At 73.7% G+C, this 112,817-nt stretch carries 100 protein-coding genes, 1 tRNA gene and 2 pseudogenes (2 of these 103 only partly in view); 59 read left to right on the top strand and 44 right to left on the bottom strand.

Going from position 1 to position 112,817, the window contains the following annotated elements:
- Positions 1-810, bottom strand: partial view of a carbohydrate-binding protein gene (locus ACH4OW_RS09980; RefSeq protein WP_360123920.1) — the 5' portion only. The gene continues 54 nt to the left of window position 1, outside the view; the window shows 810 of its 864 coding nt (coding positions 1-810); its start codon is at positions 808-810; the stop codon falls past the left edge of the window.
- Positions 811-914: 104 nt separating this feature from the next.
- Entirely contained in the window at positions 915-1,850 is a 936-nt protein-coding gene (locus tag ACH4OW_RS09975; protein WP_360124228.1) for an AraC family transcriptional regulator, read from the bottom strand.
- A gap of 358 nt (positions 1,851-2,208) precedes the next feature.
- Here ACH4OW_RS09975 and ACH4OW_RS09970 point away from each other — a divergent pair, with 358 nt between their 5' ends.
- The 8 genes from ACH4OW_RS09970 (at position 2,209) to ACH4OW_RS09935 (ending at position 13,921) form a co-directional block, all read left to right on the top strand.
- A complete protein-coding gene (locus tag ACH4OW_RS09970) occupies positions 2,209-4,737 on the top strand; it encodes a SpoIIE family protein phosphatase (protein WP_398026430.1) in 2,529 nt (842 codons plus the stop codon).
- Between the two features lie 52 nt (positions 4,738-4,789).
- Positions 4,790-5,521, top strand: a complete 732-nt coding sequence (locus ACH4OW_RS09965) for a class I SAM-dependent methyltransferase (RefSeq protein WP_398026428.1) — start codon at positions 4,790-4,792, stop codon at positions 5,519-5,521.
- A 175-nt stretch (positions 5,522-5,696) separates the two neighbouring features.
- Complete coding sequence (locus tag ACH4OW_RS09960) at positions 5,697-6,302, top strand: hypothetical protein (protein ID WP_360123911.1); 606 nt, start codon at positions 5,697-5,699, stop codon at positions 6,300-6,302.
- Between the two features lie 210 nt (positions 6,303-6,512).
- Complete coding sequence (locus ACH4OW_RS09955; RefSeq protein ID WP_360124225.1) at positions 6,513-7,346, top strand: M55 family metallopeptidase; 834 nt, start codon at positions 6,513-6,515, stop codon at positions 7,344-7,346.
- Positions 7,339-8,718 carry a M20/M25/M40 family metallo-hydrolase gene (locus tag ACH4OW_RS09950; protein ID WP_398026426.1) on the top strand — a complete coding sequence of 460 codons (1,380 nt, stop codon included), beginning with the start codon at positions 7,339-7,341 and terminating at the stop codon, positions 8,716-8,718. The genes ACH4OW_RS09955 and ACH4OW_RS09950 overlap by 8 nt, the downstream gene beginning before the upstream one ends.
- Before the next feature lie 156 nt (positions 8,719-8,874).
- On the top strand, positions 8,875-10,866 hold the full coding sequence (locus ACH4OW_RS09945) for an LpqB family beta-propeller domain-containing protein (RefSeq protein WP_398026424.1): 1,992 nt from the start codon (positions 8,875-8,877) through the stop codon (positions 10,864-10,866).
- Between the two features lie 208 nt (positions 10,867-11,074).
- Complete coding sequence (locus ACH4OW_RS09940; RefSeq protein WP_360123903.1) at positions 11,075-11,770, top strand: lipoprotein; 696 nt, start codon at positions 11,075-11,077, stop codon at positions 11,768-11,770.
- Positions 11,771-12,040: 270 nt separating this feature from the next.
- Complete coding sequence (locus ACH4OW_RS09935) at positions 12,041-13,921, top strand: CocE/NonD family hydrolase (protein WP_398026422.1); 1,881 nt, start codon at positions 12,041-12,043, stop codon at positions 13,919-13,921.
- Here the strand turns inward: ACH4OW_RS09935 and ACH4OW_RS09930 are convergent.
- The 3 genes from ACH4OW_RS09930 to ACH4OW_RS09920 form a co-directional block, all read right to left on the bottom strand.
- The gene (locus ACH4OW_RS09930) at positions 13,918-14,124 is read right to left on the bottom strand and encodes a ferredoxin (RefSeq protein WP_398026420.1); all 207 of its coding nucleotides are present in this window, start codon (positions 14,122-14,124) and stop codon (positions 13,918-13,920) included. The two genes, ACH4OW_RS09935 and ACH4OW_RS09930, sit on opposite strands and share 4 nt — an antisense overlap.
- A 70-nt stretch (positions 14,125-14,194) precedes the next feature.
- Positions 14,195-15,382, bottom strand: coding sequence for a cytochrome P450 (locus ACH4OW_RS09925; protein WP_398026418.1), 1,188 nt, complete (start codon positions 15,380-15,382; stop codon positions 14,195-14,197).
- A 149-nt stretch (positions 15,383-15,531) separates the two neighbouring features.
- Positions 15,532-16,059, bottom strand: coding sequence for a TetR/AcrR family transcriptional regulator (locus ACH4OW_RS09920; protein ID WP_398026646.1), 528 nt, complete (start codon positions 16,057-16,059; stop codon positions 15,532-15,534).
- Positions 16,060-16,299: 240 nt separating this feature from the next.
- Here ACH4OW_RS09920 and ACH4OW_RS09915 point away from each other — a divergent pair, with 240 nt between their 5' ends.
- The 7 genes from ACH4OW_RS09915 (at position 16,300) to ACH4OW_RS09885 (ending at position 22,984) form a co-directional block, all read left to right on the top strand.
- A complete protein-coding gene (locus tag ACH4OW_RS09915; protein ID WP_398026416.1) occupies positions 16,300-16,503 on the top strand; it encodes a hypothetical protein in 204 nt (67 codons plus the stop codon).
- A 64-nt stretch (positions 16,504-16,567) separates the two neighbouring features.
- Positions 16,568-17,329, top strand: coding sequence for a 4'-phosphopantetheinyl transferase family protein (locus ACH4OW_RS09910; RefSeq protein ID WP_398026414.1), 762 nt, complete (start codon positions 16,568-16,570; stop codon positions 17,327-17,329).
- A 101-nt stretch (positions 17,330-17,430) separates the two neighbouring features.
- Positions 17,431-17,973 (top strand): GNAT family protein, encoded by a 543-nt coding sequence (locus tag ACH4OW_RS09905; RefSeq protein ID WP_360123886.1) that lies wholly within the window; start codon positions 17,431-17,433, stop codon positions 17,971-17,973.
- Positions 17,973-18,350 (top strand): glyoxalase superfamily protein, encoded by a 378-nt coding sequence (locus tag ACH4OW_RS09900; protein WP_398026412.1) that lies wholly within the window; start codon positions 17,973-17,975, stop codon positions 18,348-18,350. Before ACH4OW_RS09905 ends, ACH4OW_RS09900 begins: the two co-directional genes overlap by 1 nt.
- A gap of 100 nt (positions 18,351-18,450) precedes the next feature.
- Positions 18,451-19,356, top strand: a complete 906-nt coding sequence (locus tag ACH4OW_RS09895; RefSeq protein WP_398026410.1) for an arginase family protein — start codon at positions 18,451-18,453, stop codon at positions 19,354-19,356.
- A 108-nt stretch (positions 19,357-19,464) separates the two neighbouring features.
- The gene (locus tag ACH4OW_RS09890; RefSeq protein WP_398026408.1) at positions 19,465-21,528 is read left to right on the top strand and encodes a DUF5107 domain-containing protein; all 2,064 of its coding nucleotides are present in this window, start codon (positions 19,465-19,467) and stop codon (positions 21,526-21,528) included.
- Positions 21,529-21,643: 115 nt separating this feature from the next.
- Entirely contained in the window at positions 21,644-22,984 is a 1,341-nt protein-coding gene (locus tag ACH4OW_RS09885; RefSeq protein WP_398026406.1) for a cytochrome P450, read from the top strand.
- A gap of 15 nt (positions 22,985-22,999) precedes the next feature.
- On the opposite strand, the gene ACH4OW_RS09880 is transcribed toward ACH4OW_RS09885, so the two are convergent.
- Positions 23,000-24,145, bottom strand: a complete 1,146-nt coding sequence (locus tag ACH4OW_RS09880; protein WP_398026404.1) for a glutamate dehydrogenase — start codon at positions 24,143-24,145, stop codon at positions 23,000-23,002.
- Positions 24,142-24,822 (bottom strand): hypothetical protein, encoded by a 681-nt coding sequence (locus tag ACH4OW_RS09875; RefSeq protein WP_398026402.1) that lies wholly within the window; start codon positions 24,820-24,822, stop codon positions 24,142-24,144. Before ACH4OW_RS09875 ends, ACH4OW_RS09880 begins: the two co-directional genes overlap by 4 nt.
- A 274-nt stretch (positions 24,823-25,096) precedes the next feature.
- Between ACH4OW_RS09875 and ACH4OW_RS09870 the strand changes: the two genes are divergently transcribed.
- Entirely contained in the window at positions 25,097-26,020 is a 924-nt protein-coding gene (locus ACH4OW_RS09870) for an NADP-dependent oxidoreductase (RefSeq protein ID WP_398026644.1), read from the top strand.
- Between the two features lie 130 nt (positions 26,021-26,150).
- Here ACH4OW_RS09870 and ACH4OW_RS09865 read toward each other — a convergent pair whose 3' ends face one another.
- From ACH4OW_RS09865 to ACH4OW_RS09840, 6 genes are all read right to left on the bottom strand, one after another.
- On the bottom strand, positions 26,151-26,501 hold the full coding sequence (locus tag ACH4OW_RS09865; protein ID WP_398026400.1) for a VOC family protein: 351 nt from the start codon (positions 26,499-26,501) through the stop codon (positions 26,151-26,153).
- A 66-nt stretch (positions 26,502-26,567) separates the two neighbouring features.
- Positions 26,568-27,767, bottom strand: a complete 1,200-nt coding sequence (locus ACH4OW_RS09860; RefSeq protein ID WP_398026398.1) for a CapA family protein — start codon at positions 27,765-27,767, stop codon at positions 26,568-26,570.
- A 69-nt stretch (positions 27,768-27,836) separates the two neighbouring features.
- Positions 27,837-28,652: a class I SAM-dependent methyltransferase gene (locus ACH4OW_RS09855; protein ID WP_360123859.1), complete on the bottom strand. Its 816-nt coding sequence runs from the start codon at positions 28,650-28,652 to the stop codon at positions 27,837-27,839.
- A gap of 80 nt (positions 28,653-28,732) precedes the next feature.
- A complete protein-coding gene (locus ACH4OW_RS09850; RefSeq protein WP_398026396.1) occupies positions 28,733-30,214 on the bottom strand; it encodes a bifunctional phosphatase PAP2/diacylglycerol kinase family protein in 1,482 nt (493 codons plus the stop codon).
- Positions 30,215-30,305: 91 nt separating this feature from the next.
- Positions 30,306-30,734, bottom strand: a complete 429-nt coding sequence (locus tag ACH4OW_RS09845) for a CBS domain-containing protein (RefSeq protein ID WP_360123853.1) — start codon at positions 30,732-30,734, stop codon at positions 30,306-30,308.
- 87 nt (positions 30,735-30,821) lie between these two features.
- Positions 30,822-31,142 (bottom strand): DUF2795 domain-containing protein, encoded by a 321-nt coding sequence (locus ACH4OW_RS09840; RefSeq protein ID WP_360123850.1) that lies wholly within the window; start codon positions 31,140-31,142, stop codon positions 30,822-30,824.
- Positions 31,143-31,248: 106 nt separating this feature from the next.
- Here ACH4OW_RS09840 and ACH4OW_RS09835 point away from each other — a divergent pair, with 106 nt between their 5' ends.
- Positions 31,249-31,530: a DUF6158 family protein gene (locus ACH4OW_RS09835; protein WP_360123847.1), complete on the top strand. Its 282-nt coding sequence runs from the start codon at positions 31,249-31,251 to the stop codon at positions 31,528-31,530.
- 234 nt (positions 31,531-31,764) lie between these two features.
- Complete coding sequence (locus ACH4OW_RS09830) at positions 31,765-32,166, top strand: phage holin family protein (protein WP_360123844.1); 402 nt, start codon at positions 31,765-31,767, stop codon at positions 32,164-32,166.
- 40 nt (positions 32,167-32,206) lie between these two features.
- On the opposite strand, the gene ACH4OW_RS09825 is transcribed toward ACH4OW_RS09830, so the two are convergent.
- The 3 genes from ACH4OW_RS09825 to ACH4OW_RS09815 all read right to left on the bottom strand — a co-directional run bounded on the left by ACH4OW_RS09825 (position 32,207) and on the right by ACH4OW_RS09815 (position 35,497).
- Entirely contained in the window at positions 32,207-33,082 is an 876-nt protein-coding gene (locus tag ACH4OW_RS09825) for a geranyl diphosphate 2-C-methyltransferase (protein ID WP_360123841.1), read from the bottom strand.
- A gap of 33 nt (positions 33,083-33,115) precedes the next feature.
- Positions 33,116-34,204 carry a cyclase gene (locus ACH4OW_RS09820; RefSeq protein WP_398026392.1) on the bottom strand — a complete coding sequence of 363 codons (1,089 nt, stop codon included), beginning with the start codon at positions 34,202-34,204 and terminating at the stop codon, positions 33,116-33,118.
- 201 nt (positions 34,205-34,405) lie between these two features.
- A complete protein-coding gene (locus ACH4OW_RS09815) occupies positions 34,406-35,497 on the bottom strand; it encodes an enolase C-terminal domain-like protein (RefSeq protein ID WP_360123838.1) in 1,092 nt (363 codons plus the stop codon).
- Between the two features lie 314 nt (positions 35,498-35,811).
- Between ACH4OW_RS09815 and ACH4OW_RS09810 the strand changes: the two genes are divergently transcribed.
- Positions 35,812-36,672, top strand: a complete 861-nt coding sequence (locus ACH4OW_RS09810) for a SigB/SigF/SigG family RNA polymerase sigma factor (protein ID WP_398026389.1) — start codon at positions 35,812-35,814, stop codon at positions 36,670-36,672.
- Positions 36,673-36,690: 18 nt separating this feature from the next.
- Here the strand turns inward: ACH4OW_RS09810 and ACH4OW_RS09805 are convergent, their stop codons facing one another.
- A complete protein-coding gene (locus ACH4OW_RS09805; protein ID WP_360123833.1) occupies positions 36,691-37,923 on the bottom strand; it encodes a PAS domain-containing protein in 1,233 nt (410 codons plus the stop codon).
- 194 nt (positions 37,924-38,117) lie between these two features.
- Between ACH4OW_RS09805 and ACH4OW_RS09800 the strand changes: the two genes are divergently transcribed.
- The 3 genes from ACH4OW_RS09800 to ACH4OW_RS09790 all read left to right on the top strand — a co-directional run bounded on the left by ACH4OW_RS09800 (position 38,118) and on the right by ACH4OW_RS09790 (position 41,514).
- The gene (locus tag ACH4OW_RS09800) at positions 38,118-38,924 is read left to right on the top strand and encodes an ANTAR domain-containing protein (protein WP_360123830.1); all 807 of its coding nucleotides are present in this window, start codon (positions 38,118-38,120) and stop codon (positions 38,922-38,924) included.
- A gap of 183 nt (positions 38,925-39,107) precedes the next feature.
- Positions 39,108-40,316 (top strand): aminotransferase class I/II-fold pyridoxal phosphate-dependent enzyme, encoded by a 1,209-nt coding sequence (locus tag ACH4OW_RS09795; protein ID WP_398026387.1) that lies wholly within the window; start codon positions 39,108-39,110, stop codon positions 40,314-40,316.
- 121 nt (positions 40,317-40,437) lie between these two features.
- Positions 40,438-41,514 carry an MBL fold metallo-hydrolase gene (locus ACH4OW_RS09790; RefSeq protein ID WP_398026385.1) on the top strand — a complete coding sequence of 359 codons (1,077 nt, stop codon included), beginning with the start codon at positions 40,438-40,440 and terminating at the stop codon, positions 41,512-41,514.
- Here ACH4OW_RS09790 and ACH4OW_RS09785 read toward each other — a convergent pair.
- From ACH4OW_RS09785 to ACH4OW_RS09770, 4 genes and pseudogenes are all read right to left on the bottom strand, one after another.
- A pseudogene (locus tag ACH4OW_RS09785) lies at positions 41,511-41,642 on the bottom strand (DedA family protein); the annotation flags it as partial. The gene ACH4OW_RS09790 and the pseudogene ACH4OW_RS09785 overlap by 4 nt on opposite strands.
- A gap of 279 nt (positions 41,643-41,921) precedes the next feature.
- Positions 41,922-42,425 (bottom strand): hypothetical protein, encoded by a 504-nt coding sequence (locus tag ACH4OW_RS09780; protein WP_398026383.1) that lies wholly within the window; start codon positions 42,423-42,425, stop codon positions 41,922-41,924.
- 488 nt (positions 42,426-42,913) lie between these two features.
- Positions 42,914-43,525 carry a VTT domain-containing protein gene (locus ACH4OW_RS09775; RefSeq protein WP_360123818.1) on the bottom strand — a complete coding sequence of 204 codons (612 nt, stop codon included), beginning with the start codon at positions 43,523-43,525 and terminating at the stop codon, positions 42,914-42,916.
- Positions 43,522-44,334, bottom strand: a complete 813-nt coding sequence (locus ACH4OW_RS09770) for an MBL fold metallo-hydrolase (protein WP_398026642.1) — start codon at positions 44,332-44,334, stop codon at positions 43,522-43,524. Before ACH4OW_RS09770 ends, ACH4OW_RS09775 begins: the two co-directional genes overlap by 4 nt.
- 200 nt (positions 44,335-44,534) lie before the next feature.
- Here ACH4OW_RS09770 and ACH4OW_RS09765 point away from each other — a divergent pair, with 200 nt between their 5' ends.
- Entirely contained in the window at positions 44,535-46,658 is a 2,124-nt protein-coding gene (locus ACH4OW_RS09765; protein WP_398026381.1) for a phage holin family protein, read from the top strand.
- An 87-nt stretch (positions 46,659-46,745) separates the two neighbouring features.
- Positions 46,746-48,152 (top strand): amino acid permease, encoded by a 1,407-nt coding sequence (locus tag ACH4OW_RS09760; protein ID WP_398026640.1) that lies wholly within the window; start codon positions 46,746-46,748, stop codon positions 48,150-48,152.
- Positions 48,153-48,235: 83 nt separating this feature from the next.
- On the opposite strand, the gene ACH4OW_RS09755 is transcribed toward ACH4OW_RS09760, so the two are convergent.
- A complete protein-coding gene (locus tag ACH4OW_RS09755) occupies positions 48,236-48,676 on the bottom strand; it encodes a MerR family transcriptional regulator (protein ID WP_398026379.1) in 441 nt (146 codons plus the stop codon).
- A 92-nt stretch (positions 48,677-48,768) separates the two neighbouring features.
- Between ACH4OW_RS09755 and ACH4OW_RS09750 the strand changes: the two genes are divergently transcribed.
- Together ACH4OW_RS09750 and ACH4OW_RS09745 are read left to right on the top strand one after the other, a co-directional pair.
- Positions 48,769-50,409: an FAD-dependent monooxygenase gene (locus tag ACH4OW_RS09750; protein ID WP_398026377.1), complete on the top strand. Its 1,641-nt coding sequence runs from the start codon at positions 48,769-48,771 to the stop codon at positions 50,407-50,409.
- A gap of 190 nt (positions 50,410-50,599) precedes the next feature.
- Positions 50,600-51,031, top strand: coding sequence for a nuclear transport factor 2 family protein (locus tag ACH4OW_RS09745; protein ID WP_398026375.1), 432 nt, complete (start codon positions 50,600-50,602; stop codon positions 51,029-51,031).
- 47 nt (positions 51,032-51,078) lie between these two features.
- Here the strand turns inward: ACH4OW_RS09745 and ACH4OW_RS09740 are convergent, their stop codons facing one another.
- The gene (locus tag ACH4OW_RS09740; RefSeq protein ID WP_360123800.1) at positions 51,079-51,900 is read right to left on the bottom strand and encodes a helix-turn-helix transcriptional regulator; all 822 of its coding nucleotides are present in this window, start codon (positions 51,898-51,900) and stop codon (positions 51,079-51,081) included.
- A 182-nt stretch (positions 51,901-52,082) separates the two neighbouring features.
- Here ACH4OW_RS09740 and ACH4OW_RS09735 point away from each other — a divergent pair, with 182 nt between their 5' ends.
- Positions 52,083-52,442 (top strand): YciI family protein, encoded by a 360-nt coding sequence (locus ACH4OW_RS09735; RefSeq protein ID WP_398026373.1) that lies wholly within the window; start codon positions 52,083-52,085, stop codon positions 52,440-52,442.
- A 46-nt stretch (positions 52,443-52,488) separates the two neighbouring features.
- Positions 52,489-53,730, top strand: coding sequence for an RNA polymerase sigma factor (locus ACH4OW_RS09730; protein ID WP_398026371.1), 1,242 nt, complete (start codon positions 52,489-52,491; stop codon positions 53,728-53,730).
- Positions 53,731-53,759: 29 nt separating this feature from the next.
- Here ACH4OW_RS09730 and ACH4OW_RS09725 read toward each other — a convergent pair whose 3' ends face one another.
- The gene (locus ACH4OW_RS09725) at positions 53,760-55,592 is read right to left on the bottom strand and encodes an FAD-dependent oxidoreductase (protein ID WP_398026369.1); all 1,833 of its coding nucleotides are present in this window, start codon (positions 55,590-55,592) and stop codon (positions 53,760-53,762) included.
- 219 nt (positions 55,593-55,811) lie between these two features.
- Between ACH4OW_RS09725 and ACH4OW_RS09720 the strand changes: the two genes are divergently transcribed.
- Positions 55,812-56,123, top strand: a complete 312-nt coding sequence (locus ACH4OW_RS09720; protein WP_360123788.1) for a 4a-hydroxytetrahydrobiopterin dehydratase — start codon at positions 55,812-55,814, stop codon at positions 56,121-56,123.
- Between the two features lie 12 nt (positions 56,124-56,135).
- Here the strand turns inward: ACH4OW_RS09720 and ACH4OW_RS09715 are convergent, their stop codons facing one another.
- Positions 56,136-57,098, bottom strand: a complete 963-nt coding sequence (locus ACH4OW_RS09715; protein WP_360123785.1) for a YihY/virulence factor BrkB family protein — start codon at positions 57,096-57,098, stop codon at positions 56,136-56,138.
- Between the two features lie 135 nt (positions 57,099-57,233).
- Between ACH4OW_RS09715 and ACH4OW_RS09710 the strand changes: the two genes are divergently transcribed.
- The 3 genes from ACH4OW_RS09710 to ACH4OW_RS09700 are packed head-to-tail and all read left to right on the top strand — an operon-like array spanning position 57,234 to position 58,803.
- Entirely contained in the window at positions 57,234-57,812 is a 579-nt protein-coding gene (locus ACH4OW_RS09710; RefSeq protein WP_398026366.1) for an RNA polymerase sigma factor, read from the top strand.
- Positions 57,803-58,462, top strand: coding sequence for an Asp23/Gls24 family envelope stress response protein (locus tag ACH4OW_RS09705; protein WP_398026364.1), 660 nt, complete (start codon positions 57,803-57,805; stop codon positions 58,460-58,462). The genes ACH4OW_RS09710 and ACH4OW_RS09705 overlap by 10 nt, the downstream gene beginning before the upstream one ends.
- Positions 58,459-58,803 carry a hypothetical protein gene (locus tag ACH4OW_RS09700; RefSeq protein ID WP_360123777.1) on the top strand — a complete coding sequence of 115 codons (345 nt, stop codon included), beginning with the start codon at positions 58,459-58,461 and terminating at the stop codon, positions 58,801-58,803. Before ACH4OW_RS09705 ends, ACH4OW_RS09700 begins: the two co-directional genes overlap by 4 nt.
- A gap of 22 nt (positions 58,804-58,825) precedes the next feature.
- Here the strand turns inward: ACH4OW_RS09700 and ACH4OW_RS09695 are convergent, their stop codons facing one another.
- Complete coding sequence (locus ACH4OW_RS09695; protein ID WP_398026362.1) at positions 58,826-59,899, bottom strand: DUF1266 domain-containing protein; 1,074 nt, start codon at positions 59,897-59,899, stop codon at positions 58,826-58,828.
- A gap of 104 nt (positions 59,900-60,003) precedes the next feature.
- Here ACH4OW_RS09695 and ACH4OW_RS09690 point away from each other — a divergent pair, with 104 nt between their 5' ends.
- The 3 genes from ACH4OW_RS09690 to ACH4OW_RS09680 all read left to right on the top strand — a co-directional run bounded on the left by ACH4OW_RS09690 (position 60,004) and on the right by ACH4OW_RS09680 (position 62,629).
- Positions 60,004-60,927 carry a class I SAM-dependent methyltransferase gene (locus tag ACH4OW_RS09690; RefSeq protein ID WP_398026360.1) on the top strand — a complete coding sequence of 308 codons (924 nt, stop codon included), beginning with the start codon at positions 60,004-60,006 and terminating at the stop codon, positions 60,925-60,927.
- A 146-nt stretch (positions 60,928-61,073) separates the two neighbouring features.
- Positions 61,074-61,688 (top strand): hypothetical protein, encoded by a 615-nt coding sequence (locus ACH4OW_RS09685; RefSeq protein WP_360123768.1) that lies wholly within the window; start codon positions 61,074-61,076, stop codon positions 61,686-61,688.
- 194 nt (positions 61,689-61,882) lie between these two features.
- Entirely contained in the window at positions 61,883-62,629 is a 747-nt protein-coding gene (locus ACH4OW_RS09680; protein ID WP_398026358.1) for an SDR family oxidoreductase, read from the top strand.
- Positions 62,630-62,813: 184 nt separating this feature from the next.
- Here ACH4OW_RS09680 and ACH4OW_RS09675 read toward each other — a convergent pair whose 3' ends face one another.
- The 5 genes from ACH4OW_RS09675 to ACH4OW_RS09655 all read right to left on the bottom strand — a co-directional run bounded on the left by ACH4OW_RS09675 (position 62,814) and on the right by ACH4OW_RS09655 (position 68,328).
- Positions 62,814-63,146, bottom strand: a complete 333-nt coding sequence (locus tag ACH4OW_RS09675; protein ID WP_360123762.1) for an SH3 domain-containing protein — start codon at positions 63,144-63,146, stop codon at positions 62,814-62,816.
- Positions 63,147-63,398: 252 nt separating this feature from the next.
- On the bottom strand, positions 63,399-64,229 hold the full coding sequence (locus tag ACH4OW_RS09670; RefSeq protein ID WP_398026356.1) for an aldo/keto reductase: 831 nt from the start codon (positions 64,227-64,229) through the stop codon (positions 63,399-63,401).
- A 48-nt stretch (positions 64,230-64,277) separates the two neighbouring features.
- Positions 64,278-65,288 carry a hypothetical protein gene (locus ACH4OW_RS09665; RefSeq protein ID WP_398026354.1) on the bottom strand — a complete coding sequence of 337 codons (1,011 nt, stop codon included), beginning with the start codon at positions 65,286-65,288 and terminating at the stop codon, positions 64,278-64,280.
- Between the two features lie 99 nt (positions 65,289-65,387).
- A complete protein-coding gene (locus ACH4OW_RS09660) occupies positions 65,388-67,214 on the bottom strand; it encodes an AMP-dependent synthetase/ligase (protein WP_398026352.1) in 1,827 nt (608 codons plus the stop codon).
- A gap of 229 nt (positions 67,215-67,443) precedes the next feature.
- Complete coding sequence (locus ACH4OW_RS09655; RefSeq protein WP_360123750.1) at positions 67,444-68,328, bottom strand: LysR substrate-binding domain-containing protein; 885 nt, start codon at positions 68,326-68,328, stop codon at positions 67,444-67,446.
- Between the two features lie 135 nt (positions 68,329-68,463).
- Here ACH4OW_RS09655 and ACH4OW_RS09650 point away from each other — a divergent pair, with 135 nt between their 5' ends.
- Positions 68,464-69,564, top strand: a complete 1,101-nt coding sequence (locus tag ACH4OW_RS09650; protein WP_398026349.1) for a bile acid:sodium symporter family protein — start codon at positions 68,464-68,466, stop codon at positions 69,562-69,564.
- A 94-nt stretch (positions 69,565-69,658) separates the two neighbouring features.
- Here ACH4OW_RS09650 and ACH4OW_RS09645 read toward each other — a convergent pair whose 3' ends face one another.
- Complete coding sequence (locus ACH4OW_RS09645) at positions 69,659-71,677, bottom strand: exo-alpha-sialidase (protein WP_398026347.1); 2,019 nt, start codon at positions 71,675-71,677, stop codon at positions 69,659-69,661.
- A gap of 262 nt (positions 71,678-71,939) precedes the next feature.
- Positions 71,940-72,881, bottom strand: coding sequence for a zinc-binding alcohol dehydrogenase family protein (locus ACH4OW_RS09640; RefSeq protein WP_398026345.1), 942 nt, complete (start codon positions 72,879-72,881; stop codon positions 71,940-71,942).
- Positions 72,882-73,016: 135 nt separating this feature from the next.
- Between ACH4OW_RS09640 and ACH4OW_RS09635 the strand changes: the two genes are divergently transcribed.
- A complete protein-coding gene (locus ACH4OW_RS09635; RefSeq protein ID WP_398026343.1) occupies positions 73,017-73,466 on the top strand; it encodes a MarR family winged helix-turn-helix transcriptional regulator in 450 nt (149 codons plus the stop codon).
- A 27-nt stretch (positions 73,467-73,493) separates the two neighbouring features.
- Here the strand turns inward: ACH4OW_RS09635 and fdhD are convergent, their stop codons facing one another.
- Positions 73,494-74,345 carry a formate dehydrogenase accessory sulfurtransferase FdhD gene (gene fdhD, locus ACH4OW_RS09630; RefSeq protein ID WP_398026341.1) on the bottom strand — a complete coding sequence of 284 codons (852 nt, stop codon included), beginning with the start codon at positions 74,343-74,345 and terminating at the stop codon, positions 73,494-73,496.
- 136 nt (positions 74,346-74,481) lie between these two features.
- On the opposite strand from fdhD, the gene ACH4OW_RS09625 reads away from it, so the two are divergent.
- Positions 74,482-75,840, top strand: coding sequence for a hypothetical protein (locus tag ACH4OW_RS09625; protein ID WP_398026339.1), 1,359 nt, complete (start codon positions 74,482-74,484; stop codon positions 75,838-75,840).
- A 15-nt stretch (positions 75,841-75,855) separates the two neighbouring features.
- Here ACH4OW_RS09625 and ACH4OW_RS09620 read toward each other — a convergent pair whose 3' ends face one another.
- Positions 75,856-77,103 (bottom strand): FAD-dependent monooxygenase, encoded by a 1,248-nt coding sequence (locus tag ACH4OW_RS09620; protein WP_398026337.1) that lies wholly within the window; start codon positions 77,101-77,103, stop codon positions 75,856-75,858.
- A 180-nt stretch (positions 77,104-77,283) separates the two neighbouring features.
- Positions 77,284-78,048, bottom strand: a complete 765-nt coding sequence (locus ACH4OW_RS09615; RefSeq protein ID WP_398026335.1) for a hypothetical protein — start codon at positions 78,046-78,048, stop codon at positions 77,284-77,286.
- Positions 78,049-78,374: 326 nt separating this feature from the next.
- Here ACH4OW_RS09615 and ACH4OW_RS09610 point away from each other — a divergent pair, with 326 nt between their 5' ends.
- Positions 78,375-79,274, top strand: coding sequence for a siderophore-interacting protein (locus ACH4OW_RS09610; RefSeq protein ID WP_398026333.1), 900 nt, complete (start codon positions 78,375-78,377; stop codon positions 79,272-79,274).
- 3 nt (positions 79,275-79,277) lie between these two features.
- Here the strand turns inward: ACH4OW_RS09610 and ACH4OW_RS09605 are convergent, their stop codons facing one another.
- Positions 79,278-82,643 (bottom strand): BTAD domain-containing putative transcriptional regulator, encoded by a 3,366-nt coding sequence (locus ACH4OW_RS09605; protein ID WP_398026331.1) that lies wholly within the window; start codon positions 82,641-82,643, stop codon positions 79,278-79,280.
- 57 nt (positions 82,644-82,700) lie between these two features.
- On the opposite strand from ACH4OW_RS09605, the gene ACH4OW_RS09600 reads away from it, so the two are divergent.
- The 15 genes and pseudogenes from ACH4OW_RS09600 (at position 82,701) to ACH4OW_RS09530 (ending at position 97,268) form a co-directional block, all read left to right on the top strand.
- A complete protein-coding gene (locus ACH4OW_RS09600) occupies positions 82,701-82,877 on the top strand; it encodes a hypothetical protein (RefSeq protein WP_398026657.1) in 177 nt (58 codons plus the stop codon).
- Positions 82,874-83,011, top strand: a complete 138-nt coding sequence (locus ACH4OW_RS09595) for a hypothetical protein (RefSeq protein WP_398026655.1) — start codon at positions 82,874-82,876, stop codon at positions 83,009-83,011. The genes ACH4OW_RS09600 and ACH4OW_RS09595 overlap by 4 nt, the downstream gene beginning before the upstream one ends.
- 65 nt (positions 83,012-83,076) lie before the next feature.
- Positions 83,077-83,313: pseudogene (locus ACH4OW_RS09590) on the top strand (gfo/Idh/MocA family oxidoreductase); the annotation flags it as partial.
- 120 nt (positions 83,314-83,433) lie between these two features.
- A complete protein-coding gene (locus ACH4OW_RS09585; protein WP_398026329.1) occupies positions 83,434-84,447 on the top strand; it encodes a sugar phosphate isomerase/epimerase family protein in 1,014 nt (337 codons plus the stop codon).
- Between the two features lie 62 nt (positions 84,448-84,509).
- Complete coding sequence (locus ACH4OW_RS09580; RefSeq protein WP_398026327.1) at positions 84,510-85,307, top strand: TIM barrel protein; 798 nt, start codon at positions 84,510-84,512, stop codon at positions 85,305-85,307.
- Positions 85,301-86,131 (top strand): EboA domain-containing protein, encoded by an 831-nt coding sequence (locus ACH4OW_RS09575; protein ID WP_398026325.1) that lies wholly within the window; start codon positions 85,301-85,303, stop codon positions 86,129-86,131. The genes ACH4OW_RS09580 and ACH4OW_RS09575 overlap by 7 nt, the downstream gene beginning before the upstream one ends.
- A 230-nt stretch (positions 86,132-86,361) precedes the next feature.
- A complete protein-coding gene (locus ACH4OW_RS09570; RefSeq protein WP_398026323.1) occupies positions 86,362-86,763 on the top strand; it encodes a chorismate mutase in 402 nt (133 codons plus the stop codon).
- Positions 86,764-86,926: 163 nt separating this feature from the next.
- Positions 86,927-87,014, top strand: a tRNA-Leu gene (locus ACH4OW_RS09565).
- A 569-nt stretch (positions 87,015-87,583) separates the two neighbouring features.
- Positions 87,584-88,216, top strand: a complete 633-nt coding sequence (locus ACH4OW_RS09560; RefSeq protein ID WP_398026321.1) for a hypothetical protein — start codon at positions 87,584-87,586, stop codon at positions 88,214-88,216.
- 527 nt (positions 88,217-88,743) lie between these two features.
- Positions 88,744-91,677, top strand: a complete 2,934-nt coding sequence (locus ACH4OW_RS09555) for an AAA family ATPase (RefSeq protein ID WP_398026319.1) — start codon at positions 88,744-88,746, stop codon at positions 91,675-91,677.
- Positions 91,678-92,082: 405 nt separating this feature from the next.
- Positions 92,083-93,135, top strand: a complete 1,053-nt coding sequence (aroF, locus tag ACH4OW_RS09550) for a 3-deoxy-7-phosphoheptulonate synthase (RefSeq protein WP_360123703.1) — start codon at positions 92,083-92,085, stop codon at positions 93,133-93,135.
- A 223-nt stretch (positions 93,136-93,358) separates the two neighbouring features.
- Complete coding sequence (locus tag ACH4OW_RS09545) at positions 93,359-93,892, top strand: winged helix-turn-helix domain-containing protein (protein WP_360123700.1); 534 nt, start codon at positions 93,359-93,361, stop codon at positions 93,890-93,892.
- Positions 93,893-94,302: 410 nt separating this feature from the next.
- Entirely contained in the window at positions 94,303-95,277 is a 975-nt protein-coding gene (locus ACH4OW_RS09540) for a ParB N-terminal domain-containing protein (protein WP_398026316.1), read from the top strand.
- A gap of 344 nt (positions 95,278-95,621) precedes the next feature.
- Positions 95,622-96,908 carry a cation:proton antiporter gene (locus tag ACH4OW_RS09535; RefSeq protein ID WP_398026314.1) on the top strand — a complete coding sequence of 429 codons (1,287 nt, stop codon included), beginning with the start codon at positions 95,622-95,624 and terminating at the stop codon, positions 96,906-96,908.
- Between the two features lie 138 nt (positions 96,909-97,046).
- The gene (locus ACH4OW_RS09530; RefSeq protein WP_398026312.1) at positions 97,047-97,268 is read left to right on the top strand and encodes a ferredoxin; all 222 of its coding nucleotides are present in this window, start codon (positions 97,047-97,049) and stop codon (positions 97,266-97,268) included.
- A gap of 4 nt (positions 97,269-97,272) precedes the next feature.
- On the opposite strand, the gene ACH4OW_RS09525 is transcribed toward ACH4OW_RS09530, so the two are convergent.
- Both ACH4OW_RS09525 and hppD read right to left on the bottom strand, forming a co-directional pair.
- Positions 97,273-98,409 (bottom strand): alpha-hydroxy acid oxidase, encoded by a 1,137-nt coding sequence (locus ACH4OW_RS09525; protein WP_398026310.1) that lies wholly within the window; start codon positions 98,407-98,409, stop codon positions 97,273-97,275.
- Positions 98,396-99,499 carry a 4-hydroxyphenylpyruvate dioxygenase gene (gene hppD / locus ACH4OW_RS09520; protein ID WP_360123685.1) on the bottom strand — a complete coding sequence of 368 codons (1,104 nt, stop codon included), beginning with the start codon at positions 99,497-99,499 and terminating at the stop codon, positions 98,396-98,398. Before hppD ends, ACH4OW_RS09525 begins: the two co-directional genes overlap by 14 nt.
- Positions 99,500-99,879: 380 nt before the next feature.
- Here hppD and ACH4OW_RS09515 point away from each other — a divergent pair, with 380 nt between their 5' ends.
- Complete coding sequence (locus ACH4OW_RS09515) at positions 99,880-101,220, top strand: PLP-dependent aminotransferase family protein (RefSeq protein ID WP_398026307.1); 1,341 nt, start codon at positions 99,880-99,882, stop codon at positions 101,218-101,220.
- Positions 101,217-102,353: a prephenate dehydrogenase gene (locus ACH4OW_RS09510; protein WP_398026305.1), complete on the top strand. Its 1,137-nt coding sequence runs from the start codon at positions 101,217-101,219 to the stop codon at positions 102,351-102,353. The genes ACH4OW_RS09515 and ACH4OW_RS09510 overlap by 4 nt, the downstream gene beginning before the upstream one ends.
- Here the strand turns inward: ACH4OW_RS09510 and ACH4OW_RS09505 are convergent.
- The 4 genes from ACH4OW_RS09505 to ACH4OW_RS09490 form a co-directional block, all read right to left on the bottom strand.
- A complete protein-coding gene (locus ACH4OW_RS09505; RefSeq protein WP_398026303.1) occupies positions 102,322-103,230 on the bottom strand; it encodes a sigma-70 family RNA polymerase sigma factor in 909 nt (302 codons plus the stop codon). The genes ACH4OW_RS09510 and ACH4OW_RS09505 overlap by 32 nt on opposite strands.
- A gap of 6 nt (positions 103,231-103,236) precedes the next feature.
- Entirely contained in the window at positions 103,237-104,154 is a 918-nt protein-coding gene (locus tag ACH4OW_RS09500; protein ID WP_360123674.1) for a GNAT family N-acetyltransferase, read from the bottom strand.
- Positions 104,155-104,239: 85 nt separating this feature from the next.
- Positions 104,240-105,691 carry an amino acid permease gene (locus ACH4OW_RS09495; RefSeq protein ID WP_360124210.1) on the bottom strand — a complete coding sequence of 484 codons (1,452 nt, stop codon included), beginning with the start codon at positions 105,689-105,691 and terminating at the stop codon, positions 104,240-104,242.
- A 168-nt stretch (positions 105,692-105,859) separates the two neighbouring features.
- The gene (locus ACH4OW_RS09490) at positions 105,860-106,816 is read right to left on the bottom strand and encodes a hypothetical protein (protein WP_398026301.1); all 957 of its coding nucleotides are present in this window, start codon (positions 106,814-106,816) and stop codon (positions 105,860-105,862) included.
- Positions 106,817-107,218: 402 nt separating this feature from the next.
- Between ACH4OW_RS09490 and ACH4OW_RS09485 the strand changes: the two genes are divergently transcribed.
- The 3 genes from ACH4OW_RS09485 to ACH4OW_RS09475 all read left to right on the top strand — a co-directional run bounded on the left by ACH4OW_RS09485 (position 107,219) and on the right by ACH4OW_RS09475 (position 111,310).
- Entirely contained in the window at positions 107,219-109,291 is a 2,073-nt protein-coding gene (locus tag ACH4OW_RS09485) for a phosphocholine-specific phospholipase C (RefSeq protein WP_398026299.1), read from the top strand.
- A gap of 79 nt (positions 109,292-109,370) precedes the next feature.
- Entirely contained in the window at positions 109,371-110,474 is a 1,104-nt protein-coding gene (locus ACH4OW_RS09480; RefSeq protein WP_398026297.1) for an isoaspartyl peptidase/L-asparaginase family protein, read from the top strand.
- 101 nt (positions 110,475-110,575) lie between these two features.
- On the top strand, positions 110,576-111,310 hold the full coding sequence (locus tag ACH4OW_RS09475) for a lysophospholipid acyltransferase family protein (RefSeq protein WP_360123662.1): 735 nt from the start codon (positions 110,576-110,578) through the stop codon (positions 111,308-111,310).
- Here ACH4OW_RS09475 and ACH4OW_RS09470 read toward each other — a convergent pair.
- On the bottom strand, positions 111,307-112,817 hold the 3' portion of the coding sequence (locus tag ACH4OW_RS09470) for a M6 family metalloprotease domain-containing protein (protein ID WP_398026295.1). 514 nt of this gene lie beyond the right edge of the window; only the last 1,511 of its 2,025 coding nucleotides appear in the window; its start codon lies beyond the right edge, outside the window; it ends in the stop codon at positions 111,307-111,309. The two genes, ACH4OW_RS09475 and ACH4OW_RS09470, sit on opposite strands and share 4 nt — an antisense overlap.

Genomic DNA, 112,817 nt, shown 5'->3' with positions numbered 1-112,817 from the left:
CGTGTGCGCCTGGAGGCACGCGTACGAGTCGCCTCCGTAGGTGACCTGGTCACCCGCCCGGTACTCGGTGCCGACCGCCCAACTGCCGCCGGGCTGGGTGGGCTTGCCCGTGGGCGTCGGGGTGGGGGAGGGCGAGCCCTTCACCCGGAGGACGAAGTCGAACGTCGCCTCCTTGGTCTGCCCGTTCTGCCGCACGTTCATCAGCAGCGCGGGGTTGAAGATCGGGTCGGTGTTGTTGCGCGGCTCGCCGGGGAAGTAGAGCTGCGTGGTGAGGATCGGCTGGTTCGGTGCCTGGACCTTCACGTGCAGGTGCCGGGTGCGGCCCGGGTAGAGGCCCGGCACGATCGTGGTGAGCTTGAACGCGCCGCGCGCGTCGGTGAACTGGTGCCCGCGGAACCGGAATCCGGTGTTGTCGTAGGCGCCGTTGGCGTCCGCCTGCCACCAGTCCAGCAGGACGCGGGACAGCGGCTGGCAGGTCAGCCCGAAGACGTAGCCGCTCACGGTGAGCCGGGTGCCCTGGGTGCCCGCCTCGATCAGCGAGTCCCGCAGCGGCGAGTTCGGCTTGAAGTACGGGCCCTCGATCTGAGACGGGGTCGGGTCGTCGGTGTCCTCGCAGTACGGGGTGGGGGTGAGCGTCCCGCCCTCGGCGGGCTTCGTGTCGCGGGCCAGGGCGGCCCCGCCGAGCAGCAGCGGCAGCGGCACCGCCGCGACGGCCGCCCTGAGCACGTTCTTGCGGGTGATCCCTCTGCGCGTACCGCCGTCGGTGTCTCTCTCGGCGCTGTCCGTGCCGTCTGTACGTCCGTCTTCCATCGTGCACTCCTGAGCCGGGGGGAAGGGGGCGAGGAGGGCCCCGGTACGGGGTGGCAGGAGCCGGTGCCGTCCTCGCCGGTGGGGCTGGCTGACGGCGACAGACGCTATTCGGGCCGCGGCGGGGCTTCGATGGACTCGGCACGGGGGTCATGGTGAATTCCTCCGGTGCCGCCCGCCGTGCGGCGGAAGTCGCCGGGGCTCAGCCCCGTCTCCCTGCGGAAGAAGCGGCAGAAGTACGCCGGGTCGGCGAAGCCCGTCCGCCGGGCCACCTGGGCCACGGTCAGCTGCGTACCGGACAGCAGCCGCTTGGCCTCCACGGTCTGCGCGTGCCGGATCAGGGCGCCCGGAGTCCGGCCGGTGCTGCGCTTGACCAGATCGGCCAGGTGCCCTACGGAGACGCCCAGTTCGTCGGCGTACGAGCGGACGGTGCGGCCTCCGGAGCCGTGTTGTGCCAGCAGCCGGGTGAACTCCCGCACCACCGGGGCGGGCCGGCCGGCCGCCTCGCCCGGGGCGGCCGCACCGCGCGGTTCCGGCGTGCCGTCCGGGCCGCGCGTGCCGTCCGGCGCCGACAGCCGTAACGCGCGGGCGACGAGGATGTGCAGCTGGGCCTGGAGCACCGAGACGAACGACGGCGCCCGCTCCCGGTACTCCCGCAGCATCTCGCCGACCAGGCCGGTCAGCCGCGCCGCGTCGCCGGGGCCGGGGTGGATCCACGGGCGTTCGCCCAGCTCCGTCAGCGCGTCCCGGTCGCCGGGGTGGGCCAGCAGGAAGTCGTCGGTGAACAGGATCACCCAGCCGCGCAGGCCGGAGACGCGGTCCCAGTAGTGCACCTGGCCCGGCGTGATGAAGCACAGGTGGGGCGGGCGCAGCGGCAACCGGGCGAGGTCGAGGACGTGGGTGCCGGCGCCGCCCGTCACGTACACGATCTCGTGGAAGGAGTGCCGGTGGGGGAAGCCGGCCCGAGAGAGGGGGCCGATGGTGTCGAACGAGCCGATGGCGAAGGGCAGGAGGTGGGGCGCCGGCACGTCCAGCCGGTGCAGCGGCACGGGGCCTTCGGCCTGGTCGTTGCCGCCGCGCGGGGCGAAGACGTCCGGTGCGGGGCCCGCCCGCCGCCCGCCGCGGGAGGTCGTGGTCCGCCGGGTCCGTTCGGTCACCTGCTCGATCCGTCCGGTCACGCCCTCACCATACGGGCGTGCGCAAGACCGTATCCGGGGCGGCGTGTTCCGGTACGCGGCGGCCGGCGGGGCGATCGCGGCGCGCGGGGCGACCGATCGGCTTGCGCCATGGTCGTTCACGCGGGGCGCACCACCTATTCGGTGAATGCCGCCCGCACTGTCACCCCGCGGTCGTACCGTGGTAGCGGTGGTGCAAGATCGGTGTACGAAGGAGCAACCGCCCATGGAGCGTGGCCCGTCGCACGGCGACGACAGGGTGGGCGCGGTACCTCGGGTGCCGGCGCCACGGGACACCGTGCCCGGGCGGATACCGCTCGCCGTCGTGGTGGTGGACGCCGACGGACTGGTCTCCCACTGGAGCACGGGCGCGCGCAGGCTCTTCGGGCCCGCAAGGGAGGAAGCGGTGGGGACGCCCGCCGTCGACCTGATGCCGGTCTCGGGCGCGCTGGGCGAGGACGAGTGGTCGGGGCCCGGCTGGGGCGGCGACCCCGAAGGCGAGCGGTGCAACGGCCCCGGCCTGGAAGCGTCGTTGGGCGGCCGGTCCGGCTACCCCACCGCGGGCCGCGCCCGGATGGCGGACGTGGAGCGCGGCACGGTCGACATCCTGTGGTGGGCGTACCCGCTGGTCGGCCCCGGAGCGGAACGGCTCCTCGTACTGGCGGCGGACGCCGCCCAGTTGCACGGCCACGGCGAAGCGGAAGGCGCCGGCACCGAGGAGGACGAGCGGTTCGCGCCCGGCTTCGCCCTGCACACGGACTTCGAGGGCTCCGAGGTGCTGGCCGCCCAACTGCCGCAGATCCTGCCGAGCATGAGCCCCCAGGAGAGCGCCCGCATCGTCTCCCAGGTTCTGGAGCTGGGCTATCCGGTGCTGGAGATCAGCCAGCAGGAGCGCTTCCCCGTCACACCGGACTGGGGCGTGCCGCGCCGGGTGGAGCGGCGGGCCCGGCTGCTGCGGGCGGCGGGGGGAACGGAGGCCGACGCGCGGACCGCCGCCGAGGCCGCCGCCGAGCTGGAGTCCGACCTCGAATACGCCGCCGTCCGCGAGCGGCTGGAGTTCCTGAACGAGGTCAGCGGCCGGATCGGCTCGTCCCTGGACCTGTCGCACACCATCCAGGAGGTCAGCGAGGCCGTCGTACCGCGCTTCACCGACGTGGCCGGCACCTACCTGCGCGAACAGGTCGTCGCGGGCGAGGGGTTCCCCGACGGCCCGCCGGACGCCACGACGATGTGGCACCGCGTCGCGGTCGAGCACAACGACGAGCCGGGCCGGTGGGACGACGTGGTGCCGGTCGGCGAGTCGATGCCCTTCCCCGTGCACACGCCGTTCTTCCAGTGCATGACCACCGGCGAGCCGGTGCTGATCCCGCGCATCAGCGAGGAGCTGGGCAACGCGATCGCGGCGCAGTTCGAGAAGCGGGACATCAGCCCGCTGATCAACCGCCGGTCGCTGCTGGTGGTGCCGCTCAAGGCGCGCAACGTCGTGCTGGGCTTCATGATCCTGCTGCGCCACCCGGAGCGCATGGAGTTCAACGACATGGACCGGGTCACCGGCGCCGAACTGGCCGCCCGCGCCGGCCTCGTCCTGGACAACGCCCGCATGTACACCTACCAGGAGAACGTCGCCGAGACGCTCCAGGACAGCATGCTCCCGCACATCGAACCGCGGATGGCGGGCTGTGACACGGCCACCCGCTACCTGCCCGGCACCCGCCTCGGCCGGGTCGGCGGCGACTGGTTCGACACGATCAAGCTGCCCGGCTCGCGCACCGCCCTCGTCGTCGGCGACGTAATGGGGCACGGCCTGAACTCGGCCGCGATGATGGGCCAGCTGCGCACGGCCGTGCAGACCATGGCCGCCATCGACATGCACCCAGCGCAGCTGCTGCGCAGCCTGGACGACCTCGCGCAGCGGCTGGGCGACAACTACCTCGCGACCTGCCTGTACGCGGTCTACGACCCGATCGGGCAGCAGCTGACCATCGCCAACGCCGGGCACATCCCGCCGGTCCTGGTACGGGCCGTGGACGGCCGCAGCGAGCTGCTGGAGCTGCCGACCGGGGCGCCCGTCGGCGTCGGCGGGGTGCCCTTCGAGGCGGTCACGGTCCCGGTGGCGGCGGGCGACCGGCTGGTGCTGTGCACGGACGGCCTGGTGGAGGTGCGGGGCGAGGACATAGGAGTGGGCCTGGCGGCGCTCGCGGAGTCCGCCGCCCACCCGGCCGCGTCCATGGACGACGCCTGCGACGCCATCATCCGCGCGCTGAATGTGCGCGGCGGGCGCAAGGACGACGTGGCGCTGCTGATGGCGCGGCTCAACGGGATCGCGCACGAGGACGTCGCCGAGTGGCGGCTGGCGATCGAGGCGCGGGAGGCCGCCCGCGCCCGCCGGCTGGTCCGCGGCCAGCTCGCGCGCTGGGGGCTCGCGGCGGCCTCGGAGACCGCCGAGCTGCTCGTCAGCGAGGTCGTCACCAACGCGGTACGGCACGCGCACACTCAGCACGTGCTGCTGCGGCTGGTGCGGACGGAAGCGCTGCTGTGCGAGGTCTCGGACGACGACCACGCGCTGCCGCAGATGCTGAGCGCGAAGGACGACGACGAGTTCGGGCGGGGGCTGCGGGTGGTCAGCAGGCTCGCGCGGGAGTGGGGCACGAGCCGGACGGCGACCGGCAAAACGGTCTGGTTCGAGCAGAACCTGCCGCGTACGGGAAGCGACTGGTCGCGCAACGGGCGTACGCGGGGCTCGAACACCGCGTGAAGGAACGGCCGCCGGGCTTGCGGGTGGCCGGATGCGGCAGTAGCAATTGGCCATGAGCGCTTCAAGCCACTATCTGCGGGCCTGGGAAGGCTTCTGGCGCGACGCGCCGGAGGGCGAGGGCGAGGTCTTCTGGGACTCCGACCCGTCACTGACGGCCGAACTCCACCTGCCGCTGTTCGCTGACCACTTCGATGCCGCGCTCCCGGTCGTCGACCTGGGCTGCGGCAACGGCACCCAGACCCGTTTCCTGGCCGGGCGGTACCCCCGCGCGATCGGTGTCGACCTCTCGGAGGCGGCCGTCGGGCGCGCCCGCGCCGACGATCCTTCGGGTGCGGCCGAGTACCGGTGCCTGGACGCGGCCGACGCTGCGGCCGTGCGCGCCCTGCACGGCGAACTGGGCGACGCCAACGTGTACCTGCGCGGCGTGCTCCACCAGTGCGTGCCGGAGGACCGGCCCCGGATCGTGGAGAACATCGCGACGCTGCTGGGCCGCCGTGGCCGGATCTTCGCCGTCGAACCCGCCGAAGCGTCCAGGGACGTGTTCGTGTCGCTGGCCCGGAGCCCCGAGGGCCCGCCCGGCAAGCTGCTGGCCGTTCTCGCGCACGGCATCGCGCCCGGCGAGATGGCCGATTCGGTCGTCCCCGAACTGCTGTCCGCCTACGGCCTGCGGGTGATCGCCACCGGCCGGCTGCCGCTGATGACGACCGAGTACCGGGCGGACGGCTCCCGGATCGAGATTCCCACGAACTGGCTGGTGGCGGGGGCGGCGAACGGTCGGCCGTAACGTTTTGCCCGCCCGCGCGTCGGCCGTGGGTACCCCCGCGCTTCCCCCGTACGGCGGAGGCGGCCCGGCCTTGAGTGCGATGTGGGGCGGCAGCGGCGGACGGCACCGTGGTGCACGGCCGGACAGCCGGCCGGCCGGTGGCCCGCCACCGGATGCCCACGCCCCAGGAGGAAGCATGCTCCGTTCCCGCCCTCTTCTCGTCGCCGCGGCCGCGGCCCTGGCCCTGTGCGCCGGTACCGCGCTGACACTCGGCATACAGGTTCCGGCGATGGCGGCCCCGGCGGCAACGGCACCGGCCCCGGCGCCCCTGGCCGCTGCGAGCACCGCCGGCGAACCGTCGCTCACCGGGGCGGGCAAGCTGAAGCGCAGGCCGGGCGACGACGTCCGCTTCGCCTTCGACGCGCGCGGTTTCGCCGACCGGGCGAGCGGCACGTTCTTCGTCAGCCACCACGTGGACAAGAAGTGGGGCGGGTATTTCCGCGGGCGCATCGACTGCCTGGTGACCGGCGGACCTGTCGCCGTGGCCACCGGCGTCGTCACCGAGTCCCACTTCACGAACGCGCCGGGCTTCCCGGAGATCGGCGACCTCAGAGGCAAGCGGTTCGGCTTCACCGTGCTGGACGCCGGCAAGCAGGACCGGCTCGGCTACAGCTGGGCCATGGACGGCCTGCCGAAGAACAGCGTCGGCACGTGCCAGAGCAGCGCCCCGTTCGAAACCTTGGAGAAGGGCGGTTTCGAGGTCCGGCACTGGATGCCGCCCCGCCCGGCCGCCCAGGGCTGAGTTCCGGGCCGGGTGCCGTGCCGCCACGGGGGTGTGGCGCGGCGCCCGGTGCCGGGTTGCGGCGATCGGGCGCACTCGTGCCGAGGTCGGGAGCGCGGCGGCCGGTCCTGGTTATGGTGGGAAGCCTGCTCGGCGGGGTGCGCCACGGCGTGGCCCGCCGGGGCCGTGCGGGAGCGGACTGCCTCCTACCTGCGATGGGACGGGTGCATGGTGAAGATCCTCATTTCCGCGGACATGGAGGGCGCCACCGGGGTGACGTGGCCGGACGACGTCCTGCCGGGCCACGCCCAGTGGCAGCGGTTCCGGCCGGTGTTCACCTCGGACGTCAACGCGGCGATCGCCGGGTTCTTCGACGGCGGCGCCGACGAGGTCCTGGTCAACGAGGCCCACTGGTCCATGCGCAACCTGCTGCTGGAGCAGCTCGACGAGCGGGCGCAGCTGCTCAGCGGCAAGCACAAGGCGCTCAGCATGGTCGAGGGCGTCCAGTACGGCGACGTGGACGGCGTCGCGTTCGTCGGGTATCACACGGGCGCCGGCACGGAGGGCGTGCTGGCCCACACATACCTCGCCAACTCCCTGACCGGCGTGTGGGTGAACGGCACCCGGGCCAGTGAGGGGTACCTCAACTCGCTGGTGGTGGCCGAGTACGGGGTGCCGGTGGTGCTGGTCACCGGCGACGACCGGACCTGCGAGGACGCCGCAGGGTACGCGCCCGGGGCGCGGGCCGTGGCCGTCAAGGACTACGTGTCCCGGTACGCGGCCGTGTGCCGCACGCCGGCCCGCACGGCCGCCGACATCAGAGCGGCGGCGCGCGAGGCGGCGCCGCTCGCGGTGCGCACCGACCCGGTGCGCGGCGGCCCGTTCACCGTCGAGATGGAGTTCGACGCCGAGCACCTGGTGGGCCAGGCGACCTGTGTGCCGGGTGTCGAGCGAACCGGGGAGCGCCGCGTCGCGTATACCAGCGAGAACATGTACGAAGCGATCCGCTGCTTCAAGACGGTCACCACCGTCGTGTCGTCGGCGGTGGAGGAGCAATATGGCTGACAGCGCCGACGACATGGCGGACCGCCCGGACGACACGGTGGGCCGGCAGGCCCTCGACGAGGTCGTGCGGTTCACGTCCGATCTGATCCGCATCGACACCACCAACCGCGGCGGCGGCGACTGCCGGGAGCGCCCGGCCGCCGAGTACGTCGCGGAGCGGCTCGCCGAAGCCGGCCTGGAGCCCGTCCTCCTGGAGCGCAGCCCGGGCCGTACGAACGTCGTCGCGCGCGTCGAGGGCACCGACCCGGGCGCGGCGGCCCTGCTCGTGCACGGGCACCTGGACGTGGTGCCCGCCGAGCCCGCCGACTGGAGCAGGCACCCGTTCTCCGGGGACGTCGCGGACGGCGTCGTGTGGGGCCGCGGGGCCGTCGACATGAAGAACATGGACGCGATGGTGCTCGCCGTCGTCCGGGAATGGGCGCGTACCGGCGTACGCCCGCGGCGGGACGTGGTGCTGGCGTTCACGGCCGACGAGGAGGCCAGCGCCGTGGACGGCTCGGGTTTCCTCGCCGACCACCATCCCGGTCTCTTCGAGGGCTGTACGGAGGGCATCAGCGAGTCGGGGGCGTTCACCTTCCACGCGGGCGGCGGGATGCGGCTGTATCCGATCGCGGCGGGGGAGCGGGGCACCGCGTGGCTGAAACTGACCGCCGAGGGCAAGGCGGGACACGGCTCCAAGGTCAACCGGGCCAACGCCGTCAGCCGGCTCGCCGCGGCCGTGGCCCGCATCGGCGAGCACCGCTGGCCCGTCCGGATCACCGACACCGTGCGTGCCGCGCTCACCGAACTGGCCGCCCTGCACGGCATCGAGACCAACGTGGACGCGCCGGACTTCGACGTGGACACGCTGCTCAGCAAGCTGGGGCCGTCCGCTGCGCTGGTCGAGCCGACGGTGCGCAACAGCGCCAACCCGACGATGCTGGAGGCCGGTTACAAGGTCAACGTCATCCCGGGCAACGCCGTCGCCCACGTGGACGGCCGGGTGGTGCCCGGCGGCGAGGCGGAGTTCCGTACCACCATGGACCGGCTGACCGGGCCCGAGGTGTCCTGGGCGTACGACCACGGCGAGGTGGCGCTCCAGGCCCCGGTCGCCGCTCCCACGTACGCCGCGATGCGGGCCGCCATCGAGCGGTTCGACCCGGCCGGGCACGTCGTCCCGTACTGCATGTCGGGCGGTACGGACGCCAAGCAGTTCTCCAGGCTGGGCATCGCCGGATACGGCTTCTCGCCGCTCAAGCTGCCCCCTGGCTTCGACTACCAGGCCCTGTTCCACGGGGTCGACGAGCGCGTCCCGGTGGAGGCGCTGCACTTCGGCGTGCGGGTCCTGGACCACTTCCTGACGTCGGCGACGGGGCGGCCGGGCCGTACGTGAGCCGGCGGCGGAACGTTGGTGCGCGCTGCCCGCGGCCCCGCGCGAAACCGTTCCTTTCCGGCCACCACCGGACCACGGCGACGACCCGAACGGGTTGATGCCCGGCCCCGCGTACGACAGGCTTAGCGGCTCCCACGCCTAAGGAGGAACGCCACCATGGTGACCACGGCCCCCTACGGAGCCTGGCCGTCCCCGATAGACGCCCGGATGGTCGCCGCGCACGACGGCCGCCCCGAGTTCGTCGGCGTGGTCGGTGACGAGGTGTGGTGGACCGAACCCCGCCCCGCCGAGGGCGGCCGGCGCGCGCTGGTCCGCAGGCGGCCCGACGGCACGGAACAGCCGGTGCTGCCCGCCCCCTGGAACGTGCGCAGCCGGGTCATCGAATACGGCGGCCAGCCCTGGGCCGGGGCGGTGGGCCCGGACGGCCGCACGGTGGCCGTCTTCTGCGACTTCGCCGACCAGCGGCTGTACGCGTACGACCCGGACGGCGGGGCGGCGCCCCGCCCCCTGACCCCCGTCTCGCCCGTCGGCGGCGGACTGCGCTGGGCCGACCCGGTGCTGCGCCTGGACCGCGGCGAGGTGTGGTGCGTCCTGGAGGAGTTCACCGGCCCCGGGCCGACCGACCTGCGCCGGGTGATCGCGGCCGTGCCGCTGGACGGCTCGGCGGCCGGCGACCGCGCGGCGGTACGCGAGCTGAGCGACGACCGGCACCGCTTCGTGACCGGCCCGCGGGTCTCGCCGGACGGGCGGCGGGCGGCGTGGATCGCCTGGGACCACCCGCGGATGCCGTGGGACGGCACGGTCGTCCTGCTCGCCGACGTCACCGGCGACGGCCGGTTCACCGGCGTACGGGAACTGGCCGGCGGAACCGGCGAGTCCGTCGCGCAGGTCGAGTGGGACGCGGACGGCACGCTGCTGTACGTCTCGGACGCCGACGGCTGGTGGGAGCTGCGGCGCGCCGACCCGGACGCGGCCGGGACGCCGGGCAGGCGCCTGTGCCGGCCGCGGCAGGAGGAGTTCGGCGGCCCGCTGTGGAAGCTCGGGCTGCGCTGGTTCCTGCCGCTGGAGGGCGGCACCATCGCCGTGGTGCACGGCCGCGGCGCCACCGCGCTGGGCATCCTCGACCCGGTCACCGGCGAACTGGTGGACGCGGCCGGGCCGTGGACGGAGTGGGCGCCCTCGCTGGCCGTGCACGGCAGCCGGGTGGTCGGCGTCGCCGCCAGCCCGCGCAGCGCGTACGAGATCGTGGAACTGGACACCTGTACGGGCCGGTCCCGGGTGATCGCGGCCCGGCACGCCGACGCCGTGGACCCCGTCCACTATCCCGAGCCGCAGATCCGTACGTTCACCGGCCCCGACGGCCGCGACATCCACGCCCACATCTACCCGCCGCACAGCCCGGGGCACCGCGCGCCCGACGGCGAGCTGCCGCCGTACGTCGTCTGGGCGCACGGCGGCCCGACCGGCCACGCCCCGCTCGTACTGGACCTGGAGATCGCCTACTTCACCTCGCGCGGCATCGGCGTCGCCGAGGTCAACTACGGCGGTTCGACGGGCTACGGGCGGGAGTACCGCGAACGGCTGCGCGAGCAGTGGGGCGTGGTGGACGTCGAGGACTGCGCCGCCGTCGCCGAGGCGCTGGCCGACGAGGGCACCGCCGACCGGCACCGGCTGGCCATCCGCGGCGGCAGCGCCGGCGGCTGGACCGCCGCGGCCTCGCTCACCACGACCTCCCTGTACGCCTGCGGCACGATCAGCTACCCGGTCCTCGACCTGACGGGCTGGGCCGAGGACGGCACCCACGACTTCGAATCGCAGTACCTGGAGAGCCTGATCGGCCCGCGCGACGAGGTGCCCGACCGCTACCGCGACCGCTCCCCGCTGCACCACGCGGACCGCATCGCCGCGCCCTTCCTGCTCCTCCAGGGCCTGGACGACGTGGTCTGCCCGCCCGCGCAGTGCGAACGGTTCCTCGCGAAGGTGGCCGGCCAGGGCACCGCCCACGCCTACCTCGCCTTCGAGGGCGAGGGCCACGGCTTCCGCCGCGAGGGCACCATCGTCCGCGCGCTCGAAGCGGAACTGTCCCTGTACGCCCAGACCTTCGGCGTCAGCCGACCGGACATCGCCGTACTGGACTTGACCAAGTAGCGGCGCACGGCCGCCCCAGGCCGGCCGGAGCCGAGGGCCGGCGGCCTTGGGGCAGTGCTGCCGGTGGAGACGGGACGGGCCCCGGAGGCGCGCACCCGGAGACATCCGCGATTTCTCGGAACTTCCCCGTTCGAATAACAGTTTGGGCACTTCACGGTCGTCGGGTTAAGTTACCGCGCTGTAGTCCTATTTATGGGGGGAAGCCTGTATGCGTAAGGACAAATGGGGCGCGGTGGCCGCCGTGCTCGCGATCGGTGTGCTCGCCGGTTGCTCGTCCACTGCCGACAAGGGCGGCGACGCCGCCAAGGGGGCCTCGCCCTCGGCCTCGGCTCCGGCCAACGCCGCGAAGGCCGACGAGAAGACGAAGGCCGACGAGAAGGCGAAGGCCGACAAGGCCGACGCGTGGAAGAAGGGCACCCGGATCGGGGCCGCCGGCACGGCCTGCGAGCTGCCGGTGTCGTTCGACGTGGCGAAGGCGTGGAAGCCCAAGGGGCTCTCGGCCGACGACGGGGAACTGCTCGGCAAGCTGATGGGCCGTACGTCCGTCAGGGGCGCGTGCGAGATCGACGCCAAGCCGGCGGGCAACATCGGGTTCATCCGCGTATGGGTCGCGGACGGCGCGGAGAAGTCGCCGCGCCAGGTCCTGGAGGCCTTCACGGCCGAGGAGCGGGGCGTCGACAAGAAGGAGATCAGCGACATCAAGGTCGGCGGCCTGTCCGCCGCAGAGGTCGCCTACACGGTGAAGAGCCCGATCCGGGACGAGCCCCAGCAGGAACGGGCCTTCGCCGTGGTGACGCCGAAGGGGGCGACCGTCGTCCACCTCGGCGGGTTCGACAACACCGAGCACAAGGAGATGCTCCCGGCGTACGAGCTGGCCAAGAAGTCGCTGACCCCGGTTTCCTGACCGCCGGGTGTACGCCGCCGGGCGCCACCCCAACGAGCGACCGCGGCGCACGCCGGGTGTGCTCGCGCCGGTCTCGTACGGGTGGTCCGGCGGGGCGGCGCTCCGCTGTTCGTGCAGCCCAACGAGTGGTACGGGCGGAGCCGTCCGGATGGTCCTGGCCGGGCAGGGGGACAATCCCCTTTGCGAGCGTTGACACGTTTGTTACCCGTGTCACACCATGAGCCGGCCGGTACCGACCGCTTGGTACGGCATGCCGTTGTGGAGGTCTGCGTGCCCAGCGTGTCCCGAGCCCTGTCCGGTGCCGAGCCCCGACCCGTCCGGCGCGCGCCGCGCACCCGCTCCGTCCGCCTGCCCGTCACCGTCACCGTGTGCCTCGCGGCGTGCGCCGCCCTCGTCGGACCGCTCACCGCCGCCGGGCCGGCCGCGGCGGCCCGGAAGGGGAAGCCCCCGTACACCGTCAAGACCGTGAAGCTGGCCGTGCGGGCCGGCGGCCGCGACTGCACCCTGGACGCCGATCTCTACCGCCCCAAGGGCGTGGACGCCGCGCACCCGGCCCCGGCCGTCCTGACCACCAACGGCTTCGGCGGCAGCAAGTCCGACGGCTCCACGGACGCCATCGCGCGCGCCTTCGCCTCCCGCGGCTACGCCGCCCTCGCCTACTCGGGCCTCGGCTTCGGCCGCACCGGCTGCCCGATCTCCCTCGACGACCCGCAGGTCGACGGGCGGGCGGCGAGCCGCATCCTGGACTTCCTGGCCGGCACCCGGCCGGCCAAGGACGGGACCCGGGTCGACTTCGTCACCGCGGACGGCCCCGGGGACCCGCGGGTGGGCATGTTCGGCGGCTCGTACGGCGGCGCCATCCAGCTGGCCACCGCCTCGGTGGACCAGCGGGTGGACGCGCTGGTCCCGCTGATCACCTGGCACGACCTGGCCTATTCCATGGCCCCCAACGGCGCGGACCGCACGGCCGGCACGTCCGGGCCGTGGCCCGGCGTGTACAAGCACCAGTGGACCAACGGCTTCTACCTCATCGGCGAGGCGCAGGGGCTGCTCCACCCGCGTCTCGACAAGTCCGGGCAGGGCGGCGCCGGGTGCGTGCACTTCGTGGCGCGGGCGTGCGAGGCCAAGAAACTGCTGAACTCGGGGCGCTACCCGGCGGCCCGCACGGACGCCGTGCACCGCTACCTGCGCAGCCTCTCCCCGGTCTCCTACCTCCGCGCGGTACGGGCCCCCACCCTGCTCGTCCAGGGGCAGGCGGACACCCTCTTCAACCTCAACGAGGCGGCCGCGACGTACGAAGCCCTCCGGGCGCAGGGCACCGAGACGAAGATGATCTGGCAGGCCTGGGGCCACAGCGGCGGCATGACCGACCCGGCGGAGGGCGAACTCGACCTCGCCAAGGGGAATTTCGAGAGCAGTTACGTCGGGCGGCGCGTCCTCGCCTGGTTCGGCCGCTACCTGCGCCAGAGGTGGGAGACGGACACCGGCCCGGCCTTCGCGTACTACCGGGACTGGGTGCGCCGCGGGCCGGCGTACGCCACGTCGGAGAGCTACCCCGGCGGCGTCCCGCGCCGGTTGTACCTGTCCGGTGACGGCAGGCTCGTGGACAGCCCGGCGGACGTGGTCCCCGGCAGCCGCCAGTACCGCAACGGGCGGATGGCGTCGAGTCATTCGGAAAGCTCGCTGGCCGAACTGCTGAAGCTGCCGAACCGCAAGCCGTACGACACGCGCGGCACCTACCTGGACTGGACGTCGCAGCCGGTCGGCGGGCAGCCCGTGGACGTGGTCGGCGCGCCGCGGGCCACCCTCGAAGTCGGCTCTCCCGCCGCCGAACGGGTGCGGGGTTCCGGCGACGCGGCCGACCGGCTGGTCCTGTTCCTCAAGCTCTACGACATCGCCCCGAACGGCGGGAAGACGCTGATCCACCGCCAGGTGGCCCCGGTCAGGGTGCCCGACGTCACCCGGGAGTTCACCGTCGACCTGCCCGCGATCGTGCACCGCTTCGAGCGGGGGCACCGGCTGCGCTTCGTGCTGGCCGCCAGCGACACCGCGTACTTCGGCAACCGCGGGAGCAAACCGGTGACGGTACGCAGTACGCGCGAGGAGACCGGGGTGCTCGAACTCCCCGTGGTCGTCCGCGGGGCTTTCTAGAGCGCGTCGCCGGAGCCGGAGACCGAGATGGCCCGGACCGGGCAGGCGCGGGCGGCTTCCCGTACGAGCGGGTCGCCGGCGCCGTCCTCCCGGCCGGGCAGCAGGGCGCTGAGGCCGTCGTCGTCCTGGGTGAAGACGCCGGGGGCGGTCAGCGCGCACTGCCCGGAGCCGATGCACACGGACGTGTCGATGTCGATCTTCATGGGGCTCTCTTCCGTTCGTCCCGGGTCGTTCGTCCCGGGTGCTTCCACGGCGGCGCGGGCAGCCGTACGGCTACCAGGTGACGGGCAGTCCGGTCAGGCCCTGGAGGGTGTGCCCCGGCTTGGCCGGCACCTCGGCGGCGGGCACGGCCAGGCGCAGGCCGGGGAAGCGGGCGAAGAGCGAGGTGAAGGCGATCTCCATCTCGGCGCGGGCCAGGTTCTGGCCCAGGCACTGGTGGATGCCGAAACCGAAGGCCACGTGGTGGCGCGCGGAGCGGTCCCAGTCCAGGGTGTCCGGCGAGGCGTAGGCCGCGCCGTCCCGGTTGACGACCGACGTAGAGAAGAAGACGCCGTCGTCCGCCCGGATCGTCGCACCGCCCACCTCGATGTCCTCGGTCGCCACCCGCACCATCCCGTCGGCGATCGACAGGAAGCGCAGCAACTCCTCGACCGCGTCCGGGACGCGCGAGGGGTCGGCACGCAGCGCGGCGAGCCGTTCCGGGTGTTCCAGCAGGGTGAAGGTGCCCAGCGAGAGCATGTTGGAGGTGGTCTCGTGGCCGGCGACCAGCAGGAGCATGGCCGTGCTCACCAGCTCCTGGTGCCGCATCTCGCCGGTCGCCAGCCGCTCGGCGATCAGTTCGTCCAGCAGGCCGTCGCCCGGGTGCTCCCGCTTGTGGGCCACCAGGTCCGTGAAGTACTCCTCCAGCCGCCGGCGCGCCGTGAGCGCGTCCTGCGGCCCGGTGCTCTGCAGGATCGCGCGGGACTCGGCCTCGAAGAACTCGTGGTCGGCGTACGGTACGCCGAGGAGCGCGCAGATGACCATGGACGGCACGGGCAGCGCGAAGGCCGGCACCAGGTCCGCCGGCGGGCCCTGTTCCTCCATGGCGTCCAGGAGCCGGTCGACGGTCTGCTGGATCTGCGGGCGCAGCGCGGCGGCACGCTTGAGGGTGAAGCTCGGTATCAGCATCCGGCGCTGCGCGTTGTGCTCGGGGTCGTCGACGCCGAGCAGCGGTGTCCGCACGGTGCGCAGCGCTTCGAAGCGCGGGGCGGGCGCGGGGAACGCCGGGTTCTGCCGGTCGGCGGACAGCCGCGGGTCGGTGAGCAGGGCCCGTGCCTCGGCGTGGCCGGTCACGACCCAGGCCGTGCGCCCGTTGTAGAGCGTCACCTGCGACAACGGGCGTTTTTCGCGCAGGGGTCGGTAACCGGGGGGCGGGTTGTAGGGGCAGGTGCGGTCCTGCGGGAAGGGCAGCGTCTCGGTCATGGAACCCCCGGAGAGAGGACTGCGCGGTCGGTGTAGCCGGTGAACTCCTGGAGCCAGGTTGTCGGAAGGCGGGTCAGGGGGAGATAAGGGGGCGGCGGGCAGGGGGTCGGCCCGGTTGTCGTTTTCCTTACGGCCGGCCGCGGCAGCGGTCATTCCGCTTCGGTGCCGGTCCGGTGGGCCCCGGTGTGCGCCCGGTGGAGCAGGGCGTCGAGCACCGAGTCCAGGTAGCGGTCGCGGTCGGCGGGGCCGGGCAGGTTCTGCGGTACGGCGTGCCCCAGCTGGGCGTGGCCGAGGTACGCCGTGTACGCGAGCAGTCCGCGGCGGCGCGCCTCGGCCTCGGGGAAGCCCAGTTCGGCGAAGAGTCCGGCGAGGTAGCCGATGCGGCGCTCGGTCACCCGGCGCAGGACCGCCGCGACGCGGGAGTCGGCCGCCGTCGCCAGGAGGGAGACCTCCAGGGGGTCGTCGGCCGCCGCCGCGGTCGCGTACGCGAACAGCCCGCGCAGCCGCCGTTCCGGGTCGGCTTCCGCCTCCACCAGGGCGTCCCGGTTGGCGAAGTGCCAGTAGAAGCTGCCTTTGGTGGTGCCGAGGCGGGTGGCGATCGGCTCCACGGCCACCGCCGCCAGGCCGCCTTCGCCGAGGGCGGCGAGGGCGGCGTCGGCCCAGTCCTCGGCGGTCAGGCGCCGGCGGGTGCCGCCGCGCCGCGCCGCCGCCCGGCTGCCGCGCCCGGCCCCGGTGCCCGGCCCGCGGCTGCCTGGAAGGGGGTGCTGCGCGGCGCGTTCCCCGGGCTGGGCCGTGCGGAGACCGCGGACGGCGGGGAGATCCTGCTCGGCCGGGACGCCAGGCACCTGGACTTCCGGGCGTCGGTCCTGGTCGAGAGCCCCGGGACGGGGGAGCGGACCGCGGGACACGAGGGCCGGGTGACGCTGAGCACGGTCGTACGGACCCACGGCACGGGCGGGCGGCTCTCCTTCGCGGTGGTCCGCCGCGCGCACCCCGTCCTCGCCCGCGCGCTGCTCCGCCGTACCCACCGCCGCCTGGCACTGGCCGCACCGAGCGCCGGGGAGCGCGAGTTGGCCGCGCGCGCCCCGCAAGCCGGGTACGGTCACCGCATACGGCCGTGACCGGGCGGCCGCGCCGGCCGGCTCCGGACGGGCGCGCGAGAAACAGGACGAGGGAGAGCGACCGATGACCACGGGCGATGCCTGGGCCTTGAGCGAGGAGCGTGGCACCGTGCGGCCCGCCCTGATACCCGAGGTGTACGACGCGGCCGCGCTGCCGGACCCGCTGCCGGCCGGGGGCGGGCAGCCGGTGTCGCTGTGGCTGGTCCGCACCGTGCCCGGGGCCGGGCTGCACGACACCGCCGTGCTGGACGGGACCGAGCGCGAGCGGACCGCCGCGTTCGTACGGCCCGGCGACCGCGACACGTACGCCACCTCCCACGGCGCGCTGCGCCGCCTGCTCGGCGCGTACCTCGACCGCGACCCGGCGGAGCTCCGGTTCGTGCGCGAGCCCTGCCCCTGCTGCGACGAGCCGCACGGCCGCCCCGCGCTGGCCGGCGCCGAGATCCCCCTGCACTTCTCGCTCTCCCACACCGGCGACATGGCCTTGCTCGGGTTCGCCCCCACGCCCGTGGGCGTGGACATCGAGAGGCCGGCGTCGCCCCGTACCGTGGCCGAGGTGTCGGGCATGCTCCACCCGCAGGAGCGCGCGACGCTGGACGCTCTCCCAGAGGACGCGCGTCCCGCCGCCTTCGCGCGCTGCTGGACGCGCAAGGAGGCGTACTTGAAGGGCACGGGAAGTGGCCTGGCGGGCGACCTGATGACCACCACCCTGGTCGGCGCGGGACCGCTGCCGGTCGCGGTGCCGGGCTGGGACATGGCGGACGTGTCGGTGCCGGAGGGGTACACGGCGGCCTGCGCGACCCGCACGGCGACCGCCACGCCGTGACCGGCTCCGGCGGCCCGGTGCGGCCGCGCCGGGGGTGGCGCGACTCGCGCACCTGTCCGTATCGCCTGGCGCCCGCCCCCGTGGCTTCATAGGATCGGACGATGGCCGACGATCACTATCTCGCCACGGGGCCGCGGGTGTCGCTGCGGCACTTCTCGGCCGCGGACCGGGACGAGTTCACGGCGCGGGCGCGGGAGAGCGTGTCCCTGCACCGGCCGTGGCTCTCGCCGCCGGTCACCGCCGCCGCGTACGACGGCTACCTCGCCAAGCTGCGGGAACCGACCCGCGAGGGATTCCTGGTCTGCGCGAACGAGACCGGCCGGATCGCGGGCTTCCTGACGATCAACAACATCGTCCTCGGCGCGTTCCGCTGCGGGGCGGTCGGCTACGGCGCCTTCGCGCACGCCGCGGGGCGGGGGCTCATGAGCGAGGGGCTGCGGCTCGCCATGGGGTACGCCTTCGGCGAGCTGGGGCTGCACCGCCTGGAGATCAACATTCAGCCGGCCAACGAACGCTCGATCGCCCTGGTCAGGCGCGCGGGTTGCCGCCTGGAGGGCTGCTCGCCCGACTTCCTGTTCATCGACGGCGCCTGGCGGGACCACCAACGCTGGGCCATCACCAGTGACATGTTCGAGGCTGCCTGATGTCCGAGATCACCTTCCGTTCCCCCGTACCGGTGCTGCGCGTGTTCGACGTGGCCAAGGCGCACGAGTTCTACCTCGGCTACCTGGGCTGCACCGTCGACTGGGAGCACCGCTTCGCGCCGGAACTGCCGTTGTACACGCAGGTCTCGCGCGGCGGCCTCGTCCTGCACCTGTCCGAGCACCACGGCGACGGGACGCCGGGCACGGTGGTGTACGCCGAACTGAGCGGCGTACGGGCGCTGCACGCCGAACTGGCGGCCAAGGACTACCCGTTCCTGCAGCCCGGCCTGGAGGAGGACGGCGAGATCGGGCTGACGCTGACCCTCACCGACCCGTTCGGCAACCAGCTGAGGTGCAACGAGCCGCCGGCGGCGTGAGCCGTCAGCGGCCCTTCCTGTTGATCTTGCGGCGCGATACCCACCGGCCTCCCGCCCGAACCCTGTTGAAGACCGGGCGCCGGTGAGGTGAGATGGCGGAATGCGCCGCATCGTGCTCCTCGACGCCCCCTCCAACCTCGGCCTGCGCCCGCCCGCGCCCGGTACCGTGCCTGGCTGCTACAAGCTGGCGGGCGCGCTGCGCGAACAGGGCCTGCTGCGGCGGCTCGGCGCCCTGGAAGGCGGGGTCGTGACGCCGCCCCGCTACGACCTGAGCGGCTGGCGGGAGGGTAACGGCGACTTCAACGCCGCCGCCATCGCGGACTACACCCGCCGCCTCGCCGGCCGCGTCGAGGCGCACGTGCGGGCGGGGGAGTTCCCGGTCCTGCTGGGCGGCGACTGCTCCATCCTGCTCGGCGCCGTACTGGGCCTGCGCCGCGCCGGCCGTTACGGCGTCGCCTACCTCGACGGGCACGCCGACTTCCGGCACCCCGGCAACACCGGCCGCAACGGCCCCGTGGGCGCCGCGGCAGGCGAGGGCGCCGCCCAGATCACCGGCCGCGGACAGGCCGACCTCACCGGCATCGACGGCCTGGCACCGTACGTGCGCGACACCGACCTGCACATCCTCGGCATCCGCGACGACGACGCGGACCGGCCCGAGCTGGCCTCGCTCGGCATCGGCCACCGCACGGCAGGCGAGATCCGGGAACAGGGCCCGGACGCCGTCGCCCGCAAGGTCCTGCGCGACCTCCAGGGCACGGCACCGGACGGCTTCTGGATCCACCTGGACGCGGACGTGCTCGACCCGTCCGTGATGCCCGCCGTCGACAGCCCCGACCCCGGCGGCCTGCGTACCGGGGAACTGTACGAGCTGCTCGCCCCGTTGGCGGCCTCCCCGCGCTGCGCGGGCCTCGACCTCGCCATCTACGACCCGGACCTCGACCCCGAGGGCGCCGGCGCGAAGCTGTTGGCCGACCTTCTCGAAAGCGTTCTTGTGCGACTTTGACCACATCTGGCCACAAGTAGCCCTGTTCAGGCGCCCGCCGACAGGGTTCCATGGTCAACAAGCGGCCGCCGCACCCGAGGCGGCCCGGTACAACCATGCGAGGCAGCCGTGGCCACGAGTGTGCGACGCACGACCCTGACCCTTCCCGCAGCGCCCGTCGGGCCGGCCAACCCGCTGCCCGCCGTGCGCGCACCGGGTGACGTCCACCGCGTCACGCTGCCCGAAGGCACGGACCTGCCGCCCGACATGGCCCGCCAGCTCGCTTACGAGCCGCTGGACTCCCTGCTGCCCGTGAGCATCCGCGACGGCTACGGACGCACGCGTTCCGCAACGGCCCTCGACGCCCTCGTCATCGAGAACGACCGGCTGCGCGCCACCGTCCTGCCCGGCCTCGGCGGCCGGGTGCACTCGCTCCACCACAAGCCCACCGGCCGCGAGCTGCTGTACCGCAACCCCGTGCTCCAGCCCGCCAACTTCGCGCTCAACGGCGCCTGGTTCTCCGGCGGCATCGAGTGGAACACCGGCGCCACCGGACACACCACTCTCTCCTGCGCCCCGGTGCACGCCGCGACCGTACCGGCGCCCGACGGCGGCGAGATGCTGCGCCTGTGGGAGTGGGAACGGCTGCGGAACCTCCCCTTCCAAGTGGACCTGTGGCTTCCGGAAGGCTCCGACTTCCTCTACGCCGGCGTCCGCATCCGCAACCCCCACCTCAACGCGGCCCCCGCCTACTGGTGGACCAACATCGCCGTACCCGAGACCGAGCACACCCGCGTCCTCGCACCGGCCGACGCGGCCTGGCACTTCGGGTACGAGCACACGCTGCGCCGCGTCCCCGTACCCGAGTCCGAGGGCGCCGACCGTACGTACCCGCTGCGCAGCGAGTTCCCCGCCGACCACTTCTACGACATCCCGGACGGCGAGCGCCGCTGGATCGCCTCGCTCGACGCCACGGGCCACGGCCTGGTGCACACCTCCACCGACACGCTGCGCGGCCGCAAGCTCTTCCTGTGGGGCGCCGGCCGCGCGGGCCGCCGCTGGCAGCAGTGGCTCACCGAGCCCGGCAGCGGCGGCTACGCGGAGATCCAGGCGGGCCTGGCCCGTACCCAGCTGGAGCACGTACGGCTCGAAGGCGGCGCGGAGTTCGCCTGGCTGGAGGCGTACGGACCGCTCGCCGCCGACCCCGCGGCGGTGCACGGGACGGACTGGCCGGCGGCCCGCCGCGAGGTCGGCGACCGGCTCGAAGAGCGGCTCCCGCGCGAGCGGATCGACGCGGCCTACGAAACCTGGCGGCCGTACGCGGACCTCGAACCGAAGGAGACGCTGGCCACCGGCTCCGGCTGGGGCGCCCTGGAACGCGCCCGCACCGGCCACGACCTGCCCGGCACCCCCTTCGCCGAAACCACCATCGGCCCCGAGCAGCAACCCTGGCTGACGCTGCTGCACACCGGCGACTTCCCGCGCGGCGGCGGCGTGCCGGTCGCTCCGCTGGTCGCCGCGCCGTGGCGCGACCTGCTGGAATCCGCCCCGCCCGGCCCCGGCACCGACTACCACCTGGGCATCGCCCAGTGGCACGCGGGCGACCGCGCCCAGGCCGTCCGCAGCTGGGAACGCGCCCTGGCCCACGGCACGGACTGCCGCCCCCTGTACTGCCTCGCCGTCGCCGAGGAAGCCGCGGGCGAAACGGCCCGCGCGGCCCAGCGCTACGCGGAGGCACTCGCCTGCGCCTCGCACGGCGAAGAGGACGGCGAGGCGGCGGGCCCCCTCCTGGCGGCCCTGGTGCGCGAAGCCGTCCCCGCCCTGCTCGCCGCCGGCCGCGCCGACGAAGCCGCCGCCGCCCTCGACCGCCTGCCCCCGGACGTCCGCGCCGACGGCCGCTTCGTCCTCCTGACGGCCCGGACCGCCCTCGCCCGGGGCGACGCCGGCGCCGCCCGTGCCCTCTTCGACCGCGGCTTCGAGGTCCCCGACCTCCGCGAGGGCGACGAGACCCTCGGCGACACCTGGTACGCCATCGCCGAACGCCTCACGGCGGGCTCGGGCCCCGTCACCGAAGCCGTCCGCGCCGAGGCCCGCACACGGCATCCGCTTCCTGAGAACTACGACTTCCGGATGCGGGCGGTGTGCGGCACGGCCCCCGGACGGCCGACGGGACAAGGCGGACAAAGCGCGTGAAGCGTGAGTAAAGTGTGGCTCAAGGGCCGTACGGGTGCGGGGCCGCGCACGCCCGGCCGTACGCGCACGCCACTTCGGCCGAATCCGTCCCACCGCGCCGGGAAGGAGCACCGCCATGCCCGCTCATGCCGGCCACCGGCTGCACACCGTCCCCTTGGGGCGCGTCCTCGACGGGCTGCGGGCAGGCGGACCGCTGGGGATGCTGGAGCGTACCGGGCGGCAGTCGGGAGGCGCGCTGACCCGGCTGGACCTGGGCACCTTCCGGCCCTTCCTGGTCACCCACCCCGACCACCTGCGGCACGTCCTGCGCGCCCACGGTGCGAACTACCGCCGTGGCACGGCGATGTGGAAGGCGATGGGCCGGCTGACGGGGCTCGGGATCACGGGCGAGGGCCCGCGCTGGCGGGCCAGCCGCGACCTGTGGAGCCAGTGCCTGTCGGGCGGCGCGCACACCCTCGCCGACGCCACGGCTGCCTCGGTCGCCGGCGCGGTGGCGGACCTGGAGCGGCGCGTGGCGGCGGGCGCGACGGTGGACGCGCTGGCGGAGATGACCCACGTCGTGCTCCGGGTCGTGAACCCGGTCTTCTTCGGCTCGCGCATTCCGCAGCAGCAGTGCGACCGGCTCGCCGCGGCGGTCGCCGTCGCGTTCGACTCGCTGCTGTGGCGGATGGCGCTGCCCTTCGTGCCCCTCGCGGTGCCGATGCCGGGCGACCGTTCCTTCACCCGCGCCGCCCGTACGGTCCGGGAGATCCTGCTGCCGCTGATCAGCCGGGCGCGGCACGAGCACCACGGCGGTCCGGACCTGATGAGCAGGCTGCTCGACGGCGCGGACGCCGACGGCTGCCCGCTGAGCGACGCGCACGTGGCCGAGGACATCGTGGCCCTGTTCGTGGCCGGTTCGGAGTCCAGCGCCCTCACCCTGACCTGGGCCTGGGTCGCCCTAGCGGGCCACCCGGAGGTCGCGGCGGAGGTCCGCCGCGAGGCCGACGCGGTAGTGGGCGGTGGGCCGCTCCGGCCCGAGCACGCCCGCGGGCTGGTGTTCACCCGGAGGGTGCTGGCCGAGGTCTGCCGCCTGTACGCGATGGCCTGGGCGGTGCCGCGGACGGCCGTCGCCGCGGACGTCGTCGACGGGGTGACCATCCCGGCCGGGGCCACCGTGGTGCTCTCCCCCTACCTGACCCACCGGCTGCCCGCCTTCTGGGAGCGGCCGCTGCGCTTCGACCCGGGCCGTTTCGCCGAGGAACGCGTCCGCGGCCGGCATCCGCTGGCGTACCTGCCCTTCGGCGACGGGCCCCACCAGTGCGTCGGCCAGTCCTTCTTCCTCCAGCAGGCGGCCCTGGTGGTGGCCGCGATGACGAGCCGCTTCCGCATCGCCGTGCCGGCCCCGGCCGAGCCCAGAGCCGCGGTCGCGCTGCGCCCGCGGAGCCGGGTCGGCCTGGTGCTCACTCCGCACTGACGGTTCGGCGCGGCCTCAGAAACGGTCCCACCACCAAGCGATGGACGGGACCGGTGGGGGTGTGTCGTTGCGGGGGGCGGTCAGGGTGAAGGAGCCGGTGGTGCGGACGGCTTCGGGGTGCCGGCCGTCCGGGTTGGTGTAGCGGCCGGCGCGCAGACCCCATTCGAGGTTGCCGCGGACCAGGTGGGAGAGGTGGTCGAGGTAGTGCCGCAGCGGTTCACCGGCTCCGGGCAGCACCTGGTCGCGCAGCCGGACGAAACGCAGCGTCAGCCGGTCGCACAGGTCGGCGGCCGCGGCCATCGCCGCTTCTAGGCCCAGGCCGTGCTCGGCGGCCAGTACGTCGACGAGGTTCAGGCGGCAGCGGGCGGGCCGCGGGGCGCGGGCGGCCAGCCAGCGTTCCTTGCCGTAGGAGAACAGGTCGTCGTCGAAGGCCGCGGTGGTGAAGGCCAGTTCGCTCAGCGCGCGCACCACGGGGGAATCCATCGCCGCGCCGGGGATCTCCGCTCCGTCGACGACCTCCATCCAACTGGTGGTCGCCGTGCCGGCCGCGGTGTGCTGGCGCAGACGGGCGTAGTCGTCGAGCGACGGCGTACGGTCGCGCAGGCGGCAGCCGAACTCCCACAGCACGCCGAGGAACCAACTGCGGTGGCCGTCCACCATGCGCCTGATCTGCACCGGTGTGCCCTCGGCGCGGCACCGTGCCGCCAGGTCGCCCGCCGCTCGCAGGAAGGGGTCCCCGGCTCCGTCCGGCACCGTTCCCGGTGCCTCCAGCACCCGCAGCAGGCGCGTGGCGAAGCCCGCGAAGTCCCCGGCGCGCAGGCTGGCCGGCCCCTCGTCGCAGTGCAGGTCGTCGAAGGCGAACATCAGCGCGCACCAGTCCACCGCCAGCTGGAGGCGGTCGGCCGGCGCCCTGGGCATGATCCTGCCGTAGAAGCCCCCGACGTCGTTGCCGGCCATCCGCACCCGCTGCGCGCCGTCCCGGCACAGGCCGTACCCGTTCAGCCAGACCGCCGCGCGTGCGTTCAGCAGGCGGGCGTCCGGATGTACGGCACTGGGGAGCGGGCAGAACCGCGGGGGGAGCGCGACACGCAAGCGCCCGGCGGCGTCCTGCTCGCGGACGCCTGCGACGGTCCGGCCGAGGACGCCTCCCGTACCCGTCACGGCAGCAGGGTGCGGGAGAGCGTCTGCGCCGCCTGGGCCACGTCACCGCCGGCGGTCGCGTCGAACACCGTGCTCCCGGCGGACAGCGGGCTGGTGCCGAAGGCGTTGCTCAGGGCGTTGTGCCCGCCCGTGCCCAGGGTCAGGGCGGCGGCGCCCTGGGCCGAGCCCTTGGCGAGGTCGACCTTGGTCTTGTCCGCCTGGAAGGCGAAGCCGAACAGCTCCGTCTGCTGCTGCCCGGCCCGGCCGGCCTTGGCGCCGTCGGCGGTGGCCGTGCCGTTGGCTGTGTGTGTGCCGAAGTCGAAGGCCAGGTCCGTGAAGGACACGCTGCGGCCCCCGGCCTTGCGGAAGACGAGGCCGCCGTCGGCCGGCACGGACCCCTTGCCGAGGTCCAGCGCGAACTCGCCCTTGGTGATCGGCAACCGCACGCACCGGCGCCCGCCGACGTCGGTCACCTGCGCCGGGCTCTTCGCCTCCAGCGTCACACCCTGATCGGCCAGCGCCTTGCCGGCGGCCGCGGTCGGGCAGAAGTCCGTCTGCGCCTTGCCGACCTTCACCTGGGGAGCGGGCAGCACACTCGGGGCCACCCCGGCCGCCGCGCCGGCCCAGGACAGGACACATCCTCCGGCGACCAGCGCACAGGACGGCACGACGATACGGGCCCAGCGTGGCAAAGGCATGACGGCTCCTGTCGGTGAGGGGCAGACCAGCGGGTCCGCTCCGCTGGTCGGCCCCGTGCCCCCGTACGGGCCGACCACCTTCCACGCGAACACACCTCCCGGCCCGGAACGACCACGCGCGGGCCATTCGGGTGACACCGGCACGGCGAAGGCCGTTGCGCATCATGGGCCGCGCCGGGGCCCACGATCGCGTACCGGCCGGGAACAGCACGGCGCGGCCACCGGAGGCGAGCCCCTGCGGCTTCTTCGAGCGACTACGTTGGGAAGCATGACCATGAAAGCAGTTATCGCGAACAGCTACGGCGACCCCGGCCAACTCCACTACACCGACCGGCCCGTCCCCAAGGTCGCGCCGGACTCGGTGCTGGTGCGGGTCAAGGCGGCAGGCGTCAACCCCGTCGACTGGAAGGTGCTGGCGGGCTACCTCGACCCGATCATGGACGTGCACTTCCCGCTGATCCCCGGCTGGGACGTGGCGGGGGTGGTCGAGGCCCTCGGCGACGACGCGACCGAGTTCGAGGTCGGCGACGAGGTGATCGGATACGTACGCAAGGACGCGGTGCAGCAGGGCACGTTCGCCGAACTGGTCGCCGCCCCCGTGCGGACGCTGGCGCGCAAGCCGGCCGCGCTCGACTGGCAGCAGGCGGCCGGACTGCCGCTCGCCGGGCTCACCGCGTACCAGGCGCTCGACCGGGTCGGCGTCACCGCGGGCGAGACCGTTCTGGTGCACGCCGCGGCCGGCGGCGTCGGCTCGCTCGGTGTGCAGATCGCGGTGGCCCGCGGCGCCCGCGTCATCGGCACGGCCAGCGAGCGCAACCACGACTTCCTGCGCTCCCTCGGCGCCGAGCCGGTGACGTACGGCGAGGGTCTGGCCGAGCGGGTGCGGGAGCTGGCGCCCGACGGGGTGGACGCGGCCCTGGACTTCGTCGGCGACGGCGCCGTCGACGTCTCGCAGGAGCTGCTGCGAGACACCTCCCGGGTCGTCTCCGTCGTCGACGGCGACGTGCGCAAGAAGGGCGGGCACCTGGTGTGGGTGCGGCCGGACAGCGCCGGTCTGACCGCGCTGGCGGACCTCGCCGACGCCGGGAAGCTCACCGTCAACGTCGACACGGTGCTGCCGCTTGCCGAGGCGGCCGAGGCGTTCCGCCGCAGCCAGGAGGGCCGCACGCGCGGCAAGATCGTGGTGGAGGTCTCCTGACGGGCGGGCGGTGGCGGCCGTCAGGTGGCGGCCGGCCCCGGCTCGGGCGGCGCGAACCGGCGCTCCCACGCGCCCGGTTCGGTGAACGGCGAAACCGCTGCCGGCCCGTCATGGGAGCGGTCGCCGGTCCTTACGCCGCTTTCCGGTCGACGTACTCGAAGACCGAGCCGTCGGGGTGGCGGGCGACGAGGTTGCGGCCGATCGGGGTCGGCAGCGGGCCCGCGATGATCTGTGCGCCGACCGCCGTCAGGTCGGCCACCGCGTCGTCCACGTCCTTGACGGCGAGGGTGGCGGTGATCTTCCTGAGGATCGACAGCTGCTCCTCCGGGCCGCTCATCAGGAAGAAGCAGCCGACGGCCGCGACCGAGACGCCGCCGTGCCGAAAGCGCATCGCCTCGGCGCCGGTCAGCCGTTCGTACACGCCGATCGCGGCGTCGAGGTCGGTCACGCACACCCGCAAGGAGGTCCCCAGAATGTCCATGGGGACGAGCGTAGTTGGGGCGCCTGCGCCACGCGATCAGTTGGGGAATTACGTCGCCGGGCGGCGTCAGCCGGTCATCACGAGGCCGTCGTCGGCGGCGCCGCGCGAAAGGACGGTCTCGCGGATCGCGTCGCGGGCCCGCGCGTGCGTGCTGCCGCGCGGCGCGTCCTGGGCCAGCGGGACGACGCGGAACGCGTGGTCGACGTCGGTGAGCTGGGGGACGAACTCCGCCGTGGCCACGGTCCAGCGCCCGCCCGCCTTGCCGGGCGGCGCGAAGGTGAAGCGGGCCATCGAACTCTGGTTGCCGCGGGAGTCCACCGCGCCCTGCGGGTTGTACATGTAGCCGGCGAGCTGGTCGCCCATGCCGTACACCACCCAGGTGCCGTTGACCTTCTCGTACGCCTGCGGTACGTGGGCGTGGGTGCCGAGGATCAGGTCGATGTCGGGGCGGCCGCCGGTCCGGGCCGCGGTGAGGGCGCGGGAGAGGGTGCGCTGCTGCTCGTCGGGTTCCTGCTGCCATTCGGTGCCCCAGTGGAGGCTGACCACGACGACGTCGGCTCCCGCGCGGCGGGCGGCCCGCGCATCGGCGAGGATCTTGTCCCGGTCGATGAGGCCGACCGCCCAGGGCTGCCCTTCGGGCAGGGCGATGCCGTTGGTGCCGTAGGTGTAGGCGAGTTGGGCGACCGTCGCGCGGCCGGCCTTGAGGAGGGCGGGGCGGGCGGCCTCGGAGGCGGAGCGGGCGGAGCCGGCGTGCCGTACGCCGGCCGCGTCCAGGGCGTCGAGGGTGCGGCGCACCCCGGCGCCCCCGGCGTCCAGGGTGTGGTTGGAGGCGGTGGAGCAGGAGTCGTAGCCGGTGGCTTTGAGGGCGGCGGCGACCTGCGGCGGCGAGACGAAGGCAGGGTAGCCGGTGAAGGGGCCGCTGTTCTCGCCGTACACCGTCTCCATGTGGCAGATCGCCAGGTCGGCGCCGGTCACCAGGGGGCGGACCCCGGCGAGCATGGGGCCGAAGTCGTGGCCGCCGCCGTGCGCGTCCTTGCGGGCCTGCTCGATGATCTCGGTGTGCGGGAGCACGTCGCCGGTGGCCAGGAGGGTGAAACCGCCGGGTACGGCGGCCTTGGCGGGCTGCCGGGAGGCGGTGCCGGCGCCGGGCCGTCCGGCGGCGGGCTGCTGGGGGCCGCAGCCCGCCGCCAGGAGCGTCACCGCCGCCAGGGCGGCCAGGACGGCCGGTCCGTGCGTTCGTGTCACGGACCCTTCATACCGCGACATGGAGGGTGATACGGAAATATGCGGGCGTTCGGGTCAGGCCCGGCGTTCGGGTTAGACCCGGCGTTCGGGTCAGACCCGGCAGAGGATCTCGCCGTGCAGGACGCCGAACCAGGCGTCCTCCCGTGCGCCCCACTCCCGCCACGCGTCCGCGATCCGTGCCAGCTCGCCCGCGGTGGCGTGGCCGCCGTCGACCGCCAGCCCGGCGTACGCGGAGGCCACCGTGCGGTCCGCCCAGAGCCCGCTCCACCAGGCCCGCTCCCCGGGCGTCGCGTAGCACCACGCGGAGGCGGACGAGGTGATCGCGGAGTCGGCGAAGCCGGCCCGGCGGGCCCAGGCGCGCAGCCGCCGGCCCGCGTCCGGCTCGCCGCCGTTGGCGCGGGCTACCCGGCGGTACAGGTCCAGCCAGCCGTCCATGCCGTCGACCGCCGGGTACCAGGTCATGGCCGCGTAGTCCGCGTCGCGGACGGCGACGAACCCGCCCGGCGCGGTGACGCGCCGCATCTCGCGCAGCGCCTGGACCGGGTCGCCCACGTGCTGGAGCACCTGGTGGGCGTGGACGACGGAGAAGGAGCCGTCCGGGAAGTCCAGTGCGTGGACGTCGCCGGTCACGAAGCGGACGTTGTCCAGGCCGCGCCCCGCGGCGGTGGCCCGCGCCTGCTCCAGTACGTCCGGCGCGTGCTCCAGTCCGGTCACCCGGCCCTCCGGCACCAGCGCGGCCAGGTCGGCCGTGATGGTGCCGGGTCCGCAGCCGATGTCCAGGACCTCCATGTGCGGCTGGAGCGCGTCCAGCAGGTACGCCGCCGAGTTGGCGGCGGTGCGCCAGGTGTGCGAGCGCAGGACGGACTCGTGGTGGCCGTGGGTGTAGACGGCGGACTCGTGCGGCATGGCGGACGGCTCCTTCGCGCTCCCGGTCGGTGGTGGGGAAACCGTACGCCGGGCGATCGCATCCTGAGAACGCCGTCTCGTTATTCGGGCAGCAGGCGGTAGACCGTCAGCGCCTCGTTCTCCTTGCAGATCGTCAACTCGCGCGGCGCGGGCGCCACTTCGCCGTCGTACGCGAGCACGCCGCCCTCCGCCAGGCCGCCGATCCGCACCGAGCGCACCCGGGACTCGCTCAGGACGGGGGAGTGCCGCAGCGCACCCGTCAGGGCCGCGGTCAACAGCCGCGTACGGGCCAGCCGCCCGCCGTGCACCACGCGTACGTCGAGCACGCCGTCCGCCAGGTCGTGCCGGCGCACCGGCGCCAGGCCGAGCCCGCGGTACGCGCAGTTGCCCGCGAACAGCAGCCACACCTCCCGGCGCTTCCCGTTGACCTCCAGCGTCACCGGGTCGGCCGTGCGCAGCACCTTCCAGGCCGCCAGCACCCCGGCCGGCCAGGCGCCGATCCGGCCCGCCCACTCTTCCCGCACGCGTACCAGCTCCGGGTACGCGCCGATGGAGAACGTGTTCAGGAAGTAGCTCGGCTCGCCGCCCGGCGCGGTGCGGAACCCGGCCAGGTCCACCGCGACCGCCTCCCCGGTCTCCACCGCGCGCGCGGCGTCCCCGAGCGTCTCGACGCCCAGGTCGTACGCGAAGTGGTTGCGGGTGCCGCCGGGGAGCACCGCCAGCGGCAGGCCGTGCCGTGCCGCGACCACCGCCGCGGCGTTGACCGTGCCGTCGCCGCCCAGTACGCCCAGCGCGCCACCGGCCTGCTTGGCCTGCTCGGCGGCCTCCTCCAGCGCCTTGTCGACCGGCGGGGACTCCGGGTCGCCGCACAGCACGACCTCGGCCTTCGGCAGGACGTTGCGCACCTCCTGCACCCGGTCGGGGCGCGGCCCCGTGCGCTGCCCGGACGCGTGGTTGGCCACCACGAACAGCCCCCGGCCGCCCGGCAGCGAGGGCGCGTCGGCCGCGGGCCGCGCCGGGGGCGCCAGCTGGGCCCTGGTCGGCGCGAGACCGCGTACCGCGAGGGCCGCGCCCACGCCGAGCGCGGCGCCTGCCAGCACGTCACCGGGGTAGTGGACGCCGGTGTAGACGCGGGAGAACGCCACCGAGGCGGCGAGCGGGGCCAGTGCCAGGCCCCACCACTTGTTCTCGAAGGCGACGCCGGTGGCGAAGGCCGCGGCGGAGGCCGCGTGGCCGGAGGGGAAGGACGTGGTGAAGGGCTGGCGGCCCAGCTGCCGTATGACCGGCACGGCGTCCAGCAGCGGCCGGTCGCGCCGTACGGAGCGCTTGCCCAGGGTGTTCACCGTCGCCGACGCCGCCGCCAGCGACGCCACCCCGCGCAGCGCGGCCCGCCGCACGGGCCGCCCGCCGAGGGCGGCCGCGCCCGCCGCGATCCCCATCCACAGGAGACCGTGGTCGGCGGTGCGGGTCAGCCGTGGCAGCACGCGTTGCGCGCCCGGCCAGTGCCGTGACGCGACGCTGTCGAAAATCTCGCGGTCCCAGGTGCTCAGCAGCTTTCGCATGCGCCACCTGTACCCCAAAGGGCGCGGCGCAGACAGTAACCCCACCGTGCCTGGCGTCGTCCGCCTCGTCTGCCTCATCTGCAACCGGCTCCTATCGTGAGGAATCGGACGGGCGGGCCCGGCTGATGTCCGCGAGCGCCGAGTCCGGGTCCTGGGCCCTGGCCAGGTCGCCGATGCTGACCACCCCCACCGGCGTCCCGTTCTCGACCACCGGCAGCCGCCGGACCGCGTTGGTGCGCATCAGCGTCACCGCCGCGCTGATGAGCTCGTCCGGGCCGACACAGACGGGTTCCGGCGTGCACACCGAGCGGCAGGACACGGCGAGCGGATCGACGCCGTCGGCCACCGCGCGCAGCGTGATGTCGCGGTCGGTGACCACGCCCAGCAGGACGCCGTCCTCCGCCACCAGGACGTCGCCGATGTCCTGCGCGCGCATCAGCTGCGCCGCTTCGACGAGCGAGGCATCCGGCAGGACCGCCGCAACGGCCGGGGTCATGACGTCCCTTACCAACTGTGCCATTGCTGATCGCCTTCTCTCGTTGGGGCCGATGGTGGGGCACGGCGGTGACGGCCGGGCGGCCCGGGGCACACAAGCGCCCCGGGCCCGTCAGCCCGGGGCGTCGTCCAGGAGCGCGCTGACCACGTCCGGCACATCGCGGAACAGCTCGTCCGGTGGCAGCGCCCGTAACGCCTGCACCAGCTGGTCCGGTGCCCGCCGCGCCAGCAGCTCGCGCACCAGCGCCCGCCGCTTCGCCGGGAACCGCTCGCGCTCCAGGTGCCGCGCCAGTTCGAAGCGCAGCAGCTCCCGCGCGTCCCAGCGGCCGGGGTACGGCCGTGCCGGGCGTCCCGGGTGGCCCGGTGCGCCGGAACGGCCCGCGGAGCCGGGGCCCGGCCTGGTAGTGAGTGGGGTGAGGAATACGGGTTCCATGTCCCCCTCCGGGGGCTCGGTCCGGGACTTCCGCCGGACGTGTCCGGGTGGTTGCGCCGCGGCGGGTACCCGAAGGGACGCACCCGACACGGAGGGAGAGATCCTGATGCCGACCCACGACACGTCCACGGACTCCGCGCGGTCCGCGGAGGCGAAGGACACCACCCCGGGCGTCCCGCCCGCACGGCTGGACGAACAGCAGCTGCTGCGCGAGCTGGAAACCATTCACCGCACCCGTCACGACACCCTGCTGCACGGTTCCACCGACGCGCTCGCCACACACAACGCGCGCATGGCGGAACTGGAAGGCGAGTACCTGCGCCGTCATCCGCGGCGCCGGGTGGCCCCCGGGCGTACCCGCTCGGGCGCCCGGGCCCGCACGCGCTGAGCGGCCCGTGCAAGCTCTCGTCACATCGCACGTTTGACGCCGCGCGGACCAGGTACCCGGTGTGCAGGCCGAGTGGCCGCGGAGGAAAGCACGGAGAACGGGCACCGGAAAAGGGGTAGTGGCAGGGCGTTCGGGCGCGGGATGTGGGGTCCCGCGCCCGAACTGCTGCGTGGGCCCGAACTGGTGCGCGGGCGCGCCAGTTACAGGAGCGCGCCCCGGGGTACCCGCCGCGCCATGACCGACAAGACCACTGAGAACACCACCGTCGGCGGACTCGCGGAACCGGTCGTGCGGGCGGTCCGGGAGGAGATCCACCACGAGGCGGGCCTGATCCGCGAGGAACTGCGCAACGAGCTGCGCGAGCAGACGCGGCGGCGCAGCCTGCGGATGTACGGCGGTGCCGCGGTCGCCGCGCTGTACGGCGGCGGCACGTTCACCGTTTTCCTGGTGCTGGCCGCGGGCCTCGCCGTCCCCGCCTGGGTGGCGGCCCTGGTCGTCACCGTGATGCTCGGTGCCCTGGCCGTGGTCCTGAAGAACGCCGCGGGCCGCCGCCCGCGCCGCCACCACGACCACCACGACCTCCTCGGCTTCCACGGCCGCCCGGAGCGCCCGCGCCGGCCGGTCGGGCAGCGGTAGCCGCGGCGGGCGGCACGGGCCGCCGCGGCTACCGCTGGCCTCACACGCGGTCGGCGGCGATCAGCAGGTACTGGAAGCTGCCGTTGCGGTACGCCGTCAGAAAGGTTTCCTCAATGCCCGTTACCAGGTGGTCGGCCTGCTGCCGCAACTCCCAGTAGGGCAGCGCGGCCTCCGTCAGATCCTGGACGTGCACGGGGACGAGCCGGTTGCGGGCCATGGCGCGGAAGTACGCCGAGCGGGGATGGATGTCGCAGATGTAGTGGGCGTTGATGAGGGACACCTCGCGGGAGGCCCGCCCGTAGGCGTCGTTGTAGCAGCCGGTGATCACCACATAGCGCCCGCCGCGCCGCAGCAGCCGCGCGTGCTCGGCGAACAGCAGGTCCAGCTCGACGTACATGGTCGACTCGTTGTTCCAGGACGCCGCGTACGCGCCGGAGGCGAAGCCGGTGTCGAGCATGTTGCGGTGGTGGTAGCGCACCTTGTCGTCGATGCCGCGTTTGCGGGCCTGCGCGTTGGCGAAGTCGGCCTGCTTGGCGGAGATGGTGGCCCCGTCGGCGTGACAGCCGTGGCGCAGGTGCGCGACCACGCTGCCGCCGCCGCGCCCGCACCCGGCGTCGAAGACGCGGTCGGCGGGGGAGAGGACGCCGAGGTGCGAGGCGAGCAGCTCGGCCTGGGCGTGCTCCAGCCGGTGCAGTTCGCCGGTGACCCGTTCGCGGCGCCGCACGGGGTCCGGCTCGTCCAGCACCGACCGGTCGGCGTCCCCGATGCCGTAGTGGTGGTGGTAGAGGTCGTCGATCTTTCCGAGTTCGAGGTTGACCGGGTTCTCCTCGGCGTTCCAGTAGTCCGCGACGCGGGACTGGTACGTGGACTGGGTCGGCACCTCAGAGAGTGCGGTGCCGGCGTGCGCGGTGGTCAACGGTGGCTCCTTGCTGTGCTGCGCTGGTTCGGTCTACCAGTAGTTGGGCAGGTGGTAGCGGTCGGAGTTGGTGGCGTGCCACTCGTGGTTGCCGGCCACCCAGTCGGACAGGCTCCGGGTGTAGCGCTCCACGAGGGGCGAGGCGGCGGCCAGCACGGCCGACTCCGTCTCGTACGCCGCCATGACCTGGTTGTGGATCTCGACGCTCTTCAGGTAGGCGGCCTTCAAGCCGTGCCCGTCGTTGGCGGCGACCACTTGCGGCAGGTTCAGGTGGTCGGGGTCGCTCGCCAGCTCCTTGGTGAAGGAGTACAGGTCGTTGACGATGGTCGTGGCGTTGCAGGCGAGCGCGGTGATCCGCTGGATCTCGGGACGGGCGTAGACCGCCTCGGGCAGTTCGTAGCCGTCCACGGCGTCGACGAGGGACAGGCAGGGGCGGAAGTTGTTGAACTGCCGCATGACCAGGTACTCACCGACCTTCGGCACGTGCCGCGTCTGCGCCCAGGACGCCTCGGCGAGATAGCCGAGGTGCAGCCGGGCCATGTCGTGGACGAACCGGTCGGCCTGGCTGGGGGTGGCGAGGGCCGCGTAGTCCTTCATCGCCCAGTAGTACGAGCGCAGCGGCCCGTCGGCCTGTACGCCGTTACGCCACTCCTCCTCCGTCTCCGGAGTGCCGTGGAACGGGTCGAGGGCCGACTGGGCCATGATCAGGCGGCCGCCCAGGCCGTGGCGCGCACCGCCCCTGCCCTCGTCCTCCTCGCAGTAGCAGCTGTCGACGATGTTCTCGGCCAGCAGGAACTCGCCGGCGACGGTGAGCCGGTCGAGGTCGGCCGCCGCCGGGTGCTGGAGGACGACGGCCCGGCCGAACCGGAACTCGGCGAAGTCGCCGGACCACGCCGCGGGGAACAGGTCCAGCCGGCGGGCCCAGTCCTCCAGTCTGCGGTCGACCTCGGCGGCCTTCTCCGGGTCGGCGGGGGCGGCGGGCCGGTATCTCAGCCCGGGGACGGTGCCGCCGCGCCGGGCCGGCCGGGTGCGGACGAGGCTCGGCGGGCCGGGCAGCGAGAAGGCGGTGGGCCGGAGGGCGGGTTCCTCGGCGGGACCGGCGACACGGTCCGGTACGGACACGGATTCCTCCCGGGAGCGCGAACAGGAGTGACACGTACGGCCGTTGATGCATGAGGTGACCGTGCGCGGCAACAAGCCAAACAGGCGGGAGTGCACGCCGGTACGGCGTGAAAGGGGGCGCCCTCGCGTTCAGGATGCACAAACCTCGTAACGAAGCAGACCGGCGCGCGACCGGGCCGCCGCGCGCCGGGTGACAGGGCGTCACAGCACCCGGTACGAGGTCGCCTCCTCGTGGCGGAATTCGAGGCCGTGGCCCGGGAGGTGCTTGGCGCCGGGCCGGACGGTGCCGCCCGACGGGTCGAGCCCGCCGTCGAAGAGCATGGACTCGATGCGGACGTGGTCGTGGAACCACTCGATGTGCCGCAAATTCGGCACGCAGGCGGCCGGGTGGGCGTGTACGTGCGGCGCGCAGTGGGCGGAGACCTCCAGGCCGTGCGCCTCGGCGAGGGCCGCGGCGCGCAGCCAGACCGTTAGGCCGCCGCACCGGGTGGCGTCGATCTGGAGGCAGTCCACGACCGGCGCCATCCGCGCGAAGTACGGCAGGTCGTAACCGTACTCGCCGGCCGCCACGTCGCTGACCACCAGGTCGCGGACGACCGCCAGGCCCGCGAGGTCGTCGGAGGACACCGGCTCCTCGAACCAGCCCACGCCCTGGTCGGCCAGCGCCTGCCCGACCCGTACGGCCTGCTTGCGGGTGTAGGCGCCGTTGGCGTCCACGTACAGTTCGGCGCGCGGGCCGATGGCGCGGCGGGCGTTGCGTACGCGGGACAGGTCGCGTTCGACGGCCCGCCCCCACTCCTCGCCGATCTTGATCTTCACCCGTTCGATGCCCTGCCCGTGCACCCACCCGTTCAACTGCGTGGCCAGATGGGTGTCGTGGTAGGTGGTGAAACCCCCGGACCCGTACACCGGCACCGCGCTGCGCACGGCGCCGATCAGATGCATCAGCGGCAGCCCCAGCAGCCGCGCCTTGAGGTCCCACAGCGCGATGTCCACCGCGGACAGCGCGCAGGCGACCATGCCGGGGCGCCCCGCGTTGCGCACCGTCCGGCTCATGGCCTCGTACGTGCCCTGGACGTCCAGCGCGCTACGGCCCAGGACCGGCCGGGTGAGCAGGTCGCGCACCACCGAGCCCGCGTCCGCTGCGGCGTAGGTCCAGCCCAGGCCGGTGGTCGTACCCGATCTGGCCTCGACGACGATGACGGTGGTGGTGTCCCAGGCAAGCGTGCCGTCGGCTTCGGGGGCGTCGGTGGGGACGGTGTAGGCGGTGACGTCCAGCCGCTCGACGTTCATGGTGGTGGGGGGCTCCTTCCGCGGTCCCGGCGTGGTCCGCCCGTGGGCGCCGGTGCTGGTGCGACCCGGTGGGCGCCGGTTCGTGACCGGCGGTCAGCGGCCGTGCCGGACGGGTTACCGGCCGCGCGGGCCGGAAACCTGTCCGCCGGACGGCCGATTCGCCCCGCGAGGCGTTTACCGGCACCGGTGACGGGCACGCGATCCGTGTGCTTCGGACCGGAGGCACGCCCGTGGGAGCGGACCTGCTCTCCGAGCGTGCAACCCGGCTGCGCTCCCACAGGGGGACACCGTCCACCGATCAGGGAGCCGAGACCATGCCCTCTGTACGCACCGAGTGCCGACCGGGCACCCAGCACAGCAGGCGCGCCGAGCGCCCGCCCGGCGTCCGCCGCACCCAGCACAAGCACCCGCACGACGACGCCCCGGACACCAGCGCCGACTTCCGCAGGCTGGCGGCGCTCCCCGAGGGGCCCGAGCGCGACACGCTGCGCCAGAACATCGTCTGCGCCTGGATCCCGATGGCCGAACGCCTCGCGCGGCAGTTCCGCAACCGCGGCGAGACCACCGAGGACCTCACCCAGGTCGCCGCGCTCGGCCTGGTCAAGGCCGTCGACCGCTACGACCCGGACCGGGGCAGCGCCTTCGAGAGCTTCGCCGTGCCGACGATCGTCGGCGAGGTCAAGCGGCACTTCCGCGACCACATGTGGGGCCTGCACGTGCCCCGGCGCGTCCAAGAACTGCGCAACCGCGTCCGCGCCGCCACCCAGGAACTCACCCACGCGCCCGACGACCACCGCCCCGCCGCCCGGGACATCTCCCGGCACACCGGCATGACGCTGGAAGAGGTGCTGCTCGGCCTGGAGGCGCTGGAGAGTTACTCGACGCTCTCCCTGGACGCCGAACTGCCCGGCGCCGACGACGGCTACGCGCTCGTCGACACCCTCGGCGGCCCGGAGCCCGGATTCGACCTCGTCGTCGACCGCGAGGCGGTCCGCACCAAGTTACGGATGCTGCCCGAGCGCGAGCGGCAGATCCTCTACCTGCGGTTCTTCTGCGACATGACGCAGAGCAGGATCGCCGACCGGCTCGGCATCTCGCAGATGCACGTCTCACGGCTCATCAACCGCACCTGCACGCGCCTGTGCGCCCAGGCGGGCGGCAGCGAGGCGGCATGACCGGCGGCGGCACCGCCATCAGGGGTGCAGCGCGCGCCCCAGATGGCGGGCCATCCGGTCGACGGCGCCCGCCTCCGCCATGCTGAACGCCCGGCGCCCGCCCGTGCGCAGCAGCGTCAGGACGCCCCGCACGGGGCCCGACTCCTCCCGGAGCGGGACGCACAGCAGCGAAGTCACCTCGGCGCGGGCCAGTACCGGCGCGCCCTCGGCGTCATGGCCGAACGCGCCCAGGTCCTCCGGACGCACCTGGAGGTTGGCGTTGCCCGCGCGGGCCGCCTCGACCACCACGGGGCAGTCGCCGGGAGGCTGCGAGGCGAGCGTCGCGGTCAGGGCGTCCGCCCCGTCCGGGGCCGCGGGCTTCTCCGTACCGTCGTCGTACGCGTCGTCGCCGTCGTACGGCGTGCGCTGACCGGGCTCACCGGCCCCGTACACCGCCACCCGCAGCAGCGGGCCGCCGCTGCGGGCCACCAGGTCGGCTATCACCCAGTCGGCGAACCGGCCGCCCAGGACACGGGCGGCCCGGTCGAGCACGGCGGCGGGCTCCCGCGGCGACTCCAGGAGCGCCATGGTCATGTCGTCCAGGAGGTCCATCAGCTCGGCGTTCCGCGTCACTTCGGACAGGCCGGGCCGCGGCGTGCCCGCCCGCCGGGCGCCGCCAGGACGGTCCGCCGCGAGCGTGTCGGGGCCGGTGTGGAAGACCGTCAGCACGGACGTGCCCGGCTCGCCCTGGGGGCGCAGCGCCGTCATCGTCGCGCGCAGCGACTCGCCCTCCCGCCGGGCCCCGTCCGGGGGCGGCAGCAGCCGCACCACCAGGCTGCGGTCGCCCTCGTTGCGGGAGACCGCGGCCACCTGCGAGCGGAAGGCGGCCCGCGCCTCGGGGGCGAGCGAGGCGGTGACCGGGCGGCCGGCGGCGTAGCCGGCGCGCATGCCGAACAGGCGGGTACCGGCGAAGTTGAGCCGCCGTATCACCGCGTCGGGGCCCAGCAGCGCCACCGCGAACGGCAGCCGCTGGAACAGCGCCCGCAGCAGCTGCTGTTCGTCGGCGGCGCGCCGGGCGCCGTTGTCCCGCTCCGCCGGCGCGGCCCGTTCGAAGCGCGGCAGGATCACGTCGACGACGTGCTGGAGCTCGAAAAGAGCGGCGTCCAGGACGGACAACCGCTCCGTGGAAGGCAGGGCGCGGGCGGCGCGCAGCTCTTCGACTCGTCTGCGGAAATCGGTGAGTTCCGCCGCTACGCGTTCGACCTCGGCCATGCCCTCACGCTATCCGGTGTGCCACGGGACCGGACCCCCGAGGTGGCAAGCCGACCGGCCACCGACACCACAAGCACCGGAACTCGACGTGAAACAGGTGTTTTTGCCCCCGCCCACCGGGCAGCCGAACCGGTACGGGGCCCACGGCAGCCCGTCCACGGGCCCGAAGGGACTGACAGGAATTGGACGCAGCGATGCCCACCCACACCCTCTTCGCGACCGGGGCGCCGGACCTCGCCGAGGGGCCGTCCGCCCGCAGTCTCGCCTACCTCGCCGAGCAGGCCGCCTGGTGCACCCCGGACAGCTGCGGCGCCGCCGCGACGTTCAGCACCGGCGACGACGCCGCCGAAGCGCCGACCGCCGTCACCCACCCGGACCTGTCGGCCCTGGTCAGCGTGCAGTGGGAGTCCGGCGAAGGCCCGATCCCCGCGGCCCTGGACACCGGCCGCGCCACCGGCGTCGACGACCTGCTGCACGAGAGCCGCTGGCCCGAGTACCGGGCCAAGGCACTGGAGGCCGGGGTACGCTCCAGCGCCACCCTCCCGTACCGCAGGGACGGCATCACCCTCACCATCACCGTCTACGGCTTCCGGCCCGGCCTGAAGGTCGAGAAGGGCTGTACGGCCACCGACGTGCTCGGCGAGCTGGCCGCGACCGGGCTGGCCCGCGAACGCCGCTACCGCGAGGTCCTCGTCGAGGTGGACCAGCTCGACACCGCCCTGCGCACCCGGCCCGTCGTCGACCAGGCATGCGGCATCCTCATGTACGTGCTGGGGTGCGACGCGGACACCGCGTTCGACACGCTGCGCCGGCTGTCGCAGCGCACCAACCGCAAACTGTCGGACCTCGCCGGCGCCCTGGTCAGTACCCGCGGGCACGGGCTGGAGGCGGAGCTGCGGTGCCTCGGCGGGAAGCCCCGCCAGGCGCGCCGCGCCGCCGCCCCGCACGACCCGGCGGCCCCCGGACCCGGCGCCGCGCCGGGCACCGGCCGGGAACAGTAAGGCACGCCGCGACCCGGCCCCGGCCCGCGGCCGGCCGGCGACGTGCCGCGCCGGGGCACCCGCTCTCAGCCGACCGGTGACGTGTCGCCCCGCGCCCGGACCGCCGCGATCTGCAAAGGTGGTCGGGGCCCGCACTCATGTGATGGGCCCACGATCGACCTGCCGCGGAGTGTGGAGGTACGGATGCAGCGGACGGCCCTGGATCCGGCCCCGGAGCCGGATCCCCCGGCGGGGCTGCCGGTCCTCCCGGAACTCGCCGCGCACCTGTCCGCCGCCTCGGGCCGCACGGACCCCGAACCGCCCGGCGGCTCCCCGCCGCTGCGCGCCGCCGCCTGCGACTACTGGGAGCGCCGCGGCCTGGGGACCGGGCCGGACCGGGTGCTCGCCGCGCCGGGCGCGCCCGCCCTGCTCCTGGCGCTGCTCGCCGCGGCCGGCGGCGGTGTCCTGCTGCCCCGCCCCTGCGCCGAGTGGTACGCGCCGGCCGCCCGGCTGCTCGGCCTCCGGGTGCACCCGACTCCCGTACCGGCCGAATCCGGCGGCGTCCCGGACGCGTTCGTGCTGCTGGAGACCGTACGCCGGGCCCGGCTGACCGGCCAGGGGCCGCGGGTCCTGCTGCTCTCCGTCGCCGACGACCCCAGCGGCACCTGCCCGCCGCCCGAGCTGGTGCACGAGGTGTGCGAGGCGGCCGCGGCGGACGGCCTGTGGATCGTCAGCGACGAGACCGGCCGCGACCTGCTGCACGACCCGCACGACACGGTCGTGCTGAGCCCGGCGGAGATGCTGCCGGACGACGTCGTCGTCCTGGCCGACCTGCGGGCCACCCTCGTACCGGCCTCCTGGCCCGCCGCGCTGGCCCGCTTCCCCGCCACCGGGCGCGGCGCCGCGCTGCGCGCCGCGGCACTGGAGCGGCTGGCGGACCTGCGCACCCCGCTGGCCGGCCCGGTAGCCCGCGCCGTCACCCACGCCCTCGGCGAGCCGGCGACCGTACGCGCCCGCACCGCCGCCGCGGCCCGGCTGCACGGCGTGCTCGCCGGGGCGCTGCACCACACGCTCACCGAGGGGGGCGCCGTCTGCCGCCCGCCGCACGCGGGCAGCCACCTCTACGCCGACTTCGGCCCGCTGCGCCCCGCCCTCGCCGCCCGGGGCATCACCGGCCCCGCCGAGCTGGAAGCCGAGCTGGCACCCTGGTCGGCCCGCGGCGGCCACCGCTTCGGCGACGATCCGCACGCGCTGCGGGTACGGCTGAGCACCGAGGCGCTGCTCGGCACCGGCACCGCGCACCGGCAGCGCGTCCTGGACGCCACCGACCCCCTCCGGCTCCCGCACGTCACCGAGGCGCTGAGTTCCCTGTCCGCCACGCTCGCCGCTCTCGCGGACCCCGGCCCCTCGTAGCCGGCCGCCCGGCCGGTCACGCCGCGGGCCCGCGCCCCGCCGCGCCGGCCGCCGCCCGCACCGCGGCCACCGACCCCGCCCGGCACCACCACCGGTCATGCCCACCGAATGGAGCTCCTCGATGACCGAACAGACCGAACGTTCCCTCACCGAGCCTCTCCCGCCCGCAGGACCCCACCCCCACCGGCACCCGCCCGCACCGGTCCGCCCCCTGAACGAGGTCAGGACGTGGCCGCGCGACTTCACCGACCGGCTCACCGCACCGCTGCCCGGCGTCCGCGCCCTGGCCCGCATCGCCCGCGAAGGCAAACTGCGGCCGTCCGCCGAAGCGCTCCTCGACATCCCCGACCTCCCCTTCGAACCCGGCCCGATGCCCCAGGCCGGACCCCGGGACATCGCCGTGACCTGGGCGGGCCACGCCAGCTGGGTCCTGCGCATCGGCGGCCTGACGGTGCTCACCGACCCCGTGTGGTCCCGCAAGATCCTGGGCACCCCGGCCCGGGTCACCCCGGTCGGCGTCCGCTGGCAGGACCTGCCGCCGGTCGACGCGGTCGTCATCAGCCACAACCACTACGACCACCTCGACGCACCCACCCTGAAACGCCTGCCGCCGGACACCCCGCTCCTGATGCCCGCCGGCCTCGCCCGCTGGGCGCGCCGCCGCCGCTTCACCCACGTCACCGACCTGGACTGGTGGGAGGCGGCCGAACTGCCAGGACCCGAGGGCCCGGTCCGCTTCGACTTCGTGCCCGCCCACCACTGGAGCAAGCGCACCCTCACCGACACCTGCCGTTCCCTGTGGGGCGGCTGGGTGCTGACCGCCCCGGACGGGCGCCGCGTGTACTTCGCGGGCGACACCGGCTACGGCCACTGGTTCGAGGAGATCGGCGGCCGGTACCCGGGCATCGACCTGGCGCTGCTGCCGATCGGCGCGTACGACCCGCGCTGGATGCTGCGCCCGGTGCACACCGACCCCGAGGAAGCGGTACGCGCCTGCCACGACCTCGGCGCCCGCGCCATGGCCCCGATGCACTGGTCCACGTTCCTGCTGTCCGCCGAGGCGCCCCTGGAACCGCTGCGCCGCGTGCGCGCCGCCTGGGAAACCACCGGCCGCCCCCGCGAGGAACTGTGGGACCTCGCGGTGGGCGGGTCGCGCTTCCTGGACGGCGGGCCGGCGGCAGGTGCGGACGAGTGCTAGGGAAGCGGTCTGCGGCGCAGCCGGCGCCACACCGTGGGGGCCGTGCTGATGACCAGCGTGAGTCCGACCGCCGCGGCCACCCCCTGCCACGGCTCGCTGAACAGGGAACCGCCCAGCAGGCCGACGAGGTCACCGGGCCGTTCTCGCAGAGCATCGCGTCCGTGAGCTCGAACAGGGTGTCACCTCGCCGGGTCGGGCACGCGTAGAGGTCCTCCCGAAAGCGGCACGTGAAGTCGAACGCCTCGTCCCGGGCATCGTGCTGCAGCAGACTCATCCTCGGCGGCCTTCGCTCGCTTCCGTACCTCGGTGACGGAGCACAGAATCGAGTAAGGGCCGCTCTCGCGTCCGGCACTTCCCTCAGCGGTCACGTTCGAGAGCCATTTCGATCGGAACTCAGTGTTGCCCAATCAGCTGCGGAGCAGTGAGGCGTGGATGCGGGCGATGGCCCGCAGCACCTCGTCGCGGTTCTTGGCTTGCTGCATCCATGCGGGCAGGCGTGCCACCACGGTCATCTTCCGGCCGTGGTCGTGCCAGGGAATCCCTTCACGCAGTGGCGCCTGCACGAATCGTTTGATCAGGTCCAGGTGCTCCAGGTTGTAGGCCCATACCCACCCGTGCCGGGTCTCGGTCTGCAGCCACAGGCGGACGCCGAAGTACGGGTCTGTGGCCGGCTCGTATCGGTCCCGGTGCAAGGCCACACATCCACGGCTCCATTCCCTCGCCGTCCCGCAGTTCCGGCAGACGAGCCGCCGCGGCGCCAAGAGGTCCGGATCGTGCGCTCCGGCCGGATCCGGTCCTGTCACGTGCGCGACCTTGTCGCAACTGGGACAACGCACGAGAACGGACGCGAGGAAGTCGTACTGCGTACTTCGTGGGTCCCGGAACCGATGGCGTGTGGAGATCGGACTCATCGGACCAGTATGAGAGCCGGGCGGCGAAGGTCTCTACGGGTTAAATGCCAAGCTAAGCAGTGCCACCCCGAAGCCGTTCCACCGACCTGGCGCTTTACCTGGCGGACAGCGTGTCGGTGCATTCTGGGTTGCATACCTCTGAGTCCGCCGACTTGAGCGACGGCCTATGTGTGTTGTTCGGAGAGGTTGGTGACGCGGCTGGCTGGGGTGTGGCCGCCGATGCCGGTGTGGACCCGGGAGCCGGACCTAGTGAGAGAGGGTGTGCACGAGCGCGCCGTCATCGCCCGCGTCGCATTTGCACTGCAGGCGGCGATCACGTCTTGGGGCGGGCAATGGCGAGTGGACATCGAATACGTGGCGTCGCCCCGGCTTCGGGGTGATGAGAAAAGCCCTGTGCGTGGACGGCTTCGACGCAGCGGGGCGCCGGCCCGTGTACCCCGATGTGATCCTTAACGCCCCGCACGGCAACTTCCAGGAGCGCACTCACCTCACCCACCCCGCAACCGCCGCCATACCGCAGGCACCCCGCCGATCAGCAGTGCCAGCCCGACCGCCGCGGCCACCCCCTGCCACGGTTCGCTGAACAGGGAACCGCCCAGCAGGCCGACGAGCTGGTACGTCAGGGCCCAGGCCAGGCAGGCCGGCAGGTCGCCGCGGGCGAAGGTCCGTACCGGCATCCGCGACAGCAGGCACGCCAGCATCACCGGGATGCGCCCGGCGGGCACCAGCCGGGACAGGACGAGCACCAGCACCCCGTGCTCGCGCAGCTTGGCCTGCGACCGCGCCAGCCGTTCCGGTGCGGCGCGGTCGCGCAGCCGGTCCAGCCAGCGTGAACCGTTGCGCGAGCGCACACCGCGCCCGCCGAGCCAGTACAGGCCCAGGTCCCCGAGGAACGCGGCGAGGGCGCTCACCCCGAAGACCGACAGCAGCGCCCACGGCGCACTCTGGTGGAAGGCGACCACCGCCGCCGAGCTGACCACCGCGCCCGTGGGCACCACCGGCACCAGCGACCCCACCACGACCAGCAGGAACAGCGACGGGTAACCCACCACCTGCTGCGTCGACTCGGGGGGCACGCCGGCCGCCAGGCCGCCGATCACCGCGCGGCCGCCAGCCGTACGGACTCGCCGTGCGCGAGCCGGTGCACCGCCACCTGCGGAGCCAGCAGCCCGGCCTGCCGGGCGAACTCGTCACCCGGCGCGTGGAACTCGTGCGGGCGCACCGCGTCCAGGCCGATCGGCCAGTACGTCCCGTAGTGCACCGGCACCGCGCTGACCGGCGCGAGCCGGGCCGCCGCCTGGGCCGCCCGCCGCGCGTCGAGGTGCCCGTGCCCGAGGAACGGCCCCCAGCCGCCCACCGGCAGCAGCGCCACGTCGCAGGCGCCGACCTCCTCCGCCATGGTGTCGAAGAGCCCGGTGTCGCCCGCGAAGTACGTCGTCGCCGCGCCGCGCACCACGTAGCCGAGGGCCGGCGCCCGGTGCGGGCCGTACGGCAGCCGGCGCCCGTCGTGCGCCGCGTGCACCGCCCGGACGGTCACCTCGCCGGTGCCGTGTCCGCCCGGGTACGTGGCGCGGACCGTGACCGACTCGCCGGGCCGCAGCTCGGTGACCGGCAGCCCGCGCGCCGCCGCCACCCGCCGCAGCCCCGGCACCGCGGCGACGGCGCCGTACGGCACCACCACCCGGGTGCCCGGCGCGAGGCGGGCCAGCGATGCGGGGTGCAGGTGGTCGGCGTGCAGATGCGAGACCAGCACGGCGTCGGCCCGGGCCGCGGCCGGCGGCGGCAGCGCGCCGCGGCGCCGCCGCAGATGCGCCAGCCGCCGGGTGAACAGCGGGTCCGTCAGCACCCGCACACCCGAGTCGGCGACCGTCACGGTGGCATGCCCCCACCAGGTGACCTCCACCGCCACGATGACCTCCCGACCGGAAACGACGTACCGCGCGCCGGGCCGTGCGGCTCGCGCGTCCCGCCGTACGCCCGCCTTCCGATCCTGCCTCATCCCGCGCCGCCGTCGTCAGGCCGGACTGTCAGTGGGCTGTGACACGCTGTATGCGTGCCGCCCGACGAGGTGGCCGAGCGTGACGGACGGCGGGAGCGAGGTGAGAGCGGATGCGACGGCCCCTGTGGAGGGCGGCGGGCGGCGCCCTCCTGCGTGTGACCGCGGTCTGGGTGGTCTCCTCGCTGACGTTGCTGGTGCTCGCCGCGCTGCTGCCCGACCTCAGCCTCCAGTCCGCCAACGGTGAAAGCATCACCCGCACCTTTCTCGCCGCCGCGCTCGCCGCCGGCGCTTTCGGCCTGCTCGGCGCCCTGGTGTGGCCGGTGCTGGTGCGGGCCCTGCTCCTGGTGCCGGCCCTCGTCCTCGGGCTGCTCGTCTTCTTCCTGAACGGTTCGCTGCTGCTGGTCGCCCTCGACCTGGTCCCCGCCGGGCGCGGCCGGGCCGCCCCCGAGACGGCCGTGATCGTCGCCGCCGCGATGTCCGCCGCCTCCTCCGCCACGTCCACCTTCCTCGCGGTGCGCGACGACGAGGCGTACCGCCGGCGCCTGGTGCGGCTGGCCGGGCGCCGGCACGGCCGCCGCCGCGGCGCCCCCGGCGACCCGGGCCCCGTCGCGCCCGGCACGGTCTTCCTCCAGCTCGACGGCCTGGGGCACGACCTGCTGCGCGAGGCGGCGAGCGGCGAGCGGCCCCTGATGGGCACGGTCGCGGGATGGCTCGGCGCGACCCACCGCCTGACCCCGTGGCACACGGACTGGTCCAGCCAGACCGGCGCCAGCCAGCTCGGCATCCTGCACGGCACCAACCACGACCTGCCCGCCTTCCGCTGGTACGAGAAGGAGACCGGGCGGCTGATCGTCAGCAACCGGCCCAGCGGCGCGGCCGAGCTCCAGCGGCGCGCCGTGGCGCGCACCGGCGACGCCGGGCTGCTCGGCTTCGACGGGGCCAGCCGCGGCAACCTTTTCAGCGGCGGCGCCGAGCAGCTCGCGCTGGTGATGTCGGTGGCCGCCCGCCGCGGCCGGCACAACCGCTCCCGCGCGGGCTACTTCGCGTACTTCTCCGACCCGGCCAACGCGACCCGCACCGCGGTGTCCTTCGCCGCCGAGGTCCTCCGCGAGGCGGGCCAGTCCCTGCGGTCCCGGTTCCGCGGGGAGCGCCCGCGCGTCAAACGCGGCGGGCTCTACCCCTTCATCCGCGCCTTCGCGACCGTCGTCGAGCGCGACGTCGTGGTCGCCGCCGTGATCGGCGACCTGCTCGCGGGCCGCACGGCCGTCTACGCCGACCTCGTCGCCTACGACGAGGTGGCGCACCACTCGGGCCCCCGGCACCGCGACACCCACCAGGTGCTGCGCCGCCTGGACCGCGCGGTCGGGCTGATCGCCGACGCCGCGCAGCACGCCCCGCGCCGCTACCGCATCGTGCTGCTCTCCGACCACGGCCAGAGCCCCGGCGCGACCTTCCTGGACACCTTCGGGCTCGGCCTGGAGGACCTGGTGCGGGCCGGCTGCGGCCTGCCCGTCTCCCGGCGCGCCGGGCGGACCGCGAGCGGCGCCGAGGCGCGCGAGGCCGCCCGCGCCGCGCTGCACCGGCCGGAAGGCGCGGACGGGTGCGGCCCGTCCGACCCCGTCGTGCTGGCCTCCGGCAACCTGGGCCTGGTGTCCTTCCCCGACCTGCCGGGCCGGGCCACCCGCGAGGAGATCGAGCGCCGCCACCCGGCCCTGCTGGCCACCCTCGCCAACCACCCGGGCGTCGGCTTCCTGCTCGTGCGCTCCGCCGCGCACGGCGCCGTGGTGCTCGGTCCCGGCGGCGCCGAGCACCACCTGGGCACCGGCCGTGTCGTGGGCCGCGACCCGCTCGCCGGCTTCGGCCCGGGCGCCGCGGACGCCGTACGGCGCACGGACGGCTTCCCGCACGCCGCCGACATCATGGTCAACTCCGCCTGTGACCCGGACACGGGCGCGGTGCACGCCTTCGAGGAGCAGATCGGCTCGCACGGCGGGCTGGGCGGCGAGCAGAGCCGGGCCTTCCTGCTGTGGCCCGCCGAGCTGTCCCCGCCGACCGCCGACGGGACGGCACCGGCCGGTGCGCGGCGGGTCCACGAGATCCTGCGGCGCTGGCTGCGCGAGGTGGACGGGCCGCAGATACCCCTCGGGGGCCCGGCGGACGAACTGCGGTCAGGAGGGCCGCGGCCCGAAGTATTTTCACCCGCCGACGGTGCCGAGCGGGACAATACCCGCTGATTTTGTACGACGTTGCAGGTCGAAGACCATGAGCAGTCGCCCGGCGACTCCGGGCACGCACAGCACGACGAGAGGCTCACCCAAGCCATGCACGACCGGCACACCCGCCGCTTCGGTCTCGGTACCGCAATCTGCCTGGTGACGGGCAACATCATCGGCGGCGGCATCTTCCTGCTGCCCGCCTCGGTGGCGCCCTTCGGCACCGTGAGCCTGGTCGCCTTCGGCGTCCTGACCGTGGGCGCCATCGCGCTGGCCCTGGTCTTCGGGCGGCTCGCCGAGCGGCATCCGGACACCGGCGGCCCGTACGTCTACGCCCGTGAAGCGTTCGGCGACTTCGCCGGCTTCCTGTCGGCCTGGTCGTACTGGACCATGACGTGGGTCAGCAACGCGGCCCTCGCGGTCGCCGCCGTCGGCTATGTCCACGTGCTCTTCCCCGGCCACGACTCCAAGGGCATGGACCTGCTGGTGGCGCTGGTCGCGCTCTGGCTGCCGGCGCTCTCCAACTTCGCCGGCACCCGCTACGTCGGCGCGGTCCAGCTGGTCTCCACGGTCTTGAAGTTCGTCCCGCTGCTGTTCATCGCGATCGTCGGCCTGTTCTTCTTCGACCCGGACAAGCTGGGCTCCTTCAACGAGGGCGGCGGCAGCGCCGTCGGCGGCATGTCGGCCGCCGCGGCGATCCTGCTCTACAGCTATGTGGGCGTGGAGTCGGCGGCGATGAGCGCCGGGGAGGTCCGCGACCCCGAGCGCAACGTCGGCCGTGCCACCGTCCTCGGCACGATCGCCGCCGCCGTGGTCTACCTGCTCGGCACGGTCTCGGTCTTCGGCACCGTCGCGCACGACAAGCTGGTGGCCTCCAAGGCGCCGTTCTCCGACGCGGTGAACGCCATGTTCGGCGGGCAGTGGGGCGGCACGGTCATCGCGATCGCCGCGGTCGTCTCGATCGTCGGCGCGCTGAACGGCTGGACGCTGATGAGCGCCCAGTCGCCGTACGCCGCCGCCAAGGACGGGCTGTTCCCCGCCGCCTTCTTGAAGAAGCAGCGCGGTGTGCCCACCTTCGGCGTGCTGGCCGCCTCGGTGCTGGCCACGGCCCTGACCGTGATCAACTACCTGATCGGCACGGGCGGCGTCTTCGAGATCCTCGTGCTGATCACGACGTTCTCGGCGACCGTGCCCTACCTGCTCGCCGCCGGCGCCCAGATCTACTTCCTGCTCACCGGGGAGCGCGACAAGGTCCGCCCGGCCCGCTTCGCCCGGGACCTGGTGCTCGCCCTGGTCGCCTTCGGCTTCACCTTCTGGCTGGTCGCCGGCGCCGGGTACGCGGCGATCTACCAGGGCGTGCTGTTCCTGTTCGCCGGCATCCTCGTGTACGCCTGCATGGCGGCCCGCCGCACCACCCGCCGGCGCGCGGCGGAGGCGGCGGACGGCGCTTCCGAGGAGGCCGGAGCAACCGAGAAGACGGGCGCGGCCGAGGAGACGGGCGCGGCCAAGGTGTGACGCACCGCCGCCGGAATCCCGGCGGCCACCGTGCCGAGAGGCCCGCGCGCATCCGTTGCGCGCGGGCCTCTCGGCGTACTGCCTCAGCCGTCCAGCGCCTGGGCCACGTTCCGGTCCAGTTCCTCGCGCAGCAGGGTGCACTCCCGCACCGGGTCGTCGGTCGGGCAGGTCAGCAGGTGTTCGAGCCGGTGCTGCGCGGCCCGGAGGTCCGCCACGCGTTCCTCGATCAGCTCGATGGCGCCGGTCAGCACCGCGCGCCCGGCGGGGCGCCGGACCCCGTCCGGGCCGCGTTCGCCGAGTGCGGCGGCGGTCTCCGCGAGGCTCAGCATGCCGCCGTGGTGCAGGTGCTGGATCAGCGCCAGCCGGCGCAGCTCCCGGCGGCCGTAGTGGCGCACGTTGCCGCGGCGCCCGGCGGGCGGGAGGAGGCCCAGGTCGTCGTAGTACCGCAGCGTGGCCACCGACAAGCCGAAGCACCGGGCCACTTCACTGATCGGATGCAGCGCGTCGTCACCGTCCCGGGGCACGGATCCATCTTGCGCTCAAGCCGGCTTGAGCGTCCAGGCTGGGCGCAGCGGGCCCGGGGACCGTCCGGGCCGGGGGACAGGGGTGATGTGCCGTGGGCGTACGGAACGAGACGACGACCGTACCGGTGCTGGTGGCCGGGGGCGGGCCGGTGGGGCTGGCCACCGCGATGTTCCTGGCGCGGTGGGGCGTGCCGGCCCTCGTCGTGGACAAGCGGGACCCGCTGACGGGCCCGCCGCGGGCGATGAGCAGCCTCCGCACGCTGGAACTGCTGCGGTCGGCGGGCCTCCTGGACGCCGTGGAACGGACGGGGTGGTACGGGGCCGAGCCGTTCCAGGCGGTGTTCAAGGACAGCGCGCTGGGCCTCGAACGGCAGCACGTGGCGCCTCCCGAGGAGTACGTACGGTGGCTGAGGCGGTGCAGCCCCGTCGACAGCCGGCTGGTGCTCAACCACCTCCAGGTGCAGCGGCTGGCCCTGGACGAGCTGCTGCGGTGCGGTGGGTCCGTGCGCTTCGGCGTCGGGTTGGACGGCATCGAACAGGACGCGGGCGGCGTCCGGGCCCGGCTCACCGACACCCGTACCGGCGAGGCGTACGACATCAGGGCGGACTACGTGATCGGCGCCGACGGCGCGCACAGCACCGTGCGGGGGCTGCTGGGCATCACCGTGCCCGACCGCCAAGTGGTGGCCCGGCTGCACACCGCCTTCTACCGCGCCGACTTCCCGCCCTGCGCGGACGGCGCGCGCGACGCCATGTGCTTCGTGCGGAACGAGGACGTCTATGCGACGGTCTTCTCGATGGACGGCCGCGACCAGTGGGTCTCGCACCTCATGGACTACCCCGGCCGGGCCGGCGACGCGGACGGCGTTCCGCCGCTGCCGCACGACCGGGCCCTGGAACTCCTGCACGCCGCCATCGGCGACCCCGGCCTGCCGGTCGAGCTGGTGGCGGTGAACGCCTGGGAGGCGGCCGTGGGCGCGGCCGCGGCCTTCCGCCGCGGCCGGGTCTTCCTGGCCGGTGACTCCGCGCACGTGCAGAGTTCGGCCGGCGGGCTCGGGATGAACACCGGCATCCAGGACGGCCACAACCTCGCCTGGAAACTCGCCGCCGTCCTCCAAGGGCAGGCCGCCGACGGCCTGTTGGACACGTACGAGCCGGAACGCCGGGCCGCCGTCCGCGCCTCCCTCGCCCTCTCCCGCGGCATGCACCAGGGCTACCGCGCCCTCGGCGGGGCGGACCCGAACGAGCTGTACGCGCGAGCGGCACAGGACTACGTGCGGGCGATGATGCGCTACGAGTACACCGCCGGGGCCGTCGTGCCGCCCGAGGGCGGGTACGCGCCGGACGGCAGCGGCGCCGGGAACGGCACCGCTGCCACCGGCCCCGGCGTCCTCGCCGACCGCGTACACCCCGGCCACCGGCTGCCGCACCGCCCGCCGGCCGCCGGCGGCCGGGCCTCCACCCTCGACCTCGTCGGCACCGACTGGGCGCTGCTCGCCGGTCCGCGGGGCGCGGCCTGGCTGCCCGCGGCCACGACGGCGGCCGCCGCCTTCGGGATCACGCTGAACGCGCACCAAGTCCCCGGCGGCCTGCTCCCCGGACTGGCCGCCGACGGGGCCGCTCTCGTCCGCCCGGACCACTTCGTGGCCTGGCGCGCGGACCGCCTCGCCGCCGACCCGGGCACCGTCGTCAAGCGGACCCTGGCCGCCCTGCTCGCAAGGGCGTCCTCCTGAGTACGGCCCGGCCCATTACCTGGCACGTAATCGCCCCTCTCCTCACGCTCCGGCATCTTTGAGGCATCGGTTCGCGGGCCGGCGCACTCCGGCCCGCGAACCGCCTGCGAAGAAGCATCCGTTGCAGAAGCATCCGTTGCGGAAGCACCTGTTGAAGAAACATTCGTGACGAGGCATGAGGAGTCCGGCCATGACGCAGAACGACACCCAGCAGAACGACACCCCGCAGAACGACACCCGGCAGAACGGCACCGACCGTTACGCGGACGCGGTCGACCGGTACCTCGCGGCGTGGAACGCGGGAGGGGCCGGGGCCGACGGCGTGGACAAGGCCGTCGCCGCGGCCTTCACCGAGGACGCCACGTACACCGACCCGCTCGCCGACACCGCGGGGCACGACGGGCTCGCCGCCGTCATCGCCGGGGCCCACGCGCAGTTCCCCGGCTTCGTCTTCCGGCCGCTGGGCACCCCGGACGGGCACCACGACGTCGTCCGCTTCGGCTGGGAGCTGGTGGCGCCGGACGGTTCGGCCCCGGTCGCCGGGTTCGACGTCGCGACCCTCGCGGCGGACGGCCGCATCCGCACCGTCTCCGGCTTCCTGGACCGCGTACCCGCCATGTGAGCCGGAGCCGGAGCGAGCCGGAGCCGCCCGCCGCGGGGGAGCGGGCCCTACGGCAGCCACGTCCGCAGGTGCGCGGCCGTCTCCGGATCCGCCGGGAGGAAGGTCTCCAGGGCGAGTTCGGAGACGGTCACGTCCGTCGGGGTGTTGAAGGTGGCGATCGTGGAGATGAAGGACAGCACCCGGCCGTCGTGTTCGACGACCATCGGCAGCGCGTACGGCGCGTGCCCGCCGTCCGCGGCCGTCTCCCGCCCGCCCTCGGGCAGCGGGTAGGCGCTGACCTCCTCGTAGAGCGCACGGAGCGGCGCGGACCGCATGACCGCCAACTGCCGCTGCATCTGCGTCAGCAGGTGCTCCCGCCACTCCAGGAAGTTGCGGATACGCGGGGCGATCCCGTCGGGGTGCAGGGTGACGCGCATGGCGTTCAGCGGCGGTTCCAGCAGCTTTTCGCCGACGCCCGCCATCATCGCCTGGATGCCCCGGTTCGCGGCGACGACGTGGTACGTGGCGTCCACGACCAGGGCAGGGAACGGCTCGTAGCCCGTCAGCAGCCGTTGCAGGCCGGTGCGCAGCGCGTCCATCGACGGGTCGTCCAAGGGGGTCTCCGGGAATCCGGGCGCGTAACCCGCCGCGATCAGCAGCGCGTTGCGTTCCCGTACGGGAACGTCGAGATGCTCGGCCAGCCGGAGCACCATCTCCTGGCTGGGCCGGGCGCGGCCGGTCTCGATGAAGCTGATGTGCCGGGCGGAGGAGTCGGCGCGCAGGGCCAGGTCGAGCTGGCTGACGCGGCGCTGCACCCGCCACTCGCGCAGCAGCGGGCCCACCCCCGTCGTGTCGGACGCCGTCTTCGAGGAGACCACAGCAGTCGTCATGCCCGAACCGTAGCCGATTCCGTACGTCTGTACGGGCGGGGCGTGGGGGCCCGGCCTTCGCGCGGCACTGCCGGAAAAGTTCTCCGGAAAAAATCCGGCGGGGCTGTCGATCCGGCGGTCTCCCGTTCGACGCAGGGGTGAGAGGCGGGGAACGGCCCCGCCCGTACGGCCGAGGAGTCACCGTGCCGCGCTTCCTGACGCTGATCCGCATCGACGAGCGAGACGTTCCCGAGGGCGGCCCGAGCCCCGAACTCCGGGAGCGGATGGGCGCGCTGATGGAGGAGATCACCAAGGCCGGGGTCATGCTGGACACCGCCGGGCTCGCGCCCACCTCCGAGGGCACCCGGGTCACCTGGTCCGGCGGCAAGATCACCTCAACCGACGGGCCCTTCACCGAGACCAAGGAGGTCATCGGCGGCTACTCGCTCATCCAGGCCAAGGACAAGGCCGAGGCGCTGGAGTGGGCCAAGCGGTTCCTGCGCGTCCACGAGGAGAACTGGACCGTCACCGCCGAGGTCCGCGAGATCAACGAGAACTGCTGACCCGGCCGTGCTTGTCGCCGTCCCGCGCGGCTGGTCTGATGAGGCCGTGACGGCAGCAAGCACGACCGAGACGGTCGAGACGGTGTTCAGGATCGAGTCCGCGCGGATCATCGCCGCCGTCGCCCGTGTCGTGCGGGACGTGGGCATCGCCGAGGAACTCGCGCAGGACGCCCTGGTCGCCGCCCTGGAACAGTGGCCGGAGTCGGGCATACCGGATAGACCGGGTGCCTGGCTCACGGCCACCGCCAAGCACCGCGCCGTCGACCTGGTACGCCGCAAGGAGACCTACGCGCGCAAGCTGGCCGAGGTCGGGCGGATGCTGGAGGACGTGCCGCCGCCCGAACCGGCCGACGCGGAGGACATCGACGACGACCTGCTGCGGCTCATCTTCACCGCCTGCCACCCCGTGCTGTCGCCGGAGGCCCGCATCGCGCTCACGCTGCGGCTGCTGGGCGGGCTGACGACATCGGAGATCGCGCGGGCGTTCCTGGTGCCGGAGGCCACGGTGGCGCAGCGGATCGTCCGGGCCAAGCGGACCCTGGCGAAGGCGCACGTCCCCTTCGAAGTGCCGTACGGCGCCGACCGGTCGGCCCGCCTCTCCTCCGTCCTGGAGGTGGTCTACCTGGTCTTCAACGAGGGGTACTCCGCGACGGCGGGGGACGACCTGGTGCGCCCGGCCCTGTGCGAGGACGCGCTCCGCCTGGCCCGCGTCCTGGCGGGCCTGATGCCGGGGGAGCCCGAAGTCCACGGCCTGGCCGCCCTGCTGGAGTTCCAGGCGTCGCGCATCCCCGCCCGTACGGGCCCCGGCGGCGAGCCGGTGCTGCTCGCCGACCAGGACCGGGCCAAGTGGAACCGCCTGCTCCTGAGCCGTGGCGTCGACGCCCTGCACCGCGCGGGCCACGGCCCGTACTCCCTACAGGCCGCGATCGCCGCGCACCACGCCGTGGCCCCGCGCTACGAGGACACGGACTGGCCGGCGATCGCCACCCTGTACGGGCGGCTGGCGAGGCTGTCCCCGTCCCCGGTGGTCGAGTTGAACCGGGCGGTCGCCGTCTCCATGGCGGAAGGGCCCGCGGCCGCCCTGCCCCTGGTGGACGCCCTCGCCGCCGAACCGTCCTTGAAGGACTACCACCTGCTGCCGAGCGTCCGTGGCGACCTGCTGGAGCGCCTGGGGCGCCCGGAGGAGGCACGCGCGGAGTTCGAAAGGGCCGCGGGCCTGGCCCGCAACGCGCGGGAGAAGGCACTGCTCCTGGCCAAGGCGGCCCGCTCGGGCGCCCGGCCGGAATGACCCGCAGGAGCGCCCGGCCGGGCGCCCGTTCACCCCAGGTCGAAGACGTTGCGCAGCCCCCACCGGTGCCGGGTCTCGTCGTGCCTGCGCAGCGCCTCGAACTCCGGGGCCCGGTACGGCGGGGCGACCGTGCACCGCCCGGCGCTCGAACCGGCCGCGTCCAGCAGCGCGTTCACGGCCTGCCGGGCGGACGCGTTGGCCCCCTCCATCGTCGCCAGGTCGATGTCGACGGCCACGTAGTCACCGGCGAGGAAGAGGTTGGGGATCGCGGTGCGGGACCGCGGCCGGTCGAACCAGGTGCCGGTGGGGTGGATCAGCAGCTGCTCGTCGTTGGCGGGCTGCGGCGTGCCGAGCCCGGTCACGGCCGGGTCCAGGAACCAGGAGTGCAGCGTACGGTCCCGCAGCACGGCGGCGCCGGTGTCGTTGAGCCCGGCCTTCATCTGCGCCCACACCTCGCGCGCGACCTGCTCGCGGGTGCACTGCTTGGCCGTCTTCCCGTACAGGATGCCCGGCCGGTCCCATTCGGAGATGTCCACCGACAGGCAGTCGGCGACCGTCCCGTCCCCGTAGTCGGCGGGGAAGTCGCGGCCCTTCCAGTACTGCGCCTGGCCGACGGCGGTCAGCGACCACGGCGAGTCGATGTGGTTGACGTGCCCGTGCATGACGGGCGTGGGCTCGGTCAGATAGAACTGGATGCCGGTCATCCAGTCCGTCACCAGCCGGTCGCAGCGCGCCAGCTGGGGATCGGCGGCCCGTACCGCGGCGTTCCAGGTGGTACGGGCGTGCTCGACGGGCATGGCCTGGACGAAGTGGTCGGCGGCGACCGGCTGCCGGGCGCCGTCCGGGCCGGTGACGACCGCCTCGGCGATCCGGCCGCCCGCGAGCCGCAGGTCCCGTACGGTCCACCCGACCCTGAACCGCACGCCCAGCGACCGCAGGTGCGCCACCCACGGGTCGATCCACGCCTCGTTGGTGGGGAGGTTCAGCACCCGGTCGGGCTGGCCGTCGGCGCCGCGCCCCAGCAGGTTGAAGACGAACGCCTCGGCGCAGGTGGCGACGGTGCGGGTGGAGGCGATCTCGGCCTTGGTCGCCACGATGTTGCGGGTCAGGCCGATGGCCAGCAGGCGCTGGTAGTCGGCGGACATCGACGCGGCCCGCAGGTAGCGCCACCACGGCGTGTGCTCCCAGACGTCGAGGCGGCGGCGGTCGCAGCTGGTGAAGAAGACCAGCAGCCGGTTGGCGAAGTACGCGATCTCGTGGAGGGGGAGACGGGTGAAGGTCTCCAGCAGCCCGGTCAGCATGCGCAGGAACGCGTCGGGGGTCAGTACGGGCGGGGGAGTGCCGAGGGCGGAGAAGGGGATGCGGATGTCCTCCCGGCCGCCGGTGCGGGCCAGCATCACTTCGGTGGAGGCGACGAGGTTGTCGTGGCAGCCGTTGGCGTTGCCGGGGAACGGGATGCGGCGCAGGGTGTCGGGGAGGTTGTGGTAGATGCCGGGGATGAAGCGGAAGCCGTGCTCGCCGGGCAGCGGTCTGCGGCCGCCGCGCGCGCTGTCCGGCACGTCCATGCTGCGGGCCTTGCCGCCGAGCCCGCCGGGCTTGCGTTCGTAGACGGTGACGTGGAAGCCGCGTTCGGCCAGTTCGTGTGCGGCGGTCAGGCCGGCGACGCCGCCGCCCAGGACGGCCACGGTACGGACCGCGGCGCGGCGCCGCGCCACGGTGGGCGCGGGTGCCGCGGCGGCCGTACCGCCGCCCGCGCCCAGGGCGGCCGCCCCGCCCACCGCCGCCGCGTTGCCCAGGAACGCCCGCCGCGAGGTGCCGCCGCCGGGTCTGCGCGTGTGCTCCGTACGGTCGCCGGTGTCCACGATCGCCCCCTCATTACCCCAGGTAACGGTCAGCTCGTCAGGCGCAGGAGCTTAGGAGCGGCCCACGGCCCCCGGAAGGCCGCTGCGGGGCCGTTCGTACATTGGCGCGAAAGTGTCCTCGGCGTGCCAGGCTGGAACTGCTGCAATCTGGGTAGACGCGGACGGCCCGGTGGTACGGGCGGTGCGCGCGACGGCGCTGTGACGGAGAGGCAGAACGACATGGACGCATCGGTGGACCCGCTGACGGACAAGGAGATCGAGGACCGCCTCGCGGAGCTGCCCGGCTGGTCCGTGGCGGACGGCGCGCTGAACCGCACCTACACCTTCGACCGGCACCCGCAGGGTGCCGCGATGGTGGTGCACGTGGCCCAGATCCAGGAGGAACTGAACCACCACTCCGAACTGACCCTCGGCTACAACACCCTCACCGTCGCGGTGAACACCCACAGCGCGGGCAACGCGGTCACCGCGCTCGACTTCGCCCTGGCACACCGCGTCGAGGAGATCGCCACGGGACACGGAGCGAGCTGACGGGGCGGGGGCTCAGCTCTCCTTCTTCTCTCGCGGTTTCTTCTCCCGCGAGTCCTTCTTCTCCCGTGGGTCGTCGTCCGGGTTCTCCATACGGGCCAGCTCGGCGTTGAACTGGGCGCCGCTCAGCAGGGACAGGTGGGAGAACCACAGCCATATCAGGAACACGACGGGCCCGGCGAGCGATCCGTAGAGCCGGTTGAAGGTGCCCACGTACGAGGCGTAGAAGGTGAATCCCGCCGACGACACCAGCCACAGCAGCACCGCGACCACCCCGCCGGGCACCGCCCGCCGCCCGCGCGTACGGGACGGCCCCGTACGGAACAGCACCATCACCAGCACCACGGCCAGGAACAGCAACAGCGGCCACTGCAACAGGTTCCACAACTCCTCGCCCGCCTCGCCCAGCCCCAGGCGCCGCCCCGCCGCGCGCGCGATCGGACCGCTCACCAGCAGGGCGACCGCGCTGCTGATCAGCAGGGCCATCAGCAACAGGGCCGTCGCCAGGATGCGCGGCACCTTGCGCCACGGCGGCCGGTCGTCCTGGACGCGGTACATGGCGTGCAGGGCCCGCCGGAACACCGCCAGATAGCTGCACGAGGACCACAGGGCGCTGACCGAAGCGCCGCCCACGAGCAGCCACGCCGCGGTCCGCGAATGGGCCATGCCGACCAGCGCCCGGCGGACCGTCGCGCCCGACCCGGCCGGGGCGATCGCACTGAGGTGGTTGATCAGCTCCTCGGTGGCCGCGGGGTCCGCGATGCCGATGAGCGAGATGGTGACGATGAGCGAGGGCAGCAGGGCCAGCACCGAGTAGTACGTCAGGCTGGCGGCCCAGTCGGACACGTCGTCGTTCCAGACCGAGACCGGGGTCCGGCGGGCCGCGGTCCGCAGCCGGGGCCAGTCGGGCCGCGGCGCGCCCCGCGGTCTGCCGGTCCCGGCGGCGACCAGCGCCCGGTCCGTACCGCTCCCGCCCATGGTGTGTCCGTCCTCTCGTCGTCGCCCGGCGCGCCGGCGTGCACCGGCCCGTTGCGTCTGCCCGTTCGCGCAGCGTACAAGCGCGCCCGGGGTGACCGGTCCGGCGGTGTGCGCTGGTGCGCAGAGCGCCCGGAAATGCTAAGAAACAGGGACGGAAGGAGCCGTCGAGTGCCCGAACCCAGCGATGCCCTGCTGGCCGTGCGTGCCGGGGAGGGGGACGAGGGGGCTTTCGAGGTGCTCGTACGCCGCCACAGCGCTCAGCTCCTGCGCCTCGCGACCCGGCTGCTCGGCAGCCGCACCGACGCGGAGGACGCCGTACAGGACGCCTTCGTGAGCGCGTGGCGCAGAATTCCCGAGTTCCGCGGCGACGCCTCGTTCCCGACCTGGATGTACCGCATCGTCACCAACCGGTGCCTGAACCTGCTGCGGGCCCGCCGGCCGACCCAGGACCTCGGCTCGGTGCCCGAGCCGAGCGCGCCCGAGCACGCCTCGTCACCGGTGCGGGCGGCCGAGTCGACCGCCGCCGTCGAGGCGCTGACCCGGGCGATGGCCGGCCTCACCCCGGAGCAGCGCGCCTGCTGGGTCCTGCGCGAGCTGCACGCCCTGCCGTACGAGGGCATCGCCGAGGTGGTGGGCATCAGCCACCAGGCGGTACGTGGCAGGGTCTTCCGAGCACGCCGCTATCTGACGGAGGCGATGGGCGCATGGCGCTAGGCGAGCACGACGACCCGATCCTGCCCTGCGGCCGCGCGCTGTCGTCCGTGTGGGAGGAGAACGAGCCCGGCCGTACGGACGGGGGCGGGGAGGCCGCCGCGCACGCCGCGCAGTGCCCGTACTGCCGGGAGGCACTCGCCGGCCTCGGCGTGCTCGACACCTACGTACGCGAGGCCCGGCAGGCCGCCGTCGCGGCCGCACGCGACGAGGACGACCGCAGCGCCGAACGCTTCACGGCCCGGGTCATGGACCTGGTCAGAACGGAACTCCGCCCGGGGCGCACCCTGCCGCTGGGCGAGCCCGAGGACGACGCGTGGATCACCGAGGCGGCGGCCGCCAAGACCTTCCGCGCCGCCGCCGAGACCCTGCCGGGCGTCCAGGCGGGCAGCTGCCGGGTCACGCTGCTCGCGCCGCACGGCCCCGTGAAGGTGGCGCTGCAACTGGCCGCCGGGTACGAGTGGCCCCTGCACGCGCTGGCCGACCGGGTGCGCGAACGGGTCCGCGCGGCGGCGCGGGACCGCGTCGGCCTGCGCGTCGAGGAGATCGACGTCAGCGTCGTGGACCTCGTCGAGAGCGAGAGCGAGAGCGAGGACGGCGACGCGGGGCGCGGCGGCCGCGGCACGGACGCCGGGGAAGCGGGCACGGCATGAGGGGCGACGCGCAGCTGCACGCCGAGGTCCTGCGGGCCGCGGCCGGGGCGGCCAAGGACACCCCAGGGGTCGCCTTCCTCCGGTCGGGCCTGGGCGCACTGGTACGCGGCACGGTACGGCGCCCGGGCGGCCAGGTGGCCGGCGTACGGGCCGAGCGCGGGCCGGGCCCAGGCGACTGGCGGATCCGCGTCCACCTGGCGGTCCGGCGCGGCCACCGGGCACTGGACGTGACCCGCGAGGTCAGGACCCGGGTCGCGGCGGCGGTCGGGCAGGCGCTGCGGGAACCGGGCGGGGCCGCGCCGTCGGTCGCCGTGACGGTGACCGTCACGGACATCGCCTGACGCCGGCGGGCGTCCGGCGCCGTCAGGCGAACGGCAGGTTCGCCCAGGGCGAGGCGGGGTCCTGGGCGAGGACGCGGTGGATGTGCACGGCTTCCGCGTACGGCGGGCCGAACCAGCCGTTGTCGAAGGCCAGCAGCCGCCCGAGGGCGTAGCCGGCGGAGAACTCCTGCCACGAGCCGTACGCCGCCCGCGCCAGCTCCCCGGCGCGCAGCACCGCCTGCTCGGCCTGCGGCGGCGCGCAGAAACGGGCGCCCAGACCCCAGCGGACCAGGTTGACGGCGTGCGCGTAGTCCAGCGCGGCGAGCGACTTCACCTGCCCGCCGGCGGGCAGCAACCCGTCCGCGCGGAAGCGCTCCTCGTACTTCTCCACCAGCTCCGGCACCTCGCCCGAACCGGCCTTCGCGTCCGCCGCGCCCTCCCCGCTCCCGTCGCCCTTTCCGGCACGGGCGCGCAGCGCGGCCTCCGCGTCCGCCGGCACGAACTGCGCGTTCAGCAACTGGTCCAGCCGCTGCTGCCAGGAGGCCGGGTCCACGACCGACCACTGGTCGCGGAGCAGCTCGGCGTCGGTCGCGTAGTCGAGGAAGGCGGTGCCCAGTTCGTTCCACGGCACGCTGTGGTGCACGGCGATCGGCGCGCCGCAGGCGAGCCCCTGGGCGAGCGGGCCGTGCAGCGGCCCGCCGAGGTGGGTGGTGAGCATGCCGCCGGGCCGTACGCCGTACTGGGCCCGGATGCGCGCCCAGGCGCCGCGGTGCGCGGCGGTGGCGGGCAGGTACGCGGCACACGGCGTACCGGGGTTGACCGCCAGCATCCACTTGTCGTTCGGCCAGTCCTGCGCCAGTTCCTCGACCGAGACCCGGTCGAAGAGCTGCTGGGGGTGCCACGGCGGCAGCATGCCGCGGGTCGTCACGGGGATGCAGGTGCCGCCCACCGCGGGGTCGTCGTAGACCGGCAGCGGGTCCTGGCCCTGCTGGGGCACCAGCAGATACAGGTCCTCGCCGGCCACTGCCGCGATCTGGCCTTCCCAGTCGCCCCGCGCGCCGGCCTCACACAGTCGCCGTTCCGTCTCGGTCGGCGGCATCCATCCTGGAGTTCCCACGGTCCAGACCTTACGGCGGCCCGGCCGCCGGGCCGCACGCGGGGCCCTTTGCCGAACCGGCAACAAAGGTTGCCTTTCGGTCCGGTCTGCCGCACCCTCGGCCCATGACCGACCACACACACGGCACCGCCGCCCCGAAGCACGACCACCACCATCACCACGGCAGCACCGAGATGGACTGGGACGCCATGGCCACCCACCTGGAACGGGACGCCGAGATCTACACCCCGGTCCTCGAACAGGCCACGGCCTGGCTGCGCGACCTGCTGACGGAGTCCGCAGGCCCCGGCCCCGACGAGGTCCGCCGCGTACTCGACGTCGGCAGCGGCCCCGGCGTCACCAGCTGCCTGCTCGCCCACGCCTTCCCCAACGCCGAGATCGTCGCCGTCGACCCGACCGAGGCGCTGCTCGACCGCGCCAGGGACCGCGCCGCCCGGCTCGGCCTCGCCGACCGGTTCCGCACAGAGACCGCCGAGCTGCCCGACGGCATCGACGGCATCGGGGACGCCGACGTCATCTGGTCCAGCAAGGCCCTGCACCACGTGGGCGACCAGGCCGCGGCGGTGGACGCGCTGGCCCGCCTGCTGCGGCCGCGCGGGCTGCTCGTCGTGTCCGAGGGCGGCCTGCCCGCGCGCATGCTGCCCCGCGACTTCGGCATCGGCCGCCCCGGCTTCCTCAACCGTCTCGACGTGGTGCACGAGGACTGGTTCGTACGGATGCGGGCGGCGCTGCCCGGCGCCCGCGACCTCGTCGAGGACTGGCCCGCCGTCCTGACGGCCGCCGGCCTGCACTCCCCGCGCAGCCGCAGCTTCCTGCTCGACCGCCCCGCCCCGCTCGACCCCACCACCCGCGCGTACGCCGTCACCCAGTTCGAGCGCTACGCGGAGGTGTTCGGCGACGAACTGGACGCGGAGGACCGCGCCACCCTCGACCGCCTCCTCGACCCCGCCGACCCGGCCGGCCTCGCCCAGCGCGGCGACCTCTTCTGGCTCGCCGCCCAGTCCTTCCACACGGCCCGCGCCGCGTGACCCGGCCGCCGGCCGGCCGGGCAGCCGAGTGAGAACGATCACGAGACCTGGCGCCGCTCGTCGTGCAACCTTCCCGAGGGCAGGGCTGTCGATCTTGTGCGTGCTCCTCCGCACGTGACGACACCGCCCTACACGAAGAGAACATCATGATGTTTCGCCGCGCCCTGACGGCCGCCGCTGCCACCGCTGCTCTGGCCTCGACCGTACTGGTGGCCGCCCCTGGCGCCAGTGCCCAAGAGACCCGCCCCGCCTGGAAGCCCAGTGCGCTGGAAAACCCGCACGCCGGGTGCCGGTGGTCCCAGGAGGACTCCCGGATCACCACGGAACTCGAAGGGTTCCCGAACCGGTTCGTCGCCGGTGCGGACTGGGCGGAGTTCACCCTGCGGGCCACCAACACCTCGCAGCAGACGCTGAAGGAGGTCGGCGGCAAGCTGCACCCCAGCTTCTCCGACAGCGCGACGTTCCAGCCGGCGAACGAATTCGTCAAGGTGCAGCGGTTCGACCCGACGTCCGGGCAGTGGCGCACGCTCACCGAGCAGGAACTGCCCCTGGGCTTCAACTTCGCGCAGGACGTCGAGCCCGGTGCGCGGGCGGAAGTCGCCATGCGCATGAAGATCGACGCCGGGGCGCCGGCCGGCACCGGCTGGGCCTTCGACAGCGGTGACTGGACCGGACAGGACGGTGTCTGCGGCTTCTCCGCCCCTGTGATGACGGAGCACGATTTCACCGTGCTGCCTGCCGGCGGCGCGGCAGCCGGATAGGGACCGGGCGAACGAGGCGGCCGAGGGCGGCGGCACGGTGTCTGACGGACCCTCGCGGCAAGAAGACACCGGCTGCCGCTCCGGCCCCGCCGACGGCCGGTGAGTCGGGAATGCCCCCACCCGCCCCTTGGTTGGCGACGTAAGTCCCCGAGCGCACCCTGCCCGCTCGCCCTCCCGCCACCGAAGGGAACCGCATGACCAGCACCCCCGCACCGGACCCGCTCGCCCGACTCGCCGGCCGCACCGTGGTCGTCATCGGCGGCTCGGCCGGCATCGGCCTGGAAACGGCCCGCCGGTCCGTCGCCGCCGGCGCCTCCGTGATCCTCGGCGGCCGCGACGAACAGCGACTGGCCGCGGCCGCGAAGGAGTTGGGCGACGCGGCCCGCTGGCGCACCGTCGACAACACCGACAAGGACTCCATCGCCGCGTTCTTCCAAGGCGTCGACCGCGTCGACCACCTCTTCACCCCCGCCGCCTCCTACCGCACGGGCCCCATGCGGGAGTTGAGCGACGAGGACGCGGAGAGCCCCTTCGTCAGCAAGTTCTGGGGCCAGTACCACGCGGTCCGCCATGCGGCGCCCCTGCTGGCCGAGGACGGCTCCGTCGTCCTGATGTCCGGCGCCGCGAGCGTCCGCCCGGCGGGCGTGGCGCCCGCCTACGTCGCCTGCAACGCGGCGGTAGAAGGTCTGGGCCGCGGCCTGGCCGTGGAACTGGCCCCCGTACGCGTCAACGTCGTGTCCCCCGGCATGGTCGACGGCAACCTCTGGAGCCGGCGCCCCGCGTCCGTCCGCGAACCGGCGGCGGACGGCTACCGTGACGCCGCCCTCCTCGGCCGCCTGGGCACGGAAGGCGAAGTGGCCGACGCGGTGCTCTTCCTGTTCACCAACACGTACATGACGGGCTCCACGCTCTACCCCGACGGCGGGTACGCGCTGCGGTGACGACACCGCCTGTCCGCCCCCTGGCCGGCCGCCGTTGCCACGTTCGTGCCGCTCCGCGCCCCCGTTGGCGTTCGCGTGCGGAGTCCGTGGCAGGCGGCCGGCCGCCGCGGGCGGGGTGGCGGCCCTCCCGGGCCGGGAAACCCTCCACCACCCCGCCGTCCGGTCGGCGCGCCGGCGCGCCGGGTCAGCAGTCGAGGTAGGCGCGGTGGATCCACACCCCGGTGCGGCCGCCCCAGAGGTCACCCATGACCCAGGAGCCTTCGCTGCCCTTCGCGTTCATCTTCTGGCCCTTGTTCACCTGGCCCAGGACCGGGTAGTTGGTGCCCGGACCGCCGCGGTAGTTGACGCCGTTGTCGTTGACGGTGCAGACGACGTCCTGGAACGCGGCGGGGGCGGCCTGCTGCGCGGCGGCCGCGGAGCCGGGGCTGCTGCCGGCGGCAGCGGCGACCGTGCTGCCGGCGAGGGCGAGTACGGCCGCGCCGGCCGCGAGGGCGGTGGCACGCGGAATGCGGATCATCCGGATCTCCTCCGTTGGGTGGTGCTCGGTGCGCCGGGGCCGTCGGCTGCTCGGACCCGGCACCCATGACATTCGTCCTGTGCCGTACCGCGGGCCAAGGGGTTTCCCGTCCCCTGCGGACCGGGGGAAACCGGGAAACCGCGGGTGAGCTGGGGCGGAGGGGGAGAGACGCGACGACGCCGCCGCCCCGGGCGGGGCGGCGGCGTCGCGTGGAGGCGGTGCGCCGGACACGGTGGTCCGGCCGCGGTGACCTCAGCCGTTGAAGGCGTCCGGGTCCGGGCCCAGGCGGGTGCCCGAGTCGAGGGCCGCGATCGCCGCCATGTCGGCGTCGTCCAGCTCGAAGCCGAAGACGTCGATGTTCTCCTTGATCCGGGACGGGGTCACGGACTTCGGGATGACGACGTTGCCGAGCTGGAGGTGCCAGCGGAGGACGATCTGCGCGGGGGTGCGCTCGTACTTCCCGGCGAGCCCGGTGATCGTGGCGTCTTGCAGGAGGTCCTTGCCCTGGCCCAGCGGCGACCAGGCCTCGGTCGCGATGCGGTGCCGGGCGTGGAAGGCGCGGGCTTCGGACTGCTGGAGCTGCGGGTGCAGCTCGATCTGGTCGACCGCGGGCACGACCGAGGTCTCACCGAGCAGCCGCTCCAGGTGGGCGGGCTGGAAGTTGGAGACGCCGATGGCCTTGGCCCGGCCCTCCTCGTAGATCTTCTCGAACGCCCGGTACGTGTCCACGAACGTGTCCTTGGCGGGCATCGGCCAGTGGATCAGGTACAGATCCACGTACTCCAGGCCCAGCTTGTCCAGGGACTCGTCGAAGGCGCGCAGGGTGGAGTCGTAGCCCTGGGCGTCGTTCCACAGCTTCGTCGTCACGAAGAGCTCTTCACGAGCGATGCCGGAGGCGGCGAGCGCCTTCCCCGTGCCCTCCTCGTTGCCGTAGATCGCTGCGGTGTCGATGCTGCGGTACCCGGCTTCCAGGGCGGTACCGACGGCCGTGGCGGCCTCGTCGTCCGGCACCTGCCAGACGCCGTAGCCGAGCTGCGGCATGGCGACGCCGTTGTTGAGGGTGATGTGGGGGACCTTGCTCACGAGCGATTCGATCCTTAGGTCGACGTACATGTACTCCAACGTCAACGATCATCCGCTACGCGGCATTCCCGCGCACCCGGAACCGATTGTTCCGGAAGTTTCCTCGGCCAGGGCCAGAGCGCCCAGGCAGAGCACCACCAGTCCCGCGACCAGTTCCAGTGCGCCCATCAGGCCGGGCAGCCCGCGGGCCGGCGAGCTGCTGCCGCCGCCCAGTGCCTCGGTCACCGTCCACGAGAGCCACAGCGTGCCGCCCCAGGCGAACACCGAGGCGGACCCCAGCCAGGCCAGCGCGAGCGGCACCCGGGTGCGCAGCCGGCGGCCGGGACCCCGGTGGGGGAAGAGCAGAGCGGCCAGCCCCGCCGCGCCGGCCAGCGAGAGCAGGCCCTGCACCACCTCGGACGTGGCCGTGATGGTGCTCCGCGCGGGCAGGGCCGCCGCTCCGGCACCGGTCGGCACACCGAGGCCCCACAGCACGTCGACAACGCCGATCACCGCCATGAGCAGCGCCGCGGGCACACCGAGCAGCCGCCGCGCCGCGCGCACCGCCGGGGCGGGAGCCGGTACGGATCCCAGGAGCCGGCGCAGCAGCGTGCCCCACCGCCGGTGCGCGTACACCGTGAAGGCACCGAGCAGGGTGACGCCCTCGACGATGAACGCGCCGTAGACGACCACGAAGACCCAGGGCTGGAGGAACGCACCGGACGCCATCGGGTTCGCCGCGCCGGTCACGGCCGCGATGGCCGAACCCGCCGGCACGGCCAGCATCAGGGGGGTGAGCAGCCCGGACGCCATCCACAAGGGCAGCGCGAGCAGCCACGCCGGGGCCCGCGTCCCCGACGGGCGGGCGAGCGTGTACGCCACGGTGGCGGCGATGGCGTCCATGAGGAAGGTGATGACGTTGGCGGCGACCCAGGCGCCCCGGCCGGTGCCCTGGAGGTCCACCACGCCGATGTCCCAGCCCACTATCCACAGCAGCTTGAGCAGGAGGTAAGGGGCGCAGGCCGCGACGGCGGCCCGGCCGAGGAGGACCTGGCGGCCCGTGCGTTTGTCGGTGTTCACGAGGTACGAGCCTCCCGGCGGCCGCGGGGCGGCACGTCCGGCACGGGGATGAACCGCCTCCCCCGCGCGGGGGAGCGCCACGCCGAAGGGCGCGCCTGGTCACGACCGGTACAGCGCGTCCACCTCGGTCGCGTACGCCGCCTCGATGGCCTTGCGCTTGAGCTTGAGGGAGGGCGTCAGCAGGCCGTGCTCCTCGCTGAACTGGTGGGCCAGTATCCGGAACGTACGGATCGACTCGGCCTGCGAGACCAGCGTGTTGGCGGCGACGACGGCCCGCCGGATCTCGGTCTCCAGGTCCGGGTCGTGCACCAGGTCCGTCGGCGGCAGCTCCGGCTTGCCGCGCATGGCGAGCCAGTGCGTGACCGCCTCCGGGTCCAGCGTCACCAGGGCGGCGACGTACGGGCGGTCGTTGCCGACGACGATGCACTGGGCGACGAGGGGGTGCGCCCGTACCCGCTCCTCCAGGACGACGGGGGACAGGGTCTTGCCGCCGGAGGTGACCAGGATTTCCTTCTTCCGGCCGGTGATCGTCAGATAGCCGTCCTCGTCGAGCGCCCCGAGGTCGCCGGTGGCCAGCCAGCCGTCGCGCAGGACGGCGTCGGTCGCCTTGGCGTTGTTCAGGTAGCCCTGGAATATCTGGCCGCCGTGCAGCCAGATCTCGCCGTCCTCGGCGATGTGCACGGTGGTGCCGGGCACCGGGCAGCCGACCGTGCCGAAGCGGGTGCGCTCGGGCGGGTTGGCGGTGGCGGCGGCGGTGGACTCGGTCAGGCCGTACCCCTCGTAGATCGTCACGCCGGCGCCCGCGAAGAACAGCCCGAGCCGGCGCTCCATCGCGGAGCCGCCCGACATGGCGTGCCGCACCCGGCCGCCCATGGCCTCGCGCACCTTGCTGTAGACCAGCTTGTCGAAGAGCTGGTGCTGCATGCGCAGCGCGCCGCCGGGCCCCGACGCGGTGCCGAACGCCTTGTGCTCCAGCGCTTCCGCGTACCGGACCGCCACGTCGACGGCCTTCTCGAAGGGGCCGGACCTGCCCTCCGCCTCGGCCTTGCGCCGGGCCGCCGAGAAGACCTTCTCGAAGATGTACGGCACGGCGAGGATGAAGCTGGGCCGGAAGGACCGGAGGTCGGGCAGGAGGGCCGCGGCGCTCAGTTCGGGCTGGTGGCCCAGCTTGACCCGCCCGCGTACGGCCGCGACCTGCACCATCCGGCCGAAGACGTGGGCGAGCGGCAGGAACAGCAGGGTGGACGCCTCGTCGCCGGGCTTGGAGTGGAAGACCGTCTCGTACCGCTCGACGATGTTGTCGGCCTCCGCCATGAAGTTGGCATGGCTGATCACGCAGCCCTTGGGGCGGCCGGTGGTGCCGGAGGTGTAGATGACCGTGGCGGTGGCGTCCGGGGTGACGGCCATGCGGTGGCGGTGCACCACGTCGTCCTCCAGGTGCGCGCCCGCCGCGGTCAGCTCGGCCACCGGGTCGGCGTCCAGCTGCCACAGGCGGCGCAGCTGCGGCAGCCGGTCGACGACCGAACCGATGGTCATCGCGTGGTCCTCGTGCTCGACCATGCAGGCCGTCACGCCCGCGTCGTGCAGCATCCAGAAGACCTGCTCGGCGGACGAGGTCGGATACAGCGGTACGGGCTGGGCGCCCACGGACCACAGGGCGAAGTCGAACAGGGTCCACTCGTAGCGGGTACGGGACATGATCCCGACCCGGTCGCCGAAGCGGACGCCCTGCGCGAGCAGCCCCTTCGCCAAGGCCAGCACCTCGTCGCGGAACCGCGCCGAGCTCACGTCCCGCCAGTGGCCCGCGGCGTCCTTACGCGCCAGCGCGATACGCGCGGGATCCGCGTCGGCATGGTCGAACACGGCGTCCGCCAACCCGCCGACGCGGGGCGCCGTCGCCAAAGGTGGGACGGTGAACTCGCGCAATGGCCCAGCTCCTCGTGGTGCTCCTCACAGGGCCGAGACCGTACCCCAACGGGACGGCGCGCGTCAGGGGCGTCCCGCCCCCGGGACGGGTGGCATAGTCGCTGGTCATGCGGCGAAATCGGGTGACTCCGGAGAAGCCGGGACATCGCCGGGGGCGGCCCGCGCCCGACGATCACGGCACCGGGACCGGATCTGCACCGAATCTCTCCGTTCGGCGGCGCGGACCGGGCTACGGCAGCTGCAACCGGTCGCCGCCCGCCAGTATCGCTTCGGCGAGGGCGTCCGCCGGGCCCCTGGCCGCGCCGTCCCGCTCCCCGTACAGCAGGACGAAGTCCACCCCGCCCAGTTCCGGCAGCCCGGCCCGGGACGGCATCCGGACCAGGCCAGGCGGGATCATGCCGAGGCTGTGCGCCATCACGCCCAGGCCCGCCCGGGTGGCGGCGATCAGACCGTTCAGGCTGCCGCTCGTACAGGCGACGCGCCAGTCGCGGCCCTGCCGCTCCAGCGCCTCCAGCGCGCGGGCCCGGGTCACCGCGGGCGGCGGGAACACCACCAGCGGAACCGGCTGCCGCGCGTCCAGGCGCATCCGGTCCGTGCCGACCCACACCAGCCGGTCCCGCCAGACGAGCCGGCCGGTCGCCGCCTCCGGGCGGCCGCGCGCCGCACCCGGGCGGCGTTTGGCCAGTACGAGGTCGAGCCGGCCGGCCGCCAGCAGCTCGTGCAGCGTGCCGGACAGCTCGACCGTCAGCTCCAGCTCCACTTCGGGGTGGTCGCGCCGGAACTCCTCCAGCACCTCCGGCATCCGGGTCAGCACGAAGTCCTCCGAGGCCCCGAACCGCAGCCGGCCGCGCAGCCGGGTGCCCGTGAAGAAACCGGCGGCCCGCTCGTTGGCCTCCAGGATGGTGCGCGCGAAGCCGAGCATCGCCTCGCCGTCCTCGGTGAGGTCCACGGCGTGGGTGTCCCGCGCGAACAGCCGGCGCCCGGCCGCTTCCTCCAGCTTGCGCACGTGCTGGCTCACCGTGGACTGCCGCAGGCCGAGACGGTGCGCGGCCTGGGTGAAGCTCAGCGTCTGGGCCACCGCGAGGAACGTGCGCAGCTGCACGGGATCGAACATGGCCCCAGCCTAACCCCGTCATCACACCTCGTGATAGCAGTCAGCACGGTAAGAGGGCTTCCCGATGGGAGCGGGCCCAGGCAGGCTGGAGGGGACACCGTCCGCCTCCTCCCGCACCGAACCCGAAGAGAGACCATGCGCCGCCCTCAGCTCAAGATCCCCTCCTGGCTCCCCGTGGACGGGTTCATCCTGGCCCTCGTGGGCACCGTCGGCCTCGCGGCGCTGCTCCCCGCGCGCGGCACCGCCGCCACCGTCGCGGGCGACGCGTCCACCGGAGCCGTCGCACTGCTCTTCTTCCTGTACGGCGCCCGGCTCTCCACCCGGGAGGCGATGGCCGGGATGCGCAGCTGGCGCCTGCACCTGACGGTCCTGGCCTGCACGTTCGTGGCCTTCCCGCTGCTGGGCCTGGCCGCCCGCGGCCTCGTCCCGTACGTCCTGACGCCGGCCCTGTACACCGGCCTGCTCTTCCTGTGCCTGGTCCCCTCCACCGTCCAGTCCTCGATCGCGTTCACCTCCATAGCGCGCGGCAACGTCGCGGCGGCGATCTGCGCGGGCTCCTTCTCCAGCCTCGTCGGCATCGTCGTCACCCCGCTGCTGGCGGCGCTCCTGCTGGGCGGCGACGGGGGTGGCTTCTCGGCGGACTCCCTGGTCACGATCGTTTTGCAACTGCTGGTGCCGTTCCTCGCCGGTCAGCTGCTGCGCCGCTGGATCGTCGGCTTCATCACCCGCCACAAGAAGATCCTCGGTTTCGTCGACCGCGGCTCGATACTCCTCGTCGTCTACAGCGCTTTCAGCACCGGCATGGTCGAGGGCATCTGGCACCAGGTCTCCGTCTGGCGCCTGCTGGGCCTGCTGGGCGTCGAGGCCGTCCTGCTGGCCCTGATGCTGACGCTCACCTCCTACGGTTCCAAGAAGGCCGGCTTCCCGCGCGGCGACCGGATCGCGATCACCTTCGCCGGCTCGAAGAAGAGCCTGGCCGCCGGACTCCCCATGGCCAGCGTCCTCTTCGGCGCCCAGGCCGGGCTGGCGGTGCTTCCGCTGATGCTGTTCCACCAGATGCAGCTGATGGTCTGCGCGGTCCTCTCGAAGCGGTACGCCGCCCAGGCGGCCGGCCTACCCGACGCGCAGGACCGGCCCGAGGCGCAAGACCGGCCCGACGCGCAGAACCGGCCCGTGCTGAGCGCGGCGCCGCAGGGGTCCACTCGTAGCTCACTACAGAGAAACGAGCAGCCGTGACAGTGCCGGCGGTGACCATTCGCCCCGCAATCCCGGCAGACCTGGACGCCGTGGCCGAGATCTTCGTACTCATGCAGCGGACCCTGGCTGCGCGTCAGGAGGGGTGAGCCCGGGAGCGCCTGGGCCCGGTCTCCTCGTCGTCGTCCACGTCGTCGAGGGGCAGGTGCAGGACGACCGGGCCGTCGACGCGCGCGTTGTCCTCGCGTACCCGGGCCAGTTCGGCGTCGCTCAACGCGCGCCCGTACACGCGCACTTCGTCCAGGTCGCCGGTCAACTGGGAGCGGCTGTCCACCTTCTGCCCCGCGTGGACGCCGAAGACCGAGTTGCGGCTCACGGAGCCCGGCACGTCGGCGGCCGTGCGGGTGTCGGTCCCGTCGACGGTGAGGGCGAGCCGGCCGCCGGCGCGCCGCAGCGCCAGGTGGTGCCACCGGCCGTCGTTGTACGCGGTGGTGGAGGCGACCTCCGCGGTGGCGGCCGGCCGGGCGCCGTCGAGCGCGGTGATGAAGGCGCTGATCCGCTTGCGGGCGGGGTCGCCGCGCAGCGCCACCTGCGGGCTGCGGCTGCCCACGCCGCCCATCCACAGGAAGGGCTGCTCGCCGGAGCCGGCGCGGTAGCGGAACCAGAGGCTGCACGTGAAGTCCCCGCTGCCGAGGGGGAGTGTGGAGCGGAAGGGCAGCCGTACGGCGTCGTCCCGGCCGTCGAAGGAGAGCCCGCCGCCGAAGCGGCCCGGTACCGGGCGGGCGCCGCCCAGGACGAGGGCGGGCCGGGCGTGCCGCCCGCGGTCGTCGGTCGTCGGGTCGGGGGCCCGGCGCGGCCCGAGCCAGTCGTCGGTGAAGCGCGCGAAGCGGATCTCGTCGCGGGCGTCGGCGGCGCCGCCCTCGTACAGCAGGCCGGTCAGGCCGGGGGAGACGGTCACCAGGTCCGAGTAGCCGGACCAGTCGGTGGTGATGCGGGCCCCGCGGTCCACGCCCTCCCAGGTGCGGCCCTCGTCGTACGAGGAGCGGACGGTCATGGTGCGGCGGCGGTCGGGGTCGGCGGGCGCGGCGAACAGCGTACGGGCGGGGCGGTCGGAGTCCCGCCGGGGCGACCGCAGCACGGAGCCCTGCACCATGGGCGCGTACAGGTCGGGCAGTGTGCGGAAGGGCCGGGCGAAGGACGCGCCGCCGTCGTGGCTGACGGCTGCCGTGCGGTGGCCCAGGTCGGTGCCGTCCTGTTCGCGCGCGTTGACGTACACCGTGCCGTCGGATCGTTCCAGCAGGCTCATCTCGGACGGCTTCTGGCGGAACGTGCCGTCGGCGGCGGTCGGATAGCTGTCCACGGCGCCGACCCGCCAGGTGTCGCCGCCGTCGTCGCTGAGCATCAGCGCCGCGTGGTTGGCGGTTATCCGGCCGCCCGCGTGGCTCTCGGCGTTGACGGTGAAGACCAGCCGCCCGGCGTGCCGCCCGCGGGCGAGCTGGATGCCGTGCACCGGCCCGGTCGCGTACCAGGAGTTCCATCCGGCGGGCCGGATAGCGGAGGTCAGGTCGCGGGGCGCGGACCAGGTGGCACCGTCGTCGTCGCTGTACTGGAGGTGCGGGGTGCGGTCGCAGGGGACGTCGCAGTTGCCGGCGTCCGGACGGCCCTTGTTGTAGGTCTCGGCGAGGAGGATGCGGCCGGTCTCGCGGTCGACGATGGGGGCCGGGTTGCCGTGGGTGTCCCCGCCGCCTTCGTTGACGACTTGGAGGGGGCCCCAGGTGCGGCCGCCGTCGGTGGAGCGTTTGAGTACGAGGTCTATGTCGCCGGCGTCGCCGCAGTTGTTGACCCGGCCCTCGGCGAAGGCGAGCAGGGTGCCGTTGGCGGACCGTACGACGGCCGGGATGCGGAAGCACGCGTAGCCGTGCTCCTGCGCCGCTTTGAACAGCACCTGCTGGTCGAAGCCGGTGGCGGGAAAGGCGTTGGTGGGCGTGGTGGAGGGGCGGGCCTGCGCGGTGGCCACCGGGACGAGGACGGCGGCCGCCGTGGCCATCGCGGCCAGGGTGCGGCGCCGGGGACGAGGGCCGCGGCGGGGGGTGCCGCCGGTCCCGGTGGCGGGTCTGTCACGGTGCTTGTCGTGTGCGCGGAACGGTGGCGTCATGTTCCGACCTGCCCTTCGAGGCGTCGGGAGGCGTCGGAGGAGGAGAGAAGGGAGGGAGGGGCGGAGCGGCGGGAGGCAGGGACGGGTGGACATCCGACGTCCTACGTAGGATGTCCCATGTCCTGACTCCGGTGCGCAGGAAGCTACTGGGCCCCCGGCACTGCCACAAGTCACGCGCGGCGCTTCTTCGCACCCGGCCGGATTTCCCTCGTCCGGAGCACGCCGGGCACACCGGTGTGCGTCTCCGGGCCGCGCCGGGCGCTCACGGGCGCAGCACCACCTTGCCGAGGTTGGCGCGGGCCTCGATGATCTCGTGCGCCCGCGCGGCCTCGGCCAGCGGTATCTCGGCGTGTACGGCGGCCCGCAGCCGGCCGGCGAAGAAGTGTTCCCACAGTTCGGCGCCGTGCCGGTCGTACAGCTCCCGGCGGGTGGCGGCGAAGCGGGCCATGGTCAGCCCCGTGATGGTCTTCGATCCGGCGAGGAGGTCGAACGCGGGGACCGTGCCGCCGCCCGAGTTGAAGAACACCAGCCGCCCGCCGGGGGCGAGGGCCGCCACCGCGCGCGGCAGGAGGTCGCCGCCGACGCCGTCGAGGACGATGTCGGCCGGTTCGCCCCAGGACTCGTCCTCGTACGCCACGACCTCGTCGGCGCCGAGCCCGTACAGGAACTCCGCCTTGGCGGCGGAGCCGGCGGCCGCCACGACCCGCGGCACGCCCCGCAGCTTGGCCAGCTGTACCGCCAGGTGCCCGGTGGCGCTGGCCGCGCCCGTGATCAGCACCGACTCCGTGCCGGTGGGGGCGGCGGTGGCCAGCGCGGCGAGCGCGACCTGCCCGCCGCGTACCAGCGCGACGGCGTCCACGCTGCTCGCGCCGTCCGGTATCCGGGCGGCCAGCGCGGCCGGCACGGTGGCGGTCTCGGCGTACGAGCCGGTGAAACTGAGGCCGGTGACGCGGTCGCCGGCCGCGAAGCCGGTGACGTCCGGGCCCAGGCCGACGACCTCGCCGGCGACCTCGCCGCCCAGGACGGCGGGCAGCGGTACGCCGCCGCCCCGGCCGTCGCCGCGCGTCCGGCGCACGGACGGCAGGCTCACGCCGATGGCCTCCGTGCGGACGAGCAGCTCGCCCGGCCCCGGCTCGGGGGCCTCGGCCTCCTCGACCCGCAGGACTTCGGGACCGCCGTACGCGTGGAAGCGGACTCGCCGCATGGGCACCTCCGGGGTGAGGGGCGTGGCCGGGCGCCACGCAGGGGGAACCGCACGGCGGGACCGCCCCAACCGTTGGGTGCCCCAACGATAACAGCATTCGTTGGGGCACCCAACGGAATTCGGTAGGCTGGTGCCATGGCAGAGACCCCGTACGCGCCCGCCCGCATCCGCGCCCTCCCCAGCTGGCTGCTCGGCCGGGCCGCCGCCCGCGGCCACCGGCTCGTCGCCGAGGCGCTGGCCGAGGAAGGCATGCGGATGACGCACCACGCGGTGCTGTCGGCCGTCGGCGAACTGGGCCCGGTGTCCCAGGCGGAACTGGGCCGCAGCACCGGCATCGACCCGAAAGACATGGTCGCGGTCGTCAACGACCTCCAGGCCGACGGCCTGGTCACCCGCACCCCCGACCCGAAGGACCGGCGGAAGAACGCCGTCGGGATCTCGCCCGCGGGGGAGCGCAGGCTGCGCCGTACGGAGAAGCTGGGCGACCGGGCCAACGAGGAGCTGACCGCGGCGCTCACGCCCGCCGAACGCGAACAGCTGATGGCGCTGCTGGCGCGCGTCGCGGAGCCGGGACAGGCAAACTGACGGCCCGCGCCCGCCCGTGACCCGCGGTCAGCCCCGCGCCACCTCCGCGCCCAGGGCCAGACGTTCTTCGCCCGCGTACACGTTCATCGACGTGCCCCGCAGGAAGCCCACCAGCGTCAGGCCGGTCTCGGCGGCCAGGTCGACGGCGAGGGAGGACGGCGCCGAGACGGCGGCGAGCGTGGGGATGCCCGCCATGACCGCCTTCTGGACCAGTTCGAACGAGGCCCGGCCCGACACCATCAGGATGGTGTCGCGCAGCGGCAGCCGCCCGTCCTGGAGGGCGCGGCCGACGACCTTGTCGACGGCGTTGTGCCGGCCGACGTCCTCGCGCACGTCGAGGAGTTCACCGTCCGTGTCGAAGAGCGCGGCGGCGTGCAGCCCGCCCGTCCGGTCGAACACCCGCTGTGCCGCACGGAGCCTGCCGGGCAGCGCGGACAGCGTCGCGGGCGTGATGCGGGCCGCGGCAGCGGGCGCGTCCAGGGACCAGCGGGCGGTGGTGCGGACCGCGTCCAGGCTCGCCTTGCCGCACAGGCCGCAGGACGACGTCGTGTAGACGTTGCGCTCCAGTGTGATGTCCGGGACGGGGACGCCGGGCGCGAGCTGGACGTCCACCACGTTGTACGTGTTCGACCCGTCCTCGGTGGCGCCGGCGCAGTACACGATGTTCGCCAGTTCTTCGGCGCCACCCAGCACGCCTTCGCTGACGAGGAAGCCGGCGGCCAGGGCGAAGTCGTCGCCCGGCGTCCGCATCGTGACGGCGAGCGGCTTGCCGCCGAGGCGGATCTCCAGCGGCTCCTCGCCGACGAGGGTGTCCGGGCGGGCGCTCACGGCCCCGTCGCGGATGCGGATGACGCGGCGCCGCTCGGTGACCCGTCCCATGTCTGATCAGTCCCGTCCGTTCCTGGTGTGCACCGGCTCGCCGGCCGGCGAGCCGGCCTCGCCGCTCCCATTGTCCGGTACGCACGAACTTTCGAAGAGCCGCAACCCTTGAGGTGGCTGGGATGTCTGTGCCCGTATGGAGGAAACCGAGACAGGAGTGCCCCAGGGGAAGCCGCCGGGCCGGAGCCGTCGGCGGCTGGTCACCATGACGGTGCTGGCCGGTGCGGTGCTGGCGACGGGCGTCGCCGGCGCGGTGGCGGCGGCTCGTCAGGAGGCCCCGCCCGGGACGAAGGTGCGGCGGGAGGTGCAGGTGATGCGTGCGCCGAACACGTACTACCTTCCCCTGGCGGGCGGAGCCGCCCGCCCGCCGGCCTTCGACCACGCCTTCGCGGCGGGCGGCAGCGGCAGCGACGAGGAGCGCACGCTCAAGAACGTACGGGCCGTCTTCGACCTCTCCGGCCTCCGGGGGAAAGCGGGCCTGCGGTCGGTCTCCGCGGCCTGCAAGGCGGACGGCCACCTCGTCACCTGCCCGCTCGCCGACTTCTACCAGCGGACCGAACTCACCCCCTTCCAACTGGAGACCGCGCCCGGTGCCAAGAAGGGCGAGAGCGGCTCCGTCCGGCTCACCGTCACCAGCTCCAACGCGCCCGCGGTCCGGCACACCACCCGGGTCGTCGTCGGAGCGCCCGAACTGACCACACGCCGGTTCGCGCCGCGCGAGAAGCTCACCCCCGGCTCGGAACTCGCCTTCACCCCGGCCTTCGGCAACAAGGGAGAGGTACCGCTCGACGAAGGCGTCTCCCTCCAGGTCGTCGCGCAGGGCGCGACCCTCGAAGCCCGCTACGACAACTGCCGTTACGACCGGCTGGACGCGCCGACCAGGGCCCAGTGCGACTTCCCCGCCGGGCTGCCGGCCGGCGCCGCGTTCGAAGTCGCCGACGCCTTCCGGGCCACGATCGGCACCACGGCGACGAGCGGCAGCCTGAGCGCCCAGGTCTGGGGGATCGGCGACCCGCCCGAGTACGCCGGCCTGGGCGGGGACGCCCCGCACGGCACCGGCGCCACGCTGCGACTGCGGCCGGTCGACGGGAGCGGGTTCGGCACCGGGGGCGCGCACTTGGCCTTCCGCACGACGCAGACCACCGACCGGAAGGCGGTGGGCTTCACCATCAAGGGGAGGACCGGCGAGGTGGTGACCACCCAGGTCCCGTCCCCGGGCCGGCTGACGCTGCCCGAGGGCACCACCCTGGTCCCGCTCGGCCCCGGCGAGCAGGACGAGGCTCTGTACTGCGCGCACGAGAAGGGCGGCGAGCAGGAGCGCAGGGCGGAGTGCCCGCAGGGGCCCGACGGGTTCGGCACCAAGCTCCGGGTGCGCATCGACCGGCGGGTCGAGGGCGCGCGGGGCAGCATCACGGTCCCGTACGACCCGGCCGAGGACCCGGACGAGGAGAACAACACCGCGCCGGTCCTGATGGAGTACACCGACGCGCCGTGAAGGACGACGCCGCGGCTACCGGCGGCCGCCGGGCGGCGTCTTCCCGGCGTCCGGCGTCCGCCCGCCGAACGCGCCCGCGTTCGTCCCCGCCCACAGGGCGTCCAGGTCCGCCTGGCGCACCGTGCGCCAGTCCGGGCTGCGCAGGACGAGGGCGTCGCCCAGGCGGCGGCCCAGTTCCATCATCGAGCGGCCCGCGGCGCCGCGGGCGGCGTCGTACGCGGCGGGGACGTCGGCCCAGCTTCCGGCGGCGGCGCAGGCGGCCTCCAGGGCGGTGGCGTCCTGGAGGGCCTTCACCGCGCCGCTGCCGGTGTGCGGGCGGGCGACCGTGGCCGCGTCGCCGGCGAGCAGGACGCGGCCGGCGGCGTAGCGCGGCGCCGTGAAGTCGTACATGGGCTGGATGAACAGCTCGCCGGGGAGGGTGAGGCGCGCCAGCTCGCCCCAGTAGGGCGGCAGGAGGTCGCCGGTGATCTGCGCGAAGTGGGCGTGCAGGATGTCGTCGAGGGAGCCGGGCGGCAGGCTCGTGGGCGTGTCCAGGGCGAGGTCGGCGCCTTGGGGCGGGACGGTGTACAGCGCCCAGTTGACGCGGTGTCCGCTCGCTTCGCCGGGGATGCGGTAGATGACGGCGTGGCCGCCGGGGAAGACGGCGAAGACGGCGTCGTCGGCCGGCCACCGGCCGCCGGGGGCGATTCCGTCGAGTGCGGCCAGCCGTTCGGCGGGGAAGGCGCCGCGCCAGGCGAGGTACCCGGCGTACGCGGGCTGTACGTCGGGGAAGGCGGCGCCGCGCACCACCGAACGGTAGCCGTCCGCGCCGACGACCAGGTCGGCGTGGTGCGTGGTGCCGTCGTCGAGGCGGACGGCGGCGCCGTCGGCCGAGGCCTCGGCCGTGCGGACCGCGCTGCCCCCGTGGAACGCGGTGGTCGCGGGCATCCGGTCGCGCAGCGCGCGCCAGAGGGGGCCCCAGTTGTACGTACGGAACGGCAGGGCGAGTTCCCCCACCAGCCGGCCGAACGGTGCGGCGCCGTCGCGCGTGTACCAGCGGCGGCGGGACAGCTGGAGCCAGGGCATGCCGGCGTCCATGTAGCCCGCGTCGGCCAGTTCGGCGTAGTGGGCGTTGCGCATGCCCAGGCCGACGCCGCGCTCGGCCAGGTCTTCGGCGGCCCGTTCGTACACGGTGACCTCTGCCGCGCCGCCCCGGTGTGCGGCGAGCGCGGCAGCGCAACCGGCGATGCTGCCGCCCACGACGGCGACCTTGCCTCCGTGCATCGGACCCCTGCCCCTCCCGTATCGCGCCGTGGTCCACGGTGGCCCGCGGCGGTCGAGAAAACACATGTTCACAGGTGTTGCCGCTGATGGGGGCATGGGTGCCCGGCAACGGGGTCGCACCCTGGCGGTGCGGGGCCGGGCGGCGGGCGCGCCGGTACGACGCCCCGCCGCCCGGTCGGCTCAGCTGACCGTCACGTCGTTCACGGGGTCGAAGGCGCCGCTCGTCGCCGGCCGCTTCGTGCCGCCGGCTGCCTGGGGCGCGGGGCCGGACTGCGCGCCGGACGGGTTCTGGGCGAGCCGGGCCGTACCGACCCCGTCGAACACCCGCTGGCCGGCGGCGAGCGGCGAGCGGGTGCGGAAGGCGTCGCGGAAGGCGCCGGCGCCCCGCTCGGTGAGGGTGAAGGCGAGCTGCGCCCGTACCTGCCCGCCGCCCATCTTGACGCGTCGGGGGTCGATGCGGAACGCGAGGAAGTCGGTGCGGTGCGCCTTGGAGCCGTTCACGTTGCCGGTGACGTGCCGGTGCGCGAGGTCGCCGCGCAGCGCGTCGACCTTCAGGTGGCGGCCGTCCTTGCGTACGAAGTCGAAGCCGCCCCCGAAGGCGAGGTGCCCGGAGGTGAACCGGGTGTCGAACGAACCGCCCGAGATCGGCGCGGTCACGCACCGGCGCTCGGCCGTGCCGGTGAGCTTCGCCGGTGCCACGGCGGCGAGGCGGACGGCGGCCTTCGCGAGGGCGCGGGTGGCGCCGGGGGCGAGGCAGAAGTCGGCGGTGCCCCCGGCGACCCGCAGTCCCGGGTCCCGGGGTGCGGGCCGGGGGCCTGCCTCGTGGGTGGCGGAGGGCGCGGCCGGGGCGGCGGTCGCGAGGGGGGTTCCGGCGCTCAGCGCCGCGGCGAGGGCGAGGGCGCCGGCGGAGGCGATGGGGAGCAGGCGGCAGCGGTCTGCGGGCATGGTGTGGTGATCCGTTCTTCGTCTGGGTGCCGCCCGCCGGGCGGCGGTACCGGCGGCGGACGGCGGGGCTCTCCCTGTCAGCAGACGTATTGACGGAGAGGCCGCCGCTGTGACGGCTGTGCGGGCGAATCACCCGGATAGCTGGGGCCCGGGGGTGCTCCCGTGCCGTGTCCGGTGCGTGCAGGCGTCCTGTAGGCGGCGTGTAGGCGGCCGCTGGGACGGTCGTGCCGTCACCTCGCGCAGCGCGCCGCCGTCTTCGCGCGCTGCCGCACCCCTCGTGCCACCGTCCGACGCCCGGCCGGTGGCCCCTGCCCACGGGAGAACCGATGCAGCAACACTCTCCGGCGACTCCGGCGACTCCGGCGGCCCTGCCGGTCCGGTACGTCGAGGTCGTCGCGGTCCGGCGGACCTCGCCGCGCATGGTCCGCGTCACCTTCGGCGGGGACGCCCTCGCCGGTTTCCGTCTCGACGGCCCCGACCAGCAGGTCAAGCTGTACTTCCCCCGGCAGGGGCAGCGCGTCCCGCGGCTTCCCGGCCCGCCCGCCGACGGCGACGTGATGCGTTGGTACCAGGCGTTCCACGCCATACCCGAGGACGAGCGGCCCTGGGCGCGCAGCTACACGGTCCGGGCGCACCACCCGCGGCACGACACGATCGACATCGACTTCGTGCTGCACGGTACGGGCGCGGCGGGCGGCCCGGCGACGCGGTGGGCGCGTACCGCAGCGCCGGGGGACGTGCTCGGCATGTTCGGCCCGGCGGCGTACTTCGCCAGGCCCGTCCCGCTCGGCACGGCCGACTGGATGCTGCTCGCCGGGGACGAGACCGCGCTGCCGGCCATCGGCACGCTGGCCGAGTGGCTGCCCGAGGGGGCCCGCGCGGTGGCCTACGTTGAGGTGGCGGACGCGGCGGAGGAGCAGGTGTTCGACACCCGCGGGGACCTGACCGTGCACTGGCTGCACCGCGGCCCGGGAGCGGCCGGGCCCGGCGAGCTGCTGGTACGGGCGGTGCGCGCGGCCCGGTTCCCGGCGGGGTCGGTGTTCGCCTGGCTCGCCGGGGAGGCGGGCGCGGTCCGCGCGCTGCGCCGGCACCTCGTCGGCGACCGGGGCCTGGACAAGCGGGACGTCGAGTTCACCGGCTACTGGCGGCGCGCGTTGAGCCAGGATGACGCGCCGACCGAAGAGGACCTGGCCGAGGCCAGGGAACGGCTGGCCGGCGCGCAGTAGCCGTCAGACGAGGGCGGCGGCTTCCCGCACCGAGAGGCCGCCGCCCCCGGTGTGGGCCCGCCGGTACGCGTCGGTGCCCAGCGCGGTGCGCAGCTCGGCCTCGGCCCGCCGGCGCAGCCGGGCCTCCACCTCGGCGGGCAGCGGCTGGAACCCGAAGCCTTCGGCGGCGGGCGCGTGACGGTCGTACGCGCCCAGCAGGCGGGCGCCGTCCTCCGCCGCGCTCAGGTGGCACATCGCCCAGGCGCCGCAGAGGAACTGGTGGGTGACCAGGTGGGGGGCCACCAGATGCGCCAGGTCGCCGAGCTGCCTGACGGCCTGGCGGAGGTGCGTACGGGCGCGCCCGAAATCCCCGTCGAGACAGTCGAGCCAGCCGTGCAGGCCCGTTACCATGCCCGCGAACAATTCCGGCGTGCCGGTGGTGAACGGCCGCTCTGCCTCCCGCAGTTGCTCGCGGGCGAGAAGGGTGCGGCCGGTCCTGCCGTAGTGCCGGGCCAGCAGCAGCCGCGCCGTGCTCAGCGATTCGCCGGAGGAGGAGCGGGATTCCGTCACCGCCTCCAGCAGTAGTTGCTCGGCTTGTTGAACGCGGGGCGAACAGGACCGGGTGGCGGCAGCGCCATCGCCGTCACCTGCGTACATGCCCTCCAGGCGTACGGCCGCCAACCGCGCCTTGAAGACGGGTACTTGCGTGTGTGCGCCGATCAGTGCCGAACTGTTCATGGCGCGCTCGAAGTCCGCGTCCGCCAGGGCGTACTGCCCGCGCCGTTCGTACGTCTCGCCCCGCGCGGACAGCGACTCGGCGATGCCCCAGTGGTCTCCGGCGTCCTCGAAGAGGGCCAATGCCTCCTCGGCGTCACGCGCGGAGCGGTCCAGCCCGGCGGGGCGGTTGCCGAGCAGCTTGGTGCGCAGCAGCAGCGCCAGGCCCAGGTCCCAGCCGTCGCCCACCTCGCGGCAGTTCCGCACGACCGCGTCGACCGCCTCGTCGGGCCCCGCGAACCCTCCGGTCATCAGCCGGGCGAAGAACCACATGACGCCCGGCTGCCGCGCGGTCTGCGGCAGCCCCGTACGGTACGCGGCCACGATCGACTCCAGGTACGCACGGGCGGGCGGCGGGCCGACGGGCGAGAGGCCGTCCTCCTGCCCGCCGTGGCTCGCCAGCACCAGCAGCCGCACCCCGCGCCGGGCCTCCCACAGCCGTTCCCCCGACCACGGCGGAGGAACCGAGGTGCACCGCTCCGCCAGCGGCCCGGCGGGCCGTACGGGCTCGGCGAACGGGTCGGCCGCGACCCCGGCGACCGCCGCCGACCAGCGCCGGGCGTCCGCCTGGTGGTTGCGCAGCTGCCAGAACCAGCTCATGGACAGGACCAGGCACAGCGCCTCCTGCTCCGCGGCGCGGCCGACCGCCGTGTGCAGCGCGGCCCTGATGTTGCCGTGCTCGGTCTCCAGGCGCTCCAGCCACTCCGCCTGCCGCGGCCCGCGCAGCCCGGCGTCGCCGGTACGGGCCAGCTCCCGGTACGCGGTCAGGTGCCGCAGCTCCACGGCCGGCCGCTCCCCGGATTCCGCGAGCCGCTCCCCGGCGTACTCGGCGACCGTTTCGAGCAGCCGGTACCGCATGCCACGCGGGCTCTCCGGGGCCGCGGTGACCAGCGACTTGTCCACGAGGGAGGCGAGGCCGTCCAGGACGTCGGCCGGTGTGTCAGGGGAGGCCGGACCGGCACACACGTACTCCGCCTCCGCCGCCTCGCAGCCGCCGGAGAAGACGGACAGGCGGCGCAGTACCGCGCGCTCGTCCGCCGTGAGCAGGTCCCAGGACCAGTCCACGACGGCGCGCAGCGTCTGCTGCCGGGGCAGCGCCGTCCGGCTGCCGCCGCGCAGGAGCCGGAACCGGTCGTCCAGCCGCTCCGCGATCTGCCGCGGCGTGAGCGCCCGCAGCCGAGCCGCCGCCAGTTCGAGGGCGAGCGGCAGCCCGTCGAGCCTGCGGCAGATCTCCGCACACGCGGCAGGGTCGTCCTCCGTACGGAATCCCGGGCGCGCGGCGGCACCCCGCTCGGCCAGCAGCCGGAGCGCGCCGTGCGGCGGCAGCGGCTCGACGGGGCGTACCGTCTCGCCCGGTACACCCAGCGGTGCACGGCTGGTGGCCAGCACCGTCACACCCGGGCAGCCGGCCGCCACGGCGTGCGCCAGCTCGGCCGCCGCGCCGATCACATGCTCGCAGTTGTCCAGCACGAGCAGCATCCGCCGCCGCTCGCAGTGCTCCACCAGCTGCGCGAGGGGAGCACGCCCGGACCCGTTGGCCTCGGAGGCGTGCAGTTCGTCGGCGGCGGGGCCGCGCACCAGCGTCTCGCGCCCGCCGAGCGCGGTCAGTACGGCTTCGGGCACGCTCGCCCCGTCCCGTACGGGGGCCAGTTCGGCGATCCAGACGCCGTCGGGCCACCGCGCGCCGTTCGCGGCGGCGGCCGCTTCGGCGGCCTCCAAAGCGAGACGGGTCTTGCCGACACCGCCGGCACCCAGCAGGGTGACGAGCCGACTGGAGGTCAACGCCCGCGAAAGGGCTGCCAGTTCGTCGCTCCGGCCGACGAAGGACGTGAGGCGCGAGCGGAGGTTTCCGCGGGCTGCCCGCGGCTCCGGGGCCGGGGTCCCGGCCAGCAGGTCCGTGTGCAGGGCGCGCAGTTCGGCGCCCGGGTCGGTGCCCAGCTGCTCGGCGAGCCCGGCCCGTACCTCTTCGTACGCCTGCAACGCCTCGGCCTGCCGCCCCGCCGCCGACAGGGCCCGGATGCGCAGCGCCTGGAGCGGCTCGTCCAGCGGCTCCGCCGTGGCCAGCGCCGCCAGCTCGGCCAGCGCGTCCGCCGCCCGGCCCGCCGCGACCTCGGCCGCCAGCCGGGCGCGGCGGGCCTCGCCGTGCCGCCGTTCGGCCCGTACGGCGAGCGGGTCGCCGTCCCGTCCCGGCAGGTCCGCCAGCGCGGGGCCGTGCCAGAGCGCCAGCGCCTCGTCCAGCAGGCCGGCCGCGGTGGCGGGATCGCCGTCGCGCAGGGCGGCCGTTCCCTCCGCCGCCAGCCGCTCGAAGCGGAAGAGGTCGACGGCGTCCGGCTCCGCCGCCAGCGCGTAACCGCCGGGCGACGAGGCCACCGCAGGGCCGCCGAGCGCCCGGCGCAGGCGCCCCACCAGCGCCTGGAGCGCCGCGGGGGCGTCCGCGGGCGGTTCCTCGTCCTCGCCCCACACCTGCGCGATCAGCTGGTCGGCCGGTACCGGGCGCCCGCCGCCGGCCGCCAGCGCGACCAGCAGCGCGCGCAGCCGCGCTCCCTTGAGCGGCACCTCGGTGCCATCGGGGCGGAGCGCCTGCGTGGCGCCGAGAACGCGGTAACGGTAGATCACCGGACCATTGTCCCCGGCCGCCGCCCGCACGCTTTGTCCTCGGGCGGGAGAAAGTAGGTGAGGATACCGACCGTACTTCTTCCCTGTACGGCCGATCACGTGCTCGTCCTGCGCGAAGGCCGGCTCGTCCACGAAGACCGCGCGGCGGCGCTGGACGAACACCGGGTGCTCGACCTCGTCATGGCGAGGAGCGCCGCGGGGCGTGCCGGCACCCCGCGAGGAGACCGGCCATGAGCACCTCCGAGGCGGCAGAGCCGCGCCCGTCCCCCGTACGCGGCCGGCCCGGCGCCCGCGCCGACGTGCGCAACCTCTCCCTGCTCGGCGTGCTCGCCGCGCTGGTGGCCGTCGGCGCCCTCACCGCGCCCTAGCAGCGGCCGCGTCGGCACCCTGCGGCACGTACGCGCCAGCTACCTCCAGGACTGGCTGGTCGACCCCGAGGCGCCCGTACCTGGAAGCGTGGTGGCCGCCCTGCCACGGCCTCGGCTACGAGCACACCTTCGTCCACCGGGCGCGCGACCTCGTGCACGCCATCGCCGGCGGCACCGAGCCGGAACCTTCCTTCGCGGACGGGCTCCAGGTGCAGCGCGTGCCGGCCGCCGTGGAGGACAGCGTCGCCAGGAACTGTGCGTACACACCCGTGCCCCCGGCCGTGGCTGACTTCCCCGCCTGACGCACCGCCCCCTCTTGTCAGCCGCGACTCCTCACCGGATCGTTTCCTCGCGCCCGCCCTTCCCGCCGCCCGCCCGTCCGTACCGCCGCCTGCCCGCCCGTCCGTACCGAGGAGGCCCGTATGGCCAGACCGTTCACGCTCTTCACCGGACAGTGGGCGGACCTGCCCCTGGAGGAGGTCTGCCGCCTCGCCCGCGACTTCGGCTACGACGGACTCGAACTCGCCTGCTGGGGCGATCACTTCGAAGTCGACCGGGCGCTGACCGAGCCCGGCTATCTGGCCACCCGCGGCCAGCTGCTCGACAAGTACGGACTCAAGTGCTGGGCCATCTCCAACCATCTGGTGGGGCAGGCCGTCTGCGACGCGATCATCGACGAGCGGCACCGCGCCGTCCTGCCCGCCCGCGTCTGGGGCGACGGCGAGCCGGAAGGCGTACGGCGCCGGGCCGCCGCCGAGCTGGCCGGCACCGCGCGCGCCGCAGCGGCCTTCGGCGTACGGACCGTCGTCGGCTTCACCGGTTCGGCCATCTGGCACCTGGTCGCCATGTTCCCGCCCGTACCGCCGTCGATGGTCGAAGCCGGCTACGCGGACTTCGCGGAACGCTGGGGGCCCGTCCTGGACGTCTTCGACGCGGAAGGCGTGCGCTTCGCCCACGAGGTGCACCCCGGCGAGATCGCCTACGACTACTGGACCACCCGCCGCGCCCTGGAGGCGGTCGGCCACCGGCCCGCCTTCGGCCTCAACTTCGACCCCAGCCACTTCGTCTGGCAGGACGTCGACCCGGTCGGTTTCCTGTACGACTTCCGCGACCGGATCTACCACGTGGACTGCAAGGAGGCGCGGCGCCGGCTGGACGGCCGCAACGGCCGCCTCGGCTCCCACCTGCCCTGGGGCGACCCGCGCCGCGGCTGGGACTTCGTCTCCGCCGGGCGCGGCGAGGTGCCCTGGGAGGACGTCTTCCGGATGCTGCGCTCGATCGGTTACGAGGGCCCGGTGTCGGTCGAATGGGAGGACCCGGGCATGGACCGCCTCCAAGGCGCCCCCGAAGCACTGGCCCACCTCAGGAAGTACGACTACGAGCCGCCCGCCGCCGCCTTCGACGCGGCGTTCGGCGCGGACCCGACCGGCGCCTGAACTCGGCCCCGGGCCGCCAGGCCGGGTGACACCGCCGCCCACCCACCCGCAAGGGAGGCACCGTGCACCGAAGACCCCGCCGAGGCGCCCCGCGTCCGGCATTCGCCCTGCGTCCGGCATTCGCTCTGCGTCCGGCACTCGCCCTGTTCGCGAGCGCGCTGCTGGCCGCAGCGTCCCTGTCCCTGGCCGGCGTGCCGGCCGCCACCGCCGCGCCCGCCGCCCCAGCCCCAGCGGCCGAGGACTTCCAGCAGGTCACCCTCGCCAAGGGCGAACCCGAGATGGGCGAGCCGATGTCGCTCGCCGTACTGCCCGACCGGCCCGTGCTCCACACCTCGCGCGACGGCACGGTCCGCCTCACCGACGCCGGCGGCTTCACCAAAGCGCCCCCCGGCGGCATCGCAGCGGTCAAGGAACTCGGCGCGCGGCACGGCTTCGCCGTGGACGCCACCGAGGACGCCGCCGACTTCCACCGCCTACGCGCAACACTCCCCGCCCCGGCCGCCGACGCCCTCGGCCTGACCCTGGACATCGGCCACTGCCAGTGCCTGGAACCCGAGCCGCCCGCCGCATGCGTACGCGCGGCCGCGCCCTGGCTGCGCCACGTCCAGATCGAGGACATGCGACGCGGCGTGCACGAACATCTGCCGTTCGGCGACGGCGAGATCGACTTCCCACCGGTCCTGGCGGCGCTCAAGGACGTCGGCTACCAGGGACTGATCAGCGTCGAGCTGCCCCGCCACTCCCACGCGGGCCCGGGACTCGCCCGCACCTCACTCTCTTTCCTGCGCGCCGCCGACCCCTTACGGCCGCCGGGCACGCGATCCGTGTCCGCCCCGAGCGCGGGAGGAACGCGATGCTGACACCGGACGAGTGGATGGCCCAGCTCCACACGGCCCTGCGCGCCCGGCTCGGCGGCGCCGCCCGCGCCTGGCTCGACGAAGCACTGGCCGAAGCCCACGCCGAAGCCACAGCCCACCGCTACCCCGAGCCCACCAGCCGGCCTGATCGCATCGGCCAGCCTGATTCCACCGGCCACCCCGAGCCAACCGGCTACCCCGCGCCGACCGGCCAACCCGCGCCGACCGGCCAGGGCGCGCCGACCAACACCGCATCCCCCAACGGCGCCACCCCGTCCCCGTCCCCCTCCCCCTCCCGCTCCTACACCGCCTACGCCCTCCCCGTGTGGGAGATGCGCTTCGTCTCGGCAGGCCGGCAGTGCACCCGCCGTGAGCCGCCGCACGCCCGGGACCCGGAGGCCGCCGAGGCCGCCCGCATCCTGCTCCTGCACACGGCCGGCGCCGACGCCCGTACCGTCACCCGGCTCTACGAGCACGGCACCGCCGCCGAACGCCGCGCCGTGCTCGTGGCGCTGCCCCACCTCGGCCTCGGCCCGAGCGCCCGCCCGCTCGTCGAGGACGCGCTGCGCACCAAAGACACCCGGCTGGTCGCCGCCGCCGTGGGCCCGTACGCCGCCTGCCACCTCGACCCGCACGCCTGGCGGCACGCCGTATTGAAGTGCCTGTTCACCGGCGTCCCGGTGACAGCCGTGGCAGGTCTGGCCGAACGCGCCCGCGGCGACAGGGAGTTGGCCCGCATGCTCGCCGACTACGCCCGTGAGTGCACCGCCGCGCACCGCCCCGTACCCACCGACCTCCAGCGTGTGCTGGCCCTCACCGCCCCATAGGCGTCCTCCCCCTCATCCGCCTCTCCCCTCCGGCACGCGAGGAGTCCCGATGCGCATCTACCCGGCCGCCAACACCGCCGGCTCCCTGTCCACCGCCCGCCGCTCCGCCTGCCATCTGCGCGGCTTGCCCGCTTCACACGACTGAGCCGGTCACCCGTGCCGGGTAGTGTGCACGGGATCAGCACTACCCGACCGGGGCGACCGGTACGACGAGGATGGGCGAGACGCACATGAGCGAGGGGACCGCACCGGAGGCGGGCGACGCGACCTCCGTCACCGACGAGGCGGCGCGCGAGCGCCTGATCTACCTGCGCGGCAGCATCGACAACCTGGACGCCGCGCTGGTGCACCTGCTCGCCGAGCGGTTCAAGTGCACCCAGCAGGTCGGCGAGCTCAAGGCCCGCCACAACCTCCCGCCTGCCGACCCGGCCCGCGAGGCCACCCAGATCGCCCGGCTCCGCAAACTGGCCGAGGACGCCAGACTGGACCCGGCTTTCGCCGAGAAGTTCTTGAACTTCATCATCGGGGAAGTGGTTCGGCACCATAAGGCGATCGCGAACCAGGGCTCCCCGGCCCCCGAGGCGACCGCGGAGCGCGCCGCGGAGCCCACCGGCCGGGTCGCCGAGCGCTGACGGTCCCGGGCCGAGGCGGCCCGGGCGGGGCCGCCGAGCCCGGTGCTGCGGGGCTCATAACCTGCGCTTATGTCCACAGTGGATACGCAGGTGAAACCCACTCCGAAACCTTGGTATTGTTGTCCATGTCGCCGCGGGGAACACCCCGCGAAGACCACACCTAGTCCGGGTGGCGGAATGGCAGACGCGCTAGCTTGAGGTGCTAGTGCCCTTTATCGGGCGTGGGGGTTCAAGTCCCCCCTCGGACACCAGCAAACCAGCAGAGACCCCAGTTCATCTGGGGTCTTTCTGTTTCTTCGGCTGTGGCGTGACCAACTGCGTGACCAACAGCCCAGAAGGTTCCCCGGCGGGGACCTCGCACCCTCTCCTCTCACTAATGGCCCGCCCGAGCAGGCCACGGGCTGTGCCCCGGGCCACGCTGAGGGTGAGGAAGGCGACTGCGGCCACAGATCCTGGTCGCTTCCGGTTCTGTGTTCGGCACGGACGTTTGTGCCTGTCTTCTGGGAGCACCCATGGACACGTCTTCCGCCCCTCGCCGCGCCTCGGTCCGCGCCAGGCGCTGCCGCCGGCAATGGTGCTCCGGCGCAGTCCTCGCCATTGCCCCAGCACTCGCCTACGGCCCGACGGCCACCGTCCCCGCGCATGCCTTCGGTCCCGGACCGCACAAGGAGATCACCACGGCAGCTATGCCGAAAGGACCCGTCTGCACTGTGACAACGCGGACTACCTGAACGCCGCCTCCTACCCGCGCAGCAGGCACCAGGCCACCGGCGAACTTCTTGCCTGCGTCGAGTCCGCCGTCGAACGGTTCCACAAGGCGGTGACCGCCGCCGACAAGCTCGTCAACTCCCAGGGCCACATCAACACCGCGCATGTCGCCCTGAACCGCCTGTGTGTGTACGACGACAAACCCGGCCGTGCCAAGTGCGAGGTTTTCGAGAACCTCGGCCGCGCCTGGCACCCCATCGAGGACTTCTACTCCCACAGCAACTGGGCCGATCAGGCGGACACGACGCGGAAGATCGGCGTGGACAATCCGCCCGGGCTGCACCAGAAAGGGGTCCCTGCCTTCTTCGGCCTGCGCGCCTACAGCCGCCAGGCCCCGGCCAAGTGGAAGGCCGACGCGGCCAAGGCCGTCGACCCGAAGCTGACCACCGGCTGCGTTCCCGGCGAGTACGAGTCCGACGGGACGAAGGTCGAAAACTGCAACGGCCGCATCGCTCACTACGACACCAACGGCAAGGGCGGCCTCAGCAAGGACGGGGAGGGCAGCTCCCGCTCCAAGATTGCTCATAACTATCAGAACGCCAGAAATGGGGCGATCAACGACATCGAGCGTCAGTGGAAGGACTTTCAGGGCGAGCTTCTCGCCACCTACGCCTCAAACGGGCGCGGCAAGAAGATGATCTGCGCCCTCACCCACGACGCACCAACCGACTCCACGTGCTCGTAGGCGGTCCGTAGGGGGCCCACCGGCAAGCCGCCCGCCCCAGTGATCCGGAAAGCCGCCTAGCGCGGTCCCAAGCTGCGGGGCGCGGGAATCTTTCGTTGGCGGGCCGCGATGTGGTGCGGGGCTGTGGGTCCGTGGGGTGGTTGGGGTGGGGTGCGTGGGCGGGGGGAAAGGGGCTGTTGGTGCGGTGGGGGAATGGATGTGGAGGGGTGAGGTCGGGATTTGATTACCTGGAGTCAGGGTTTTGGGTGAGGTTGGGTGGAGTGCTGGTGAGGGAATGGGGGGCTCCTGAAATTGTTTCCCTGGCGGAGCCTTCGAAGGGTGTGGGCGAGGTAATGTTGGTGGAATAAGGAACATGTTAGGGCGGAGCGGACCGGTGCCGGGGTGCGGACGCGGGCGGTGGCTGTTCCGGGGGCCTGGGAAATCGGCCTGTGCGCATTTCTTGTGACCGTTGGAGCGGAAGGGTCGGTCGCGACTGGTTACCTGTCCAACTGAACACGCGAGTCCGGATACGGGGGTGAAGCCGGCTCATGAGGTTGGTCGAACGGGACACGGAGCTCTCCGTCCTGGAGGGCATGCTCGACGCCTGCGTCGGCGGGCGCGGGGGAGTGGCGTTGGTCAGCGGCGCCGTGGGCAGCGGGAAGACGGCGTTGCTGCGCGCCTTCCGGGAGCGGGCCGCGCCGACAGGGGCGTTGTGGTTGCAGGCCACGGCGGTCGGCGCCGAGAAGGACGTACCGCTGCGGGTGGCGGGCCAGCTGATGCGTACCGCGGAGGCGGCGGGCGCGAGCGGGGAGCCGGCGGGGTGGCCGCCTCCGGTGGTCGCGGGCGGGGCGCCGGCGCGGGCGGCCGAGGGGGGAATTCCCGCGGAGGTGGCCGTCGAGTTCTTTCCGCGGTGGAGTGGGATCCTGTTCGCACAGGCCAGGAACAGGCCGGTCGTGGTGTGTATCGACGACGTGCACCAGGCCGATGCTTATTCACTGGAATGTGTGTTGCATATGGTGCGGCGGCTGGATGTCAGCCGGATTCTTGTGGTGCTCGGGGAGAGCGTCGGCTCTGATTGGGAAGATAATAAGACGCGGCAGGAATTGCTGATGCGGCCGGCGTGCCGTTTCGTGCAGGTCGGTCCGTTGCCGCGGGACGGTGTCGTCGCCATGACGGCCGCCGGGCAGAAAGGGCGGCGGTCCGCGCCGCCGGTTTCGGAATTCCACCGGCTGAGCGGGGGCAGCCCGCTGCTCGTGCGGGCGCTGCTGGACGACTACGAGGACGTGGGCCGGGCCGGGGACGCCGGGGGCGCGGGGCTGGTGCCGGGGGCGGCGTACGAGCGCGCCGTGGCGCTGTGCCTGAACCGCTGCGACGCGCTCACCCGCCGTACCGCCTGGGTCCTGGCGGTGCTCGGGCCGCAAGCCGAGCAGGTGGAGCCGGCCGAGGTGCTCGGGGTGCCGCGGGCGGCGGCCGAGCGCAGCCTGCGGGGTCTGCACCGGATGGGGCTGCTCGCCGGGGGCCGGTTCCGCCACGCGTGCGGCCGGGCGGCGGTGCTGCGCCGGGCGGAGCCGCCGGGCTGCGGCCGCTTGCAGGCGCGCGTCGCCCGGGTGCTGTACGAGCACGGGGCCCCGGCGGCCGTACTGGCGCGCCATCTGATCGCGGCGGAGCCCGTCGACGCCCCGTGGGTGCTGCCCACGCTGTTGGAGGCGGCCGAGTCCGCGCTGGCTCGCAACGACGTGGGGCCCGCGCTGGACTGCCTGCGGGCGGCGCGGGACGCGTGCTCGGACGAGCGGCAGGTGCTCGAGGTCAGGGTCGCGCTGATGCGCGCCGGGTGGCGGGTCGACCCGTCCTCTGCCGTACGGCACCTGCCGGCGCTCACCGATGCCGCGCTCGCCGGGCGGCTCACCGCGCGGGACGCGAAGGCGCTGGTCGGCCACCTGCTGTGGTTCGGCAGGGCCGATGAGGCCCTTGAGGTGCTGCGGGCCGCGGACGAGCAGCGGGAAGGGGAGAAGAGGGAAGGGGAGGGTGTGGCGGGGGGAGGGGTGCCCGGAGAGAGGGCGCCGGGAGGTGGGGTGCGGAGCGTGTGGGATCTCGCCCGTCTCTGGTGTGCTTACGGGTATCCGGGGCCGGGGCGTTCCTGCCGGGCCGCGGTGGCGGGCGGGGCGTACCGGAACCGGAGCGAGGCGGCCGGTGGGGCGGGCCCGACGGCCGAGCAGGGCACCCAGCAGCGGGCGCTGGCGCTGATGGCCTCCGTGCTGGACCAGCAGGCGGCCGGGGACGTGGTCGCCCGTGCGGAGCGGATACTCCACGAGACCCGGCCCGAGGACCGGACCCCGGCGGCGGGGCTGGCCGCCCTGGTGGCCCTCGTCGTCGCCGACGGGCTGCGGGAGGCGGCGCGCTGGTGCGACATCCTGCTCGCGGAGGCGCGGGAGCGCCGGACGCCGATGTGGCAGGCGCTGTTCGCCTCGGTGAAGGCGTTCATCGAGATCAGGCTCGGCGAGCTGGCCGCGGCGGAGGAGTCGGCGCACACCGCGCTCACCGTCGTACCGCCCGAAGGCTGGGGGGCGGCCGTCGCCGTCCCGGTCGCCGCGCTGCTGTACGCGAAGGCCGCCATGGGGCGGCTGGACGAGGCGGCGGCCCATCTGCTGGTCCCCGTGCCCGACGCGGCGTTCCGGACGCCCGGCGGGCTGCTGTATCTCTGGGCGCGCGGTCACTACCACCTCGCCGCCGGCCGGCCGTACGCCGCTTTGGAGGACTTCCACCGGTGCGGGGACCTGATGGCGCGGTGGGATCTCGACCTGTCCGAGCTGGTGCCGTGGCGGGCCGACGCCGCGCGGGTGTACGTGTCGCTGGGCGACGACCGCCGCGCCAGGCCGCTGTTGGAGGAGGAGCTGACCCGGCCGGGGGCCCGTCGGCCGTGGACGCGGGGCGTCGCGTTGCGAGGGCTGGCTGCGCTGGCCGAGAAGGGGGACCGGCCGCGGGTGCTCGGCGAGGCCATGGATCTCCTCCAGCAGAGCGGTCACCGGCTGGAGTTGGCGTACGCCATGGCGGAACTGTCGTACGCCTACTGGGACATGAACGACGGCAGCCGGGCGCGGGTGGCGGCGCGCAAGGCGCAGCAGCTGATGCGGGAGTGCGGCATCAGGTCGCCCGTCCTGAAGGCTTCGCCGGTCGGCGCGGCGGGTTCCTACGCGTCCGGACGGCCCACGGCGGGCGGCGCCGCCCGGCCGGCCGCCGAGCTGAGCGGCGCGGAACAGCGCGTGGCGGCGCTCGCCGCGCGTGGTTACACCAACCGGCAGATCGCGGGGGCGCTGTTCATCACGATCAGTACCGTCGAGCAGCACCTGACCCGCGCGTACCGCAAGCTGGGCGTGCAGCGCCGTACCGATCTGGCGACGCGGCTCAAGCAGGACGGTGCGGACGGGGCCGGGTTGGACGGGTGCGGGGACGGTCCGGCGCGCGACTGCCTGCGCGCCGGGTGAGCGGTGCGCGGACGCGGGCGCGCGCCGACCGGCGCGAGGGTGCCGTCCGGTGACCGGCCGGTGCGGGCCGTGCGGCGTGGGGTGCGGCAGTGGGCATTGCGCGGTTGGACGCTCCGGCGAGGGCGTGTGGAATGATTGAGCGCGACATCACTTTCCGTGAACGCCCGTCGGGCGGCCCGTAGTTGGCGGGCGGGGCGGTGGTGTGCCGGAGTTTCCCGAGGTACGCGCACGAGGCCGGGGCCCGGCTGTCCGCGGGCCGGGGCGGTGCGCGGGCGGCGCCGCGCGGTGCGCGGCCTTCACGGGCCCATACCGGTCGTTCCGGCGCGCGGCGGTGCGGCCGCGCGCCGGGTTCCCGCAACACGATCCGGCCGGCCGGAGCCGGCCACGCAACGGGAGGAACCCCTCATGGTGGTGGTGATGGCCCCAGGGGCCACACAGGAGGACGTCGACGTCGTCGTCGGCCTGGTGCGTTCGGTGGGCGGGGACGCCTTCGTCAGCCGGGGGGTGACACGTACGATCGTGGGCCTCGTCGGGGACGTGGACGAGTTCGACGCGCTCAACCTCCGCAGCCGCAAGGGGGTCCTCGACGTCGTACGGATCTCCGTTCCGCACAAGCTGGTCAGCCGGGAGCACCACCCGGCGCGGACGGTCGTGCGGGTCGGCGGCGTGCCGATCGGGCCCGACACCCTGTCCGTCATCGCGGGGCCGTGCGCGGTGGAGTCCCCGGAGCAGACCCTCGCCGCCGCCCGCATGGCCAGGAACGCCGGGGCCTCGCTGCTGCGCGGCGGAGCGTACAAGCCGCGCACCTCGCCGTACGCCTACCAGGGCCTGGGCGAGAGCGGGCTGCGCATCCTCGCGGACGTGCGCGCCGAGACCGGGCTTCCGGTGGTCACCGAGGTCATCGACCCCGGCAGCGTCGAACTGGTCGCCTCGTACGCGGACATGCTCCAGATCGGCACCCGCAACATGCAGAACTTCGCGCTGCTCCAGGCGGTCGGTTCGGCGGGCCGGCCGGTGCTGCTCAAGCGCGGTTTCGGCGCCACCATCGACGAGTGGCTGATGGCCGCCGAGTACATCGCGCAGCGCGGCAACCTGGACATCGTGCTGTGCGAGCGCGGCATCCGTACGTTCGAGACGGCGACCCGCAACACCCTGGACATCAGTGCGGTGCCGGTGGTGCAGCGGCTGTCCCACCTGCCGGTGATCGTGGATCCTTCGCACTCGGGCGGGCGCCGGGAGCTGGTCCTGCCGCTGCTGCGCGCCGCGCTGGCGGTCGGTGCGGACGGCGTCATGATCGACGTGCATCCGGCGCCCGAGAGCGCGCTGTGCGACGGCGACCAGGCGCTCCAGGAAGCCGACATGCGGGAGATCGCCAGTACGGTCTCGGTCCTGTCGCCGCTGATGGGGCGGACCCTCACCCAGCCGGTGCCGCAGGCCGTCACGGGCGCCGCCTCCTGAGCCGCCGGTAGGGGTACCCCGACGGGAGGCGGACGCAAGCGCACACAACCCACCGTCCGGCCGATTGGTACAGGCCATTTCCCGCGACCGCGGCCGGACGGCTGGTGCCCCCGGGGGTTGCTGTTCCCCGGTGCACCACGGCGACCGCGATAGGGGTACCGGTGCTGAACCCGTAATGTCGCCGGATACTGACGAATCTCGAATCTTGCGGTATGTCGGAGAGATGCGATACGCACAGGGCGGCGGACTGACCGCCGAGCGGCGGGAGTTCCGCGAGCGGCTGCGCCGGAAGGCGGTCGAACGGTTCACGCGGGGCGAGGCCAACGCGGTGATCGCCAGAGACCTGCGGGTCAGCGTGCGGTCGGTGCAGCGGTGGCGGAAGTCCTGGGAGTGCGACGGTGCGCGGGCGCTGGACTCGAAGGGACCGGCGTCCCGGCCGCGGCTGGGACCGGCCCAGTTCCGGCAGTTGGAGGCCGAACTCGCCAGGGGGGCGGCGGCCTACGGGTGGGCCGACCGGCGCTGGACGCTGGAGCGCATCCAGACCGTGATCGCCCGGCGTTTCCAGGTCGTGTACACGATCCAGGGTGTGCGCAAGATGATGCGCCGTCACGGTTGGGCGTACGTGCCGCCGGTGCGGCGGGCGGCGGGGCAGGGGCCGGGCGACGGGCCCGCCGACGCGGCGGGCGGCTGGGTACGTGCCGAGGGCGGACGGAACGGGCGCGCCCCGCGGGCGCCTCGGTCGCCGGGGGGCGAATGACGGCGCGGCGAAGGCGGCCTTTCCCGGGGCGATCGACTTTTCCGGCAGTTCCGCTTCCGGGAAAGGAGGGAAGCGACATCGCAGGTTCAGGCGCGCCAGGTAGGGGTGCCCCGTAGATAAAGGCGCTGTTAGAGTATGTATCTGAATGGGGGAAGATGGTTTGTTTGAATATGAGTTCCGCTTCGCGTCGGGTGTTTCCGGCGAAGCGGGAACCTTCCTCCCCCGCCCGGAGTTGTAGAGGGTTGAGAAGCGGGGGTGGGTTCTACGCCTGATCGGCCCGGCGATGTCTCTCTCCGGCGGACATCGCCGACGCAAGGGCCTGCCGTAAGTCGTTAGGGTGCGTCGGCGCGAGCTTGCGCACGGGGGAATCACAACGCGAGGAGCCTGGAGTGGAACCTGGGCAGGCGCACATGGATATGGATACGGTCGTCGAAGTGGAGATCGGTTCACTGTCGGTGGCCGGTTCTCCGCGCATATCGGGGGAAGACGAGGAGCACGTCGAAATGCTGGCGGTGGCGCAGGCGCCGCTGCCGCCCATCATCGCGCACCGCGGGACGATGCGGGTGATCGACGGTGTCCACCGGCTGCGGGCCGCCGAGCGCCGCGGCGACGACAAGATCGCGGTGAGATTCTTCGAAGGCGGCGAGGCCGACGCCTTCGTACTCGCCGTGGAATCGAACATCTCGCACGGCCTTCCGCTGTCCATGGCGGACCGCAAGAGCGCGGCCGAACGCATCATCCGTTCGCACCCGTTGTGGTCGGACCGGATGATCGCCTCGGTCACCGGTATCGCCCCCGGCACCGTCGCGGAGATCCGCCGCCGGGTGTCGGGCGCGGCGGCGGGGCGCGGCCGGATCGGCCAGGACGGCCGTTTCAGGCCGCTCAACGGCGCCGAGGGCCGCCGGCTCGCCGGCGACCTCATAGCCGAGAACCCCGGGCTGTCGCTGCGGCAGATCGCGCGGGCGTCGGGCATCTCGCCCGAGACGGCGCGTGACGTGCGCAACCGGCTGCGCCGGGGCGAGGAACCGCTGCTCAAGGGGCGGGGCCGGACGGCCAGGGCGCACGAGGACCGGGAGCCCGCCGGGCACACCGGACCGCGCGACGCCGACGAGGGCGCCACGGCGCCCGCCCGGATCCCGGCGCAGGACCGGACGGTGGTCGTACGCCGCCTCAAGGTCGACCCGGCCCTGCGGTTCAGCGAGACGGGGCGCACGCTGCTGCGGCTGCTGAGTATTCACACGATCAGCGCGGAGGAATGGGACGACATCATGGCGAACATTCCTCCGCATTGCAGCGGCATCATTGCGCAACTGGCCCGCGAGTGCGCGGATATCTGGGCGGATTTCGCCCAGCGGGCGGAACGGAGCGTCGTCGAGACGGTCTGACGTTCCGGCCGCACGGCCGGGCGTGGGCCAAGTGAGGAAAGTGTCCGGTCGGACGGTTGGAAGACCGTCCGGCCGGACTTTTCTTCTGTACGGGGAAATGCGGTACGGCGGCCGGAGCCGGCTTGCGCCATGCGTACGCCGAATGCGACCGGCGCCGAATATAAGCGACGCCGCGCCTGTGGGGAGCGTCCCGGCCACCTCGACGAGAACCGGCCCGACATGCGCCCGAAAAGCCCCTCATCGCCGCGCTGAGCGGTAGCGGTAACGTCTCGTGGACGCCTGTGGGAGGAAGCCGTGCAGGGGGCGGCCGGGACACCTGCTGCCCCCGTGGGGGGAGGGCCGAAGTGGACACCGAGACCCTGGTGACGGTGGTCATCGGCGACGTGGCGCTGATCGTCGTCGTCTCGTGGCTGCTGGGAGCGGCGGCCCGCCGGTGCGGCCAGCCGGCCGTCATCGGCCACATCGTGGCGGGCATCGCCCTGGGGCCGACCCTGCTCGGCCGGCTGCCGGGCAACCCGACGGAGCGCCTGTTCCCACGGGAGGTCCTCCCCTTTCTGTCGGTGCTGTCCCAAGTGGCCATCGTGCTCTTCATGTTCGTGGCGGGGTACGAGATCGACGCGCGCCAGCTGCGCAGGGGCGGCCGGGCGGCTGCGCTGGTGGCGCTCTTCGGGCTGCTGGTGCCCGCCGCGCTGAGCGCGGGGGCGGTGCGGCTGCTGCCGGGCGTGTTCTCGGCGGTCGACCCGCGGCACGCGAGCGGCCGCTCGTTCCTGCTCTTCATGGCGGTGGCGACCGCCGTCACCGCCCTGCCGGTCCTGGTCGCCGTCATCCGCGAACGCGGCCTGGCGGGCGGCCCGGCGGGCACGGTGGCCACGACCGCCGCCGGGCTCATGGACGTGGCGGCGTGGCTGGTGCTGGCCGCCGCCCTCGTCGGCACCGGACACGCGCCGGGCCGCCCGTGGTCCCTGACGCTGCTGCTGATCGCGGTGTTCGTGGGCGGCATGTTCCTCGTCGTACGCCCGGCGCTCGGCTGGTGGCTGCGGCGCTCCGAGGCGCTGGTGGCCAACCAGGTCACCATCGCGCTGGCGCTCGCCCTGGGGAGCGCCTGGGTCACCGCGTCGCTGGGCCTGCACCCCGTCTTCGGCGGGCTGCTGGCGGGGCTGGTGATGCCCAGGCGGGACGGCGTGCCCGACGCCGACGTGCTGCGGTCGATGGAGCACAGCGCCGGGCTGCTGCTGCCGCTGTTCTTCGTCACCACCGGACTGTCGTTCAACATCGGCTCGATGGACGCGGACGCCGGTGTCCTGCTGGCGCTGATCGTGACCGTCGCCACCGTCGGCAAGCTGGTTCCGGCGTACGTGGCGGCGCGGCTCGGCAGGCTCGACCCGCACCAGTCGGCACTGGTGGCCGCGCTGGTCAACACCCGCGGCCTGACGGAGCTGATCGTGCTGAACGTGGGGCTGGAGGCCGGTGTCATCGGGCCCGGGCTCTTCACCGTCCTGGTGCTCATGGCCCTGGTCACCACCTTCGCGACCGGGCCGCTGCTGTCCCTGATAGGCCGCAGGAACGCGCCGGAACCCGAGGCCAGGGCGCTGTCCTTGACGGGGTCTCAGCAGAAGTGGACCAGCGAGTAGGAAGGGGACGGCGGCCCGTGGGGTGTTCTTCTGAGGCGTCCATCCGGCCTGCTACAGCGGGTCGTTGGCGGCGCGTAGCATCGACAGTGTCCATGGCGGGGCCGGTGGACGAGACGGCGGAGGACCGGGGAGAGGACGATGATCGAGGTACGGGTGGACCCCGAGATCTGTGCGGCTTCCGGCATGTGCACACTGCTGGTGCCCGAGGTTTTCGACCAGTCGGAAGAGGACGGCACGGTGCTGCTCGTCGACGCGACGCCCGCCGCGGGACTGGAGAAGAAGGTGCACACCGCGGCCCTGCGGTGCCCGTCCGGCGCCATCACGGTGCACGAGGCGGAGACGGACACCGCCGGCTCGTGACCTGTTACGGTTCGCCGGCAGCGACCCCGATCCGTACCGTACGCAGCCGCCGCGCGTCCGCGGCCGTCGCACAGCCCGCCAGGCCCAGCGCGTCCGCCAGCTCGGCAGCCAGCACGTCGAGCACCCGCCGGACGCCGTCCTCCCCCGCCGCGGCCAGCCCCCACACCGGCGGGCGCCCCACCAGGACCCCGTCCGCGCCCAGCGCCAGCGCCTTGAGCACGTCCGTCCCGCAGCGGACCCCGCCGTCCACCAGCACTTCGCAGCGGCCGCCGACGGCCTCGGCGACCTCGGGAAGCGCGTCGATGCCCGGCAGGGCACTGTCCAACTGACGACCTCCATGGTTGGACACCACCACGGCGTCCACGCCGGACTCCACCGCGCGCACCGCGTCCTCGGGCGCCAGCACCCCCTTGAGCACCAGCGGCAGCCGCGTGTGCGCCCGCAGCTCCGCGACGTGCGACCACGTCAGGGCCGGGGAGAACGCCTGGCCCGTGTGGACGGCCACCGCCGAGGCGCCGGCGGCACGGTGGTGCGCGGCCGAGGCGCCGCCGCCGAGATGGGCCGCCCGCACCCGCTCCGGCAGCGTGAACTCGTTGCGCACGTCCCGCAGCCGCCGGCCCATCCACGGGACGTCCACGGTCAGCATCAGCGCCTCGCAGCCGGCGTCCTCCGCGCGGCGCGCCAGCTCCAGCGCCCGGCCGGGCTCCCGCAGCCAGTACAGCTGGAACCAGACACTGCCGCCGACCGCAATGACCTCCTCCACCGGGACGGTGCTCAGCGTGCTCACCGTGAACGGCACGCCCGCCGCCTTCGCCGCGCGGGCCGCCGCCAGTTCGCCGTCGGGATGCACCAGGCCCTGGTACGCGACCGGGGCCGGCGCCACCGGCATCGGCACCGGACGGCCCAGCAGCTCGGAGCCGGTCGTGCACCGGGACACGTCCCGCAGCACCCGCGGCCGTACGAAGACCCGGTCGAACGCCGCGCGGTTGGCGGCGAGCGTGCGCTCGCGGCCGCTGCCGCCCGCGACGAAGTCCCGCACCCCGGCGGGCAGTACCGCGACGGCAGCGCGCTCGACGTCCTCCAGGGTCAGGAGCGCGTCCGCCGCCCCCTCGCCGGGTGCGCCGTCCTCACCGAAGGACACGCCGGCCCTTCTTCTCCATCTCCACGGCCTCGTACAGCGCCTTGATGTTGGAGCTGCCGAAGGTCTCCGCGCCCTGCCGCTCGATGACCTCGTAGAAGATCGTGCGGCGCGGGTGCGCGGAGGCGGTGAAGATCTGGAACAGCTGCCCGCCGTGGTCCTGGTCCGCCAGCAGGTTCGTCGACCGCAGATCCTCCAGGCTGTGGTCGCTGAGCGCGATCCGCTTGCCGAGCAGGTCGTAGTAGGCGGCGGGGGAGCTGAGGAACTCCACGCCGCGGCCGGTCAGGGTACGCACCGCGTGCACGGCGTCGTCACAGGAGAACGCGAGGTGCTGGACGCCGGGACCGTGGTGGCTCTTGAGGAAGTCGTCGATCTGCCCGGGGGCCGCCGTGGTGTCCGGCTCGATGAGCGTGAGCGTGACCCGGCCGGTGGGGCTCTGGACGACCTTGGAGTCCATCGCCTGCGCGCCGACGACGATGCGCTCCTCGAAGACGTCCCGGAACCCGAAGGCCCGCCGGTAGAACTCGACGGTCCCGGCGAGGTCGCCGTTGTCCAGGCACACCGCGACGTGGTCCAGCTCCAGCAGCCCGACCTCGGTGGGCACCGGCCGCCGCGACGGCAGGGTCGCCACGAAGCCGACCGGCAGCCCGGGGTCCTCGCCCGGTTCCCGCTGCACCAGCGTGTGCACCACGTCACCGAAGCCGCTGACGGCGGCTGTGACGCCCGCGCCGGGGCCCTCGTGCCGGGTCGGCCGGCGCAGCGCCCGCGCGCCGCCGGCGACCGCGCGGTCGAAGGCGCCCGCCACGTCGGCGGTGCGCAGCGCGATGTCGGCGACGCCGTCGCCGTGGGCGGCGACGTACACCGACGCCGGGTGGCGGTCGGAGGTCGCGGCGGTGAGCACCAGGGTGATCGTGCCGTGCCGCAGCGCGATGCTGCGGTGCTCCGCCGACCCTCCGGTGCCGACGACGGCGAACGCGTATTTGTCCACCCACCCGAACGCCGCCGCGTCCAGGTCGTCGACGTACATCTCGACGTAGTCGATGGAGAGGTCGCTGACAGCAGCCGTTGCCGCTGTGGTGTCTGAAACTGTCATGAGAGTCCCCGTTTGAAGGAATGATCCGGGCGCGGCTCGTCGAGCCGGAGCGCCGACCGAAGCGGACGGATTACCTGCCGTATGACCGGCCCCGGCCGGGGCCTGCCTAATCCGCGGACCTCTTGGGTGAGTTCGCCACTGCCGCCGGACAGCGGAAGGCGAACTATTACGGTTACCGCCAGACATTACACCGGCGGTAAGGCCGTCGCACCTGTCAAGAATGAGAGGGGCGCGCACCGCCGGCCGGTGCGCTATCGCCTTGACCCGGGCGTGCGCCGGGACAACCATTGCTGTCGATCCGGCCCCTGGGGGATGCTGACGGTGTGGTGCGTGCCCCGGCCGTACGCGCCGTACCGCTTCCTGACTGACAGAAGGCAGCCATGGAAATCATGCAACCGGAATTCGTCGCCGAACTGAATACCGCGACGCTGCACGCGTCGCTGGCCGACGCCTCGATGGAGTCGATGAATCTGCTGAACCAGATCGCCGATAAGTATCCGGAAGCGATCTCGTTCGCCGCCGGACGGCCGTATGAGGGGTTTTACGACTCGTGCCAGGTACACAAATACCTGGAGGTCTTCTGTGATCACCTCGGGGTCGAACGCCGGATGACGGAAGCGGAAATCGCGCGCACCCTGTTCCAGTACGGCGAGACGAAAGGGATCATCGCCGGGCTCATCGCGCGGAGCCTCGCCGTGGACGAGGGCATCGAGGCCGTGGACGGGTCGGTGGTCGTCACGGTCGGCTGCCAGGAAGCGATGTTCCTCGTGCTGCGCGCGCTGCGCGCCGACGACAGCGACGCCGTGCTCGCGCCGCGGCCCACCTACGTCGGGCTGACCGGCGCGGCGCTCCTCGCCGACCTGCCCGTCCTGCCGGTGGCGACGGGGGAGTACGGAATCGACCTGGACGACCTGGTCACCCAGCTGCGCCGCGCGCGGGCCGCGGGCCGGCGGGTGCGCGCCTGCTATGTGACCCCCGACTTCGCCAACCCGGTGGGCGCCAGCATGGGGCTCGCCGACCGGCACCGGCTGCTGGAGATCGCCGAGACCGAGCACCTCCTGCTGCTGGAGGACAACGCGTACGGCGTCTTCCACACCTCTGGCGAGCGGCCGCCGACGCTCAAGTCGCTGGACCGCAACCGCCGGGTCGTCTACCTGGGCTCGTTCGCCAAGACCGGCGTACCGGGAGCCAGGGTGGGTTACGTGGTCGCCGACCAGCGGGTGACCGGCCCGGGCGGCGGCGGGCTGTTCGCCGACGAACTGTCGAAGATCAAGAGCATGCTCACCGTGAACACCTCGCCGATCGCGCAGGCGGTCATCGGCGGCAAACTGCTCAGCCACGGATGCAGCATGGTCGAGGCCAACCGCCGCGAGACCGCCGTCTACCGGCAGAACCTCAACCAGGTGCTGGCGGGCCTGGCCCGGCGCTTCGGCGACTGCCCCGGCGTCACCTGGAACGAGCCGACCGGCGGCTTCTTCGTGGTGCTCAGCGTGCCGTTCTGCGTCACCGACGACTTCCTGGAACACGCGGCCCGGCGGCACGGCGTGCTGTTCACCCCGATGCACCACTTCTACGACGCGTCGGCGCAGTGCCGTCAGCTCCGGCTCTCCATCAGCACCCTGACGCCCGAACGGATCGAGAAGGGGCTCGACCGGCTCGCCGCGCTGATCACCGAACGGCTCCGGGGCAACGGCGCCCACGCGGCGGGCGGTGCCCGGTGATCCGCACCCTGGCCGTCGTCGGCACCGGGCTGATCGGCACCTCGCTGGCGCTCGCCGCGGCCCGCCAGGGCGTGACGGTGTACCTCCAGGACCGCGACGCGGCCGCCGTACGGACCGCCGCCGCACTCGGCGCGGGCATACCGGGGCCGCCGCCCGGACCGGTGGACCTGGCCGTGCTCGCCGTACCGCCCAGCCAGGTCGCCGCCGTACTCGCCCAGCAGCAGACGCGCGGGCTGGCCCGTACGTACACCGACGTGGCGAGCGTGAAGTCCGAACCGGAGCAGGCGGTCCTGGCCGGGGCGCCCGACCCGACGCGCTACATCGGCGGCCACCCGCTGGCCGGACGGGAACGGTCGGGGCCGCTCGCGGCCCGCGCGGACCTCTTCCAGGACCGGGCCTGGGTGCTCACCCCGTCCCGGCTGACCTCGCGCACCGCCCTCGACCGCGCGCTGAGCCTGATCGCGCTCTGCGGAGCCGTACCCGTGGTGATGCGGAGCAAGGCCCACGACGACGCGGTGGCGCTCACCTCCCATGTGCCGCACGTGGTGGCGAGCCTGATGGCGGCCAGGCTCCGCAACGGCCCGCCCCAGGCGCCGCGGCTGGCCGGCCAGGGACTGCGCGACGTCACCCGCATCGCCGGCGGGGACTCCCGGCTGTGGAGCGACATCCTCCAGGCCAACGCCGGAGCCGTCGCCGGCGTCCTCACGGACCTACAGGCCGACCTGGGCGAGCTGGTCACCGCCCTGCGCGACCTGGCGGGGCCCGCGCACCGGCGCAGCCCGCAGAGCCTGCGCACGGTCGTGGACCTCCTGGACCGGGGCATCGCCGGACTGGACGAGGTGTCGGCGGACCGCGCGGGCGGCCTGCCGCGCTCCGCTTCCGTACGCGTCCGGATCGCCGACCGCCCCGGCGAGCTCGCCCGGCTCCTGGACGCCACCGCGGACCTGGGCGTCGGCCCCGAGGACGCCGAAGTGCGGCCCGACGCGGAGGCATCCGACCTGTCGGTCCGCCTCGCCGTGCCGGCCGCCGTCGCCGGGCGGCTGCTCGTCCGCGTCACCGCCGAGGGGTGGGACGCGGACCGGGAGGGCGGCGACCTCGCGCTCACAGGACAGGAGGCAGGCCGACGGCCGTGAAGAGGCCGGGCGGGAACACGGTGATCTCCGCGACGCGGTCGTCCTCGACGCGGAGCACCTCCAGGCCGTGCGCACGGTGGAAGCGCTCTCCCGGGTCACGGGTGTAGACGGCGGCGGCGGGCTGCCGGTTCATCCAGGCGGGGACCCGGCGGCAGTCCGGCGGGTCGGGGCGGCGGGCGGTCAGGGCCGCACGCCGCAGTACGCGGGCGAGCGCGTCCTCGCCGCCCCGGTCCAGTGCGGCCAAGTAGCGTCGCAGCACGGCGCTTTCGTCCGTGGGCAGCCGGCCACTGCGGCGGTCCGGCAGCCGGTCCCGTACCGCCCGGCGGGCCCGCTGGAGCGCGCTGTTCACCGCCGCCGCACTGACCCCGAGCGCCTCGGCCGTCTCCCGTGCCGACCACCCCAGTACGTCCCGCAGGACCAGCACGGCCCGCGGGCGTGGCGGCAGGAGCTGGAGCGCCACCACGAACGTGAGCGCGATGTTCTCCTTGGCCACCACCGCCTCGTCCGTACCCGTCCGCTGGGCCGCCACCTGCTCCGGCAGCGTGTCGGGGCAGGGCTGGAGCCAGGGCAGCGCGGCCGCCGGCACCGGGCCGCCGCGCGGCGGCCTGACCACGGCGCGCGGCCGGCCGGCCAGGAAGTCCAGGCACGCCCGGGTGACGACGCGGTACAGCCAGGTGCGCAACGTCGCGTGCCCCGCGAAGGTGTCGCGCTCGCGCCACGCCCGCAGCAGCGCCTCCGCCACCAGCTCCCCCGACTCCTCGTACGAGCCCAGCATCCGGTAGCAGTGCAGGTGCAGTTCCGGCCGGTACCGCGCCACCAGCCGGGAGAACGCCGCCGCGTCGTCCCGCGCGCCGGCGCCCGCCGGGCCCTCCTGCACCGGTTCTCAGCCCAGTTCGAGGCTGGTGACGGCGTAGCCGCGTTCCGGGCGGGCCGGTCCCGCGGAGCCGGTGTACATCCGCATGGTGTGCGAGTCCGGCTCCAGGCCGCGCGATCGGGCGAGGGACCGGGCGCTGTGGTGCGGGTCGGGTATGTCCAGGCTCACCGTTTCGCCGGGGCCGAGATGCGCGGTGAGCGCGTCGAAAAGGGCCTCGGCGCCCCGGGAGGTGTCCGCGAACAGGGGGCCGAGGCGCATCCCGTCGCGGGCCGCCCGTATCACGCCGTACCCGGCCACCCGGCCGTCCCGCAGCTGCGCGTACGCGTGGTGGCCCGGGGCGGTCAGCCAGCGTCCGAGGAACGGGCGGCGGTCGGCGGGGAAGCACTGCCGGTCGTACGCGGCGATCTCGTCCAGGTGCCCGGCGCCGACGGGCACGACCGGCACCGCCGGCGTGCCGGGGCGCGCCGGGCGGCCCCGGTAACGGGTGGTCCGGTAGGCGGTGGTGAAGCCGGAACGCCGGTAGGTGGCCTCCTGCGCGGGCACCGCGTCCAGGCCGACGACCCGGTCCCCGGCGTGCGGTACGGCGGCGCGCCAGGTGGCCAGGCCCAGCCCGCGGCCGCGGTACTCCGGGTGCACCAGGTAGTAGCCCAGGAACGCGTACTCGGGCGAGTAGTTGACGACGGAGACCGCCGAGACCAGCCTGCCGTCGAGGCGGCCGGTGAAGAAGCCGTCCGGGTCGGTGGGGTGGAAGCACGCGGTGTCGCCGCGGCCGGGGTTCCAGCCCTCCTCGGCGGCCCACTCCGCCACCTGGTGCCACTCTTCGAGGGTGGCGGGGCGGACGGTGAACGCGCCGGCCGGTGCGCCGGGGTCGGCGGCGAGCGTCGCGGTCGTGGTGTGCTGGCTCGGGATGTCGCCGGAGGCGGTCATACCTGGTGTACGTCCTTGGCTGTCGGGTCCCGCCGCCGTGCGGGGCGGCGGGGCGGGGTGGTCGGCGGGCGGCGGTGGCGGCCCGTCAGATCAGGTCCATCGCGGCCACTTCGTCGGGGCGGCCGTAGCTGACCGGTCCCTGGAAGCGCCGCCGGGCGGTGGCGAACCACCAGACGGTAGCGATGATCAACACCACGGCCAGCGCGATCGGCGCGTAGTTGAACGATTCGGCGGTGATCGGCGACGCCTGCGGCAGCATGAACAGCACACTGCTGATCACGATCCACGTCACCGCGACCGCGGCGACCAGCTTGCCGTAGCGCCCCAGGTTCCAGGGGCCCGGCTGGAAGGAGTCCAGCCGCAGCCGCAGGAAGATCGGCACCGCGTACGCCAGGAAGAGCCCGACCACGTTGACGCTGACGACCGCGGTGAACGCGGTGTGCGACCACCAGCCCGGCACGACCAGGACCAGGGAGCAGGCGGCGGCCAGCCAGACCGCCTTGACCGGGGTGCGGGTGCGCGAGGAGACCGAGTGCCACCAGCGGGAGCCGGGCATCGCGCCGTCGCGGGAGAAGGCGAAGATCTGCCGGGTGTTGCTGGTCATGTTGGCCAGACCGCAGAAGAGCATCGCGCCGATCACGATGAGCAGCAGGAACTTGGCGGTGCCCGCGCCGAGCGCGTCGATGAGGATCTGCACCGGCGGCGCCTCGGCGGCGGCCGCGCCCGCGTAGTCGCGGATCGCGAAGACCAGGGCGAGCATGAGGACCAGCCCGGCGACCGCGGAGTAGCCGATCGCCCGCATGATGCCCCGCGGCGCGTTGACCGTCGCCTGCACTGTCTCCTCGGACATGTGGAAGCTGCCGTCGAACCCGGTGAACGTCCAGCTGGTGACGAGCAGGCCGAGCATCGCGCCGTACAGGCCGTTGGTGAAGCCGGTGTTGTTGACGAAGTGCGTCACGAACGACGGGGACTGGTGGTGCGAGGGGAGCGCGATCAGCGCGGTGACGATCACCACCAGGCCGATCAGCAGCCACCACACCGAAATCCGGTTGAGCACCGCGACGAGCTGCACGGTAAAGGTGTTGGCCAGCGCTTGGACCACGAGAATCGCCGCGGTGATCAGCACCGCCCGCTGCGGGGTGGCCTCGTAGGAGGGCCATTGCATGGCGATGAACGCCTGGATGAAGGTGGCCGCGGCGTAACCGGTGGCGGCCGTGCCGCCGACCTGGCCGACGAAGTTCAGCCAGCCCGTGTACCAGGACCAGGCGCCCCGGTGCCGCTTGGCCAGCTTTCCGGCCGAGAAGTAGAGCGCTCCGCTGGTCGGATAGGCGGAGGCGATCTCCGCCATCGAGGCGCCGACGAACAGGACCATGGCGGCCACGGCTATCCAGCCGAAGACCAGGATCACCGGTCCGCCGGCATTCATGCCGAACCCGAAGGAGGAGAAGATTCCGGAAATGATGTTGATGATGGTGAAAGAGATCGCGAAATTGTCGAACGCGCGGAAACGCCGGGTCAGTTTCCGCGGATAACCCATCGCGTGCAGCGTCGCGTCGTCGTCGAGGGTGACGGGCTCCGCGGCGCGGCGGGTTCTCGTACGGGCGGGGGACACGGGATCGGACACAGCCGCAACCTTTCTGGCGGGGAACAGAAGACATCGGCGCGGAGCGTCGATCGGTGGGGCGGGGAACCGGGAGACGGAGGGTCAGGAGGCATCGGGCACCGGGAGGCCGCACGCGCGTCTCGCCTTGTTCAGCTGCTCCTCGGGGTCGCCGAAGACGCTCCACGGCATGCGGGAGGCGTACGGGCCCATGGCCGTGAAGACCGCCCGCGCCTCGAAGGCGCACTGCGCCATGTGCAGGGCGTGCGCGAGATAGGCCAGGTCCAGCACTGGCGTGAACCGGTATCCGGCGACGTGCGGCAGCCAGTCGCGGTAGATGCCCAGGGCGGTGGCCTTCCACTGCGGCTGTTCCCAGGTGCGTTCGGCCAGCAGCGAGGACGGGTTGTAGCCGTCGACCAGGGCCACCAGCGGCAGCAGCCGCAGCGGCGAGGAAGTCGGCGCGCGTTGGCTCAGGAACGCGGCGACGTCCCACGCCGCGTTGGCCTCGCCGCCGTACCGGGGGAAGAAGTACGACAGGAAGCGGTGGTGGCCCTCGCGGTTCCAGGGGTCGAGCCGCAGGATGTGGGAGAAGAGCGACCAGGGGCCCGGCGGCGCGGTCAGCAGGCCCTGTGGGGCGGGGTCACGGGGCTGTTGGAAGCGCGCCAGGGTCAGTTTCGCCGCCCACGGCGTGGGGTCGTCGGGAGCGGTTTGCGCCGCCCGGTCGCAGGCGGCCACCGCGATGCGCCCCAGCGCGTCGGCCCGCCGGTCGCCGCCGTCGGCGGCCCGGACCGCACGCAGCACCGCCACCCGCGCCCACACCAGGGCCGCTTCCTGGTCCGGCTCCTCGGCCAGCCAGCGTTCCGCCAGGTCGGAGCCGGCGGCCTCGGAGGCCAGCACCAGGGAGCGGTGCGCCCGCAGGCCGTGGTCCCCGCGCGCCTCCCGCAGGATTTCGCGCGCGCCGAAGTAGCGGCCTGCCCGTACGTCCACGCATGCGCGGGCGAGCTGGACGTCGTCGGCTGCGGGATGCCACACGTACTGCCCCTCGAATAACCCGGCGGTCATGTCCCTTGCCGCTCCTGCCGTTCTGCCGGTGTGGTCGGCCACCAGCGCATTTCCAGCCATGCCGAAACAGACCGGTACGCACTGTTCCCCCAGTTCCACCGGCAGTGCCACACCCTACTCAGCAGCAAGTCGGTTCGAAACTGGTGATCGGAATTACCTGATTCCGGTTGGGCGTCGGGAGCGACATTGGCGACAAAAACGGTCCATCGCGCACCGTCCGAAAACGAACGGCTTGCAATTGGCATATGCCCCGCGCAGTGGGGGCGGCGACGCGCCGCCGACCTGTTCACGCCATCTCCGGTGATTCGTCACCCGCGCGTCACGGAGTCTTCCCATGGCCTGGCTCTCTTGGAACACTCCAGTCCCGCCCGCTCCCGCCCAGCCCAAGGGGTCATTCCAGCCATGCCAGAACTCAACCGGCGCCGGTTCCTCCAACTGACCGGCGGGGCCGCCGCTTTCTCCGTCCTCTCGGAGAGCATCGCCCGTGCCGCCGCCATCCCGGCGAACCGCCGCACCGGCAGCATCGAGGACGTCGAGCACATCGTCGTGCTGATGCAGGAGAACCGGTCCTTCGACCACTACTTCGGCACCCTGCGCGGCGTACGGGGCTTCGGCGACCCGCGGCCGGTGACACTGCCGAGCGGCAAGCCGGTCTGGCACCAGGCCGACGCGGGCGGCAAGGAAGTGCTGCCGTTCCGGCCGCAGACCAAGGACGACTACCTGGGACTCACGTTCCTCGAGGACCTCAACCACGACTGGAAGGGCAGCCACCGCGCCTTCAACAAGGGCCGCTACGACCAGTGGGTGCCCGCCAAGACCGCCACGACCATGGCCCACCTGGCACGCAAGGACATCCCGTTCCACTTCGCGCTCGCCGACACCTTCACCGTCTGCGACGCCTACCACTGTTCGTTCATCGGCTCCACCGACCCGAACCGCTACTACATGTGGACCGGCTACACGGGCAACGACGGCAAGGGCGGCAGCGACCCCAGCGGCCCCGTCCTGGACAACGCCGAGAAGGGCTACAGCTGGACGACGTACCCCGAACGGCTGGAGGCGAAGGGGGTGTCCTGGAAGATCTACCAGGACGTCGGCGACGGCCTGGACGCCAACGGCCACTGGGGCTGGATCAAGGACCCCTACCGGGGCAACTACGGCGACAACTCGCTGCTCTACTTCAACAGCTTCCGCAACGCGAAGCCCGGCAGCCCGCTCTACGAGAAGGCCAGGACCGGCTCCGACGTGAAGGCGGGCGGGCAGCTCCTCGACGACCTGCGCGCGGACGTCAAGGGCGGCCGGCTGCCGAAGATCTCCTGGATCGCCTGCCCCGAGGCGTTCACCGAGCACCCGAGCTGGCCCGCCAACTACGGCGCCTGGTACATCTCCCAGGTGCTGGACGTGCTGACCTCCGACCCGAAGGTCTGGAGCAAGACGGCCCTGTTCATCACCTACGACGAGAACGACGGCTTCTTCGACCACGTCGTGCCGCCGTACCCGCCCGCCGACGCCGGCCAGGGCCTGTCCACCGTCTCCACCGAGCTGGAGCTCTACCCCGGCGGCAACGGCTTCGAGGCCGGGCCGTACGGCCTCGGCCAGCGGGTGCCGATGCTCGTCGTCTCGCCGTGGAGCACCGGCGGGTACGTCTGCTCCGAGACCTTCGACCACACCTCGATCATCCGCTTCATGGAGCGCCGCTTCGGGGTGTCCGAGCCGCACATCTCACCGTGGCGGCGCGCCGTCTGCGGCGATCTGACCTCCGCCTTCGACTTCGCCAAGACGGGTGCGCCCGGCAAGCTGCCGGACACCGGCGGCTACCGGCCCGACGGCTCCAAGCCCGGCGACTTCCACCCGGTGCCGCCCGCGCAGGGCAGCCTGCCCAAGCAGGAGCGCGGTTCGCGCCCCGCCCGGCCGCTGCCGTACGCGCCGTACGTGGACGGCGCCGCCGACACCGCGACGGGTAAATTCGGCCTGACGTTCAGCAGCGGCGCCGACGCCGGGGCCCAGTTCTACGTCACGGCCCCGAACCGCGGCGACGGCCCGTGGACGTACACCACCGAACGCGCGAAGAAGCTGTCCGACAGCTGGAACACGGCCTACTCGCACGGCACGTACGACCTCTCGGTGTTCGGCCCGAACGGCTTCCTGCGCACGTTCCGCGGCCCGGGCAGGACCGCGGGGCCCGAAGTGACCGCGCGCCACGACAAGTCCACCGGCAAGCTCGGCCTGACGCTCACCAACGCGGGGGACGGCACCCGTACGCTCACCATCGCCAACGCGTACGGTGGCGCCTCCCGCAAGGTCACCGTGCGCCCGGGGCAGCAGGTCACCCACACCGTGGACCTGAAGGCGAGCAAGCGGTGGTACGACGTGTCCGTGAGCTGCGAGGCGGACAAGAGCTTCCTGCGCCGGTTCGCCGGTCATGTGGAAACCGGCGCCGAGGGCGTGAGCGATCCCGCGATCCGTACGGCGTGACGCCGGCTGCCCGCCCTCGGGAGGGGGCGGGCAGCCGTCTTTCCAGGGGAGTGACCTTCTTTTCCGAGGGAGTGTGCCCATGACCAGGAACTCGACACGGCGACTGGCGACTGTCGGAGCCGGGGCGCTGTCCGTGGCCGCGCTGCTGGCGGCCGTGCCCGGCAGCAGCGCGGTCTCCGCAGGCCGACCCGGAGGCGCCGAGCCCGTCGTGGCGCAGGCCGCCAAGGGCAAGCCGCGGCCCGACGCCCGCCACGTCGTCCTCGCGGTGCACGGCGGCGCGGGCACCGCGCTCAAGCGGGAGAACACCACACCCGCCCAGGAGAAGGCGTACCGCGACGGCCTGGCCGACGCGCTGCGGGCCGGGGGGAAGGTCCTGGACGACGGCGGCACCAGCGTCGCTGCGGTCGAGGCCGCGGTCCGCTCGCTGGAGGACAACCCGCTGTTCAACGCGGGCAAGGGCGCGGTGTTCAACGAGGACGCCGGGCACGAGCTGGACGCTTCGATCATGCGCGGTTCCGACCTGGCGGCGGGCGCGGTCGCGGGCGTGCGCAACGTCCGCAACCCCGTCTCCGCGGCGCGGCTGGTGATGGAGAAGACCAAGCACGTGCTGCTGGCGGGTGAGGGCGCCGACGACTTCGCCGCGCGCAACGGCCTGCAAACCGTCACCCAGGACTACTACTGGACCGAGAAGCGTTGGCAGGAACTGCTCAAGGCCAAAGGACAGCAGAAAGGTTCCGGCGAGACGCTGACCCAAGGCACGGTCGGCGCGGTGGCCGTGGACGCGAAGCGGGACCTCGCGGCGGCGACGTCCACCGGCGGGATGACGAACAAGATGGCGGGCCGGGTCGGCGACTCGCCCGTCGTCGGCGCGGGCACCTACGCCAAGAACGGCACGGTCGCGGCCAGCGCCACCGGAGCGGGCGAGGTGTTCCTGCGCGGCGCCGCCACCGCGACCCTCTCGAACCTGATCGAGTTCGGGGGAGCGAATCTGGCCGAAGCGGCGTACGAGGTGCTGGTCGAGCGGCTGCCGGAACTGGGCGGCACGGGCGGCGTGATCGCGCTGGACGCCCACGGCGTCTTCGACGCCCCGCACAGCAGCGAGGGCATGCTGCACGGCTACCTGACCGAGGACGGCCGGACCGTCACCAAGATCTTCGCGGACGAGACCCCGGCGAACAGCTGACCCCGCCGCACATGGCTCAATCGGCACTCTCCCTCTCCTGCCGGAGCAGGCACTACCGTCCCCCGACGCGGGGGGATCACTCTGGGGAGGGGATCAGTTACATGTTCTATCACTTGTTCAAATCCATCGTCCTGGTGCCGCTGCTGCGGTGCCTGTTCCGCCCCCGCGTCGAGGGCCTGGAGAACCTGCCGGAATCGGGCGCGGCCGTCATCGCGGGCAACCATCTCTCCTTCTGCGACAGCTTCCTGATGCCGGCGACGGTCAAGCGCCGCATCACCTTCCTGTGCAAGCAGGAGTACTTCACCGGACGGGGCGTCAAGGGGCGGCTGACCGCGGCCTTCTTCCGCGCCTGCGGGCAGATCCCGGTGGACCGCTCCGGGCGGAGCGCGGGACAGGCCGCCGTCGAGGAAGGCGTACGGGTGCTCGGCCGCGGCGAACTGCTCGGCATCTACCCCGAGGGCACGCGCTCGCACGACGGCCGGATGTACAAGGGCAAGACCGGCGTGGCGGAGATGGCGCTGCGTACGGGCGCGCCGGTGATCCCGTGCGCGATGATCGGTACGTTCGAGGCGCAGCCGGCCGGCCGCCGGCTGCCGCGCGTCGTCCCGATCACCATCCGCTTCGGGGAGCCGCTGGACTTCTCCCGCTACGCCGGGCTGGCCGACGAGCGCCTGGTGCTTAGGGCGGTCACGGACGAGATCATGTACGCCCTCCTGAAACTGTCCGAGCAGGAGTACGTCGACACCTACGCGGCGGAGGCCAAGGCGCGGGCGGGGGCCGGGACCACGGCCGTGCCGCTCACCTCGGTGAGCGGCACGGCCCGCGCCGCCGGCTAGCGGCCGAGCGCGCAGGTGGCCCGCACGGACTTGCGCGGGTCGCTCTCCGAGCGGGCGTCGAGCACGACCAGGCCGTGCCGCGCCGCCCCCGGCTCGGCGGCGACGGCCACCGGCACGCTCACCGTGCTCCCGGCCTTCGCGGTGGCCAGGCGGTTGGGAAGCCAGGCGGACCAGCCTTGCCCCGCCGCGGTGGCCGAGAGCCGGTACACGTCGGACTCCAGGTGCGCGCCCCCGCGGCCCGGCTGCCCGGTGTTGCGCAGCGGGAAGGTGCACACGGCCCGCCCCTTGGCGGGCGCGCCGTGTGCCGTGCCGGGCCGCAGCTGCACGCCGCGGCGCTGCGGGCCCGCGCCGTCCAGGGACTTGACGGCGACGGTGTAGCTCAGCACGCCGGACCGGTCCCGCTTGATGTCCAGGACGTAGAAGTGCAGGCGGTTGGCCTCGTCGACGTACTCGTACGAGCTTCCCGAGTCCGCGCCCGCGTGGAACAGCGCGTCGCTGAGCTGGCGGTAGTCGCCCATGGTGATCATCTGCGGGGTGCCGTCGGGGCGCCGGAAGTCCACCATGCGGATGTCCTCGGGATGGGCGTCCACCACCCATGCGAACGGCGCGCTGTCCTCGTTCTTCGTCTTGCTGAGCAGGACCCCGTTGTCCGGGGTGAAGGAGTCCATGCCCATGCGGTCGACGACCTCGACGGTGTAGTTGTCGTAGCCGCCGCCGTCGCACAGCGGGTCGGACTCGGTCGAGCACGGCGGCGCCAGGTCACGGCCCATGGTGATGTTGATGCCGGACAGGCCCTTGGCGCCGGGCGGCGCGGAGCGCGCGGTGACCTTGGCGACGGCCGTTCCGGATGTCTTGAGAGCGTCCCGGTCCAGGCGCAGGACGTTCTTCTCGTCGACGATGCCCAGCTTGAGCTTGTCGCGCAGTACGTGCTGCGAGCCCATCGAGGCGCCGTTGGCGGCCGGGATCTGCCAGCGGGTGTGCGGGCCGCCGGGGCCGTTGAAGGAGCCGCGCGAGAGCATGCTCCAGATGCCGGTGTAGGCCCGGCGCTGCGGTGTGCCGTACGGGTTGTTGTAGTTGTCCGCGATACCGAGGATGTGGCTGAACTCGTGGGCGTACACGGCCATGCCGGAGCTCTCGGCCTGGGTGGAGGAGCCGGACTCGGCGTTGGGCCAGATGCGGGCGGCGGCCTTCCAGGAGGTCCACGGCACGTAACGGGTGCGGGCCGCGTTGCCGCCGCCCTGTATGGGGGAGGGCGGGCCCCACGCGGCCGGGACGTCCTGCGGGGAGGCGAACTTCATCTGGCCGAACTCCTGCCAGGCGGCCGACTCGTCCTGGCCCGCCGTCAGGTAGAAGACGAAGTCGTACTTCTTGGTCTCCGCGTCTCCCGCGTCGGCGACCCACGCCGCCTTGCCGTCGGTGCGGATGTTCTTGCCGCAGCTGTCGCCGACCGGGCAGGCGCCGGGGTTCATCCCCGGCTCGATGCCGTACTGGTACGACTTGAACGGCA

This window comes from Streptomyces sp. NPDC017056, assembly GCF_044332485.1.
GTDB lineage: Bacteria > Actinomycetota > Actinomycetes > Streptomycetales > Streptomycetaceae > Streptomyces.
Note: the sequence above shows the minus strand (reverse complement) of the source record. Positions and strands in the feature narration are given on the sequence as shown.

Excerpts from the sequence above, each read along its gene's own strand:
- ACH4OW_RS09970 (WP_398026430.1), top strand. The coding sequence starts at position 2,209 with ATGGAGCGTGGCCCGTCGCACGGCGACGACAGGGTGGGCGCGGTACCT.
- ACH4OW_RS09965 (WP_398026428.1), top strand. The coding sequence starts at position 4,790 with ATGAGCGCTTCAAGCCACTATCTGCGGGCCTGGGAAGGCTTCTGGCGC.
- ACH4OW_RS09960 (WP_360123911.1), top strand. The coding sequence starts at position 5,697 with ATGCTCCGTTCCCGCCCTCTTCTCGTCGCCGCGGCCGCGGCCCTGGCC.
- ACH4OW_RS09950 (WP_398026426.1), top strand. The coding sequence starts at position 7,339 with ATGGCTGACAGCGCCGACGACATGGCGGACCGCCCGGACGACACGGTG.
- ACH4OW_RS09945 (WP_398026424.1), top strand. The coding sequence starts at position 8,875 with ATGGTGACCACGGCCCCCTACGGAGCCTGGCCGTCCCCGATAGACGCC.
- ACH4OW_RS09940 (WP_360123903.1), top strand. The coding sequence starts at position 11,075 with ATGCGTAAGGACAAATGGGGCGCGGTGGCCGCCGTGCTCGCGATCGGT.
- ACH4OW_RS09930 (WP_398026420.1), bottom strand. The coding sequence starts at position 14,124 with ATGAAGATCGACATCGACACGTCCGTGTGCATCGGCTCCGGGCAGTGC.
- ACH4OW_RS09925 (WP_398026418.1), bottom strand. The coding sequence starts at position 15,382 with ATGACCGAGACGCTGCCCTTCCCGCAGGACCGCACCTGCCCCTACAAC.
- ACH4OW_RS09910 (WP_398026414.1), top strand. The coding sequence starts at position 16,568 with ATGACCACGGGCGATGCCTGGGCCTTGAGCGAGGAGCGTGGCACCGTG.
- ACH4OW_RS09905 (WP_360123886.1), top strand. The coding sequence starts at position 17,431 with ATGGCCGACGATCACTATCTCGCCACGGGGCCGCGGGTGTCGCTGCGG.
- ACH4OW_RS09900 (WP_398026412.1), top strand. The coding sequence starts at position 17,973 with ATGTCCGAGATCACCTTCCGTTCCCCCGTACCGGTGCTGCGCGTGTTC.
- ACH4OW_RS09895 (WP_398026410.1), top strand. The coding sequence starts at position 18,451 with ATGCGCCGCATCGTGCTCCTCGACGCCCCCTCCAACCTCGGCCTGCGC.
- ACH4OW_RS09885 (WP_398026406.1), top strand. The coding sequence starts at position 21,644 with ATGCCCGCTCATGCCGGCCACCGGCTGCACACCGTCCCCTTGGGGCGC.
- ACH4OW_RS09875 (WP_398026402.1), bottom strand. The coding sequence starts at position 24,822 with ATGCCTTTGCCACGCTGGGCCCGTATCGTCGTGCCGTCCTGTGCGCTG.
- ACH4OW_RS09870 (WP_398026644.1), top strand. The coding sequence starts at position 25,097 with ATGAAAGCAGTTATCGCGAACAGCTACGGCGACCCCGGCCAACTCCAC.
- ACH4OW_RS09865 (WP_398026400.1), bottom strand. The coding sequence starts at position 26,501 with ATGGACATTCTGGGGACCTCCTTGCGGGTGTGCGTGACCGACCTCGAC.
- ACH4OW_RS09860 (WP_398026398.1), bottom strand. The coding sequence starts at position 27,767 with ATGTCGCGGTATGAAGGGTCCGTGACACGAACGCACGGACCGGCCGTC.
- ACH4OW_RS09855 (WP_360123859.1), bottom strand. The coding sequence starts at position 28,652 with ATGCCGCACGAGTCCGCCGTCTACACCCACGGCCACCACGAGTCCGTC.
- ACH4OW_RS09850 (WP_398026396.1), bottom strand. The coding sequence starts at position 30,214 with ATGCGAAAGCTGCTGAGCACCTGGGACCGCGAGATTTTCGACAGCGTC.
- ACH4OW_RS09845 (WP_360123853.1), bottom strand. The coding sequence starts at position 30,734 with ATGGCACAGTTGGTAAGGGACGTCATGACCCCGGCCGTTGCGGCGGTC.
- ACH4OW_RS09840 (WP_360123850.1), bottom strand. The coding sequence starts at position 31,142 with ATGGAACCCGTATTCCTCACCCCACTCACTACCAGGCCGGGCCCCGGC.
- ACH4OW_RS09835 (WP_360123847.1), top strand. The coding sequence starts at position 31,249 with ATGCCGACCCACGACACGTCCACGGACTCCGCGCGGTCCGCGGAGGCG.
- ACH4OW_RS09830 (WP_360123844.1), top strand. The coding sequence starts at position 31,765 with ATGACCGACAAGACCACTGAGAACACCACCGTCGGCGGACTCGCGGAA.
- ACH4OW_RS09815 (WP_360123838.1), bottom strand. The coding sequence starts at position 35,497 with ATGAACGTCGAGCGGCTGGACGTCACCGCCTACACCGTCCCCACCGAC.
- ACH4OW_RS09810 (WP_398026389.1), top strand. The coding sequence starts at position 35,812 with ATGCCCTCTGTACGCACCGAGTGCCGACCGGGCACCCAGCACAGCAGG.
- ACH4OW_RS09805 (WP_360123833.1), bottom strand. The coding sequence starts at position 37,923 with ATGGCCGAGGTCGAACGCGTAGCGGCGGAACTCACCGATTTCCGCAGA.
- ACH4OW_RS09800 (WP_360123830.1), top strand. The coding sequence starts at position 38,118 with ATGCCCACCCACACCCTCTTCGCGACCGGGGCGCCGGACCTCGCCGAG.
- ACH4OW_RS09795 (WP_398026387.1), top strand. The coding sequence starts at position 39,108 with ATGCAGCGGACGGCCCTGGATCCGGCCCCGGAGCCGGATCCCCCGGCG.
- ACH4OW_RS09790 (WP_398026385.1), top strand. The coding sequence starts at position 40,438 with ATGACCGAACAGACCGAACGTTCCCTCACCGAGCCTCTCCCGCCCGCA.
- ACH4OW_RS09780 (WP_398026383.1), bottom strand. The coding sequence starts at position 42,425 with ATGAGTCCGATCTCCACACGCCATCGGTTCCGGGACCCACGAAGTACG.
- ACH4OW_RS09765 (WP_398026381.1), top strand. The coding sequence starts at position 44,535 with ATGCGACGGCCCCTGTGGAGGGCGGCGGGCGGCGCCCTCCTGCGTGTG.
- ACH4OW_RS09760 (WP_398026640.1), top strand. The coding sequence starts at position 46,746 with ATGCACGACCGGCACACCCGCCGCTTCGGTCTCGGTACCGCAATCTGC.
- ACH4OW_RS09745 (WP_398026375.1), top strand. The coding sequence starts at position 50,600 with ATGACGCAGAACGACACCCAGCAGAACGACACCCCGCAGAACGACACC.
- ACH4OW_RS09740 (WP_360123800.1), bottom strand. The coding sequence starts at position 51,900 with ATGACGACTGCTGTGGTCTCCTCGAAGACGGCGTCCGACACGACGGGG.
- ACH4OW_RS09720 (WP_360123788.1), top strand. The coding sequence starts at position 55,812 with ATGGACGCATCGGTGGACCCGCTGACGGACAAGGAGATCGAGGACCGC.
- ACH4OW_RS09715 (WP_360123785.1), bottom strand. The coding sequence starts at position 57,098 with ATGGGCGGGAGCGGTACGGACCGGGCGCTGGTCGCCGCCGGGACCGGC.
- ACH4OW_RS09710 (WP_398026366.1), top strand. The coding sequence starts at position 57,234 with ATGCTAAGAAACAGGGACGGAAGGAGCCGTCGAGTGCCCGAACCCAGC.
- ACH4OW_RS09705 (WP_398026364.1), top strand. The coding sequence starts at position 57,803 with ATGGCGCTAGGCGAGCACGACGACCCGATCCTGCCCTGCGGCCGCGCG.
- ACH4OW_RS09700 (WP_360123777.1), top strand. The coding sequence starts at position 58,459 with ATGAGGGGCGACGCGCAGCTGCACGCCGAGGTCCTGCGGGCCGCGGCC.
- ACH4OW_RS09690 (WP_398026360.1), top strand. The coding sequence starts at position 60,004 with ATGACCGACCACACACACGGCACCGCCGCCCCGAAGCACGACCACCAC.
- ACH4OW_RS09685 (WP_360123768.1), top strand. The coding sequence starts at position 61,074 with ATGATGTTTCGCCGCGCCCTGACGGCCGCCGCTGCCACCGCTGCTCTG.
- ACH4OW_RS09680 (WP_398026358.1), top strand. The coding sequence starts at position 61,883 with ATGACCAGCACCCCCGCACCGGACCCGCTCGCCCGACTCGCCGGCCGC.
- ACH4OW_RS09675 (WP_360123762.1), bottom strand. The coding sequence starts at position 63,146 with ATGATCCGCATTCCGCGTGCCACCGCCCTCGCGGCCGGCGCGGCCGTA.
- ACH4OW_RS09655 (WP_360123750.1), bottom strand. The coding sequence starts at position 68,328 with ATGTTCGATCCCGTGCAGCTGCGCACGTTCCTCGCGGTGGCCCAGACG.
- ACH4OW_RS09650 (WP_398026349.1), top strand. The coding sequence starts at position 68,464 with ATGCGCCGCCCTCAGCTCAAGATCCCCTCCTGGCTCCCCGTGGACGGG.
- ACH4OW_RS09645 (WP_398026347.1), bottom strand. The coding sequence starts at position 71,677 with ATGACGCCACCGTTCCGCGCACACGACAAGCACCGTGACAGACCCGCC.
- ACH4OW_RS09640 (WP_398026345.1), bottom strand. The coding sequence starts at position 72,881 with ATGCGGCGAGTCCGCTTCCACGCGTACGGCGGTCCCGAAGTCCTGCGG.
- ACH4OW_RS09635 (WP_398026343.1), top strand. The coding sequence starts at position 73,017 with ATGGCAGAGACCCCGTACGCGCCCGCCCGCATCCGCGCCCTCCCCAGC.
- fdhD (WP_398026341.1), bottom strand. The coding sequence starts at position 74,345 with ATGGGACGGGTCACCGAGCGGCGCCGCGTCATCCGCATCCGCGACGGG.
- ACH4OW_RS09625 (WP_398026339.1), top strand. The coding sequence starts at position 74,482 with ATGGAGGAAACCGAGACAGGAGTGCCCCAGGGGAAGCCGCCGGGCCGG.
- ACH4OW_RS09620 (WP_398026337.1), bottom strand. The coding sequence starts at position 77,103 with ATGCACGGAGGCAAGGTCGCCGTCGTGGGCGGCAGCATCGCCGGTTGC.
- ACH4OW_RS09615 (WP_398026335.1), bottom strand. The coding sequence starts at position 78,048 with ATGCCCGCAGACCGCTGCCGCCTGCTCCCCATCGCCTCCGCCGGCGCC.
- ACH4OW_RS09610 (WP_398026333.1), top strand. The coding sequence starts at position 78,375 with ATGCAGCAACACTCTCCGGCGACTCCGGCGACTCCGGCGGCCCTGCCG.
- ACH4OW_RS09595 (WP_398026655.1), top strand. The coding sequence starts at position 82,874 with ATGAGCACCTCCGAGGCGGCAGAGCCGCGCCCGTCCCCCGTACGCGGC.
- ACH4OW_RS09585 (WP_398026329.1), top strand. The coding sequence starts at position 83,434 with ATGGCCAGACCGTTCACGCTCTTCACCGGACAGTGGGCGGACCTGCCC.
- ACH4OW_RS09575 (WP_398026325.1), top strand. The coding sequence starts at position 85,301 with ATGCTGACACCGGACGAGTGGATGGCCCAGCTCCACACGGCCCTGCGC.
- ACH4OW_RS09570 (WP_398026323.1), top strand. The coding sequence starts at position 86,362 with ATGAGCGAGGGGACCGCACCGGAGGCGGGCGACGCGACCTCCGTCACC.
- ACH4OW_RS09555 (WP_398026319.1), top strand. The coding sequence starts at position 88,744 with ATGAGGTTGGTCGAACGGGACACGGAGCTCTCCGTCCTGGAGGGCATG.
- aroF (WP_360123703.1), top strand. The coding sequence starts at position 92,083 with ATGGTGGTGGTGATGGCCCCAGGGGCCACACAGGAGGACGTCGACGTC.
- ACH4OW_RS09545 (WP_360123700.1), top strand. The coding sequence starts at position 93,359 with ATGCGATACGCACAGGGCGGCGGACTGACCGCCGAGCGGCGGGAGTTC.
- ACH4OW_RS09540 (WP_398026316.1), top strand. The coding sequence starts at position 94,303 with ATGGATATGGATACGGTCGTCGAAGTGGAGATCGGTTCACTGTCGGTG.
- ACH4OW_RS09530 (WP_398026312.1), top strand. The coding sequence starts at position 97,047 with ATGATCGAGGTACGGGTGGACCCCGAGATCTGTGCGGCTTCCGGCATG.
- hppD (WP_360123685.1), bottom strand. The coding sequence starts at position 99,499 with ATGACAGTTTCAGACACCACAGCGGCAACGGCTGCTGTCAGCGACCTC.
- ACH4OW_RS09515 (WP_398026307.1), top strand. The coding sequence starts at position 99,880 with ATGGAAATCATGCAACCGGAATTCGTCGCCGAACTGAATACCGCGACG.
- ACH4OW_RS09500 (WP_360123674.1), bottom strand. The coding sequence starts at position 104,154 with ATGACCGCCTCCGGCGACATCCCGAGCCAGCACACCACGACCGCGACG.
- ACH4OW_RS09495 (WP_360124210.1), bottom strand. The coding sequence starts at position 105,691 with ATGGGTTATCCGCGGAAACTGACCCGGCGTTTCCGCGCGTTCGACAAT.
- ACH4OW_RS09490 (WP_398026301.1), bottom strand. The coding sequence starts at position 106,816 with ATGACCGCCGGGTTATTCGAGGGGCAGTACGTGTGGCATCCCGCAGCC.
- ACH4OW_RS09485 (WP_398026299.1), top strand. The coding sequence starts at position 107,219 with ATGCCAGAACTCAACCGGCGCCGGTTCCTCCAACTGACCGGCGGGGCC.
- ACH4OW_RS09480 (WP_398026297.1), top strand. The coding sequence starts at position 109,371 with ATGACCAGGAACTCGACACGGCGACTGGCGACTGTCGGAGCCGGGGCG.
- ACH4OW_RS09475 (WP_360123662.1), top strand. The coding sequence starts at position 110,576 with ATGTTCTATCACTTGTTCAAATCCATCGTCCTGGTGCCGCTGCTGCGG.